Genomic DNA, 111,777 nt, shown 5'->3' on the forward strand with positions numbered 1-111,777 from the left:
CCAGCCATGTGCCCGCTATCGCACTGGCCGCCCGTCTGGCCGAACTGGCCCCCGGCGATCTGAACCACGTCTTTTTCGCCGGTTCGGGGTCCGAAGCCAATGACACCAACCTGCGGATGGTGCGGGCCTATTGGCAAGAAAAGGGTCAGCCGAACAAGAATGTGATCATTTCCCGCTGGAACGCCTATCACGGCTCTTCCGTCGGGTCCGGCAGCCTGGGCGGCATGAAGGGCATGCACGCACAGGGCGGTATGCCGATTCCCGACATTCACCACATCGAACAACCGCATTGGTGGGCCGAAGGCGGCGACATGTCCCCAGAGGATTTCGGTCTGGCACGGGCACAGGAGTTGGAAAAGGCGATCCTCGAACTGGGCGCCGACCGCGTTGCGGCCTTTATCGCGGAACCCGTGCAGGGCGCCGGCGGCGTGATCATCCCGCCCGCCACCTACTGGCCAGAGATCCAGCGGATCTGTGATGAGTACAACATCCTGCTGATCGCGGACGAGGTGATCTGCGGCTTTGGGCGTACCGGCAACTGGTTCGGATCGCAGACCATGGGGATCAAGCCGCACATCATGACCATCGCCAAAGGCCTGTCCTCGGGCTATCTGCCGATTGGTGGGTCGATCGTCTGTGACGAGGTGGCCGAGGTGATCGGCAATACCGAATTCAACCACGGTTACACCTATTCCGGCCACCCGGTTGCCTGTGCCGTTGCGCTGGAGAACCTGCGCCTGCTTGACGAAGAAGGCATCGTGACTCGCGTTCGCGAAGACACCGGCCCCTATCTGAAAGAAAAATTCGAAGGCCTGACCAGCCACCCGCTGGTGGGCGAAGCCAAAATCGTCGGCATGATGGGCTCTATCGCCCTGACGCCGGACAAGGCCAGCCGCGCTAAATTCGAGGCGGATGAGGGCACTGTCGGTTTCATCTGCCGCGAACGCTGCTTTGCCAACAACCTGATCATGCGCCATGTGGGCGACCGTATGATCATTTCGCCGCCGCTGGTGATCAGCAAACCCGAGATCGACATGCTGATCGAACGGGCCTGGAAAAGCCTTGATGAATGTCACGCGGCACTGAAGGAAAAAGGCCTGATGAAAGCCCGAAGCGCGGCCTGATCTGTACTCTGTTCCGGCGGTGTCATTAGTGGCTCTGCCGGACGCCTACGCCGGGCGTATCTGAAAAGAGTTGAATTTCAGGACCTCTGCCCGGCCTTTTCTCTCGAAAAATACGACGGGGCAGCACCATCTGCACCGTTTCAAAACTTCCCAATATTTTGGTCAAAGGTTCGCAGGCCTGCTTTGGGGCAGCGCCTTGCCGGAGTCGAAGCTGGCCCCATGCCGTTTCGGTCAGATCCGCCCCTTGATCCTTTCGAACCGCTGTCGTGCGATTTCCTCGTGGCGGTCAGCCTTTCGGTTTTCGGTCAGCGCCGCCTCGACATAATCCAGATGTGCCTCGACCGCCGCGCGGGCCGCTTCGGGGTCGCGGGCCTGCAGGGCGTCGTTGATCGCGCGGTGCTGGCCCAGCAGCATGTCGCGGGTGGTGCGTTGCTTGAACATGATCTGGCGGTTGTAGAACACGCCCTGATGCAGCAGCTGGTACATCGAGCGCATCATGTGCAGCATCACCACGTTGTGGCTCGCCTCGAAGATCGACAGGTGGAAATCCGCGTCCAGTCGCGCCTCGTCTGCCGGGCTGCGTTTCTGGTGTGCGGCTTCCATCTGATCGAACAGGGTCTGGATCACCTGAAGGTCGGTGTCCGAGGCCAGCCGCGCGGCGCGGGTGGCTGCCAGCCCTTCCAGATCGCGGCGGAATGAGAGGTAGTCGAAGACCGCCTCGTCATGGGCGGCAAAGAGTTTCACCAGCGCATCGGAAAAGGCCGAACCAAGCACATCGGCCACATAGATCCCCGCCCCGGCCCGGCTGTTGAGCAGGCCGCGTTCGGACAGGTCCGCCACCGCTTCGCGGATCGAGGGGCGCGAGACGCCGAGGCGCTCGGCCAGTTCGCGTTCGGCCGGCAAGCGTTCGCCGGGCCGCAGGATGCCGCGGAGGATCAGCTTTTCGATCTGCCGGGTGACGGCGGTCGACAGCTTTTCTGGCTGGATCGGGCGAAAGGGCATGGGCGCGCGCACCGGGCAATGGATCAGGCAATTGGTCAAGTATTATGACCGGGGATGTGACACAAAGGCAAGCGAACTGCGCAGAGCGGCGGTTACCAGCGGGACAGGGCGTCCTCGTCTTCGTCCTTGGCCGCGACCCAGTCTGTCCCGCCCTTGCCATGTTCCTTCTTCCAGAACGGCGCGCGGGATTTGAGGTAATCCATAAGGAAATCCGCTGCCTCAAAAGCGTCACGGCGGTGCGGGGAGGCGGTGGCGACCATCATGATCCGGTCCCCCGGCACCAGACGGCCATAACGGTGGATGACCAGCACATCGCCCAGATTCCAGCGCTGCATCGCCTCTTCCGCGATGGCCGTCAGGGCCTTTTCGGTCATGCCGGGGTAATGTTCGATCTCCATCACGTCGAGATCATCCGCAGTGTCCCGCACAACGCCGGTAAAGGTGACGATGGCGCCCATGTCATGGCGTCCAGCGGCAAAGGCCTCTGACTCGACCCCCAGATCAAAAGGCGCATCCTGAACGACAATCCGCATCTCAGCCGCCTGTCATTGGTGGAAAGAACGCCACTTCGCGCACTCCGGCAAGGGGCGCGTTGAAATCGGTGAGTTCCTGATCCACGGCCACGCGAAGTGCCGAGAGGTCTGAGAAGGCCATTGCATAGCGTTCTTCGCGGGCGCTGAGTTCGGCCACAAGGTCGGCAACCGTGGCGGCGTCCGTTGTCACGCGTTCCTTAGGCAGGCCGATGCGTTCACGGACCCAGGCGAAATAAAGAATGTCCATCATGGTTCTTCCTTCAGATAGGGGGTCGCCTTGCGAAAGTAATCCCATCCGGTGACAAGGGTCAGGGCCGCCGCGATCCACAGCAGGATAAGGCCAACATGCCCGCACCAGACCATGCCGGCTTCTTTCCAGCGCAGGCCGTGAAGATCCTCGATCTTTCCGTCGAGGATGTCACCTGCCATCTGCGGATCCATCCCCCAGACCGACATTCCAAGGTAGTGTTCGAAGACGCCCTGGGCAAAGAGCACGGAGATGGCGATCATTTGCAGCGTCGTCTTCCATTTCGCAAGTTTCGTGACCTTGAGCGTTCCGGCGGTATCGCCAAGGAATTCGCGCAGGCCCGAGACAAAGACTTCGCGGAACAGGATGAAAGTGGCGGGCAGGACAAGCCAGGGCGACATCGAGGAGTACCCGACGATGACCATGAGGGCGATCACCACCATCGCCTTGTCCGCGATCGGGTCGAGCATCGCGCCAAGTTTGGTCTGCTGGCCCCAGGCACGGGCAAGGTAGCCGTCGAACCAATCGGTGATGGCGGCGCTTACGAACAGGGTAAGTGCGTACCAGTCGGCAAAGGGGCGGGTGAAATAAAGGAACATCACGGCGACGCCGGGGGCAGCCAGCAGGCGCAGTAAGGTGAGAATATTGGGTATGGTCCAGCTCATATGCTGTTCCTATCGTGGTTTGGGATCACTTGGAAGATGTCGTGCTTTTGGACCTTAGGAGCGTTCGTTGCGCATCTGCCCAGATGAGGTAATGTTTTGGTGGCTTGCGGTGGCGGTGGGCGGCTGGCAGGGTACTGTGCATGAGAATTCTCTTTCTTGCCAGAGCGATGGCTGTGGTGTTGTTCGTGACCGCCTGTGCACGGGATGAAACGCTGCGGGCCTATGGGGCGGGTGATGATGTCTTTGTTCTAACGAGCCTCAATGGCGATCCCGTCGGTGCCGTGGCCTCGATCTGGTTTCCCCACCCATGGCAGATTGCGGGGCAGGGACCCTGCAATACCTTTTCCGGGGCGCAGACGGCGCCCTATCCGTGGTTTGGCTTGGGTCCGCTTGCTGTGACGCGGCGCCGCTGTCCGCAGATGGAACAGGAACAGGCGTTTCTGGCTGCGCTTGGGCGGATGAGCATTGCCATCGTCAAAGAGTTCGATCTGACACTATCCAATGATGAGGGTGAAAAGATGGTTTTCACGCGCGTCCCGTCCGGCTGAGCCGGTCGACAAAGACCGCGCGGGCATTCGGCAGCGGCCTGTCTCCAAGCGCCGTGGCCAGCCGGTTGTGCATGAAATGCCCGGTTGTCCCGAGGGCAATGCAGATTTCGGCATTGGTGGCGTCGCCCTGTCCCAGCATCACGCCGGGCAGCGGCAGCAGCCTGTCGGCCCAGTCCCCCGCGCCCGAGGCCGAAACTGCGCGGGCCGTGCGGGGCGAGACATAGATCAGCTGGTCGTTCGCGCCCGTGGCGGCGCAGGCGGAAAGGTCGAGGCCAAAGCCCATTTCATCCAGCAGCGCCATTTCCCAGCGCAGATAGGCCAGCGGCCAGATATCGGGCTGGCCCAGCAGGTCGAGCAGGGATTCGGTGCGCTGGTATAGTTTTGGGTGTGCCTCGCGTTCCGGCAGGCAGAAGGCGAGCAGGGAGACGACCGCATTGAGGCCCGCCAGCGACAGCCGGTCGGTCATGGCAAGCGCGGCGCGGGAGCGCTGGGGTTCGACGGTAAAGCTGCCGATGTGATCTTCGAGCCGGGCGCGCCAGCTGAGATCAAGCTGGGCGCCGGGTTGCAGGCTTGGCGCAATCTTGCGCGAAGTGGCGCCGCGCAGGATGCCCGCGTGGCGGCCCCGGGACGGGGTGAACACCTCGAGTATGGCGGAGGATTCGCCATGCCTGCGGGTGGTTAGAAGAATGCCGGTATCGCGCCAATCCATCGGGCAAGAGTGGGGCCGGGGCGTGGCGGGCGCAAGGGGCTGACGGGGGCGGGGGGTAGACCAACCGAATTTTGCGGCGTCCCCTGCGAGGCTGTTTCCCGAGGCGCGTGGTCAGGTGTCGAGGCCGGGTTCGTCCAGAAGGTGGCGGCCCTGACGGTCTTCGACCTCGATCACCCAGAGATCGTAGTCAAAGCTGCGCTGGCGGGCGACGGTTTCGTCCATTTCCCGCTCTGGCCCACTGGCGAGTTCGACCCATTTTCGGCTGTCGGAGGTGAGGTCAAAGCTGCGGGAAAAGACCCGTGCATTGCCGTCGAGTGTGTTGAGTTTCACCAGCACCGCCCCGGCGGTATCGTCGCCGTGGTGGACAACGAAAGCCGGGATTTCATGCAGGGACAGGCGGCGCATGTAGGCCGCCACCCAGAAGGAGGTCACAAGGCGGGGTTCAGACATTTCCGTCTTTGAAGTTCAGGCCCATTTCCGAGTAACGCTCTGATTCCTCAAGCCATTTTTCGCGGACTTTGACCTGCAGGAACAGGTGGACCTTGCGGCCCAGGAACTCCTCAAGCTCTTCGCGGGAGGCTTTGGAGACGGCCTTGATCGTCTCGCCGCGGTGACCGAGCAGGATGCCCTTGTGGCCATCGCGGGCGACATAGATCACCTGGTCGATGCGGGCGGTGCCGTCTTCGCGTTCGGTCCAGTGGTCGGTTTCCACGGTCAGCTGGTAGGGCAGCTCCTGATGCAGACGCAGGGTCAGTTTCTCGCGGGTCATCTCGGCGGCGATCATGCGCATGGGCAGATCGGCGATCTGATCTTCGGGATAGAGCCAGGGTTCTTCGGGCATCTCACCGGCGAGCCAGGTCTTCAGATCATCAACGCCAAAGCCGCGTTCAGCGGAGATCATGAAGGTTTTCACGAAAGGGCAGGCTTCGTTCATCTGCTTGCTGAGATCGAGCAGTGTTTCCGCTTTGACCTTGTCTATCTTGTTGATTGCAAGGGCAATTGTGCGCCCCTTGCCGATATCCCCAAGGCGCTGGAGGATGGTCTTGACGCCTTCGGTCATGCCGCGGTGCGCCTCGATCAGAAGGACCACGACATCGGCATCCGCAGCACCCGACCAGGCGGCGGCGACCATGGCGCGGTCAAGGCGGCGCTTGGGGGCAAACATACCGGGGGTGTCGACAAAGACGATCTGAGTGTCGCCTTCGATCGCGACGCCGCGGATGCGGGCGCGGGTGGTCTGCACCTTGTGGGTGACGATGGATACCTTGGCCCCGACCATGCGGTTGGTCAGGGTGGATTTGCCCGCATTGGGCTCTCCGATCAGGGCGACGAATCCGGCGCGTTGGGTCATTTCGGGCTTTCCGGTGGTTGCAAGTCAGGGGCTATAGGCGAAATCGGTGGGCAGGGCCAGAGGGGGAATTGGGGCGTATGGAATGCGTATGGCAAGCGTATGGTTTTCGTATGGCTGCTATATGGGGGTGCGGCGGGCAATTTCCAAACGGTCGTTTGGCAGACCGGCCCGGAATCAAGCGCGAAGCGCGCCGGGCAGCGCATGCCCGTCCGCCGGGCTGGCGCTGGGGTGATGTGAGCGCATAGACCAGAGAAAAGATGTACTCGGGACGATAAAGTGCCGAGCACAATCGTTTGATGCGCCATCCCACGGGCATGCGCCGCCCGACGCGCGCTGGTCAGCTGCGCGTCATGCGGGCCTTGCGCTTGTAGGACAGTTTCATGCCCGGCGCGGAGAGGCGGTCTTCGGAGCCGACCCAGGCATAGGCGAGCAGGCAGGGGTCCAGTTCGCCGGTGGTGATGCGGTGTTCGTGTCCGGGGCTGTTCAGGATCAGCGATCCCGGCGCATAGACGGCCCCGTCATTTTCGGACCAGGCACCGGCGACCGAGATATAGCTTTCCTCGATCTCTTTGTGGCTGTGTTGGGGGTAGGTGGTGTTGGGCGCAAAGAGCACAAAGCCAAGGATCAGCCGTTCCGCCTTGATCGGGCCCTGGGGGCCGAGGACTTCGAAGTAGGCGTATTTGCGTTCCAGCACCTTGGGCATGGTTTCATAGCCATATTCCCAGGTCAGCTGATCCGTCACCCGCGACAGCGCCCGGCCCAGACCGGCAAGGGTATTGCGTTCCGCCAGATCGAGCGCGCGGCCCAGATGGGCCGTGACGGGTTTGATCGCCGGGGCGCGAAAGGTCATTTCGGGATTGCGGTCGATCACCGATGACAGCGTATCGCGCACCCGTTTGCGGTGGCTGCGGATTGATTTGCTGCCACCGGCCGAGCCGTAGCGGTAGAGCGAGTCGAATTCTTGCAGCAGGTAGACCCAATCGGGACAGTCCTGCAGGCGCAGTGCGGGTTTGTCCGGGTCGCTCATGTCATGCCTACCGTGCTGATGTCCTGATCTCTGGCTAGAACGAGGATCGGCCCCTGTCGACATTTTTCATCAGGGGCGCAGGCGGCGCCAGCGGGCCGGGAGCAGCGTGTAGATGCCGCTGAGCACGATCACCGCCGCGCCGATCAGGGTGAGCGTATCGGGACGTTCGCCAAACACCGTCATGGCGAGGATCAGCCCGACGAGCAGGCGGCTGTAGCGGAACGGGGCAACGGCCGAGATTTCGCCGGTGCGCATGGCGGCGGTCAGCGCGGTGTAACCGGCAACGCCGCAGAGTGCCGTCCCGAGGATCTTGAGCGCCGCGCCACCGGTGGGAAGCGCTGGCAGGCCCGGTTCAAAGGCAAGGATGACAAGGCCCGCAAAGGTGACAACCGCAAAGCCGAGCATTCCGAGCTGAACGCTGTGGACCCCGGGCGGGCTGGTGCGGGTGGCAAGGTCGCGTCCGGCAAAGCCGATCATGCCAAGCAGGGCAAAGACGGCGTTCGCCTCGATCCCCGAAGGGGAGGGGCGCACGATCAGCAGAACGCCGGCAAAGCCGATGGCCATGGCGATCCAGCGACGCGGGCCGATCTTTTCCCCAAGGAACAGCGCGGCACCGGCCATGACCACCAGCGGTGCGGCCTGCAGGATCGCCGTGGTGGTCGAAAGCGGCGTGTAGGCAAGGCTGAGGGCAAAGAACAGCCGCCCACAGATTTCAAACCCCGTGCGGATCAGCAGCCCGCGTTGCAGATAGGCGGGATGCCAGAGCGGCAGGCCCTTTGAGCGCGCCATGAGGGCATAGATCGCCATGGCGAGCAGGCCGAACTGGATCGTGGCGATACCGGGGGTGATGCCGCCCGAGCCTGTGGCGGATTTGAAGAAGGCGTCTTCGAGACCGAAGCCGATCATCGACAGGACCATGAAGCCGCTGCCGCGCAGATTGTCGTTCATCCTGCGGATTCGACCCGCGTCAACAGTGCCTTGGCGGCCATCTGTTCGGCCTGGCGTTTCGATCCGGCGGTCGCCTCGGTGCCGGTGCCGTCGTCGAGTTCGGCGCGGATGGTAAAGACGGGCGCGTGGTCGGGGCCGCTGCGGGCGGTCTCGATATAGCGCGGCGGCTGCTGGCCACGGGCCTGGGCCCATTCCTGAAGCGAGGTCTTGGCGTCGCGGGCGTCTTCTTCGACCGCGCCGACCCGGTCACCCCAGAGCCGCAGCACCATCGCCTTGGCTGCGTCGAACCCGGCATCAAGATAGACGGCGGCAATCACCGCCTCCATCCCGTCGCCCAGCAGGGCCAGCTTGCGCCGTCCGCCCGACAGCATTTCAGAGCGGCCCAGTTTCAGCGCCGCGCCAAGGTCGATTTCACGGGCGACATCGGCGCAGGTTTCCTTGCGCACCAGCGCGTTGAAGCGCGGGGCAAGCTGGCCTTCGGATGCGCCACGGTCACCGGCCAGCAAAGCCTCGGCCATGACAAGGCCAAGGACCCGGTCGCCGAGAAACTCAAGCCGCTGGTTGTCGTCCCGGGTGGGGCCGGACATCGAGGCATGAGTGACCGCACGCAGGATCAGCTCGGGCCGGTTGAATTCGTGGCCCAGACGCTTTTGCAGCGCCTTCAGATCTGCCGATAACTTCAATGGACGCCCTTGAAGAAGCGGTCCGCGCGCCAGGTCCAGAAATACAGCATCGAACGGCCGGCGGAGGAGAACATGATACGGTCAGCGCGGCCGACGATGTTTTCGTAAGGCACAAAGCCGACGCCGCCGGTGATCGCGGGAATGCGGCTGTCCGAGGAATTGTCGCGGTTGTCACCCATGAAGAAATACTGTCCCGCGGGCACGGTATAGACCGGGGTGTCATCAGACCCCTGGGTGCCGATGTTCAGGATGTCGTGGCTGACGCCATTGGGCAGGGTTTCGGTAAAGCGTTCCTTGATGCAGATACCGCCGTCGCCCACCGGGCCGTTGGCACAGCGCGGGCGCATGCCCTGCGGACCCTGCGGTTCGGCGGTTTCTTCGAAATTGCCTGCGGGTTCGACCTGAACCGGGGTGCCGTTGATAAAGAGCACGCCGCCCTTGACCTGAACCGTTTCGCCCGGCAGGCCGATCAACCGTTTGATGAAATCGCGGCCCGATACCGGGTGGCGGAAGACGACCACATCGCCGCGCTGAGGTTCACCGCCCAGAATGCGGGTGTTGTCGCCGTCCAGAAATCCGCAGATGTCCTCGGCGTCGATGTCGATGCCGATGGCGGGCAGATAGACCGAGGGGCAGGAGGCGTAGGAATAGCCATAGGCCATCTTGTTCACAAAGAGGAAATCGCCGATCAGCAGCGTGTCCTTCATGGAACCGGAGGGGATCCAGAACGGCTGAAAGAACAGCGTGCGAAAGATGCCCGCGATCAGCAGCGCATAGACCACCGTCTTGATGGTCTCGAAGAAACCGTTGCCCTTGCCGCTATCGGATGCCATTGCGCATGCCCTCTGCCTGAAGTTCCCGCGCTACATGCTGCCGCGGGCAGGGCGTGTCAAGGCGCGGGATCTTTGCCGTGTTTGGTGCCTTGGGGTACAGCATCCGTCATGGTGCAGACCCCGACGCGCGGGTGAGACGGCTCAGCCTTCATCTGTCCCTAGATATCCCGGCGAGTCCGAGGGGCTGGCCCCACGGTCCGGCGCTCGGATTCCTGAACATACGGCTGATCGCGGGTCAGCGGCCGCGCCTCGATCACCACAAAGGCCTGCGCCCAGGGGTGATCGTCGGTCAGGGTGACGTGGATCACCGCTTCGTGACCCGGCGGCGTCATTTCGGCCAGCCGTTCGAGCGCCCAGCCGGTCACCGCCATGACGGGTTGCCCGGTGGGCAGGTTGGTCACGGCCATGTCCTTCCACGAGATGCCCATGCGCAAGCCGGTGCCAAGCGCCTTGGAACACGCCTCCTTGGCGGCCCAGCGTTTGGCATAGGTGCCGGCCACATCCTTGCGGCGTTCGGCCTTGTGCTGTTCTGTCGGGGTAAAGACGCGGTTGCGAAAACGGTCGCCAAAACGGTCGAGCGTGTCGGCGATGCGTTCGATATTTGCCAGATCGGTGCCGATGCCGAGGATCATTCCGGACCTCTCTTGCCCGGAAACCGGGGCCATCTGCCCACCGGGCTGATCACCAGGAAGCGGATGAGGGGCAGGCCCGAATTCGTGGCGACGCGCAATCGTGGCATTTCTCAGTGCAACGCCGCAAAAGTCTTATGAAGACTTTTGGCAAGATTTTTCAAAAAAATCTTGGGTGGCGCGTGAATGGCGGTCATGCGCGGGCCGCGTCCATCAGGCGGCGCATTTCGGCGATGGCGGGTTGCAACCCGCGGAAAATCGCCTCGCCGATCAGGAAGTGACCGATGTTCAGCTCTTTCACCTCTGGGAAGGCGGCGACCGGTTGCACGGTGTCATAGGTCAGCCCGTGGCCTGCGTGAACCTCAAGCCCAAGCGCATGGGCGTGGGTCGCCATGGTGCGCAGCTTTTCCAGTTCGGCGTCGCGAATGTCAAAATGGCCTTCGGCATGGGCGTCGCAATAGGCGCCGGTGTGCAGTTCGACCACTTCGGCACCGATGCGGTGGGCGGCATCGATCTGGCGCGGATCGGCGGCGATGAAGATTGACACGCGGCAGCCAGCTTCGCGCAGCGGGGCAATGTAGTGGGCCAGCTTGTTTTCTTCGCGCGCGACTTCGAGCCCGCCTTCGGTGGTGCGTTCCTCGCGTTTTTCCGGCACGAGGCAGACCGCATGGGGTTTGTGCCGCAGGGCGATCTTCTGCATCTCGTCCGTGGCGGCCATCTCAAAATTCAGCGGCACGGTCAGCACCTCCATCAGCCCGTCGATGTCGGCGTCCGAGATGTGGCGGCGGTCTTCGCGCAGATGGGCGGTGATGCCATCGGCCCCTGATTCCTGCGCCAGTCTGGCGGCGCGCAGCGGGTCGGGTGTGTCGCCGCCCCTTGCGTTACGGACGGTGGCGACATGGTCGATATTGACGCCAAGGCGCAGGCGTTCGTGGGGGCTGGTCATGGCGGTCTTTCGGCAGTTGGTGTCTGGTCGCCAGACTAATCCGACGCAATGCCCGCGTCAGCCTGTTTCTTCTTTTTCTTCAACAATGCCAGCTTGTCCCTGAGCGTGCCCCGGCGGCGGTTCTGGTAGACGCGGATGACCGGCACGGAAAGATAGTAGGCGATGGTCGCAACGATGAGGCCCGGGATGATGCCGCCGATCATGTAGGGAAAGAACACCTCGTGATAAAAGATCGACAGGCCGTGCCAGTCGGTCGGGGCGCCGCTGTAGATCGACAGGATATTGTGCCACAGATCCTGCCCGGCCTCTGCGAATTTGCGCCCGAGCGAGCCGTGCATCGCGGGATCCTTGTTCAGGCCCAGCAACCAGTAGCCGGTTTTCATCGAGATGATGCCGATGGGCACATAGGTCAGCGGATTGCCGAAGAAGGTCGCGAGAAGCGAGGCGATGATGTTGCCGCGCAGGATGAAGGCGATGCTGGCGGCGCAGACAAAATGCAGCCCGTAAAACGGCGTGAAGGTGGTGAAGACGCCGGCAAAGATACCGCGGGCGATTTTCTCAGGGGCGTCGGGCAGGCGGTGCAGGCGGTGCTGAACGTAGCGCGCCGCGCGCCCCCAGCCGCCGCGCGGCCAGAGAGCTTCAAGCGCGATCTTCCAGATCGGTCGCCTGTCCCGACGTTTGAAGACCACTGCCCGTCCTTCCCGAATTCTATTCCGCGGCCGTCTTTGCCGCACTGAGTGACGGGTTTCGCCGCCGTTCGACCGATGCGACGTCACTTTCCGCTTCGAGCGCTGAGGTAACCGAATGTAGATGTTCGGCATCGCGCAGTTCGATATCTACCAGCACTCGGTAAAAGTCTGGTTTCCGATCTTCAAATTTCAAGTCCGAGATATTGGCCTGTTGTTCGCCGATCAACGTGCAAATCCGACCAAGCACACCGGCATCGTTCCCGATGGTCATGTCAAGTGAAACTGCGTAGATCGGCGCATGGTTCCCGGCGGCCCATTGCAGGTCCAGCCAGCGGGCGGGCTGATCCTCGAATGCGGCAAGCGAGCCACAGTCGATGGAGTGCACGATAACGCCGCGCCCGCGATGGGTGATGCCGACGATGCGTTCGCCCGGCAGCGGCTGGCAGCAGGGCGCGCGTTCAAAGCTCTGACCTTCGGAGATGCCGACAACGGCGCGGTTCAGGTCGACATCGCCGGTCTTTGCCGGGGCAAGATCGGGGTAAACGGCCTGAACCACTTCGCGGGCAGTGATTTCGGCGCTGCCCAGACGGGCCAAAAGGGTTTCGCGACCCTGAAGCCGCAGCGTGCGGGCGGCTTTTTCCAGCGCCTTGTCAGATGCCTTTTTGCCAACGTTTTCAAAGGCCGACCGGGCCAGTTCGCGGCCCAGTTTGACGAACCGTTCGCGGTTTGCCTCGCGCAGCGACCGGCGGATTGCCGTCTTGGCCTTGCCGGTGGTTGCGATATCAAGCCAGGTGGCCTGCGGTGTCTGACCTTCGGCGGTGATGATTTCGACCGACTGGCCGTTCTTCATCCGGGTCCAGAGCGGAACGCGCAGCCCGTCGATCTTGGCCCCGACGCAGGCCGAACCGATGCGCGTATGGATCGCATAGGCAAAATCCAGCGGTGTCGCACCGCGCGGCAGTTTCACCACGTCGCCCTTGGGGGTGAAGCAGAACACCTGATCGGTATACATCTCGAGCTTGACCGCTTCGAGGAATTCGTCGTGGTCGTCTTCGCCATCGAACTGTTCGGTGAGCGAGGAAATCCAGCGCACCGGATCCACCGCAAAGGGATTTTCCGAGCGCACCCCATCGCGGTAGGACCAGTGTGCCGCGACGCCGGTTTCGGCGACATCATGCATCTGGCGCGTGCGGATCTGAACCTCGACCCGCTTGCCGTCGCGGCCTGACACGGTGGTGTGGATCGACCGGTAGCCGTTGGATTTCGGCTGGCTTACATAATCCTTGAACCGTTCGGGCACGGCGCGCCAGCGTTGGTGGATCACCCCGAGCGCGCGGTAACAATCCATGTCCGACCGGGTGATGACGCGAAAGCCGTAGATGTCGGAGAGGCGGGAAAAGCCCATCTCTTTTTCCTGCATCTTGCGCCAGATCGAATAGGGTTTCTTGGCGCGGCCAAAGACCTCTGCCTCGATGCCCTCTTTTTCCAGCTCGGCGCGCATATCGGAGGTGATCCTGTGGATCACATCGCCGGCCTCTTTCTGCAGGGTGATGAAACGGCGGATGATGCTGGCGCGGCCTTCGGGGTTGAGCACGCGAAAGGCCAGATCCTCAAGCTCTTCGCGCATCCACTGCATACCCATGCGCCCGGCGAGCGGGGCAAAGATATCCATCGTTTCGCGCGCCTTCTGCTGCTGCTTTTCCAGGCGCATCGCCTTGATGGTGCGCATGTTGTGCAGCCGGTCGGCCAGCTTGACCAGAATCACCCGCAGGTCCTTGGACATGGCCATGAACAGCTTGCGGAAGTTTTCGGCCTGCTTGGTTTCCGAACTGGACAGCTGAAGGTTGGTCAGTTTGGTAACGCCATCCACAAGCATCGCGACTTCGGGGCCGAAGAGGCGCGAAATCTCGGAATAGGTGGATTTGGTGTCTTCGATCGTGTCGTGCAGCAGGGCGGTGATGATTGTCGCATCATCAAGCTGCTGTTCGGTCAGGATCGCGGCGACGGCCACGGGATGGGTGAAATATGGCTCGCCGGAATGGCGAACCTGCCCTTCGTGCATCCGCGCGCCATACTCATAGGCTGCGCGAATCAGATTTGCGTTTGTCTTTGGGTTGTAGTTGCGGACCAGTGCAACAAGATCTTCGGCCGCTATCATGCGACTCTCTCCTTAACTGGCCCGCATCTGAAGCGGAGCTCAGCCTTGGCTTTGCGCCTCCATGAGGGCGCGCAGCAGTTTCTCTTCTGACATGTCATCATCGGCCGGCTTGTCGGGCTCGGACCCCATGAGCAATGCCATGGCGTCTTCTTCCGGCTCGTCAACTTCGATCTGAGTCTGGTTGGATTCGATCAGGCGTTCGCGCAATTCGTCCGCAGACTGGGTTTCATCCGCAATCTCGCGCAGGGCAACGACAGGGTTCTTGTCGTTGTCGCGGTCCACCGTGATGGCACCACCAGCGGTGATTTCGCGGGCGCGGTGTGCTGCGAGCATCACAAGCTCAAAGCGGTTGGGGACTTTGTCGACGCAATCTTCTACGGTGACGCGGGCCATGGAACACTCCAGTTTTGTCGGTTCGACTTGGAAACCGCAGCTTTAGCCCGGGAGGTGGCGGATGACAAGCCGGGATTGATCACAAAGGCAGCACTTCTGCGCGCGCGGCAGGGTCCAGCGCATCGCAGAGCTGGGCAACCGTGCGGCCCAGTGTCGGATGCATCCAGTTTGCCGCAACATCGGCCAATGGCACAAGCACGAATGCGCGGTCCTGCATCCGTGGATGTGGCAGGACCAATTGTTCGGGCGCGATCCGGGCCTGCTGGTCAACCGGGAGTGCTCGCCATTCCGCCTGAATCGCCGCATTTGGCAGCACGATACCGCCCATTCCCAAAAGATCCAGGTCCAGCGTGCGGGTGCCCCAACGTTCTTTTCTGACGCGCCCGAACACCTGTTCGATGTCATGGAGCCGCCGCATCACCTGCGCGGGGGGTAATTCTGACCTTAGCACTAATGCGGCGTTAACATAGTCCGGCCCGGCGCCCGCAGGAAAGCAAGGCGTTGAATAAAAACGACTAATTCTGCGGATGTCAAATTCGGATCGTGCGATTTCGGCAACAGACGCGGCCAATGTTAGCGCTGGACTGCCCTGGGGCAGGCCAAGGTTTGAACCCAGAGCTATCAAGATATCTTGTTCGTTTACGGACATGCGAGTATCCTCTGAGGCATAACCTATGGGTTGAAGAGACTGTAGAATTACCTATTTCTCACGCTGCGGACTTACTGTCGCATTTACGACACTCACGCCAACACTCCTGAACTGGGGCAGTGGGTCTATCATTACCGAAAGGACATTTGATGTTTTACAAGGATGAACGGCTGGCGCTGTTCATAGACGGTTCAAACCTCTACGCTGCTGCAAAGGCACTTGGGTTTGATATCGACTACAAACTTTTGCGCCAGGAATTCGTGCGTCGCGGCAAGATGCTGCGCGCGTTCTACTATACAGCCCTGCTGGAGAACGACGAGTATTCGCCAATCCGCCCGCTGGTGGACTGGTTGCACTACAATGGTTTCACCATGGTGACGAAACCGGCCAAGGAATACACCGACAGCCAGGGACGACGCAAGGTCAAGGGCAACATGGATATCGAGCTTGCCGTCGATGCCATGGAGCTGGCTCCGCGTGTGGATCACATCGTGCTGTTCTCTGGCGATGGCGATTTCCGCCCGCTGGTCGAAAGCCTGCAGCGTCAGGGTGTGCGGGTTTCGGTCGTTTCGACGATTCGCAGCCAACCGCCGATGATCGCCGATGAACTGCGCCGCCAGGCCGACAACTTTATCGAGTTGGACGAGCTGCGTGACGTGATCGGGCGCCCGCCACGTGAAATGCCGGTCGAACGCAGCCTTGAAGTCGCCAGCAGCGCGACCTGAAGCGAGACGGGCCTGTAGGGGATGACAGGCCAGTTGATGTGACGACCTCGAGAACGACAAAGGTCGCGGTCCGTGTGATACTGTTTGGTATCGCTTTCGGGCCGCGACCTTTTTTCCGTTTCAGCCTTTGTGGTGATGCTGAGGTGCCGGTTTGGCTGCTGTTCCTTGTGGCGATTCGGGCAGTGCCTGAGCGATCATGGCACCCCTTTGGCCGGGTGCACCGGTCACGCTGTTGTGCCCCCCTGCTGGTCTGGCGGCCAGTCTGTGGATTTTCCGACCCTGAGGGGACTGGACCGTCGGGAAAGATGCACCTAGGTCTGAGCAAAGCAGGAGAGTTGAGATGACGCAGCAACCGCTGACCCTATATCTGGCCGCGCCGCGTGGGTTCTGCGCGGGCGTCGATCGTGCGATCAAGATCGTCGAGATGGCCCTGCAGAAATGGGGCGCGCCGGTCTATGTCCGCCACGAGATCGTGCACAACAAATTCGTCGTCGACGGGCTGCGCGACAAGGGCGCGGTGTTTGTCGAAGAGCTTGAGGATTGCCCGACCGACCGGCCGGTGATCTTTTCCGCCCACGGTGTGCCCAAGGCTGTGCCTGCCGAGGCCGCGCGGCGCGAGATGATCTATGTGGACGCGACCTGTCCGCTGGTCAGCAAGGTGCATATCGAAGCCGCCCGCCACGCCGAAAACGGCCTTCAGATGATCATGATCGGTCATGCCGGTCACCCCGAAACCATTGGCACCATGGGGCAGTTGCCCGAAGGCGACGTGCTGCTGGTCGAAACGGTCGAAGATGTGGCCCGGGTCGAGGTGCGTGATCCCGATCGGCTGGCCTTTGTGACGCAGACCACCCTGTCGGTCGATGATACGGCGGGCATCGTGGCGGCCTTGCAGGTGCGGTTTCCGGCCATCGTCGGCCCGCACAAGGAAGACATCTGTTATGCCACCACCAACCGTCAGGAGGCGGTCAAGGCGATGGCGCCCGATTGCGATGCGCTGCTGGTCGTGGGTGCGCCGAATTCGTCGAACTCCCAGCGGCTGGTCGAGGTCGGACGGCGCGCAGGCTGCGCCTATTCCCAGCTGGTGATGCGGGCGGGTGACATCGACTGGCGCGCGCTGGACGGGATCCGGTCGGTCGGGATCACGGCCGGCGCCTCGGCCCCCGAAGTGCTGATCAACGAGGTGATCGACGCCTTTCGCGCCCGCTATGACGTGACCGTGCAGATGGTTGAAACCGCGCAGGAAAACGTGGAATTCAAGGTGCCGCGCGTGCTGCGGGTCCCGGCATGACCGGGGTGCCCCGCGCCGCGCTGATCCTTGGCCTTGCCGGCGTCGTGCCGTTCCTTTGGGGCGCGCTGACGCTGGTGTCTGACCCGCTGGCCACCTTTGGCCAGGGCGCGTTTGGGTCGCGGTTCATCGGGCCATATGTGCAGCTGTCCTACGGGGTTGTGATCCTGGCCTTCATGTCCGGCGTGCTCTGGGGCTTTGCGACCAAGGCCACCGGCCCGCGCGCGACGGCGGGCTATGCGCTGTCGGTTATCCCGGCGCTCTGGGCGTTCTTCATGGTCGGCGGCGGGCCGGTGTCGGCGGGCACGAACCTGATTTTCGGCTTTGTCGGCGTGCTGCTGCTGGACTGGCAGTTCTGGCGCTGGGGGCTGGCCCCTGTCTGGTGGATGCAGCTGCGCGCCCCGCTCACGGCGCTGGTGGTGATCTGTCTGGCGGTTGGCGTCTTTCTTTAGGCGCGGCGGGTGTCCCGCCCTGACTTTGGAAATGTACGGGTCCGGGTCAGCCAGCCCTTGACGCCGCCGATGGGGAAGGCGAAACCGCCGCTATGACAAAGCTTTATGCATATACAGATGGTGCCTGCAGCGGAAACCCCGGCCCCGGTGGCTGGGGGGTTCTGATGCAGGCGGTGAACGGCACCGAGGTCGTCAAGGAACGCGAATTGTCGGGGGGGGAGTCGGGGACGACGAACAACCGGATGGAGTTGCTGGCGGCGATCAATGCGCTTGAGGCGCTGGCGCGGGGCACTGAGATCACCATCTACACCGACAGCACCTATGTGAAGAACGGTGTCACCAGCTGGATCCACGGCTGGAAGCGCAATGGCTGGAAGACTGCCGCGAAGAAACCGGTCAAGAATGTCGAGCTTTGGCAAAGGCTTGACGAGGCGCAGAAGGGTCATGTGGTGATCTGGGAATGGGTCAAGGGCCACGCCGGCCACCCGGAAAACGAACGCGCAGATGAGCTCGCCCGGGCCGGAATGGCACCGTTCAAGACGGGTCGTTCGGGGGGCTGAGCCCCGTTTCATCACCGTGAAATACCGGTATGGCAGACGTATGGAAACCGTATGGTTTTCGTATGGCTGCGCGGCCATACGGGCGGGGCGTTGCGACCTGCCGCCGGTCTTTGCCGGAGTGCTGGGGGGTGTGACCGGCAGCTCCGAGCTGTTGATCTAGGCTCACTGACTCCATTTCGGCCGTACCTCGATCGGAACAGGGATAACGACCGGAGCAGCGAAAATTCTTTCCACAATGCGGGACTATGATGCTGAATTGCGGGTTAGTGTTTGCGAAGTGTACCTGGCCCTAAAAAGCCTCAGCACGCTCTCTATAACGTTTTCCATATCTGAACTGCTAAAGGAGCCGTGCGTCATTTCATGCATGTATCGCCATTTCACGAAGGCATCAGCATGATGGTCCAGTATTGACGCAACATCCTTTCCGAGGGGATTCAAATATGATTGATTGTACCAAGGACACGCAATTCGAAAATCGCTTTCTATTTTTTCCTGCTGTTCTGGCTGGAGCATGTCGAAGAGCTTGGAAAGGTTGTGCTCGCGTATGATTTTGGAGCCTTGATCCAAGGTAATCCAAGCCTTTAGCGCCAACTCCATCGCGAGCGCCAACAGCATCGGATCTATCCCAATATCAGCGAACAGACGTGCGTTGCTTGGCGTTGTAAATGGCCCCTTCCTTGCTTCTCTTACGCGCGCGACCAGCGCATCTGCAGTATTCGCCATCTTAATGGCTATCGTCAGTTCTTGCCCCATGACTACCCAAGCCTGTTTGTGTGATCCAAAATCTTAGGCTGGGTGACGCCTCAAAGGCAAACAATCTACCTCGAAGGTCGGCAGAGCCAAGCTTTTTCACATATCTCAGTGAGATTGACATGAGTGCACACGCTCAGGTGATCGTCCGTAATCTTTGCAGCATGGTTCCCGCCGTTCCCGGCAATGGATTTGATCCTGTGCTACCCTCCATCCGGCGCAAGTGATGACAGCGGCGGCACGAGGCGCTATTGCGCGGCAATGCAATGTCATCCGGAGCTGCCATGTCCCTTCTGAGCCTTCTCGATTATGCCTCGGTGCTGGTCTTTGCCCTGACCGGCGCGTTGGTGGCGAGTCGGGCGCAGTTGGACATTGTGGGGTTCTGCTTTTTCGCGAGCCTGACGGCGGTGGGGGGCGGGACGGTGCGGGATGTGTTGCTGGACCGGAACCCGGTGTTCTGGATGGCGCAGCCGTCGTATCTTTGGGTGGCCTGCGGTGCGGCGCTGGTGGTTTTCCTGACCGCGCATCTGCTGGAGAGCCGGTATCGCGTGTTGCTGTGGCTGGATGCCTGCGCGCTGGCCGTCGCCGTCGCGGCGGGCGCGGGTGTGGCGCAGTCGGCGGGGCAGTCGCCGACAGTGGTGGTGGTCATGGGCATGATCACCGGCTGCATGGGCGGATTGCTGCGGGATGTGGTGTCGAACGAGGTGCCGCTGGTTCTGAAACAGGGCGAGTTGTACGTCACCTGCGCCTTTGCCGGGTCCGCCGGGGCGGTGATGGCGCAGGCCTTTGGGTTGGGCGAGGGGTTTGTGGCGCTGATCTGTGCGGGGGTGACATTCACCCTGCGGGCCGGGTCGATCCTGTTTGGCTGGTGTCTGCCGGTCTATCGTGGCCGCCCGCCGCGCTGAGGGCGCGGGGGTCAGAGCATTGAAAGGCGCCGAAAGCTCATCGAGATATGGGCGCGGCGGATCAGGGCGACGGCCTGAAGGTCGGGCAGGGCAAGCGCGGCGCGGGTCTGGCGCATTTCGTCCAGAAAGATCGCGCATTCCTGTGCAAGGTCCATGCGTGGGATCGCCATGAGCCAGATGCGGGCGGTGTGGAAATAGAGCCGTTCTGCGGTGTCGCGCAGGGGGGCATTGTCGCTGAGCGACAGGCCAAAGCCGTGGTAGGCCATGTTGAGTTCGGCAAAGGCACGCGGGTCTGGCTGGGCCACGAGGTCCTCTCCACGTATCACGAAGTCGTCGATTTCGGACAGGGTTTGCGCGGTCACCGGGCGGGGCGACAGGGCGGCGGTCAGCTGCGCCAGTTCGAGCCGCAGGGCGTAGGTCTGGGTGAGTTCGCCAATCGACACATCCGTGACCAGCGTGCCGACGCCGTGGCGTGAGATCACCAGCCCTTCGTCTTCGAGCCGGGCGAGGGCGCGGCGCAGCGGGGTGCGGGAGGTGCCGAAGTCGGCGGCAAGGGTTTCTTCGGACAGGCGGGTGCCGGGCGGGTAGTCGAGCAGGCAGATGCGGCTGCGCAGTTCGGTATAGAGCCGCTGGTGGCGGGAGGTTGCCTTGGTCATTCCGCGCAGCTTTGACCCAGGCCGTCGAGCATGGTCAGGCAGTCGGCAAGCTGCGCGCGCGCGAGGTATTCGTCGGGTTTGTGCGCCTGCGCGATGGAACCGGGGCCGCAGACCACGGCGGACATGCCAAGTTGCTGGAACAAGCCGGCCTCTGTGTTGAAGGGGACGACATCGGCGGTTTCGCAGCCCGTGAGCGCGGCAATCAGGGTGCGGGCCATGTTGACCTCCATCGGTTCAAGGCCGACGACTTCGCCTATGATCTGGGTGGTGATGTCGGCGCGGGGGCTGACGGCGCGCATGGCGGGCAGCAGATCGGTTTCGATGTAGGATTCGAGCATTTCGCGGAGGAATTCGCCATCGCCGTACTGGACCGGGCGCATTTCCCATTCCAGTTCCGCCTTGCCGGGGATGACGTTGTGGGCGTGGCCGCCGTGCAGCCTGCCGATGTTGACCGTGGTCCATGCCGGATCAAAGCGGGAATCGCGAGGGGCGCGGGTTTTGAGTTCCTCGGCCAGTTCCATCAGGCGGGTGGCGTATTTCACCGCATAGGCGACGGCGTTCACGCCACGGTCGGGGTTTGATCCGTGCCCTTCGAGCCCGGTGAAACGGGTGGTGTATTCGCAGCAGCCCTTGTGGCCTTCGATGATGCGCATTTCGGTGGGCTCACCAATGATGGCGATCGACGGTTTGTAGCCGCGTTTCTGTAGCTCGGGGACAAGGGATTTTGCGCCGACGCAGCCGGTTTCTTCGTCATGGGTAAAGCAGAAGTGGATCGGGCGGCGCAGGGTATGGGCGGCATAGGGTTTCGCCATGGCGATGGTGGCGGCGATGAAACCCTTCATGTCGCAGGTGCCGCGCCCCATCAGGAAATCGCCGCGTTCCGACAGGGCAAAGGGGTCGGTCGACCAGTCCTGATCCGTGACCGGCACCACGTCGGAATGTCCCGACAGGACAATGCCGCCTTCGCAATCCGGGCCGATGGTGCCGAACAGGTTCGCCTTTTTGCCGGTTGCGTCGTGGAAGAGTTCGACGCGGGCGCCGGCATCTTCGAGCAGGGTCGCCATATAGGCCATCATTTCGACATTGGGGTCGATCGAGACGGTCGGGAAGGCGATGAGATCGGCGAGGATCGCCTCGGTGCGGGTCAGGAGGGTCATGTCTACCTTTGTCTGGCTGATCACGGGGGGTGGGCCGCGCCCCGAGAGAGTGGGGGGGGGCGGCGCGGATGGTCAGTCCTTGACGAACATCTTGCGGGGGCGGTTGCAGAAGGTTTCGGCGGCGCCGTCTTCCTTGATCACGATGGATTCGGTGATCTCCAAACCCCAGTCCGACATCCAGAGGCCGGGCATGAAGTGGAAGGTCATGCCGGGTTCAAGCACGGTTTCGTCTTCGGCGCGCAGGGAGATCGTGCGTTCGCCCCAGTCCGGCGGATAGCTGATGCCGATGGGATAGCCGCAGCGCGCACCGCGTTCGATGCCGGCGGATTCCAGCGGGGCGGCAAGGGCGTTGGCGATGTCACAGGCGCGGTTGCCGGCGCGGGCGACTTCTAGGCCGGCCTCAAGCCCCTCGACCAGCGCGGCTTCGGCGCGGAGGAAGATTTCGGACGGCTGGCCAAGGAAGATCGTGCGGCAGAAGGGGACGTGGTAGCGGCGGTAGCAGCCGGCGATTTCAAAGAAGGTCGCCTCGCCTTTGACAAAGGGGCGGCCATCCCACGTGAGGTGGGGTGCTGCGGCGTCGGACCCCGAGGGCAGCAGCGGCACGATGGCGGCGTAATCGCCCCAGTGTCCGTCGGCGCCCATGATCGCGTCGCGCTGAACCTCGGCCACGACTTCGTTCTTGGGCACACCGGGTTCGACCCGTTCGATCAGGCCATCGACGATCTTTTCCGAGATCTTGGCGGCGCGGCGCATGAACACCAGCTCTTCTTCGGATTTGACGCCGCGCTGCCAGTTCACCAGGGCGGTGGCGTCGATCAGTTTGGCGTTGGGCAGTTCGGCGGCCAGGGTCATGTAGGCCTTGGCCGAGAAGTAGTAGTTGTCGAGTTCGACGCCGATGCGCAGTTTATCAAGGCCCATGCCGATCAGGCGCTGGGCAAGGTCCTGCATGGGGTGGCGTTCGGTGGACTGGACGTAGTTGTCGGCGTAGCCGATGCAACGGTCATCGCCCATCCAGACGGTGCGGATCGCGCCGTTGCTGTCCTGATTGCGGCCCCACCAGACCGGATCGGCGTCGGGCAGAACCAGCACGCCCTGATGCACATAGAAGGACCAGCCGTCATAGCCGGTGAGCCAGGCCATGTTCGACGGATCGGTGACCCAGAGAATATCGACACCGGCGCGTTCCATCGCGGCGCGGGTCTTGGCCAGGCGGCGTTTGTATTCGCCTTCGGTAAAGGGGAGGTCCTTGGCAAAGCGGTGGTTGAGCATTGAGCATCCTCGTGGGGATTGTGACGCGAGTACGACAATGCTGCATGAAGGTGCACAACCTGACCCAACGAAAAGCGACACGGTGCTGACGCTTGTGAACTAACAGCCTGTTTTCTTGGCGGGGAATCCCGTTTCAAAGGGCGAGCCTATTGTCAGTTGTGCACAACTGGGGGGATTTCAGGGTGGGTTGTCGCGGGTGATTCTATGTTGTCGAAACAGTGGGCTGGCTGTCGCTGCCCCGGCCTGAACCTGTGCGGGGATGGCCGGAACGGGCAGGAAACCCAATTGATCCGGTGGTTTTGACTGCAAAGTGCGAAAAATGTGATCAAATGACCTGATGTGCCCGCAAATCAGCCAGAAATCTACGTAGGCAGTTGCAAGAAGGTCGGTCAGGGGGTTTAGTCATGGTTATGACAGCGGAACCAATCCGCGGAACAAACAGGGGGCCAGTCTTTGACAGATATGGCAAATCAAGATGCGTTCGTAGCTTTCGAACGCGTGCAAAAGAGCTATGACGGTGAGACTCTGGTCGTCAAGGACCTGAACCTCAGCATGCCCAAGGGCGAGTTCCTGACCATGCTTGGACCGTCCGGGTCGGGCAAGACCACTTGCCTGATGATGCTGGCGGGTTTCGAGACAGCCACCCACGGCGAGATCAAGCTGGACGGTGTGTCGATCAACGACATTTCACCCCACAAGCGCGGCATCGGCATGGTGTTCCAGAACTACGCGCTGTTTCCGCATATGACCGTGGCCGAGAACCTGTCCTTCCCGCTGGAAGTGCGCAAGATGGGCAAGTCCGACCGCGAGGCCAAGATCAAGCGCGCGCTGGACATGGTGCAGATGGGCGCCTTTGCCGGGCGTCGTCCGACGCAGTTGTCCGGTGGTCAGCAGCAGCGGATCGCACTGGCGCGCGCGCTGGTGTTTGAACCCGAACTGGTGCTGATGGACGAACCGCTGGGCGCGCTGGACAAGCAGCTGCGCGAGACATTGCAATTCGAGATCACCAATCTGGCGCATGAGCTGGGCATCACAGTGGTTTACGTCACCCACGACCAGACCGAGGCGCTGACCATGTCGGACCGCGTTGCGGTGTTCGACGATGGCCGGATTCAGCAGCTGGCACCGCCGGATGAGCTGTATGAAAAGCCGCAGAACAGTTTTGTGGCCCAGTTCATCGGCGAGAATAACGCGCTGGACGGCACCATTCAGGAAATCCGTGGCGATCGTTGCACCGTGCGGCTGGAAAGCGGCGATGTGATCGACGCGGTGCCGGTCAACGTGTCCAAGGTTGGGGAAAAGACCCGTGTGTCCATCCGGCCAGAGCGTGTCGAATTCAATCCAGAGCTAGGCCCTGATGCCCATACGCTACAGGCTGAAGTGCTGGAATTCGTTTACATGGGCGATGTGTTCCGGACCCGTCTGCGGGTTGCGGGACGCGATGACTTTGTCGTCAAGACCCGGAACCGTGCCGATCAGATCCGTCTCAGCCCCGGCGAGAAGGTCAAGATCGGCTGGCTGCCCGAGGATTGCCGCGCACTGGATGCGCCATAGACTTCACCGAATATCGCGCTGCTGTGCCCTGCCGGGCATGACAGCACGGTGAACAAGAGGGTCCGGCTCTGTGTGCCCGTCACCCGGACCCCTTACTGCAGACGGGCAGTGTAGGGAGACTGCAATGATATTCAAAAAGACTCTTATGGCGACAACGGCGCTGACCGTTGCTGCCAGCGGCGCATTCGCGCAGGATATGGCCGACAGCATGACAATCGTCAGCTGGGGCGGGGCGTACCAGTCCAGCCAGCAGAAGGCATATTCCGAGCCTTACGTCGCAATGCACCCTGATGTGTCGGTGACATGGGACGAAAGCAGCAACGAGGCCGTGGCCAAGCTGCGCGCGATGAACGAAGCCGGGAACATCACCTGGGATCTGGTCGACGTCGTTGCGGCGGATGCGATCCGTCTGTGTGACGAAGGTCTGGCCATGGAATACGATCCCGAAGAGCTGCTCGCCCCCGGCGATGACGGTTCGTCGGCCGAAGATGACTTTGGCGATCTGATCGTTTCCGACTGCTACATCCCGCAGATCGTGTATTCGACCACATTCGGCTATCGCACCGACATGGTTCCCGAAGGTGTCGAGCCTCCGAGCCAGATCTGTGACGTGTTCGACGTGGAAAAGTATCCCGGCAAGCGCGCGCTGGAAAAGCGTCCGATCAACAACATGGAATGGGCGCTGCTGTGTGACGGCGTGGCCAAGGATGACGTCTATGACGTTCTGGAAACGGCCGAAGGTCAGGACCAGGCTCTGGCCAAGCTCGACACGATCAAGGACGACGTGATCTGGTGGTCGGCCGGTGCGGATACGCCCCAGCTGCTGGCGGATGGCGAAGTGTTCATGGGCTCGACCTACAACGGTCGTCTGTATTCGGTCATCGTCGAGCAGGAACAGCCCGTTGCGATGATGTGGGACGCTCAGGTGTTCGACCTTGACGGTTGGATCATCCCGACCGGTCTGCCCGAGGATCGTCTGGCGCGCGTGAAGGACTTTGTGAAGTTCGCCACCGACACCACGCGTCTTGCCGATCAGGCCAAGTACATCTCGTACGGTCCGGCACGTGCATCGTCCGCTCCGCTGGTCCCCGAGGACATGAAGCAGCACATGCCGACCGATCCGGCGAACGCTGGCAACACGTTCCTTTATAACTACAGCTTCTGGGCCGACTACCGCGACGACATCGACGCGAAGTTCCAGTCCTGGCTGGCAAAGTAAGCCACGCGGCGGCGGGGTGAACCCCGCCCTGCGGATAATATTTCCGGCGGCCCTGACATGGGGCCGTCGGACCATAAGAAAATGACGGGGGACGGGCTATGCCCAAAGGCTATATCATTGGCCATGTCACGGTACACGATCCCGAGGCTTACAAGGAATATGTGCGGCTGGACACGCCGCTGTTCGAAAGCTTTGGTGGACGGTTTCTGGTGCGTGGCGGTGACTCCGAGACCCCCGAAGGCGCGACGCAAGAGCGTCATGTCGTTATAGAATTCCCGGATTTCGAGGCCGCGAAACGCGCCTACAACGACCCTGCCTATCAGATCGTTGCCGAAATCCGCCGCAAGACAGCCGACAGCACAATCATTCTGGTCGAGGGGGTATAACATGACCGACGCAACAGCCGGAGCTGCCCCCGGGCAAAAGAAGCCGGGCAAGGTGCTTGCCGCCGATGGCCGCCCTCTCAAGGAAAGTCTGAACCGTGCGCTGCGGCTGCAGAAGATGCGCGCGCTGATGCTGATCGCGCCGCTGCTGCTGTTTGTGCTGCTGACCTTTATCGCGCCGATTGCCGACATGCTGTTCCGGTCGATCCAGAACGGGATCGTGTCTGAAACGCTGCCGCGCACCACCGAACGGCTGGCCGACTGGGACGCCAAAACCGGCGAACTGCCGGATGAGGCTGTCTATGAGGGTCTGTATTACGATCTGTTCATCGCCGCCGAGCGCAAGCTGCACACCCGGCTGGGATCGCGGCTGAACTATGAAATGACCGGCATGTCGTCGCTGTTCCGCCAGTCGGGCCGGGCGCTGGATGATATCGGTGATGTCTATTTTGACCAGTTCGACGATCTGGACAAGAATTGGGACGAGGCCGAGCCCTGGGCCGAGCTGATGGGCGACCCCGCGTGGCTGACCAAGATGCAGGCCTGGAAAAAGGCTGACGGCAAGAAAATGCCGAAATTCGTGTTGGCCGACGGCATGGATGAGCTGTTGCCGCGTACCGCCGAAACCTATGCGGCCTTTGCCGAGTACACGCAGGTCGACGAAGGCAAGAGCCTTGTGAAGGAAGAACCCTGGGTGCTGGTGCACACTGCGCTGTATCAGGACCTGATGGAAAAGGATGTGACCGGTTACACGGGTCCGCAGGCCGAAATGCTGAAGGCCGCAGATGCGGCGGTGGGCGGGTTTGAGTCCATCACCTTCAAGGAGGGCATGCAGGAGGTCGACGAGGACTGGCTGGATCACGGGACCTGGCAGACGATCCAGATGTACAGCCCCGAGTTTACCAACGGCTATTTCCTGAATGCCGTGGACATGCAGAAAACGCCGGACGGGCCCGAGTTCCGCAATGAGAACCAGCAGATCTATGGCCTGCTGTTCAAGCGGACCATGTTCATGTCGCTGATGATCACCGGCAGCTGCATCCTGCTGGGCTATCCGGTGGCATGGCTGCTGGCGAACCTGCCGATGCGTCAGGCGAACCTTTTGATGATCCTTGTGCTGCTGCCATTCTGGACCTCGCTTCTGGTGCGGACCTCTGCGTGGAAGGTCATGCTGCAACAGCAGGGGGTGATCAACGATGTGCTGGTCTGGCTCGGGCTGGTGAATGACGCCGACCGATTGGTGATGATCAACAACCAGTTCGGCACGATCGTGGCGATGACGCATATCCTGCTGCCGTTCATGATCCTGCCGCTGTATTCGGTGATGCAGACGATCCCGCCAACCTATCTGCGCGCGGCGAAATCGCTGGGTGCGACCAACTGGACGGCCTTCTGGCGGGTGTATTTCCCGCAGTCGGTGCCGGGCATCGGGGCGGGCAGTATCCTCGTCTTTATCCTGTCGATCGGGTATTACATCACGCCCGAGATCGTCGGCGGCACCACCGGTACCTTCATCTCGAACCGGATCGCCTACCACATTTCGTCTTCGCTGAACTGGGGCCTTGCTGCCGCACTTGGGACGATCCTTCTGGCCGTGGTTTTGGGGCTCTACTACGCCTATGACAAGATCGTCGGCATCGACAACGTGAAGCTGGGGTAAAGACATGGCCAACGCTATTCTGACTGAAATCAAGAAACAGCCGCTGTCCTTCACCCTTCCGACGGTTGGCGCCGCCGGGGCCTTTGCCGGGCTGTTCATCGGCACGGCGCAGGGATCGGGTCTGCTGGGTATCGTGGTCGGTGCGCTATTGCTGGCGGGCCTTGCCTATGTCGCGATGGAGGTGCTGGGGCACGAGAAGGAGCGGATGTTCAAATATGGCATCATCGCGCTGTTTCTGGTCGCGGGTTATCTGGCTGGCGGGGTGCCGGGTCTGGTGGTCGGCGGGCTGTTCGGCTGGTTCTTCAGCTTTTTCATCTACTGGATCGGCGAAGGACGGTACCGCGCGAAACTGGCGCCCTATCTGACCGCGGGGCAGGTGTTGTGGCACTACAGCTTTCTGGTGATCGCCGGGTCGATCTTTGTGTTCCTGATCACGCCGATCCTTGTGGTGATGCCGCTCAGCTTCAACGCCGAGAACTTCTTTACCTTCACGCCCGAGATGCTGCGTTTCGATCCGGAAGGTTACAGTCTGCGCCACTATCGCAACTTCTTTACCTCGAACGAATGGCAGTCGGCGCTGCGCAATTCGCTGATGATTGCACCGGCGGCAACGATCCTGTCGGTCAGTTTCGGTACCCTGGCTGCCATCGGCCTGAGCCAGCCGCATGTGCCGTTTCGCCGGGCGATCATGGCGATCCTGATCTCACCGATGATCGTGCCGCTCATCATTTCGGCTGCGGGGATGTATTTCTTCTATTCGCGTATCGGGTTGCAGGGCACCTATCTGGGCGTGGTTCTGGCGCATGCGGCACTGGGTATTCCCTTTGTCATCATCACTGTCACGGCAACGCTTGTCGGTTTTGACCGCTCGCTGACCCGCGCGGCGGCGAACATGGGGGCGAACCCGGTCACGACGTTTTTCCGGGTGCAGATGCCGCTTATCCTGCCGGGGGTGATTTCGGGCGGTCTGTTCGCCTTTATCACCTCTTTCGACGAAGTGGTCGTTGTGCTGTTCGTCGGATCGGCCAAACAGCAGACGCTGCCATGGCAGATGTTCATCGGATTGCGCGAACAGATCAGCCCGACGATCCTTGCCGTTGCGACGATTCTGGTCGGGGTATCGATCTGCCTGTTGACCGTGGTCGAACTGTTGCGGCGCCGTTCGGAACGGCTGCGCGGCATGAGCCCGGGCTGAAACAGGCCATCATTTGATGTAAAAGCGCGGCTCCGGGCAATCCCCGGGGCCGCGTTCATTATTTGGCAAGGTGATTTGGCCAATGTGCCAGGGACGACGTCCCCCAGCGCATGGAAAGCCGACCGTATGACCCAGATGGATCCGACCCTTGTGACACAGGCCCGCACGATTTCGAGCGAGGTGCCGTTTGATGTCAAGGATATCTTCTTTTCACGGACCGACAAACAAGGGGTGATTCTGTCCGCGAACGGATTGCTCCAACGGATTTCCGGGTTTGAATGGTCCGAAGTGATCGGCGCGCCGCAAAAGATCCTGCGTCACCCGGACACGCCAAGGGCTGTCTTCCAGTTGATGTGGGACATGCTCAAGGAAGATAAACCTGCCGGGGCCTATGTCAAAAACAGGTCCAAGGACGGGCGGTACTACTGGGTCTATGTGATCGCCGCACCAACCAAAGACGGGTATTTGTCCGTACAGATCAAGCCGACCAGCAAGATGCTGGAAAAGATCAAGACAATGTACCGCGAGCTTTGCGCTGCAGAAGCCGCCGGCATGAAGCCCGAAGCATCGGCGCAGGAAATGCTGGGGAAACTGAAGGCGCTTGGCTACGATTCCTATGAGGTGTTCCAAAGCTATTCGCTGGCGACAGAGGTCAACGAACGTTGCCGGAGGCTGGATCAGGTCCAGGATCAGGTTCCCAAGCGGTTCCAGATGATGAGCGAGGCGATCAACGGCGTACAGAGTGAAACCAATCTGATGACGGTTTCCTTTAACGCGATCCGTACCGTTCCGATGAACATGCGTATCCTCGCATCACGGCTGGAAAATGCCGGCGGCCCGATTTCGGCAATTTCCGTCAACTACGGGTCCATGCTGGACGAGATGGCGACCTGGGTGCGGACCTTTGTGGAAGGCCCCGAAAGCACCTTTGCCCGTATCCGCGATGCGATCCTCTATGGTCAGTTTCTGGCCTACCTTTCCGAGCTACAGCGTGAAACAATCCAGAAATTCGGCAAGCAATCCGACACGATCGCGGATCATGTGGATGTTCCGGCCGAGCATGCAATCCTGACGGAGGAGGCGGCCAGCTACAAACGCGAAGCCGCTTCGGCGCTGCACATTGTCGAGGTCGAGGCGACACGCCTTGCCCGCAGCGTTCTGGACATGAAACGCTATGTGACGGGCCTCAGCTCGACCCGGATGATGTGTAAGATCGAGAGCGCGGCGCTGTCCGAAACGGGCGATGCGCTGGGCGGCATTGTCGATCAGCTTGACGCCTGTCAGGACGAGATCGAGGCCCGCCTGACGAAGATCGTCGAGCTGAACACCGTGATCCAGAGCAATACCACGATGCTGCGCGCGCTGACCTGAGGGCAGCTTTGACAGGCGCTATGGGGCATGTGTTTGCCCCGGCGCCGAATTTGCATCGTGAAAATGTCAAAGGGCGGGCCAATGCGGCCCGCCCTTTTCTTATGGCACGCGAAGGTGCGACGGATCAGCTGCGCACCAGCTTTTCGTAGGCCTCTGAAATCTCGCGGGTCAATGCGCCGACTTCGAAGGTGTAATCGCCGATCTGACCAACGGGCGTAACCTCGGCCGCGGTGCCGGTGAGCCAGCACTGCTGAAAGCCTTCCATCTCTTCGGGCATGATGTGACGTTCGTGCACGGTGATGCCGCGTTCCTTCAGCATCCCGATCACGGTCTGGCGTGTCAGCCCGTTGAGGAAGCAATCGGGCAGGGGCGTGTGAACCTCACCGTCCTTGACGAAGAAGATGTTGGCGCCGGTCGCTTCGGCCACATAGCCGCGGTAGTCCATGAACAGGGCATCGGAACAGCCCTTGGCCTCGGCCGCGTGTTTGGAGGTGGTGCAGATCATGTAGAGGCCGGCGGCCTTGGCATGCACCGGGATCGTTTCGGGCGAGGGGCGCTTCCACTTCGAGATGTCGAGCTTGGCGCCCTTCATCTTGGCATCGCCATAATAGTTGCCCCAGGCCCATGCCGCGATGGCGAGCCGCACCGGGTTGTTCTTTGACGATACACCCATGTCCGGGCCTGCGCCGCGCCACGCAACCGCCCGCACGTATGCGTCAGTAAATCCGTTGGCCTCAAGCACAGCGGTCTTGGCGGCTTCGATCTCGTCCACCGAATAGGGGATCACGAAATCGAGGCAGCTGGCGGAGAAATGCAGACGCTCGGAATGGGCGCGCGATTTGAAGATCTTGCCGTTGTAGCAACGTTCACCTTCGAAAACCGAGCTGGCGTAGTGCAGCCCGTGCGTGAGGACGTGGACCTGAGCCGAACGCCACTCTACCAGCGCCCCATCCATCCAGATCTTGCCATCGCGATCATCATATGCCCCGGTCATTGCGCGCTCTCCTTATTCGCAAATTTCCATTTATTGCGTAAGATACGTCCGTTTCGGACATATTGTTGCGTTAAAACTGCGGCTCGCTACCAGTTCAGGGTTGGAATGTCAACAAGGCTGACTTAAAGTGCGGGTAGGCTGTAACTGCCCAGAATTTGAACGGCAAAGCGGGGATGGCGATGGCAGAGGTACAAAACGTGCAGATGTATGGGGGCGAATCGCTCCTGTTTCTGACCGACGAACAGCTGCGGCAGGGTATCGAAGCGATGTTCTTTGCCTACCGTGGATTTACCGCAGACCCTGATCTGATCCTTCAGGAGCTGGCCTATGGGCGGGCGCATCACCGAGCGATCCACTTTATCAACTGCGCACCGGGCACGACGGTGAACAATTTGCTGGGCATATTGGGCGTGACCAAGCAATCGTTGAACCGGGTGCTACGCACGCTGATCGAAGATGGTCTGGTCGAAAGCCGGGTGGGCCGCATGGACAAGCGCGAACGGCATCTGTTCCTGACCGAAGAGGGTCAGAAACTGGAACAGCGGCTGTCGGATGCGCAGCGGTCGCGGATGCGGGCGGCCTTTCGGCAGGCCGGGCCCGAGGCGGTTGCGGGATTTCGCAGGGTACTGGAGGCGATGATGGATACCGACATGAAGCGACAGTACCGCACCCTGCGGGAGGGACGCGGATGAGCGACCCCGACGCCCATCTGCTGATCGTGGATGATGACGAACGCATCCGCGGGTTGTTGCAGAAGTTCCTGATACGTCAGGGGTTTATGGTGACGGCGGCGCGGGATGCGGGCCATGCGCGGCGCATCCTGCTGGGGCTGGATTTCGACATGATCGTTTTGGATGTGATGATGCCGGGCGAGGATGGCGTGAGCCTGACCCGCGCGATCCGCGAAAAGAGCAACACGCCGATCCTGCTGCTGACCGCAAAGTCCGAGACCGAGGATCGTATTGCCGGGCTTGAGGCGGGGGCGGATGATTATCTGGCCAAGCCGTTCGAGCCTAAGGAGCTGCTGTTGCGGATCAACGCCATCCTGCGGCGGATGCCCGAGGTGTCGCACAAGGAAGCCGCGCCCAAGCTGCTGACGCTGGGGCCGATTCGTTATGACATCGAGCGGGGCGAGATGTGGCGCGGCGAAGCCTTGGTGCGGCTGACCGCAACCGAGAGCCAGCTGATGAAGATCTTTGCCGGGCAACCGGGAGAGGCGCTGAGCCGGTCCAAGCTGGTCGAGGATCTGGGCCGTGATCGCGGGCAGAGCCAGGAACGCGCGGTGGATGTGCAGATCACCCGGCTGCGGCGCAAGATCGAGAGTGATCCGAAACAGCCGCGCTATCTGCAGACGGTGCGCGGGGCGGGCTATATGCTGGCGCCGGACTGAACGGCGACTTTGGGCGCGGGGTTGCCCTGCCGGGGCTTTCGGGCTTTGGTCGGGCAAGCCACTGAACGGCCCCGCGCCTGAGCGACACAGAGACTGGACACCATGACCGCACTGATCACCCATGCCGATTGCCTGAGACATGTCACGCCCGACGGCCACCCGGAACGGGTTGCGCGGCTGGAGCATGTGTTGCACGCGCTGGAGCCGCTGCCGCTGACCCGGGTCACTGCGCCGCTGGCCAGTGACGATGATCTGTTGCGCATCCATCCGCAGGGATATCTTGACCGGCTGCGCGCCAGCCTGCCGAACCAGAGGTTACACCAGATCGACGGGGATACGTGGCTTTCGCCCGGTTCGATGGACGCCGCGTTGCGTGGAGCAGGGGCGGTGATCAAGGCGGTGGATATGGTGCTGGGCGGTGAAGTGCCCAACGCATTCTGCGCCATTCGCCCGCCCGGGCATCACGCGGAACGCGAAACGGCGATGGGGTTCTGTCTGTTCGGCAATGCCGCGCTGGCGGCGAAACATGCGCTGGATCATCACGGGCTGAGCCGCGTGGCGGTGGTGGATTTCGATGTGCATCATGGCAATGGCACGCAGGATCTGCTGTGGGATGAACCCCGCGCGCTGCTGATCAGCAGCCAGCAGATGCCGCTTTGGCCGGGATCTGGCCGCCCCGAGGAGCAGGGCGCGCATCACAACATCCTGAACCTGCCGCTGCCGCCCGAAAGCACCGGGGCCGACATGCGACTGGTCTATGAAACCCGGGTCTTTCCCCGGCTGCGCGATTTCAAGCCCGAGCTGATCATCCTGTCGGCCGGGTTCGACGCCCATCAGGACGACCCGCTGGCGCAGCTGAACTGGAGCACCGGCGATTTCCGCTGGCTGACGGCGGAATTGTGCAAGCTTGCGGCAGAGCTGTGCGATGGGCGCGTGGTCTCGACACTCGAAGGTGGCTATGATCTTGAGGCGCTGAGCGCGGCCGCGAAGGCCCATGTCGAGGAATTGTTGGAGGCAGCAAAATGACCGTGACCCCGGTGGACAAGATGAGTTTCGAGCAGGCCATGGCCGAGCTGGAGCAGGTGGTCGGACAGCTGGAACGCGGCGATGTCGCGCTTGAGGAATCGATCACGCTGTACGAACGCGGGGCGGCGTTGAAAAAGCGCTGCGAGGCCAAGTTGAAGGAAGCCGAGGAAAAGGTGGCGGCCATCACGCTGGACGGCGACGGCAACCCCAAGGGTCTGACGCCGGTCGAAGGCCTCTGACATTTGTTCCGTGACGAGCTGAGGAAGACCGGGGCGACCCTTCAGGCCGGTTTCGATGCGCTGTTCGCCGGGTATCCCGACCTGCCTGTGGTGCAGGGGATGCGGTACGCGACCCATGGCGGCAAGCGGTTGCGCGGCTATCTGGTGCTGGAAACGGCGCGTTTGCACGGCATTGATCCGCAGCGCGCGCTTTGGCCCGCGATGGCGATAGAATCGATCCACGCCTATAGTCTGGTGCATGATGACCTGCCCTGCATGGATGATGATGCCCTGCGGCGGGGTCTGCCCACGGTACATGTGAAATGGGATGAGGGCACGGCGCTGCTGGTGGGCGATGCCTTGCAGGCGCTGGGATTCGAGCTGTCGGCGCGGCCCGAGGTTGGCGTCCCAGAGGTGCGCGCCGATCTGGCGCTGTCGCTGGCCCGGGCCAGTGGTGCGCAGGGAATGGTGTTGGGTCAGGCGCTGGATATCGCTGCGGAATGTGCCACCATTCCCCTGACATTGTCCGAGATTACTGCCCTGCAGCAGGGCAAGACCGGCGCGTTGATCGTTTGGGCCGCCGAGGCCGGGGCGCGTCTGGCGCAGGCCGACACGCGGCCCTTGCAGGATTATGCTCAGGCGTTGGGATTGGCGTTTCAGATCGCAGACGATGTGTTGGACGTGACGGGTGATGCCGCGACCGTGGGCAAGGCCGTGGGCAAGGATGCCGTGGCGGGCAAGGCGACCTTTGTTTCGCTTCTGGGGCTGGAGGGGGCGCAGAAACGCGCAACTGAACTGGTCGAAACCGCCTGTGATGCCCTATCTGTCTATGGCAACGGCGCGGAAAACTTGAAGCAGGCGGCGCGCTTCGTTATCTCCCGCCAAAGCTAAGGCCCCAAACCGGGCCGCCGCAAGTAAGGAGACGTCATGTCGTCGCTACCCAAGACCCCGCTGCTGGACAAGATTCAGTCTCCTGCCGACATGTCGCATCTGTCGGATGGCGAGTTGCGGCGGCTGGCGGATGAACTGCGGGCCGAAACCATATCGGCCGTTTCGGAAACCGGCGGGCATCTGGGGGCGGGGCTAGGCGTCGTCGAACTGACCGTGGCGCTGCATGCGGTGTTTGATGCGCCGCGCGACAAGATCATCTGGGACGTCAGCCATCAAACCTATCCGCACAAGATCCTGACCGGACGTCGCGACCGCATCCGTACGCTGCGGATGAAGGGGGGCTTGAGCGGTTTCACCAAGCGGTCAGAATCGCCCTATGATCCGTTTGGTGCGGCGCATTCCAGTACCTCGATTTCGGCGGCGCTGGGCTTTGCCGTGGCGCGGGATCTGGGTGGGGCCTGTGACACCGGCCATGGCGATGCGATTGCGGTGATCGGTGATGGCGCGATGTCGGCCGGCATGGCCTATGAGGCGATGAACAACGCAGGCCACCTGAAAAAGCGGCTGATCGTCATCCTGAATGACAACGAAATGTCCATCGCCCCGCCCGTGGGCGCGATGTCGTCCTATCTGTCGCGGCTGTACGCCGAGGCGCCGTTCCACGATCTGAAAGCCGCCGCCAAGGGCGCTGTCAGCTTTCTGCCCGAACCGTTCCGCGAAGGGGCGAAGCGGGCCAAGGAAATGCTCAAGGGCATGGCGGTTGGCGGCACATTGTTCGAAGAGCTGGGGTTTTCCTATATCGGGCCGATCGACGGGCATGACCTTGATCAGTTGCTGCCGGTGCTGCGCACGGTCAAGGCGCGCGCGTCGGGGCCGGTGCTGATCCATGTGCTGACCAAGAAGGGCAAGGGTTATGCCCCGGCGGAAGAGGCAATGGACAAGGGCCACGCGACGGCCAAGTTCAATGTGCTGACCGGCGAGCAGAAAAAGGCGGTGTCGAACGCGCCCTCTTATACTTCGGTCTTTGGCAAGACGCTGGTTGAACTGGCCGCCGAAGATCCCCGCATCTGTGCGGTGACGGCGGCGATGCCGGATGGCACGGGGTTGAACCTGTTTGCCGAACGGTTCCCGAGCCGGTGTTTCGACGTCGGGATCGCGGAACAGCATGGGGTGACCTTTGCGGCGGGGCTTGCGGCGGGCGGGCTTCGGCCGTTCTGCACGATGTATTCGACATTCCTGCAACGCGGGTATGATCAGATCGTCCATGACGTGGCGATTCAGCGGCTGCCGGTACGCTTTGCCATCGACCGCGCCGGGCTGGTTGGCGCGGATGGGGCGACCCATGCGGGTAGTTACGACATTGCGTATCTGGCGAACCTGCCGGGATTTGTCGTCATGGCAGCGGCGGATGAGGCCGAGCTGAAGCATATGGTTGTTACTGCGGCGGCGCATGACGACGGCCCCATCGCGTTCCGCTATCCGCGCGGCGAAGGCGTTGGCGTCGAGATGCCCGAACGTGGCGAGGTGCTGGAGATCGGCAAGGGCCGGATGATCCAGGAAGGGTCGCGGGTTGCGATCCTGTCCTTTGGCACGCGTCTGGGCGAGGTGCGCCGCGCCGCCGAGGCGCTGGCCGCGCGTGGGATCACGCCGACGATTGCCGATGCGCGTTTTGCCAAGCCGCTGGACCGCGATCTGATCCTGAAACTGGCCCGCGATCACGAGGCGCTGATCACCATAGAAGAGGGCGCCGTGGGCGGTTTCGGCAGCCATGTCGCGCAGCTGTTGGCCGAAGAGGGCGTGTTCGACACCGGGCTGAAGTTCCGCTCGATGGTGCTGCCCGATATCTTTATCGATCAGGCCAGCCCGGCGGATATGTATGCCACGGCGGGTCTGAACGCCGAGGATATCGAGGCAAAGGTGCTGGACACGCTGGGCGTGGCGCAGATGGGCAAGCGGGCCTAGGGCGACTCGTCCCTTAGCAGCGCGGCCAACCCGGCGTGGTAGTCGGGGTACAGCAATTCGACCCCCAACTCGTTCTTGATACGCTCGTTCGAGACGCGCTTGCTCTCGGCATAGAAGCTGCGGGCCATATCGGTCAGCTCGGCCTTGGCAAAGTCCACCTTTGGCGGTTCGGGCAGTTGCAGCAGTTGTGCGGCATGGGCGATCACATCCTGCGGCGGGGCGGGGTCGTTGTCGCAGACATTGTAGACAGCACCCGGGTTGGGCCGTTCGATTGACGCGGCGAGCACGCGGGCGATGTCGTCGACGTGGATGCGGCTGAAGACCTGACCGCGCTTGATGATCTGGCGGGCCTTGCCTGCGCGCACCTTGGCAAAGGGGCCGCGCCCGGGGCCATAGATCCCGGCAAGCCGGAAGACGTGCAGCGGCAGGCCGGTTATGGCGCCCCAGGCGGCCTCGGCTTCGACGCGTTGCATGCCGCGTTCGGTTCCGGGGGTCAGGGGGGTGGTTTCATCCACCCAGGCACCGTGATGGTCGCCGTAAACGCCGGTCGTGGACAGATAGCCGGCCCAATACAGGTTTGGCGCATGGGCGGCGATGGCGTCACCGATCAGGTTCAGGCTGGGGTCGCCGTCGGGGCCGGGCCCGGCGGACACCAGCAGGTGGGTGGATTGCGCCAGTGCGGCTTTCAGCGCCTCCTCCTCCCACAGGACGGGTTCGATCCCGGTTTTGGCCAGAGCTTCGGCCTTTTCCGGGGTCCGTGTGGTTCCCAGGATGCGCCAGCCCTGCGGCAAAAGCAGTTCGGCAAGGGCGCGGGCAGAGTAGCCGTGACCCAGTGAAAGCAATGTGTTTGTCATGGCGCGGAAAATGAGGCGGTGGCACAGATTTTGCAAGCCTTGAACCGGGCCCCGCATTGCACCGCCTTCGGGCGGCTTATTTCGGCGTTTCGGGCGATTCGGCTGTCGGCAGCCTGCGGAGAGGCGCGTTCGGGGCGAGCGCCAGAGGCGCGCGACGGCCGCGATGGCAATCAGCGGCGCCTTTTTGCCGATCGGAGTTCCCGCAGGGCCGACAAGGTCGCGCCGTACCGCACAGCCGGAAATTCCGACCAGACCCCGAAAGACGCTGCGAAAAATTGTCCTTTCGCCACAAAGGAATTGCGCCCGGTCTGGCGGCGTCCGGGGCGGCGCGGCTTGTGTCAGCCGGCCCCCAAAGGGGTTTCATCTGCCCCCGAATATTCCGGGTGTCCGGGGGCGGCGGCCAGTCGGCCTGAGGGCATTTGGCAAAGAATTGCCCATGAAAAACACCGCAGGTGGCAGCAAAGATCCAACTGTGTACAAAATTTCTGAGATCACAAGCTGGAGCTGCGATGCATTCCTATTCCCGCCGTGCCATTCTGGGTACGATTCTGATGTCGCTGGCCGCGTGTTCCAGCGGGAGTATTCCCGAAATTTCGACCCGCTCCGCGCCGCTTGAGCCGCCGCTTTACCCCAACGAAACGCGCGAGTTGCGCAAGCTGATCAACAAATATGCCGATCTGTACGGCGTCCCGCGCCCCTTGGTGCACCGGCTCGCGATCCGCGAAAGCACGCATCGCCCGGGCGCACGGAACGGCCCGTATTACGGGTTGATGCAGATCCTTCCGGCCACGGCGCGCGGCATGGGTCACAAGGGATCAGCCTCGGATCTGCTGGATCCGGAAACCAACCTGAAATACGCCGTCAAATACCTGCGCGGTGCCTGGCTGCTGGCGAACGGCAGCTATGACACGGCGGTAAAGTGGTATTCGCAAGGGTATTACTACGAAGCCAAGCGCCGCGGCCTGCTGGCCGAGACAGGCCTGCGCGCCTGACGGGACGCCGTTCCGGTTCTACCCCGGTCAGTGCGCGTAATCCGACCCTTCGCCATCCAGAATTGCCTTGAGTTCGGCGAGATGCCGGGTGTCCTGCTCGGGGTAGGCTTCCAGTTCCTGTGCCGTCTTTTCCGCGATTTCGTCGCTCAGGACCTTGAGCGGGCGACCGGTTTGCAGGGCACGGATATAGGTCTCGGCGGCGCGTTCAAAGTAATAGAGCCGGTTGAAGGTTTCGGCCACTGTGTCGCCGATGATCATGATACCGTGGTTGCCCATCACCATGACCTTTTGTTTGGGATCGGTGAACAGCTGCGCGCAGCGGATGCCCTCATCTTCGAAAGCGAGGCCACCATAATCACCGTCATAGGCGATGCGGTTGTAGAAGGTGGCGCAGTTCTGATCGATCGGCGGCAGCGTCGGATCGGCAAGGCAGGCCAGAACCGTGGCGTGGATCGAATGCACATGCATGGCGCATCGGGCGTGGGCGCAGTGGCGGTGCAGACCACCGTGCAGACCCCAGGCGGTGGGGTCGGGCGCATCCGGACCGGACAGCGTCTCGGGGTCGTTGGCATCGACAAGGATCAGATCCGAAGCCTTGATCCGCGCGAAATGTTTCTGATTGGGGTTCATCAGGAATTTCGTGCCGTCATCGTTGATCGCCAGCGAGAAATGGTTGGCGACGCCTTCGTGCATGTTCAGCCGCGCGGTCCAGCGGAAGGCGGCGGCGAGGTCAACCCGTTCCTGCCAGTGATCCATGTTGGGTTTCAGATGGGTGACGGACATGGTGAGGACTCCTTGCTGCTTGGGGGCAGTCTGCGCCTTTGGCCGCCGGAGTTCCAGAGGGCATCCGGGCGTCGTCGGGCGCGACAAGGCCCCGGCGGCAAATTGGTTTTGCGGCGAATTCCCGGTGCAGTCATGGGTTGTGCCGGGGCGGCTTGATCCTGCTGACCGTTGGTGTCACTTTGCCACGAATTAACGCGCGAGGGGCGGATGCAGGATCAGTCGGTAAATCTTGAGGTTGTGTCGCCGGATGTACCCGCGCCCGAGTTGTTCGAGGATGCGGCCGCTGCGGTCGAGCGGCTTTGCGCGCTTTATGAAACCGCCGTCAGTTTTCTGTGCGACAAGTTCAACACGGCGATGATCGATGGCCACCCCGGCGTGCGGTATCGCGCCTTCTACCCCGAGGTGCGCATCACCACGACCACCTTTGCCAAGGTGGACAGTCGGCTCAGCTTTGGCCACGTTTCAGCCCCCGGGACCCATGCAACCAGCGTGACCCGGCCGGACCTGTTTTCGAAATACCTGCTGCAGCAGATCGGTCTGCTGCTTGCCAACCACGGTGTACCGATACAGGTGGGCCTGTCCGCGACGCCGATTCCGGTGCATTTTGCGGTGGCCAACCGCGAAGGCGTGTCCGTGCCGCAGGAAGGTGCCGCGCAGTTCACCCTGCGGGATGTGTTCGACGTGCCGGACCTTGCCACCACCAATGATGATATCGTCAACGGATTGGCCAAACCCGCCGACGACGGGGCCGAGGCGCTGGCGCCGTTCACCGCGCAGCGGGTGGATTATTCGCTGGCACGGCTGGCGCATTACACCGCGACCGATCCCGAACATTTTCAGAACCACGTGCTGTTCACCAACTACCAGTTCTACGTCAGTGAGTTCGAGGCCTATGCCCGCGCCATGCTGGCCGATCCCGACAGCGGCTACACCAGCTTTGTGTCGACCGACAATGCCGAGATCACTGGCCCTGATCAGGAAATCCTGTCCTCCGGGAAGATGCCGCAGATGCCGACCTATCACCTCAAGCGGGCCGATGGTGGGGGGATCACGCTGGTCAACATCGGCGTGGGGCCAAGCAATGCCAAGACGGCGACAGACCACATTGCGGTGCTGCGCCCGCACGCCTGGGTGATGGTCGGACATTGCGCGGGGTTGCGCAGCTCTCAGTCACTTGGCGATTTTGTGCTGGCCCATGCCTATCTGCGCGAGGATCGCGTGTTGGACGACGATCTGCCTGTCTGGGTGCCGATCCCGGCACTGGCCGAGATCCAGATCGCGCTGGAACGCGCCGTCGCGCAGGAAACCCAGCTGGAAGGCTATGACCTGAAGCGGATCATGCGGACGGGCACCGTGGCGAGCGTCGACAACCGCAACTGGGAGCTGCGTGACAAGCGTGGCCCGGTGCAGAGGCTGTCGCAATCCCGCGCTGTCGCACTGGACATGGAAAGCGCGACGATTGCCGCCAACGGTTTCCGGTTCCGGGTGCCTTACGGCACGCTTCTGTGCGTCAGTGACAAGCCGCTGCATGGCGAATTGAAGCTGCCCGGGATGGCGTCGGATTTCTACCGCACACAGGTGGCGCTGCATCTGATGATCGGCATCCGGGCGATGGAACAACTGCGTGATATGCCGCTGGAACGCATTCATAGCCGGAAATTGCGTAGCTTTGATGAGACGGCTTTCCTGTGACCGAGGGTAAAGTAGTGCTACATGCGCGTTTTTCCCTTGCAAATATACACTAGGCGTTGTGTTTGATTGCTACATGCAGTTTAGTTAACCCAATGAGGCCCTAGAAGACGGGCGGAGAAGGAGACCATGAAATGGCGAAACCGATGACCAAGACGCAACTTGTGGCAGCTCTGGCCGAAGAGATGGGCAGTGACAAGAAAGCAGCGGGCGCAGCGCTGGACGCAGTCTGCAACCTGATCACCAAGGAAGTGGCCGAAGGCGGCGCTGTGACGCTTCCCGGTGTTGGCAAGATCTATTGCCGCGAACGTCCCGAGCGGATGGTGCGCAACCCCGCAACGGGTGAGCAGTTCAAGAAAGAAGCCGACAAGGTGGTCAAGATGACCATTGCGAAGGCTCTGAAAGACAGCGTGAACGGCTGATCGCCTTGCGACAGAAGTTTGAAAGGGGTCGCCGATAGGCGGCCCCTTTTTTTATGAGGTTTCCCGAGGGGATGTTCGGCGTTTCCAGGCGGCGTGACGCGCAAGACTTTTGCGAAAAAGTCTTGGCAAAAATTTTCTGAAAATTTTTGGGTTAGCGCAGGGGGGTGATCTGGCGCCCTGATGCGTCGAAATTCCCGGGCTCGAGCCAGGCAGAGAAGCGCGCCTTGATCGCTGGCCATTCCGTGTCGAGCACTGAAAACCACGCGGTATCGCGATTGCGGCCCTTAACCACCGTCGCCTGCCGGAACGTGCCTTCGTATGTGAAGCCAAGCCGCTGGGCCGCGCGGCGCGACGGTGCGTTCAGCGCGTCGCATTTCCATTCATAGCGGCGATAACCCAATTCATCAAAGGCGCGTGCCATCATCAGGGCCATTGCTTCGGTCGCCAGTGGGGTGCGCTGAAGCGCCGGGGCAAAGTGGATGTGGCCGACCTCGATCACCCCATTCGCAGGGTCGATGCGCAGGTAGCTGGCAAGGCCAAGGGCCGTGCCATCCGGTGCGCAGATCGTGTGGAACAAAGGATCCTCGGCTAGGCAGGCCGTGGTCAGCCATTCGGCGAAGGCTGGTTCGGACGCAAAGGGGCCGTAGGGCAGGTAGGTCCAGTCACGCGCCTCTGTATCCGCGACAAAGGCGGCGTGGAGTGCTGCGGCATGTTCAGGTGTTGTGGGGATAACGCTGCCGTATTGGCCCTGCATCGGCGTGCGCGGCGGGCGCGGGCGGGGCAGGGACAGCGTAACGGGTGCGCCGATGGGCTGCGGATCGGGCATGCTCTGGGCTTTCATTGGGGGGAGGCATGGATGGCGAGGTGAACCCCGCCCTGCGGCATTGCGCAGGGCGGGGTTGATTGACCTAGCCGAAGACGCGGGTCAATGCGCTGTCGACCGCGCTCAGGATGTGGTCGATGTTATCCTTTTTCGCGATCAGCGCGGGGCTAAAGCACAGGGTGTTGTTATAGCCCGGCACCGACCGGTTGGTTGCGCCGATGATCACGCCCTGCGCCATGCAGTCGGCCACAACGGCCCCAACCTGTTTTTCGGCCGCAGGCGTACGGCTGTCGCGGTCGCTGACCAGTTCGGCCCCCAGGAACAGACCCTTGCCGCGCACGTCGCCGATGATCGCGTGGCGATCCATCATCCCGCGCAGTTGGTCGAGCATGTAATCGCCCATCTTGGTGGTGTTTTCCAGCAGGCCTTCGTCTTCGATGATCCGCATGTTTTCCAGCGCAGCCGCCGGGCCGGACGTGCAGCCGCCAAAGGTCGAGATGTCGCGGAAATAGTCCAGCGGATCGGAGGCGTCGGATTTGAACAGGTTGAACACCTCTTCTGTCGTCACGAGGCAGGAGATGGCGGCGTAGCCGCTTGCCACGCCCTTGGCCATTGTGACCATGTCCGGCTGGATGCCGTAGTGCTGATAGCCGAACCATGTGCCGGTGCGGCCGACGCCGCAGACGACTTCGTCGATGTGCAGCAGGATGTCGTATTTCTTGCAGATCTCGGACACGCGTTGCCAATAGCCGATCGGCGGGGTGATGACGCCGCCGCCGGCGGTCACGGGTTCAAGGCACAGGGCGCCGACGGTGTCGGGGCCTTCGCGCAGGATCACCTGTTCGATCTGATCGGCAGCCCATTCGCCGTAATTTTCGACCGGCGCGCCCTGATCGGCAGCGTGGTATTCAAGGCAATGCGGCACGCGTACGAAACCGGGCGCAAAGGGGCCGTACTGGGCGTTGCGTTCTTCCTGACCGCCAGCCGACAGGCAGCCGATGGTGGTGCCGTGATAGTCACGATCCCGGTAAAGGATCTTGTGCTTGGTGCCGCCGTAACGCTTGTGCGCGATCTGGCGGACCATCTTGAAGGCCTTCTCGTTCGCCTCGGACCCCGAATTTGCATAGTAGACCCGGGACAGTCCCGGCATTTTCGAGATCAGCTTTTCCGAGAAAAGCGCGCCCGGGATCGATCCTGCAGAGCCTGCAAAGTAGTTCAGCTTGACCAGCTGATCGCGCACGGCATTGGCGATGCTTTCGCGGCCGTAGCCGACGTTGACGGTCCAGACGCCGCCGGACACACCGTCAAGGTGTTCCTTGCCGTGCTGGTCCCAGACCTTCATGCCCTTGCCTTCGACCATGATGCGGGGATCGGAGGTTTCGTAGGGTTTGTGCTGGCTCAGGTGATGCCAGACATGGGCCTTGTCTGCCGCCACGACGCGGCTGAGATCGTTTTCGGAAAATGTGCCGTCCATGGGGGACTCCTGTGGAATGAGGGCGGGCCATGACTGGGATGGCCCCGGGCCAGATACTGGCCGTGACCGTCGTACAACAGCCCCTTTCCTGTGCAATGGTTAGGGCCAGATACCTTGGTCCTATAGGGCCAGATTTATGGGGGTATGTGTGGTGTGGGCCGGGAGTTTCAGGAAATGGCCTGAAAAACAGACAATTCCCGTAGGTTTTATTTTTGTGCTGTCTGGGTCTATTTCGGTCGATTGCATAAACGCCGCGCAGAAAATGCGTTGATCGCACGGCCCAATTCCGTTCGGATCATGCCCAAGGGTGCCGTGAGGGTGCCGCAAAGGCACAAAGAGGCGACGCATCGCCCGGGATGCCGCAACGCCCCCCGCGCTGGGGGAACAACGGGAGTGTACGTGATGACGATGAAACGAATGATGATGGGAACGGCGGCGGCCTTGGCAATGGTTGGCGCAGGTCAGGTTCATGCGGCGGCGCATGGGTCGATTACCGTGGGGTATTTCCTCGAATGGCCGATGCCGTTCGAATACGCCAAGCAGATGGGCACCTATGACGAAGCGCTGGGGATGACCGTGAACTGGGTGTCCTTTGATACCGGCACGGCGATGTCGGCAGCGATGGCATCGGGCGACGTGCAGTTGTCGGTCAGCCAGGGGGTACCGCCCTTTGTCGTCGCGGCCTCGGCAGGGCAGGATCTGCAAGTGCTGGATGTGGCGGTCAGCTATTCGGACAATGACAATTGCGTCGTGGCCGAGGCGCTTGAGATCGACAAGGACAGCGCCGACGAACTGGTCGGCAAGAAGGTCGCCGTGCCGTTGGGGACTGCGGCGCATTATGGTTTTCTCAAGCAGATGTCGCATTTCGGGGTGGATGTCGCCAGCCTTGATATCGTTGACATGGCGCCGCCTGACGGGGCCGCTGCCATCGCGCAGGGGTCTGTCGACATGTTCTGTGGCTGGGGCGGGTCGCTGCGCCGTGCCAAGGAATTCGGCAACGTTCTTCTGACCGGAGCCGAGAAGGAAGAGTTGGGCATCCTCGTCTTTGACGTGACCAGTGCGCCAGCCTCCTGGGTGGCGGAGAACAGTGATACGGCGGCCAAGTTCCTCAAGGTGACGGCGGATGCGAATGCCATGTGGGCGGATGCGGCGAACCACGCCGAGATGCTGCCCGTCATCGCCAAGGATGCCGGCATGTCCGAAGAGGACACCGAAGCGACCCTGTCCACCTTCATCTTTCCCACGGTCGAGGAACAGCTTTCGCCCAAGTGGCTGGATGGCGGTGCGCAGGAATTCATGAAGGGCGTGGCGAAGGTGTTTGTCGATGCGGGTTCCATCGACTCGGCACTGCCAAGCTATGCGGACAACGTGAACACCGGGCCGTTGACCTCTGCCGAAGAGATGTAAGGCAGGCACGTCTCTTTGCCCTTGTGGATTTCTCCGCCTTGGGTCCTTTCGGGATCGGGCGGGGAAATTCCGCAGGGGCGGGGGCCCTACCTTTCACCAGTAAAAACAGCGGGGCGGATATGGCCGGACTGACGATCGAAAACCTCTCGATGCGCTTTGAACTGCCCAACGGCAGTTCGGTTCAGGCGCTTCAGGACGTCTCACTCGACCTCGCTCAGGGCGAACTATTGTCGGTACTGGGGCCTTCCGGCTGTGGCAAGACCACGTTGCTGAACATCGTCGCCGGTTTTCTGGCCCCGACCGAAGGGCGTATCACGCTGAATGGCCACCGTGTCAGCGGCCCGGATGCCGAACGCGGCATGGTGTTTCAGCAGGGCGCGCTGTTCGAGTGGATGAACGTGCGCGAAAACGTAAGCTTTGGGCCCCGCATGGCCGGAAAGCGCGAGCGGGACTATGGCGCCAACGTGGACCATCTGCTCGACGTGGTCGGCCTGCAGGATTTCAAGGAAAAGTCGGTTTATGAGCTGTCAGGCGGCATGCAGCAGCGGGTCGCGCTGGCGCGCTGTCTGGCCAACGATCCGGATGTGATCCTGATGGACGAACCGCTGGGCGCGCTGGACGCGCTGACGCGTGAAAAGATGCAGAGCCTGGTTCTGAAGCTCTGGAAAGAGACCGGCAAGACCATCATCCTGATCACGCATTCGGTCGAAGAGGCGCTGCTGCTAGGGGAACGCCTGTTGGTGATGGCCCCGCGCCCCGGCCGGATTCACCGCGAATACCGGCTGCCCTTTGCCGAAATGGGTGTCGAAACGGATCTGCGGCAGGTCAAGAAACACCCCGAATTCGCGCAGCGGCGTGAGGAGATCCTGAGCATGATCTGGGACATGGAAGAGGAAATCATGGGCCGGACCGAGGTGGCGTCATGATCGTTCTGGGGCTTTATGCCCTTATCTTTGTCGCATCGTATTTTCTGGTGAAAATGGTCGTGCGGCGGGCGACCACCGATTACGCCTCGCTCAAGACCGTGACATTTGGCGATGAAAGCGCGGTGGTGCCGAACCGTATCGCATCCGTCGTGTCGATCCTGACGATTTTCCTGCTTTGGGCGGCCTTTACCGGATCGTCGCTGGTGCCATCCGTCCTGCACGCGCCGGGGCCGTTCATCGGCACGGCAAGTTTCGATTATACCGCGCAGCTAAGCGACGGGTCGCTGGATGATGCCACCGTGACGGTGGTGGTAACACGGGCCGGGGATGATCCTGTGATGCCCGAAGTGGCGCCGGGTGACGGCTTTGCCAAGAACGATGTGGATGAGATCGGTGCATGGCGCTCAGGTCTGATCCGGGTCAAACGCAACGACGAGGTGCCCGAAGGCATGGAAGAAACCGTGGTGGCGGTGGATGGCCAGCCGCTGGTGCCGGGTGGGTCGGTGTACCTTGATTTTGGTCGGGTGGGGATGAGCCCGAAGGGAACGCTGAATTTCGAACCCGCGAAGGGCTGGCAGATGGAGCCGATCTGGCTGCCTTCGCCCGAGGCGGTGGCGGCGCGCTTTATGGACATCGCCCGCGACGGGTATCGCGGCAGCGCACTGTGGGAACATCTGGGTTACTCCCTGTTCCGCGTCGTCGTCGGGTTCCTGTTCGGTGCGCTTCTGGGTATTCCGCTTGGCTACGCCATGGGGCTGTCGGACTGGTTTCGCGGCTGGTTCGACCCCATCGTCGAATTCATGCGGCCCGTGCCGCCACTGGCGCTGATCCCGCTGGTTATCATCTGGGCGGGCATTGGCGAGACGGGCAAGATCATCCTGCTCTTCCTTGCCGCGCTATGGATCATGGCGATCGCAGCGCGGTCCGGTGTGTCGGGGGTGAAGATTTCCAAGGTGCACGCGGCCTATTCGCTGGGGGCATCAAAGGCGCAGATCATGCGTCATGTGATCATACCCAATTCGCTGCCCGAAATCTTTACCGGTGCGCGGGTGGCAATGGGGGTCTGCTGGGGCACGGTTGTCGCCGCCGAGCTTGTCGCGGCCGAAAAAGGCGCCGGCATGATGATCATGGTCGCGTCAAAGTTCCAGCTGACGGATATCGTAATCATGGGGATCATCCTGATCGGGGTCATCGGGTTCGGGATCGACATGTTGATGCGCTGGGCCGAGCGGGTGCTGGTGCCGTGGAAGGGCAAGGGCTGACCGATATTCTGTTCGCTGGACTGGCGGGCGGCACCCAAGAATTTTGTGAAAATTCTTGCCAAAACTTTTCTTAAAAGTTTTGGGGTCGGCGCTGTCTGGATCTGTTTGCGCGCCTCGGGGTTGGTCACGTCGTGCGTGTGTTCTCAGATCAGGCCAAGTCTTTCGGACCGGCCCGCGCCGCTGTAGGGTGCAGTATGGAATCGCAACTCGATTGGCACAGCGCGCGGGCCCTGTTGGAATGGCAGGTGGAACTTGGGGTGACCGAGGCGATCTCGGACACGCCGGTGAACCGCTATGATGCCGCCGCCGAGGCGGTCGCGGCGGCGGCTGTGGCGGCCACCACGGTGGCTGTCGCCGGGCCGCAGCCCTTGGTGCAGATCGATCCGGTTGCCGTAGCCGAAAAGGCGGCTGCAGCGGCGCAGGATCTGGATGGGCTGCGCCATGCGCTTGAGACTTACGGCCATTGTGACCTGCAGAAGGGCGCCCGTAACCTCGTCTTTTGTGACGGCACCCCCGGCGCCCGCGTCATGGTGATCGGAGAAGCGCCGGGCCGCGAGGAAGATATGCAGGGCAAGCCCTTTGTGGGCAAGGCGGGACAGCTGCTTGACCGGATGCTTGCCGCCATCGGCCTTGGGCGCGGCCGCGAGGGTGCCGAGGCGGTCTATATCACCAACGTCCTGCCCTGGCGTCCACCGCAGAACCGCGACCCGAATCCGGCGGAAATCGCCATGATGCTGCCCTTTCTGAAACGGCATGTGGCGCTGGCAAAACCGGATGTTCTGGTGCTGGTCGGCAATATTTCGTGTCAGGCGGTGCTGGGGAAACGCGGTATCACGCGGCTGCGTGGCCAATGGACCGAGGCGTTCGGCCTGCCCGCGATGCCTATGGTGCATCCGGCGTACCTTCTCCGGACGCCCATCGCCAAGCGCGAGGCCTGGGCCGATCTGTTGAGCATTCAGGCTAAACTGAAGGGATAGGCCATGAGCCGTATCGACGACACCCGTGATTTCCTGCCCGTGCGTATCGCCGTCCTGACGGTGAGCGATACGCGGGACGCAACGCAGGACCGGTCCGGCGACACTTTGGTAGAGCGTCTGACTCAGGCCGGGCACATCCTAGCAGAGCGCGCAATCCTGCGTGATGAGCGGGACGAAATTGCGGCGCAGTTGCGTGCCTGGTGCGCCGATCCGGGAATCGACGTGGTGATCTCGACCGGCGGGACTGGCCTTACGGGCCGTGACGTGACGGTCGAGGCACATCGCGATGTTTATGAGAAAGAGATCGATGCCTTTGGTACCGTCTTTACCATCGTATCGATGCAAAAGATCGGCACGAGCGCGGTACAGAGCCGCGCCACCGGAGGTGTGGCCAACGGCACCTACCTCTTTGCCCTGCCCGGCAGCCCGGGCGCCTGCAAGGATGCCTGGGACGAAATTCTGGTCAAGCAGCTCGACTACCGCCACAAGCCCTGCAACTTTGTCGAAATATTACCGCGCCTCGACGAACATCAGCGACGGAAATAATCTCGCCGTACGTATGACCTGTTACGTGGTCGTGGCTTGGCAGGCTCCGCGCCGCCGCTAACTGTAGTTTCTGACAGGAAAAGGGGAGCCATGCGGTTTCTGAGACAGAGCCTGACGGGATTGTTTCTGGCGTCGCTGACGCTGGGCCTTTTGGTCTATGCGGGTGCGCTGGTGCGCGATGCGGTACAGGTGCGCATGTCGGCGGAACCCCGTGTGCCACAGAACCGCGAGCGGGTTTTTGCGGTCAACACGGTTCGCGCCGAAGCTGGCGAGGTTGTGCCGGTTCTGACCGCCTTTGGTCAGATCCAAAGCCGCCGGACGCTGGAGTTGCGCGCTGCGGCGAGCGGGCGGCTGATTGATCTGGATCCCGATTTCGAAGAGGGCGGTGAGGTGATCAGTGGCCAGCTTCTTGCCCGGGTCGATCCGGCAGAGGCGCAGGCCGAGCTGGACCGGGCAGCCAGCGACGTTCTGGATGCCGAGGCAGAGACCCGCGAAGCCGCCCGCGCTCTTGACCTTGCGAGGGATGATCTTGCCGCTGCCGAAGAACAGGCACGTTTGTATGAGCGGCAGTTTCAGCGTCAGGTCGACCTGAAAAAGATGGGCGCAGGCACGGATACGGCTGCCGATTCTGCGGAACTGTCGGCGTCTACCGCGCGCGGTGCCGTTTTGACCCGACGAAAGTCCCTGGCCGAGGCAGAGGCGCGTGTTGATCAGGCCGTGACGACCCTGTCGCGTGCCGAAATCGCGCGGACCGAAGCGCAGCGCCTGTTGGCTGATACAGAGATCCGCGCCGGATTTGACGGCACCCTGAGCGAAGTGAGCGTGATTGAGGGGCGGCTTGTTTCGGCCAACGAACAGCTTGCTCAGTTGATCGACGCGAAGTCGCTTGAGGTGGTGTTCAGTGTGTCGACCCAGCAATACACCCGGCTTCTGGACGCCGACGGTCGGCTGCGTGACGCGCCTGTGACCGCGACGCTGGACGTCTTTGGCACCAACCTTGTGGCGCAGGGCAGATTGACCCGCGAAAGCGCCGCGGTGGGCGAGGGGCAGACAGGGCGGCAGTTGTTTGCGCGGTTGGATATGGCGCGCGGCTTCAAACCCGGTGATTTTGTCACCGTGACCATCGATGAGGCCCCGCTGCAAAATGTGGCGCGCCTGCCGTCTTCGGCCCTGAGTGCGGCGAACGATGTGCTGGTGCTGGGGGCGGGTGACCGGCTTGAGGCGCTTGAGGTGCAGTTGCTGCGGCGTCAGGGCGATGATGTTCTGGTGCGTGCAGCCGCATTGGAGGGGCGTGATGTTGTGGCGGAACGCACGCCACTGCTGGGTGCCGGGATCAAGGTGCGCGCGCTGGTACCAGCGGGTGCCGTGCCGGTGCCAGAGGCGAAGGCAGAGCCAGAGGCTGAGATGCTGGAGTTGAGCGAAGAGCGGCGTGCGCGACTTGTCGCCTTTGTCGAAGGTAACGGCAGGATGCCGGATGAGGCCAAGCAACGCATCCTTGCGCAGCTGAACGAACCGCAGGTGCCCGCACAGGTGGTTGAACGCCTCGAATCGCGGATCGGGGGATAGCGCGTGACGGGCGGCATCCTGAGCTATTTCACCCGGCATCGGACACTGGCCAATCTGCTGTTGGTGCTGATGCTGACGGCGGGCGCTTTGGCGTTGCCGAATATGCGGGCGCAGTTTTTCCCCGATGTCGTCGTCGATGACATCGACGTTTCCGTAAGCTGGGAAGGTGCCGGGGCCACGGATGTGGATTCGGCCATTGTGCAGGTGCTGGAACCCGCCCTGCTGGCTGTCGCCGGTGTCGACAACGCCGAATCCCAGTCGCGCGAAGGCCGCGCCAGCATCGCGCTGGAGTTCGAGCCGAACTGGGACATGGCCCGGGCGGCCGCCGATGTGCAATCCGCCGTCGATGCCGTGTCCAGCCTGCCGGACGAGGCTGACGCGCCAGAGGTTTCGCGCGGGTCGTGGTATGACCGTGTGACGGATCTGGTGATCACCGGGCCGCTGGCGCCGGACCAGCTGGCGCGCTTTGCCGACGAGTTGGTGGCGCGGCTGTTTGCCGATGGTGTCACACGCACGACCATCCGTGGCCTTGCGGCACCGCAGGTTATGGTCGAGGTGCCAAGCGCCAACCTGATCGCCTATGACGTGACCCTGCGCGAAATCGCCGATGTCATCGCCGCCGAGGTGGATGCGGACCCGGCAGGCGATGTGAGTGGCGCAAATGCCCGGGTCCGCACCGGGGTCGAAAAACGGTCTGCCGAACAGATCGGCGGCATTGTGTTACGTTCCAACGCCGATGGATCGACCGTGACTCTGGCTGACGTGGCCCGCCTGCGGGTCGAGGGGATTGACCGCGAGCGGACGTATTTTGTGGGCGATAACCCGGCAATTTCGATCCGGGTGGACCGGACGGCACAGGGCGATGCGATCGGCATCCAGCATCAGGTGGAACGGATCGCGGCCGAGATGCAGCAATCGCTGCCCGAGGGTGTGACCATTGACCTGATCCGCACCCGCGCCGAAGAGATTACCGGGCGGCTGGATATCCTTCTGGAAAACGGGCTTAGCGGGCTGATCCTTGTGGTGGTGCTGCTGTTCCTGTTCCTGAACGCGCGCATTGCATTCTGGGTGGCGGCGGGGATTCCGACGGCGATGCTGGCGGCGATTGCGCTGATGTATACCTTTGGCATCACCTTCAACATGATCTCGCTTTTCGCGCTAATCATCACGCTGGGTATCGTTGTCGATGACGCCATCGTGGTGGGCGAACATGCCGACCATCTGTCGCGCCGGGGCATGTCGCCGGTCGAGGCGTCGGAAACGGCGGCAAAGCGTATGGCGCTGCCGGTGTTCTGTGCCACGCTGACCACTGTGATCGCCTTTTTCGGCCTTGTGGTCGTGGGCGGGCGGTTCGGGGATCTGATCAAGGACATCCCCTTTACCGTGATCACGGTATTGCTGGCGTCGCTGGTGGAATGCTTTCTGATCCTGCCCAACCACATGTCCCACGCCATTGCACATTCGGCAAAGGAACATTGGTACGACCTGCCGTCGCGGCTGGTAAATCGCGGCTTTCGCTGGGTCCGGGACGGGGTGTTCCGGTCGCTGATGGCCGGGGTGGTGATGTTCCGCTATGCGGTGCTTGCCGGGGTGCTGGTTCTGCTGGCGTCGCAGGTGGCGCTGCTGATCCGGGGTGATGTGCAATGGCGGTTCTTCAACGCACCTGAACAGGCCTCGGTCACCGGGAATTTCGCCATGGCGCCGGGGGCGACGCGGGCCGACAGCATCGCGATGATGCAGGAAATGCAGCGCGCGACCGAAGCCCTGGGGCAGGAGTACGCCGAAAAATACGGCAACAATCCCATCGCCTATGTCATCGCCGAGATCGGTGGCAATGCCGGGCGCGGCATGGCGGGAACCGAGAGCAAGGACGCCGATCAGCTTGGGTCGATCTCCATCGAATTGATCGCGGCGGACCTGCGCCCCTACTCCAGCTTTGCCTTCGTCGGCGCGCTGCAGGACGCGGTGGTGCCGCATCCAATGTCGGAAACGGTCAGCTTTCGGGGCATGCGTTCGGGTCCTGGCGGCGATGCGCTGGATGTGCAGTTCTACGGTGCCAGTGCCGAAGTGCTGAAATCGGCATCAGAGGCGCTCAAGACCGCGCTGGCACGCTTTCCCGAGGTGTCGGCGGTCGAGGATAATCTTGCCTATGATAAAGAGGAGCTGATCCTTGATCTCACAGCGCATGGGCAGGCGCTTGGTTTCGACATCGATAGCCTGGGGGCTACGTTGCGCAACCGTCTGAACGGCATCGAGGCTGCGACCTATCCCGATGGGCCACGTTCAGCCGCGATCCGGGTCGAATTGCCCGACGGTGAACTGACGGCGGATTTTCTGGAACGCATGATGCTGCGCACCCCTGATGGCGCCTATGTGCTGCTGGCCGATATTGTCGAGGTGAGCCGCGCCACCGGATTTTCCACCGTGCGCCGGGAAAACGGCATCCGCCTGATTTCCGTGACCGGGGACATATCCGAAGATGACCCCGCCCGCGCCACAGAGATCATGCAGGTGCTGGAGCAGGAAATCCTGCCACAGATCGCCGCGCAGAAGCAGGTGGAGTATCGCCTGTCCGGCCTGTCCGAACAGGAGGATGCCTTTCTTGGCGATGCGCTGACCGGGCTGATCCTTGTGCTGCTGGGGATTTATCTGGTGCTGGCTTGGGTCTTTGCCAGTTGGACGCGGCCGCTGGTGGTGATGGCGATCATTCCATTCGGCCTTGTCGGCACCATCTATGGCCACGCGCTGTGGGATGTACCGCTAAGCATGTTCACGGTGGTCGGGCTGCTGGGCATGACCGGGATCATCATCAACGATTCCATCGTGCTGGTGACAACGATCGATGAATACGGCGCGACGCGGGGCGTGGTGCCCGCGATCATCGATGGCGCCGCAGACCGGCTGCGGCCTGTGATGCTGACCACGTTGACCACCGTTCTGGGCCTTGCGCCGCTGCTGTACGAAGGGTCGGCGGATGCGCAATTCCTCAAGCCGACGGTGATCACTTTGGTCTACGGGCTGGGCTTCGGCATGGTGCTGGTGCTGCTGGTGGTGCCCGCGCTGATCGCGGTGCAGCAGGACATGGCGCGCCAGATCACGGCGCTGCGGCGCGGGTTACGGTTTCGGGACGGCAGTGTGCGGGGCGTGATGCTGGGCGCTGCGGTGCTGATGGCGGGCTGGATGGCGGTGACGCTGGGTTGGGCTGCCGTGACCGGAGATCTGCCAGCGACACTGCGCTTTGATCTGGTCGAGTCGATGGGCGCACTGCAGGGGGCCTTTGTGCTGTTCATCCTGGGCGCGGCAATCGTGTCATTGGCGGTCTATGCTGTGGCCGGGCTGGGGTATATCCTGCGGCGCAAACCTGCGAAAGGCTGATGCGCTCAGCCGTCGCACCCGATGATATCGACCGCGTGTCCCATGCTTAGCACGGTAATCCGAAGGCCGGAGCGATCCAGCGCAAAGGCGCTCCCCTCGACATGGGCCAGACGGGTTTCGCTGATCAGGTTGCCGTTGGCCGCGCGGTGTGTCTTTGGCTCGGCGATCCAGAGCAGCGGGTTCGAGGTTTCGATGACGGTTTCCTCGTCCGTCTTGCCGCGGGGCATGTCGATCTCGGTCCGCAGGGTCATGCCGCGGTCGTCCGCGCCAACCGTGCAGCGGACTGATTTCACTGATGCCTCGGCCCGCGAAAACGGCATATCCGCGAGCGCGCCCGCGATCATGGGATCGGGTTTGTCAGCAGCGGCGGGCAGGAGGGCGTTAACTTCAACCGTCTGAGGCACGCAGATATCGCTGCAGACACCAAGCTCGACAACACCGTGTAACCGCATGTCTGTGCCTGAGGTCCTGCCAGTCACTCGCAGCGGCAGCACCACCTCATGCGCGTAGCCGACCGAGCGCATGCCGCTTTGATAGAACACCTTGGGCGTTGGCCAGTTCACTCCAACGGCAGATACGTTGTCCGATCCCTGCCAACTGAATTCCGGGGGGATTCCGGCGTCGCCGGGGCTGCGCCAGTAGGTTTTCCATCCCGGGGCAAGGGTCAGGTGCAAAGCCGCCACATGGCTGCCGTCCGCCTGCCGCCAGCCGGGGCGCAGTTCGGCCCTGACAATGTTGTCCACGTCCTGGGCAAAGGCCGGGACGGGCAGAAGCAGGGCGCAGAGCAAGGCGGAAAGGGCATGTTTCATGACACCGACATGGCGATTATCCGCTGAAATGAAAAGTCACGTTCCGGCGAGACATCTGTGTGCGTGTCTAAAGGCGCACCCTTGCGCCACCGGACCCGGCGGTACATGTTGAACTCTGACCCGCAGGTAACAAGGCAGCGACATGTCCCAGCTCGATCCGACCGAACTGACTGGCAAGATGCTGATTGCCATGCCCGGCATGGCCGATCCACGCTTTGATCAGGCGGTCATTTTCCTGTGTGCCCATTCTGATGAGGGCGCAATGGGCCTGATCGTGAACAAACCGACTGCGGATGTGAGCCTGCGCATGCTGCTGGAACAGTTGTCGATAGAACCGGTCGCGGATGTGGAGGGCCAGCAGGTTCATTACGGTGGCCCGGTCGAGATCGGGCGCGGTTTTGTGTTGCATTCACCGGATTACGAATCGGTTGTGGCGACGCTTGAGGTCGATGAGCGGTTCCATATGACGGCGACTCTTGATGTGCTGGAAAGCATTGCACAGGGAGCGGGGCCCATCACGCGGCTGATGCTGCTTGGCTATGCCGGCTGGGGTCCCGGGCAGCTTGAGGGCGAGTTGGCGCAAAATGGATGGCTGATCTGCGATGCCACGCCCGACCTCGTGTTTAATGTCGCGGACGCCGACAAATGGGAGGCCGCGCTGAAATCCATCGGTGTATCGCCGCTGGCCCTGTCCTCCGAAGGCGGGCGGGCATGACTCCGGACAGGACTGTGACGCCGCGTTTCGGTTGAAGCCCTGCCGCTGTGGGGTCACTCTTCCAAAAAAGTCATGGCTCTGACGGCAACGCCATTTAGCAATTGCCGTGCCGGACGGATTGGAGAAACGAATGCCTTATCGCGCGCCCATTTCGGACTACCGTTTTTTGTTCGATCACATTGTGAATTTGAAACAAGTCACCACGACCGAAACCTTTGCAGAGGCCACGCCGGATGTGGTCGACGCGATCCTGACCGAGGCAGGTCGGATGTGCGAAGAGGTGCTTGCCCCGCTGCAACGTGCCGGAGACCTGCATCCTGCCACGCTCGAAAACGGGGTGGTGCGCAGTTCGCCCGGATTTTCCGATGGCTACCGTGCCATTGCTGAGGGCGGTTGGGTCGCGATTGCCGCGAGCCCCGATCATGGCGGCATGGGGCTGCCGATGGCGGTGACGACGGCTGTGAACGAAATGATGGCTTCGGCCTGCCTGTCGCTGCAGTTGAACCCGCTGATGACGCAGGGCCAGATCGAGGCGCTGGAACATCACGCCAGTGACGCGATCAAGGCGCTGTATCTGCCAAAGCTGATCACCGGCGAATGGGCCGGGACGATGAACCTGACCGAACCGCAGGCGGGCTCCGATGTCGGTGCGCTGCGCTCCAAGGCCGAGCCGAACGGGGACGGATCCTATGCCATTAGCGGGCAGAAGATCTTTATCTCCTGGGGTGACAACGATTTCACCGAAAATGTTTGCCATCTGGTGCTGGCGCGTCTGCCCGGCGCGGTCGAGGGAACCAAGGGGATTTCCTTGTTCCTTGTTCCCAAGTACCTGCCCGATGCCAACGGCGCACCCGGCAAGGCGAACGATCTGCGTGTGGTCAGCCTTGAACACAAGATGGGCCTGCACGGATCGCCCACGGCGGTGATGGAATACAGCGGGGCGACCGGCTGGCTGGTCGGACCCGAACATGGCGGGATGAAGTGCATGTTCACGATGATGAACAACGCGCGTCTGGGTGTCGGCGGGCAGGGCATCGGCGTGGCCGAGGGTGCGTATCAACACGCGCTGGCCTATGCGACAGACCGCAAGCAGGGCAAACCCCCCGCAAAGGGCACGTCGGGTGCCATCGTCGACCATGCGGATGTGCGCCGCATGCTCGCCACGATGAAGGCCGAGATTTTTGCCGCCCGCGCCATCGCCCTGTCCTGCGGTGTGGCCATCGACATGGCCAAGGCGACGGGAGAGGGCGAATGGGCCGCCCGTGCCGCGCTGCTCACTCCGATCACCAAAGCCTTTGGCACCGACACCGGGATTTCCGTTTCGGACATGGGGGTGCAGGTGCATGGCGGCATGGGCTTTATCGAAGAAACCGGCGCTGCGCAGTACAGCCGAGATGTGCGTGTCACGGCGATTTACGAAGGCACCAACGGTATTCAGTCGATGGACCTTGTGGCGCGCAAGATGATGGACGGCGGCGAGGCGGCCTTTGGACTGCTGGACGAAATCGAAGCCGAGACCGAAGCGGCCAAGGCCAGGCTGCCGGATCTGGCCATGCCGGTCTGGAATGCCGCCGAGACGTTGCGCGAAGCCGTAGAATGGCTGGTCGCCCAGGGTGACATGAGCACGCGCTTTGCCGGGGCGGTTCCGTTCCTGCGTGCCTTTGCCCGGGTTCTGGGGGCGCATTTCCACCTGCGCGCCGCAATGGCCGATCCAGATGGCGCCCGCGCGCGGCTTGCCCGATTCTATATCCTGCGGCTGCTGCCTGAACATCAGGGCTTGCTGGTACATGCGCGCGCCGGGGCCGAGGATCTTTATGCCGTCAGCGCCGACGATCTGGCAGCGTGATGGACAGATCAGATTGATGGACGGGGCGACAGGCCATATTCACTATCCCTGGGATGAAGTCCCGGGAGAGGGCGAGGCGATCGAGGTCGCGCCCGGTGTGCTGTGGCTGCGCCTGCCCCTGCCGATGAAGCTGGATCATGTCAACGTCTACGCGCTGGACGAGGGCGACAGCTGGACCGTGATCGACACCGGGTTCTATTCGACGCGCACCGTGCAGATTTGGGAATCCCTGATGGCCGGGCCGTTGCAGGGCCGCCCGGTGCGGCGGGTTCTGGTGACGCATCATCACCCTGATCACATGGGCATGGCGGGCTGGTTCCAGAAACATCACGGGGCCGAGTTGATCACCACGCGCACCGCCTGGCTGTTTGCGCGCATGTTGACCCTGGATGTGCAGAACCGCCCGACCGAAGAGACGATGACCTATTGGCGCCGCTGCGGAATGGACGCCGCGATTCTGTCCGCGCGGGCGGATGAGCGGCCCTTCAATTTTGCCGATGTGGTCTATCCGATGCCGCTGGGATTTACCCGGATCCGGCAGGGGGATGCGATCCGCATAGGCGGCCGCGACTGGGAGGTGCATATGGGCAACGGCCATTCGCCCGAACATGCCACACTCTGGTCCCGCGATGACAACCTCGTGCTGGCGGGCGATCAGATCCTGCCGTCGATAAGTTCCAACATCGGCGCCTACGCGACCGAGCCCGAGGCGGACCCGGTGGCAGACTGGCTAGAGGCTTGCGAGCGGCTGTCGGTGCTGGCGCGGCCGGATCAGTTGGTGCTGGGGGGGCACAAGTTGCCCTTTACCGGCCTGCCCCTGCGCATGCGCCAGCTGATCGACAACCATCACGGGGCGCTGGGGCGGCTTGAAAAACATCTGGTAACGCCGATGTCCGCGGGCGAATGTTTTGCGCCGCTGTTCAAGCGCCGGATCGGTGAGGCCGAATACGGACTGGCGCTGGTCGAGGCGATGGCACATTGCCTGCACCTCTGGCACGAGGGGCGGGCCGAGCGGAGCCTTCGCGAAGACGGGGCCTGGGTGTTTCAGGCAGTCTGATTCCTGAGGCGCTGCGCTTTCCCGCTGCAGCATCTGCGTTAGATCAATGTAAAGCTCCGAAAGGCGATCCTGCCCGTAGGGCTGCCTGTGAACCTTTGTTTAGTAGCAACCCGCGTCAGAATGCGCAGGACATGCATCGTGACAGGGGCCATTAAATGCGGTAACCAACGGCAAATGCGTAACAGTCGGGAATCTCGAAAATGGCAGAACATAAGCACGGCAGCATGGATATCACTGCACAGGAACAGGTCTTTTCCGGGTTCATAAGCTTTGTGACCAAGTCGGTCGTCGTGATCATTTGTTTGGTTGTGCTGCTGGCGATCTTCAACGCCTGAGGCCTGAAGGCGTCCTGCTTTTCGGGAGTTCTATTATGCGGCTGCGTGCCTGTGTGCTGGTCCTCGGGGCCGGCTTTGCCTTGGCCGGATGTGCCTCGAATACCTCCCCTATCGACGCTGCGCCTGATGTGGTGGCGCGGTCGGTCTATCGCCATGACGGGCCGCCGTCGCTGACCCTGTTTACAATGGTCAGCAACAGTTCCGGTGCGGGCGCACATTCCAGCATCATGGTCAATGCATCGCAACGGGTGATATTCGACCCCGCCGGGTCCGTGCGACATTCGGCAGTACCCGAGGTGCGTGACGTCCTTTACGGAATCACCCCCCGGATCGAAAAATTCTATGAAAGCGCCCACGCGCGAACCACCTATCACGTGGTGATTCAAGAGGTTGCGGTATCCGCTGCTGTTGCCGAAAAGGCTCTGGAGCTTGTGCAGGCACGGGGTCCTGTGGGGCAGATGTACTGCGCGCAAAGCACCTCTTCGATCCTGAATGATCTGCCGGGATTCGAGGGCATTCGCACGACGTTCTTTCCCAACGGCCTTGCCAAGCAGTTCGGTCGGCTTCCGGATGTCACGACCCGCGTGCTTTATGAAGACGACGATGACGACAAGCGCGTGGCGATAGAGCAGTTCAACGCAGCACAGGAAGAGGCGCGTGTCGCCGCACAGACACGAAATCAAAATCAGTTGAGCAGGTAGCCACCGGCGATCAGCACGAGCGCACCCGAGACCATCGCTGCGATCACGTTCTTGGTAAAATACCCGACGCCAAAGGTCACAGCCGCTGCAACAAGCCGCGTTGGTTCCGGCTGGCCACCATTGGCAGCAGGCCACAGGATAAGCGGCGCGATCAGTGCGGGCAGAACGGCCACTGCCGTATAGCGCAGATGGCGGAGCAGCCATGCAGGCAGCGCGCGGTTGCCGATAAATCCGAGAAAGACAAAGCGCAGGGCAAAGCTGCCGAAGCCGAGGCCCAGAATCACGGTCCAGAGGGTGGTGGTGTCGATCATGTCTTGCGCCTCGCCTCAAAGTAGATCTCGGCGCGTGCGCCGGCCATCATGCCGCTAACGCCGCCGACGATCAGTCCCAGATTATAAGGCAGCCACGCGAAGCCGAGCGCAAAGCAGGCGGCTGTGACGGCGGCGACTTTGTGCGCCGGGGTGCGCAGCATCGGGGCGATCATAGCCAGAAAGGCAACCGGCACCGCAAAGTCGAGCCCCAGTTCGGTCGGGATGGCCGCGCCCAGCCAGGCACCCAGCAGGGTGGCAAAATACCACGGCGGGCAGACAGGGGTGGCGAGGCCAAAGAAATATGCCGCCTTTTCCGAGATGCTCAGGTTCGGGCGCTTTTCGAATTCAAGCATCGAACCCGCATAGGTCTGATCCACCAGAAAGTACGAGATAAGCGCCCGTTGCCAGAGAGGCGTGGCGCCAAGGTGCGGCGTGAGCGACGCGGAATACATCGCCATGCGCAGGTTCACGGCCAATGCAGAGGCCAGTACCACGGCTGTGGGCGCATGTTCGTTCATCAAGCTCAGCGCCGTGAACTGTGCGGCACCGGCGATGACGACGACGCTGAAAGAAACGGTTTCCGTCAGGCTCAGTCCTGCTTCGGTCGCGACGACGCCGAAAAGCATCCCGAAGGGTAAGACCATGAGCAGAAACGGCAAGCCGTCCCGAAGCCCCCGTGCGTAGCTTGACATTGCCCGTCCACCCGCCATGACTGTCCCCTGATCCAGATGAATCCTGCCCTATCCAACCACCGGGAAAGATGCAATTGCCCCAGCCTAAAGACCTTGCCGATTATCTGATCGCGCCCAATCCAGCAGCGCTGCGCCTGACCCGCGCGGTCACCGGAACCGATCAGACCGGAGCAGAAATCACGCTGTCCGTGGTCGAAGAGCGGCCGCTGACGATCTTCCTCAACTCTCAGGAAATCGTGACGGCGATGACGATCGGGGACTACCCGGAATACCTCGCGCTTGGGTTTCTGCGCAATCAGGGGATGCTGAAGGACGGCGATGCCGTGACCGGAGTCGAGTATGACGAGGACCTTGAAGTGGTTGTCGTACGCACGGCGTCGCAGACCACCTTTGAGGAGAAGGTAAAGAAGAAGACCCGCACCAGCGGCTGCGCGGTGGGCACGGTCTTTGGCGACATGATGGAAGGGTTGGATCAGGTGCGCCTGCCGCCCGTTGAACTGCGCACGTCCTGGCTTTATGCGCTGGCGGCGAAGATCAACACAACGCCGTCGCTGTACCTTGAGGCGGGGGCGATCCATGGCACGGTATTGTGTCAGGGCGACCAGCCGCTGGTGTATATGGAAGATGTGGGCCGCCACAATGCGGTCGACAAGATCGCGGGCTGGATGTTCAAGCACGGGGTCGGGGCAGAGGACAAGATTTTGTATACGACCGGGCGACTGACCTCGGAAATGGTGATCAAGACCGCGCTGATGGGGATTCCCGTCCTAGCGTCACGGTCCGGTTTCACCGCCTGGGGGGTCGAGATTGCACGGCAGGTCGGACTGACCTGCATTGGCCGTATGCGCGGCCGACGATTTGTCTGTCTGAGCGGTGAGGATCGTCTGGTGCGCGACGTGGACCCGGAGACGGTGCCCGAAGAAGCACGCAAGGCCGGGCGCAAGGGGGCGAAAGCATGAGCGGGGACCAAATTTCTTTGGAAGAAATTTGCCAAGAAAATTCTGAATTTTCTTGGGCGAAAGTTGCGGGGTTTGCGGCATGAAACAGCCTTTGGGTGTTATTTTGGCCGGTGGACAGGCGCGGCGCATGGGTGGGGGCGACAAGGGGCTTTTGGAGCTTGGTGGTCAGACGTTGCTGGCGCATGTGATCGCGCGGGCCGAGCCACAGGTTGCAGGCCTCGCCCTCAATGCCAATGGCGTGCCGGACCGGTTTGCGGACTTGGATCTGCCCATTCTACCGGATTCCGTCGCGGGCTATCCCGGGCCGCTGGCCGGTGTTCTTGCGGGACTTGACTGGGCTGCCGAACGCGGGGCCGAAAGCATCGTCACAATGGCCGCTGACACGCCTTTCTTTCCCTGTGATCTGGTGCCGCGCCTGCTGCTCGCGTCCGAAGGCATGGAGGCACCGCTGGTGCTGGCCGCGACGCCCGATCCGGAACGGGGGCAGGTGCGGCATCCGACCTTCGGCCTCTGGCCTGTGTCCCTGCGCGATGATCTGCGTGCGGCGTTGGGCGATGGTGTGCGCAAGGTCGTTCAATGGACTGATCGGCATGGCGGGCGCGAGGCGGTGTTCCCCGTGGACGGGTTCGACCCCTTCTTCAACGTCAACACGCCCGAGGATCTGGCGCGGGCAGAGGCCATGCTGACATGAGGCTTTATGGTGTGACCGGCTGGAAGAATGCGGGCAAGACCGGGTTGATGGAGCGGCTGGTGTCCGAGATCACAGCGCGCGGTTTTTCCGTTTCGACCGTGAAGCATGCGCATCATTCATTCGACGTGGATCATCCGGGCAAGGACAGCCACCGTCACCGGGTTGCGGGCGCGCAGGAGGTGCTGCTGTCGTCGCGCAACCGGGTCGCGCTGATGACCGAATTGCGCGGCGGGGACGAACTGACGCTCGAGGATCTGCTGCACCGACTGGCGCCGGTCGATCTTGTCCTCGTCGAGGGTTACAAGCGTGACCGCCACCCCAAGATCGAGGCGCACCGGGCAGAGACCGGCCAGCCGCTGATCGCGCCCGGCGACCCCACGATCAGGGCGATTGCCAGCGATACGCAGTTGGAGAGCGACCGGCCTGTGTTCGATCTGGACGACACCAGCGCGATTGCGGATTTCATACTGGAGGAGGTGGGCCTGTGAGCCGTTTCGACACCGTTGTGGTGGTCGACTGGTCTGGCGGCAATGATCGGGGTGCCGCGCCGAAGAAGGATGCGATATGGGCTTGCGTGGCGCGCGGCGGGTCGGCGGCAGCTCCGGTTTATCTGCGCAACCGGCAGGTTGCCGAGGACTGGCTGCACAAGGTGTTCGAGTCCGAACTGAGCGCGGGGCGGCGGGTGCTGGCGGCGTTCGATTTTCCTTTCGGCTATCCAGAAGGGTTTGCGGCGGCTTTGACGGGCAGCGCGGATCCGCTGCTGCTTTGGGATTGGTTCGAGGCGCGGATCGAAGACGCGCCCAAGGCGAACAACCGCTTCGACCTTGCTGGCGAAATAAATCGTCAATTCGAAGGACGGGGGCCGTTCTGGTTCAATGGTCTGCCGCGCGATATTGACGGCCTGCCGCGAACCAAGTCGGATTATCACAACCCGTTCCCCGACCGCCGACAGGCAGAGATGCGGGCCAAAGGGGCTTTTACCTGCTGGCAAATGGCTGGTGCCGGGGCGGTGGGCAGCCAGATTTTCATGGGGTTACCCGTTCTGGCCCGCCTGAGGCGTGCCTTTGCGGGGCAGCTTGCTGTGTGGCCGTTCGAATCGCTGGAGCGCGAGATTGCGCTGGTCGAGGTCTGGCCATCACTGACTGTTTCAGCGTCCCCCGAGGGGGTTATCAAGGATGCCCATCAGGTCGAGATGCTGGCACGGGGTATCTCGGCGCTGACACCCGAACTGCTGGACGAGATGCTGTCGGTGAACGCGCCGGAAGAGGGCTGGATCCTTGGGCTGGGGCATGAAGCGCGCTTAACCTCCTTGCCCGATGCGGGCCCGGAATTGCAGCCGCCACCGCTGCGCAATGACTGTTTTGCCCTGCCGGCCGGTGTGGACTGGACGCCAGTGGATGAGGCGCTGGCACTGCTGCAGGAACGGCTCCGGCCTGTAGTTTCCCGCGAAGCGGTGTCCTTGATGCAGGCCGGTGGGCGCGTGTTGGCCGACGACATGTCGGCGCTGCGCGCGAACCCGCCGCATCCGAATACGGCGGTGGATGGCTGGGGCTTTGATGGTTCGGATCTTGGGGCAGGGCCGCAGAGGCTGATCACTGTCGATGGTCGGTCGGCAGCTGGGTGCCCTTACGGCGGAGTTGTGCCCAAGGGCAGTGCAGTGCGAGTGCTAACCGGGGCCGATTTGCCGCAGGGCGTCAATACCGTGGTGCTGGACGAGGATGTTGCGGCCGGGGACAGGGAAATCGCCTTTCACGGGCCGCTGAAGCGCGGGGCCAATACCCGGCGCGCGGGCGAGGATGTCGCGCAGGGCGCGCTGGCGCTGGCGGCTGGGCGGGTTCTGACGCCTGCGGATCTGGCGCTCGCGGCGGCGGTGGGGCATGGGAAGCTGCCGGTTTTCGCGCAACTTCGGGTCGCCGTGATTTCAACCGGGGACGAGTTGGTTGAGGCCGGTGCTGATGCGGGACCAGGGCAGATTTACGACGCGAACCGGCCAATGCTTTTGCAGATGGCAGAGCGCTGTGGCTATGTCGGCGTGGACATGGGCCGGGTGGCGGATGACCGGAGCGCACTCCGCGAGACGCTAAATCAGGCGGCGCGGACCGCAGATGTCATCCTGACCTCGGGCGGGGCGTCTGCGGGGGACGAGGATCATGTTTCGGCGTTGCTGCGCGAATCGGGGGCGCTGCAGGAATGGCGCATCGCGCTGAAGCCCGGGCGGCCACTTGCGCTGGGGGTCTGGGACGGGGTGCCGGTGTTCGGACTACCCGGCAATCCGGTGGCGGCGCTGGTCTGTGCGCTGGTTTTTGCGCGGCCTGCGATGGGAATCCTGTCGGGCGCGGGGTGGACCGCGCCGCAGGGCTATGACCTGCCTGCCGCGTTCAGCAAGCGCAAAAAGCCGGGACGGCGGGAGTATCTGCGCGCCCGGGTCCGGGCGGGCCGGGTTGAGGTCTTTGCTTCGGAGGGGTCCGGGCGGATATCGGGGCTGAGCTGGGCCGAAGGTCTGGTCGAAATCGGCGACGATGCACAGGAAATCCGGCCAGGCGACGTGGTGCGGTATATTCCGTTCGGATCCTTCGGGCTGTGAGCCGGGCCTGATTCAGCGGAGCGCGCGTGCCGCGCGCGCTGGTTTCTGGTGCGTGCTGCGGCCTGAGCCCGTTGCCTGACCGTTGTATCGGCGGCGAGGCTAGTCGAAGGTGCCGGCCACCCGGCCCAGCAGCATGAAGGCACGGGCGGTACGGGTATTGGCGTAATCCGAGATCTCGGCGTCGCTTGCACCGGGTTCAAATTTGGCAAAGCTTTTGTCGAACAGCCGCAGAAAGTGGTGCGCAGCGTCGCGGAAGATCGGATCCTGCTTCATCCGCCCGGAGGTGAGCGCAAGGCTTGTCCGGTCGCGGATGCCACCCAGAGCGGCGATGGTGCGGCCACGGTCGCCGCTGGCGAAGCGGCGCCATATTTCAGGGCGGGCCATATCGGGGCGCAGGTCGTCCATGTAGATGCCGTCCTGGCTGAGCAGAGTGAGGACATCCTGAGAGGCCTGCACCAGTTGCGCAGACTGCCGGTCTTTGAGTGCCCGCCGCAGGGCGGTGAATCCGGCCTGATCTTCTGCGGTATCGGGAAAGTTCAGCGCGCGGATGAGGTCTGCGTTCGAAATCGGCGGGCTTAGGTCATCTGCCGGCGTGCCGAGGGCAAGGGCAGGCTGGTCGCTGCCCGTGGAGGCCGAATACTGATCACTGGGCGCGGTGTTGGGATGCGGCACCCGGGTCGAAGTGAACATCGCGAGCGCGGTTTCGCTTTTCTTCTGCGCCGCCACAATCTCATCGAGCTTTTTCGAGATGATCTGGTTGGCCGCATCCGGTTTACCTGACTGGGCCTGCGCCTGGGCAAGATAGGCTTGGCGGATGGCGTCGATCGCGCTTTGCAGGCGGGCGCTGTCGTCGCGCATGACGCGGGCGGCGCGGATGGTGGTTGCTGCGACCCAGATCATGGCGACCGGCAGGAACAGTGTCAGCAGCGTCAGCAGATAGAGGACTCCATCCATACCTTCGCCCGCAGCAAGCATGAAATATCCACCGGACAGCAGCAGCCAGACGACGGTGAGCGCGAAGGCCGTCAGTTCTACCCCAGTCACGCCACCACGTTCCCGGCGGTCGTAAAGACCCAGGGGCGTCTTGCGTGCATCGTTACTATCGACCATCGGCTGCAATCCGTCAGATATAGGCGATCTTGAGCACTTCGTAGGATTTGACGCCGCCGGGTGTCTTCACCTCGACGCTGTCGCCCTCTTCCTTGCCGATCAGGGCACGGGCGATGGGCGAGCGGATGTTGAGCAGACCCTTTTCGATATTGGCCTCCTGCTCACCGACGATCTGCCAGGTCTTTTCCTCGTCCGTGTCTTCGTCAACCAGAGTCACGGTCGCGCCGAACTTGATCGACCCGGACAGTTTCTTGGGATCGATGACTTCGGCCAAGCCGATGATGCCCTCGAGTTCCTTGACACGGCCTTCGATGAAGGACTGTTTTTCGCGGGCCGAATGATATTCAGCATTCTCGGACAGGTCACCATGTTCGCGTGCCTCGGCGATGGCGCGAATGATGGCGGGACGCTCAATCGACTTGAGTGTCTTCAATTCGGTTTCGAGCGCGGTATGCCCCGCGCGGGTCATCGGTATTTTTTCCATAGTCTTTCCGGCACTTGGGTGCGGCCTGCAGGGCGGGCCAGTTTCGAGTTATAGAGGTCACTGGCCAATCTCACTGGCATGTGTCCGGCAGCGTTGCAAGATTGAACCGAGCGGTACCCCTTTTGCAAGGTCCGTGCAGCGTCATGGGGCAGGAAAGCGCAGAACCGTGCCGCAAATACCTGAATTGGCCGACATCTGCCCCCATCCATAAGATGAAACGTCGTGTCACAATTGACCTATGCCGCGCTGCCGCGTTAGGTCATGGCGAAATATTGTTGTCGGGACAGCCCCTCGGGCAGCCCTTGTGCAAAGGAAGCGACATGAGCGAAGTCACGCGCGAAGCGATGGAATATGATGTGGTGATCGTCGGTGCCGGGCCAGCGGGCCTGTCTGCGGCGATCCGGCTGAAGCAGCTTGATGCGGACCTGAATGTCGTGGTTCTGGAAAAAGGGTCTGAGGTTGGCGCGCACATCCTGTCGGGCGCTGTGCTGGATCCTGTCGGCCTTGATGCGCTGATTCCGGACTGGAAGGCAAAGGGCGCGCCGCTGAACGTTCCAGTCAAGGACGACAATTTTTATATGCTGGGCGAAGCCGGACAGCTTCGGATTCCGAATTTCCCGATGCCGCCGCTAATGAATAACCACGGAAACTACATCGTTTCCATGGGCAATGTCTGTCGCTGGATGGCGGAACAGGCCGAAGAACTGGGAGTCGAGATTTTCCCCGGAATGAGCTGTTCCGAGATCGTTTATGGCGACAATGGCGAGGTTAAGGGTGTTGTCGCTGGTGAGTTTGGCCGCAACCCCGACGGCACGCCGGGCGATGGCTATGAGCCGGGGATGGAGTTGCACGGCAAGTATGTTTTCCTGGGTGAAGGCGTGCGCGGATCACTGAGCAAAGAGGTGATCAACAAATACAGCCTGAGCGAGGGCAAGGACCCGCAGAAATTCGGCCTTGGCATGAAGGAAATCTGGGAAATCGACCCGGCCAAGCACAAGCTGGGGTCAGTGACGCACACGATGGGCTGGCCGCTTGGCAGCAATGCCGGGGGCGGATCGTTCATCTATCACCTTGAGAACAATCAGGTCTATGTCGGTTTCGTGGTCCATCTGAACTATCAGAACCCGCATCTCTACCCCTACATGGAGTTCCAGCGGTTCAAGCATCACCCGATGGTGGCCGAGCTTCTTAAGGGCGGCAAGCGCGTTGCCTATGGCGCACGGGCAATTTCCGAAGGCGGATATCAGTCGATGCCCAAGATGGTCGCGCCCGGCGTGGCGCTGCTGGGTTGTTCCGTCGGAATGGTCAACGTGCCGCGCATCAAGGGCAACCACAACGCGATGCTGTCGGGCAAGGCGGCGGCAGAGGCGGCCTTTGACGCCATCAAGGCGGATCGCGCGGGCGACGAACTGACAGCCTACGAGACCGAGGTGCGCAACGGTGCCATCGGCAAGGACCTGTCCAAGGTGCGCAACGTGAAGCCGCTTTGGTCAAAGTTCGGCCTTGCGGCATCGCTGGCGGTGGGCGGGTTCGACATGTGGACCAATACGCTGGGCTTTTCGCTTCTGGGTACGGTGAAACATGGCAAGAATGACGCCGAGGCGACGGGCCTTGCCAAGGATTTCAAGGTCATCGACTATCCCAAACCCGATGGGAAACTGTCTTTTGACAGGCTGACGAATGTGGCCTTCAGCGCAACCAACCATGAGGAAAGCCAGCCTGCGCACCTGAAATTGATGGACCCGTCGGTTCCGATCGACGTGAACCTGCCCAAGTATGACGAACCGGCGCAGCGTTATTGCCCGGCGGGCGTCTACGAGGTGGTGCGTGAAGAGGGCAAAGAGGCGCGGTTCGTCATCAATTTTCAGAACTGCGTGCACTGCAAGACCTGCGACATCAAGGACCCGAGCCAGAATATCCATTGGACCGTACCGCAGGGCGGGGACGGGCCGAACTATCCGAATATGTGATCTTTGGTGCCGTCCCAACCTGTTTTCAATAAACTAAAAGCGGGCAGGGGGCGGCCGGGATTGCAATGCCCCGCCGTCCCGGTGTTCTAAACTGTGAACATCCAGCGGGGTGCCCTGCATTGCGCGACACTGGCACAAACGATACGTTCGCCAGAACAGAATTCATCGCGGAGTGAGGCAGTTGAGCAATAGGGCATATCACATACTGCAGGGCGCAGTTCTGGCAATCGCACTGGGGTTTCCTGCAGCAGGGTCGGCGAACAGTCTGGCCGGTGGTTATCTGGCCGCCCGGCAGGCAACGTATTCCGGTGATTACAAGGCGGCGGCCGATTACTACGGCAAGGCGATCCTCTTTGATCCGGCCAATGGAGAGATGCTGGAACGCGCGGTTCTGTCGAACATCTCGCTGGGCGATTTTGAACGCGCTGTGGCCTTCGCTGACCGGATGAGCGAGCAGGGGCTGGCCAGCCAGATCGCTTATATGGCGCAGATGGCGGGCTATGCCAAAGCCGAAGATTACACCGACATCATCAAACAGGTCTCTGACAACAAGGGCGTTGGTCCGCTGGTTGACGGGCTGGCCAGAGCCTGGGCCGAGTTGGGTCAGGGCGATATGAGCGCGGCGCTCGTTCAGTTCGATGAAGTGGCAAAATCGGACGGGCTGGGCGCCTTTGCCGCCTATCACAAGGCGCTGGCGCTGGCCTCGGTCGGTGATTTCGAAGGGGCCGAGGCGATCTTTGCCAGCAACGCAGCAGGCGGCATGCAAATGACCCGCCGCGCGGTGATGGCGCGGGCCGAGATCCTGAGCCAGTTGGAGCGCAACAACGATGCTGTGACGTTGATCGAAGACGCTTTTGGCCCGGACATCGACCCCGGACTGGAAGAGATGCGCGGCAAACTTGCGGCAGGCGAGACACTGCCATTTTCCCATGTGCGCAGCGCCCGCGACGGCCTGGCCGAGGTGTTCTATACGCTGGCCGGGGCACTTTCCAACGAACAGAATGACGATTTCACGCTGATGTATGTGCGTGTGGCGGAGTACGTGCGCCCGGATCATATCGATGCGCTCATGCTGTCTGCGGAATTGTTGGAAAAGCTGGGGCAGTACGATCTGGCGGTGCAGGCTTTCAAGAAGGTGCCGCGCGATATCCCGACTTATTACGCGGCAGAGCTGGGCCGCGCCAACGCACTGCGCCAGAGCGGCAAAGTGGATGCCGCTGTCGAGGTGCTGGAGCAACTGGCCGAAACCCACGGCCACTTGGCGGTGGTGCAGTCCACCCTAGGCGACGTCATGCGTCTGCTTGAACGCTATGACGAGGCAGTCACGTCCTATACGGCGGCGATAGACACCTTCGATTCGCCCGATCAGGCGCAATGGTTCCTGTATTATGCCCGGGGCATCGCCAACGAACGGCTCAGCAACTGGGACGCATCCGAATCGGATTTCCGCAAGGCGCTGGAGCTGAATCCAGAGCAGCCGCAGGTATTGAACTATCTGGGCTATTCGCTGGTCGAAAAAAAGGAAAAGCTGGACGAGGCTTTGGCGATGATCGAACGCGCGGTGGCCGCGCAGCCGGATCAGGGCTATATCGTCGACTCTCTGGGATGGGCGTTGTTCCGGCTGGGCCGCTACGAGGATTCTGTCGGGCACATGGAGCACGCGGCCGAGTTGATGGCGGTGGATCCGGTGGTGAATGATCATCTGGGTGATGTCTACTGGGCGGTGGGCCGCAAGCTCGAGGCGCGCTTCCAGTGGCGCCGGGCGCTGTCCTTTGTGGACTTTGAGCAGATGACCGAGGAAGCAGACCCCGTGCGCATCCGTCGCAAGCTCGAGGTCGGCCTTGATCAGCTGTTGTCCGAAGAGGGATCGCCGCCGCTGAGTGCCGTGACGGAAACGGATGGCAACTGAGGCCTTCGCCCCGGCCAAGATCAATCTGACACTGCACGTGACCGGGCAGCGGGCGGATGGCTATCATCTGCTGGATTCGTTGGTGGTGTTTGCCGATATCGGCGACACGGTGCGTGCCGAGGCGGCTGGGGATCTGAGCCTTACGGTGGATGGGCCGATGGCCGCTGGTGTGCCGACGGACGGCAGCAATCTGGTGCTGCGGGCGGCGCGGTTTCTGGCCTCCGGGCGGGGTGCGCGTATCACATTGACCAAACGGCTTCCGGCATCGTCCGGAATTGGCGGCGGGTCGTCAGATGCGGCGGCGGCTTTGCGGGCGCTGTCATTCCTGTGGGGTGTGCCGGTGCCGCAGGATGTGCTGGCGCTGGGTGCGGATGTCCCCGTGTGCCTATGTCCCGTACCGCAGCGGCTGCAGGGCGTCGGAGAAGTGCTGACCCCGGTGGAGGGGCTGCCTGAGTGCGAGGTCGTGCTGGTCAATCCCGGCGTGGGCTTGTCCACGCCGCAGGTGTTCCGGGCGCTTCGGAATCGCGACAATCCGGCGATGGCGGCAGAATTGCCCGCGTGGGGTTCAGCTCAGGCGCTGGCAGACTGGCTGAAGGGGCAGCGTAACGATCTGACGGCGGCAGCCACTTCGGTACAGCCTGAAATCGCAACGGTTCTGGGGGCATTGTCTGATGCCGGTGCGCTTTTCCACGGCATGTCCGGATCCGGCGCTACATGCTTTGCGCTGTTTGCGCCCGGAACCGGCGCCGCAGAGGCGGCAAGGAAAGCTTTGTCAGCCGCGCAGCCGCTATGGTGGGTGGCCAGTGGCAAGTTGCTTGGGGAAGGGGCCGGAAAGGTCTGAGGAGAAAGCCGTTCCTCAAACCTTTCCCTGCTTCAGTTGATCCGGGCTACCACGTAATCCGAAAGATCGGTCAGCATTGTCCGCAACTCTGACTCCGGCAGACTCTGCATTGCAGCGCGGGCCGTCTCGGCCCAGCCGAGGGCATCCTGGCGCGTCGCCTCAAGCGTGTCGTGGCGGTTGAGCAGGGCGATAGCATGTTCCAGATCGCCGTCGCGCTGATCGCCTTTTTCGATGACCCGCTTCCAGAAGGCGCGCTCTTCGGCGTCGGCCAGAGCCACGGCTTTGATCACCGGCAGGGTCAGTTTGCGTTCGCGGAAATCGTCGCCGACGTTCTTGCCTGTTGCCTTGGTGTCGCCCTGATAATCCAGCAAATCGTCCACGATCTGAAAGGCGATCCCGAGCGCGTCACCATAGGCGTGCAGCGCCGCAATGCGGTCTTCCTCCGCACCGGCGATCACGCCGCCTACCTTGGTCGCGGCAGAAAACAGCGCAGCCGTCTTGCCGCGCACCACCTGCAGATAGATGGCTTCGCTGGTGCGCAGATCCTGTGCCGCAGTCAGTTGCAGCACTTCGCCTTCGGCAATCGTTGCGGCCGCGTCCGACAGGATACTCAGCACCCGCATGTTGTCCGTTTCGGTCATGAGCTGGAACGACCGTGCGAACAGGTAGTCACCCACCAGAACGCTGGACTTGTTATCCCAGAGCAGGTTCGCCGTGGGCCTCCCGCGCCGCTGACCGCTTTCGTCCACCACATCGTCGTGCAGCAGCGTCGCGGTGTGGATGAATTCAACCGTCGCGGCCAGATGGACATGATAAGGCCCGGCATAACCGCACATCCGCGCCGCAGCGAGCGTCAGCATCGGGCGCAGACGCTTGCCGCCGGCCTCGACCAGATGCGCCGTTACTTCTGGGATTCGCGGCGCATGTTCCGAGGCCATGCGCGTGCGAATCAGGGCATTGACCGCGTCCAGATCGACCGCAAGGGCCTTGGCGAGCCGCTCATGCGGCTTTGCTACAGCATCATCCAGGCTCATCAAACTCTCCTGCTCAGGCTCGACATCGCGCCGACCCGCGCTTACATCGGAATAATGGAAGAGCTCTTGCGCACCAATGACATCACGCTGATCCCGCGCGCCCGCGCCCTTCTTGAGGACGAGGGTATAGACAGCTTTGAATTCGACGTAAACATGAGCATCCTTGAGGGATCCCTTGGCATATTGCCGCGTCGGCTGATGGTGCGCTCTGATGATCTGAACGATGCGATGCGGATCCTTCGGATGAACGGGGTTTCCTTCGAAAGGGGCTGAGCGATGCAGGCCCAGACATTTCCTGATGAGATGCTTAGCTGTGACGCCTTCCTTGGCGGCAAGTTGAAGCTGTTCCAGCCAAAGCAAGCCTATCGCGCCGGGATTGATCCCGTGTTGCTGGCGGCATCCGTGCCCGCGCGGTCGGGCGATTCGGTGCTGGATCTGGGCTGTGGCGCGGGAGCGGCATTGCTTTGCTTGGGTGCGCGGGTGCCGGGGTTGCGGCTGTGGGGCGCGGAACTTCAGCCGGGGTATGCCGCGCTTGCCGCCCGAAATGCCGCGCTGAACGGGCTGACGGCTGAGATCGTGACTGCGGATTTGAATATTCTGCCGCCGCCGCTTTCACAGATGCAGTTCAACCATGTCATCGCCAATCCGCCCTATTTCGATCCGTTGCGGCGTACTTCTGCCCGGGATCCGGGGCGTGAGACCGGGCTGGCAGAGGGCAGGCCGCTGGGGGAGTGGGTCGGGGTTGCCGCAAGGCGTACAGCCCCCGGGGGAACTGTCACGATGATCCAGAGCGCCGAGCGCCTGCCCGACCTTGCCGCCGCCATGGTGGCGCACCTTGGGTCTGTACAGCTCTGGCCGCTGGCGCCGCGTACCGGGCGGGATCCGCGGCTGATACTGGTGCGGGGTCGCAAGGCCGGCCGGGCGGTATTTCGCCTGCACGCGCCGCTGATTCTGCACGAGGGCGCGCACCACTCTGGCGATGTCGAAAGCTATGTCCCGTTGATCCGCGCGGTGCTGCGCGACGGAGCTGCCTTGCCGTTTCCCGCGCATGGTTGACGCTAGGGTAGGCAAATTAACGTTCTGTTAAGGCCCCAATGCGACGAATACGTGACAGAATCCAAATTCTGTGTTGCACTAGAGATCCAACCACTCACAGGAGGTCCACATGAGCTTGAGTTCGCACTTGCAGGAACTGAGGAAAAAGCACCAAACCCTTTCTGATGCCGTGGAGGCGGCACACCGATCACCTGGTGTGGATGACCTGAAAATTGCGAATCTGAAAAAACAAAAGCTGCGACTGAAAGAAGAGATCACACGTCTGACGCCCCAGACGGTGCACTGAAACCAGTCCGGTCCGGCGCCATGACGCGCCGGGCCCCGATCAATGAAATTGCCAACTGTTTTGAGACGCCCGTTCCCCGGAACGGGCGTTTTTGCGTTTGCCGCGGGGACACGACGCGCATTGATCCCTTTAGTGTCCCGTCATGAATGCCTGCAGGGCGTCCACCTCGGATTGCACGATCTCATGCCCGCCGGGGTGCCAGTGTTCGATCACCCCTGCACCCTGCGCAGAAAGATAGCGCGAGAAGCCATGGGTCAGAGGCGCGGGGCAGATGGGGTCACGCTCGCCTGCGGTGATCAGGATACGGGCGCCGATAAGTCCCGGCTGTGGTGCCGGGTCCCAAGGAATAAGCGGGTGCATCAGCGCGAGGTCAGTGAATATCTCGGGATGGGAAAACGCCACCGACGCCGCGATATTTGCCCCGTTGGAATAGCCCAGAGCGATAACGCGATCCGCGCCGACCCGGTTCTTTGCCTCCAGCAGGAAGGTGGCCATGGCATCGGTCCTGCGGGCGAGATCCGCCATGTCATAGACCCCTTCGCCGGTGCGGCGAAAGTAGCGGGCCATGCCGCCTTCGGATACGTCGCCGCGCGGCGAGACGACATGTGCTTCTGGCAGGATCTGGCTGGCAAGGGCGTGGAACTGAGTTTCGGACCCGCCGGTGCCGTGAAAGGTAAAGATCAGGGGTGCCCCGGGCGCGCCCTTTGTTTCGGCAAAGACATAGTCAGTCATGGATCGGCTCCAGATACTGGCCGACCAGAGCATCGCGCAGGTGTTCGTGCCGGGTGGGCAGTTTCAGCGCCTCGCCCAGATGGGCGGTGTCTTCGTCCGTGTCAAAGCCAGGTTCGTTGGTGGCCACCTCGAACAACACGCCGCCGGGGGTGCGAAAGTAGATCGCCCAGAAATAATCGCGGTCGATCACCGGGGTCACCTGATAACCGGTGTCCATCAGCGCCTTGCGCACTTCGAGCTGCTTGGCACGGTTTTCCACGGCAAAGGCAACATGGTGGACCGATCCGGCCCCCTGTGTGGCGGGGGCGGCAGAGACTTGGGTGAGGTCGATCACGTTGGCCTCGTTCCCGCCGGGGATGTGAAGGCGAGTGATATTCTCGGCGGTTTCCAGCGTTTCGTAACCCATGAAACGCAGCAGTTCGGTGCTGGCGGCCACATCGCGCAGCCGCATGTCGGTCGAGTGGAATCCGCGGATAGCCACATCTGCGGGGACGCCGTTTGCGGTCCAGGGTGTGCGGTTGTCGCCGTCGGTTTCGACCAGCACAAAGCCGTCGCCATCGGGGCCATCGAACCGCAGCCGGGTTTCGCCAAAGCGTGTTTCCTCTTTCAGCCCCTTCACGTCAAAGGTGGCCAGACGGTCCTTCCACCAAGGCAGGGCACCCTTTGGGATGCTGAAGGCTGTGATACCCACCTCGCCCGTTCCGGGGCGACCACGCGCGGCGCGCGGGAAGGGGAAATAGGTCATCACCGTTCCGGGTGTGCCTTTTTCATCACCGTAATAGAGGTGATAGACGTCGGGCGCGTCGAAGTTCACGGTCTTTTTCACCCGGCGCAGGCCAAGAACCTTGGTGAAAAAGTCATTGTTGCTTTGGGCACCACTGGCCATCGAAGTCACGTGGTGCAGGCCTTGGATCTGGGTAATCATGCGGTAGTCTCCTATCCTGTTGCCACAGCATATAGAGCGCCCATTGATTTGCACCAATTGGCGTATTTGCGGGGCTATGGTGCTATGGCGCACAAAAAAACCCCGGTCCTTGCGGGACCGGGGCAATGCAAACCCTGATAGTCGTGGATTTACACGAAGAACTGTCCGCCGTTGGCCGAGATGGTCGAGCCGTTGATGAAGCTGGCATCGTCCGAAGCAAGGAAGACAACGCAGCGCGCGATTTCTTCGGGTTCACCAAGGCGGCCTGTGGGAATCTGGGCGATGATCGATTCGCGGACCTTTTCCGCAACGGCCATGACCATTTCCGTGGCGATGTACCCCGGGCAGATCGCGTTCGCGGTGATTCCAGCACGCGCACCTTCCTGAGCTAGGGATTTTACGATCCCCAGATCGCCGGCTTTCGTGGCAGCATAGTTCACCTGGGCGAACTGGCCTTTTTGACCGTTGATCGAGCTGATCACGATCACCCGACCGAACTTGCGTTCGCGCATTCCCGGCCAGATGGGGTGCACTGTATTGAAGACGCCGGTGAGGTTGGTGTCGATCACCTCTTTCCACTGGGTCGGGGTCATCTTATGGAAGGGCGCATCGCGGGTGATGCCTGCATTGGCGACGACAACATCGATAGGGCCAAGGTCGGCCTCGACCTGTTTGATGCCTTCGGCGCTGCTGTCGTAGTCGGCAACGTTCCACTTGTATGTCTTGATGCCGGTTGCCTTGGTGAAGGCGGCGGCGGCTTCGTCATTGCCGGCATAGGTCGCGGCGACACTGTATCCGGCGGCCTTGAGAGCCTTGGAAATCGCTTCGCCAATGCCCCGGCTGCCGCCTGTGACGAGTGCTACTCTTGCCATTTTGTCCTCCAATTCTGGCTTGTCTTTGTAACTTTGCTATCGGTTTGAATTAATATGCGCAATAATATTACAACGCCGCGGCGCGGCATTTTCGCGATTTTTGCTCTGCGGGTCCTGTAGGCATGAAAAGGGGCGCCTTGTGGGGCGCCCCGAATTTTGGCTTGGTCTTAGTTCGTTACGGGCGTTCGACGCACATCGCGACACCCATGCCACCACCGATGCAGAGCGTGGCGAGACCCTTCTTGGCACCGCGACGCTTCATCTCGAACAACAGGGTATTGAGAATGCGGGCACCCGAGGCACCGATCGGGTGGCCGATGGCGATGGCGCCGCCGTTCACGTTCACGATTGCCGGATCCCAACCCATATCCTTGTTCACGGCGCAGGCCTGCGCGGCAAAGGCTTCGTTGGCTTCGACCAGATCAAGGTCCTCGGCCTTCCAGCCGGCCTTTTCCAGCGCCTTGCGCGAGGCGTAGATCGGGCCCACGCCCATGATCCGGGGGTCAAGTCCGGCGGTCGCATAGGAAACGATGCGGGCCAGCGGTTCGATCCCGCGCTTTTCTGCGTTATCGGCGGTCATCAGCAAGGTGCCCGCAGCGCCGTCGTTCAGGCCAGAGGCATTGGCCGCAGTGACCGAGCCGTCCTTGGTGAAGGCGGGGCGCAGTTTTGCCATCGCTTCCATGGTGGCGCCGTGGCGGATGTATTCATCCTTGTCGACCACGATGTCGCCCTTGCGGGTCTTGATGGTGTAGGCGATCACCTCGTCGTCGAACTTGCCTGCCTTCTGCGCCGCTTCGGCCTTGTTCTGGCTACCAACGGCGAACACGTCCTGCATTTCGCGCGTGATCTGCCACTGATCGGCGACGTTTTCGGCGGTCTGGCCCATGTGGTAGCCGTTGAAGGCATCCCAGAGACCGTCGCGAATCATCGTGTCGATGTAGGTCATGTCGCCCATTTTCTGGCCCTGACGCAGGTTCGCGGCATGGGCAGACATCGACATGTTTTCCTGACCGCCGGCGCAGATGATATCAGCATCGCCAAGCTGGATGTGCTGTGCACCAAGTGCAACGGCGCGCAGGCCCGATCCGCAGACCTGGTTGAGGCCCCATGCGGCGCTTTCCATCGGCAGGCCGGCATTGATATGCGCCTGACGCGCGGGGTTCTGGCCCTGAGCAGCGGTCAGAACCTGACCCAGGATCGTCTCCGACACCTCGGATTTGTCGATGCCGGCACGGGCGACAAGCGCCTCAAGCACGGCGGCGCCAAGATCGTGCGCCGGGGTGTTTACAAAGGAGCCGCAGAAGCTGCCAACGGCAGTTCGGGCTGCGGATGCGATTACGACATTGGTCATGTGTGTCCTCCACCAGTTCCATAGCAGAGGGCCTGGTCGCCTTGCCTCAAGGCCCCAAGGAATCCCCTGCGCTTACCTTTCGTCAATAGGCCATCGGGATGGGGTGGGACAAGGGGAACTGCCTATCCAGCCCTGTGGGGGATGTCTTTTTTCCAGTGCCAAAGAATACGCCGGTGCCGTGCGACATTATCCCTCCATACCGCTCAGCCCATGTAGAACCCGGCGTGTCCTTGTCATGGGGCCGTCCGTGATCGGTGAAATCCGCTCATTTCATACATTTGTGGGTCGGGTTCGGCTCTTGTCACTTGCAGCGGTTGACTCTGACGCAGGCCTGCATATAAGCGCGCTTTCATTGGTGTTGGTGGCTCCCGCAAGGGAGATCCTGTCGGGGCTTCGGCCCAAAGGACAACGCCCTTCCCGTGCCGAAGTTGCCCGCAAGGGTGAGTGAGGCAACCCTATAGAAGGAGATCAGACGGTGACAAAACGCACCTCTGCCAAGTACAAAATTGACCGCCGTATGGGCGAAAACATCTGGGGCCGTCCGAAGTCCCCGGTGAATCGCCGTGAATACGGCCCCGGCCAGCACGGTCAGCGCCGCAAGGGCAAGCTGTCCGACTTTGGTCTGCAGCTGCGCGCAAAGCAGAAACTGAAGGGTTACTACGGCGACCTGACGGAAAAGCAGTTTCGCCGCATCTTCCGTGATGCCGAGCGTCAGCGCGGTGATACCGGCGAAATGCTCATCGGTCTGCTCGAGCGTCGCCTGGACGCCGTGGTCTACCGCGCCAAGTTCGTTGCGACCATGTTTGCCGCCCGCCAGTTCGTGAACCACGGCCACGTGACCGTGAACGGTCAGCGCGTGAACATCCCGTCGTACCGCGTGAAAGAGGGCGACGTGATCGAAGTTCGCGAGAAGTCCAAGCAGATGGCCGCGATCCTCGAAGCCGTGAGCCTGGCCGAGCGTGACGTGCCCGATTACATGGAAGTCGACCACTCCAAGCTGGTGTGCACATTCGTGCGCGCGCCCGGCCTGTCGGACGTGCCTTATGCCGTCGTGATGGAACCGAACCTGGTCATCGAATACTACGCACAGAACTGATCACGGCCCGCTGCTGTCCCACCGGCAGCAGCGGAAACCGCGACAGGAGACAAAAGAAAAGGCCGCATCCATGGGATGCGGCCTTTTTCATTTCCATCAGCTTAGCTGCTGTGTGGCAGCTCAGACGTAGAACATGTCGCGAAATACGTGACGCACGATTTCTTCGCGCTTCAGACCACGTGCTGCCAGTTCGGCATCGCTCATTGCGTTGAGACGCTCGACAGCTTTCATGCGACCGTTGCTCTCGGCGATGCGCACGAGGAAGTTGATGATCCCGTCAAATGCGCCCGTGAGTGTGTGGCCGATGGAGTTCGATGGTGTGTTTGTTGCTGCAATAGCCATACTAAAGTTCCTAACTGTAAGTCCTCCGTTGCGTCCTAGATAGCCTCGCTGCAGTGCAGCAACCAGATCTGGTTTGGAATAGCCGCCGGCACATTTGTGCATGGCTTAGTTGACGCAATATTGAGCAGTTTCGGCAGCTTGCGCACAGTAAACGTGAGAGACCTGCCTGAGTTTCGCGTTTTGCGCCGGGGCGGGCGGCCCCCAGTTTCTATCGCTGGGCCAAGAAACAAAGGCCAACGGCGCGATCTTGATCATGCGAGCATTCTCGTTTCGCCTAAATTTTACCAGTTGATAAAAAAATAAACCTGTGCCAGCTTTTTTCGGAAAGCACAGCGGAGGTGACAGATGCACGCAAAAGCCTATGCACAGGGGGTGGTGGCCGGACGGCTCGACCCAGTCGAGATCAGCGCCGGATTCGGCGACCTGCATCCGCCGCTGGATGATCACGAGGCGTTGGTGGCAGCGGACCGCTGTTATTTCTGCCATGATGCGCCCTGCATTACAGCGTGCCCGACCGATATCGACATTCCGCTGTTCATTCGTCAGATCGCCACCGGCACGCCGGATGCGGCGGCCAAGACGATCCTCCGCCAGAATATCATGGGCGGCATGTGCGCCCGGGTCTGCCCGACGGAAACACTCTGCGAAGAGGCCTGTGTCCGCGAGATGGCCGAGGGCAAGCCGGTCGATATCGGGCGGCTTCAGCGATATGCAACCGACGGGCTGATGGCGGCAGGCGTGCATCCCTTTACCCGCGCCGCACCGACTGGCAAGCGGATCGCCGTGGTGGGGGCGGGGCCTGCGGGGCTGGCCTGTGCGCACCGGCTGGCGATGAAGGGCCATGACGTGGTGCTGTTTGATGCCCGGCCCAAGGCGGGCGGGTTGAACGAATACGGCATCGCCGCCTACAAATCGACCAACGACTTTGCCGCCCAAGAGGTGGAGTGGCTGCTGAAGATTGGCGGTATCAGTCTGCTGACCGGCAAAAAGTTGGGGCGTGACATTACCCTGCAAGAGCTGCGCGCCGATTACGATGCGGTATTCCTTGGCGTGGGTCTGGGGAGCGTCAATGCTCTCATTGCGCCGGGGGCCGACAAGGAGGGTGTGCTGGATGCGGTCGATTTCATCGCCGATCTGCGACAGTCGACGGATCTTGCGTCCCTGCCGGTGGGGCGTGACGTTGTGGTCATCGGCGGGGGTATGACGGCGGTGGATGCGGCGGTGCAGGCGAAACTGCTGGGCGCGCTGAATGTCACGATGATTTACCGGCGCGGCCGCGCACGTATGAACGCGAGCCGTTTCGAACAGGATCTGGCTGCGGCCAAAGGCGTGCGGATCATCACCAATGCCGCACCGGTCGCCCTGCATGGCAACGGGGCCGTGCGCGAGATCGAATGTGAATACACCGACGATGCGCTGGTTCCGACGGGTGAAAAATTCCGCATTCCGGCCGATCAGGTGTTCTGCGCTATTGGTCAGACGCTGGAAGGTGGTGCCTTGCCCGATCTTGACGGGCGCAAGATTGCCATTACGGGCGCGGGCCGTACGTCGGTTGTCGGGGTCTGGGCCGGTGGGGATTGTGCCGCCGGGGGTGACGATCTGACCGTGACGGCAGTGGCCGAAGGGCGTGATGCGGCCGAGGATATTCACATTGCGCTGATGGGTGCAACGGCGGGGGCGGCGGGCTGAAGCCCACCCTACGGGAGAGACGGACATGGCAGATCTGACAACGGATTTCGTGGGCATCAAAAGCCCGAACCCCTTCTGGCTGGCTTCGGCGCCACCCACGGACAAGGAATACAACGTGCGCCGCGCCTTCGAGGCGGGCTGGGGCGGGGTGGTCTGGAAGACGCTGGGCGAGGCCGGGCCACCGGTGGTCAACGTCAACGGCCCACGTTATGGCGCGATCTGGGGGGCGGACCGGCGCCTGCTGGGGTTGAATAACATCGAGTTGATCACCGACCGGCCGCTGGAGGTAAACCTGCGCGAAATCAAGGCGGTCAAGCGCGACTATCCCGACCGGGCGCTGATTGTTTCGCTCATGGTGCCCTGCGTCGAAGAGGCCTGGAAGGCGATCCTGCCGCTGGTCGAAGAGACCGGTGCTGACGGGGTCGAGCTGAACTTTGGCTGCCCGCACGGGATGTCCGAGCGCGGCATGGGCTCGGCCGTGGGGCAGGTGCCCGAGTATATCGAAATGGTGACGCGCTGGGTCAAGCAGAACACCCCGATGCCCTGTATCGTGAAGCTGACGCCGAATATCACGGACGTCAAACAACCCGCCCTGGCGGCGATGCGCGGTGGCGCGGATGCGGTGAGCTTGATCAACACGATCAACTCGATCACCTCGGTCGATCTGGATCTGTTTGCACCCGAGCCGACGATTGACGGCAAGGGCGCGCATGGCGGTTATTGCGGCCCTGCGGTGAAGCCGATTGCGCTGAACATGGTCGCCGAAATCGCGCGTACGCCCGAAATGGCGCATCTGCCGATCAGCGGCATCGGCGGCGTGACGACCTGGAAGGATGCGGCCGAGTTCATGGCGCTGGGAGCCGGGAACGTTCAGGTCTGCACGGCGGCGATGACCTATGGTTTCAAGATCGTGCAGGAAATGATTTCCGGCCTTTCGGACTATATGGACAAGAAGGGAATGGCCGCGACCTCGGAGCTGGTGCGCAAGGCCGTGCCGAACCTGAGCGACTGGCAGCATCTGAACCTGAACTACATCGCCAAGGCGAAGATCGATCAGGACCTGTGCATCTCTTGTGGGCGGTGCTTTGCAGTCTGCGAGGATACATCGCATCAGGCGATCGCCATGTCCGAGGATCGTACCTTTACGGTCAAGGATGACGAATGCGTCGCTTGTAACCTTTGCGTCAATGTCTGTCCGGTCGAAGACTGCATCACCATGGAGCAGATGGCGGCGGGGGCAATCGATCCGCGCACTGGCAAGACGGTGCAGCCGGATTATGCGAACTGGACGACACACCCGAACAATCCGGGGGCCGTGACGGCGGCAGAGTGAGTTGCCAGCCCGAGATTTTTCGAACGAAAAATCTCGGGTGTGCCCTTGGGGGGGAGCCAGAAAATTCGGACGAATTTTCTGACCCTTCAGCAGATTACGCGCATATGGCCCTCATGGCAGATGACCACGTATTGATCGCCGCAGGCGATAAGGTGAAATCCACGCCTTTGCACCTCTGCGATAAAGACATCCCGACCGATTTCGCGGTGGACGTCCCTCATTTTGCGCCGAACCACGCCGCCGGTCTGCGCAGCGCGCGCGGAAAAGATTCGGTTCATCCAGGGCATATTTACCTGCCTGGTCGTCGGGATCGCATCTGACGGCGAAAAGGAACTGTTTTGAACCTGCATGTCGGCAAGAATAGGGGCGGCTTGGTAAATCGCCCGTAAACGCCGGGCTCGGTCTTCAGACGCTGAGCAGATTACGGAACATCTTGGCCACGTGAGTGCGGGCGCTTTCCTGTGCCGCATGCGTATCGGGCATGAGCACCTGCACCTGTGCTTCGAAATCAGCGTAGTGCTGGGTCATGGCCCAGATTGAAAAGATCAGATGGCCCGGGTCCATGGGGGCGAGCTTGCCCTCCTCCATCCATGTCCTGATCAACCTGCATTTTTCATCGAACAGCGGTTTCAGCCGGTGCTCCAGATCTTGCAGGATGCGGGGAGCGCCCTGAATAATCTCGTTCGCGAACAGGCGGCTTTCGCGGGGGAAGGCGCGGCTCATTTCCATCTTGCGATCAATGTAGGCCAGAAGCTCGTCCAGGGGGATGCCGTCCGGGTCCATCACGGCCAGCGGGGCCAGCCATTCGTCCATCAGCGCGTTCAGAAGCGCCACATGAATGGCCTCCTTGCTGTCGAAATAATAGAGCATGTTGGGCTTGGACAGGCCTGCGGCTTCGGCGATCTGATCGAGCGTCGCGCCGCGGAAGCCGTGCTGTGAAAACACATCAAGAGCTGCATCGAGGATCTTGCGGCGGTTGCGCAACTGAATCCGGCTGGGTTTCTTTTCGGGTTGGGCGGTGGCGGTCTGGGGCATCTGTCTCTCCGATTGCCACCCGATTGGGCAGCCTGAAAATTAGCGCTGCGTATGCCCTTGAGATGCCCAAAGTCAGTCCTTGACAGTGGTACGCCGCATTGCAATCGTGGCTTGACCAAATGGTAAAAAACATCTGTCGCGGTGGCAAGACCTTCCGCCCCGAGACGGCAAAGACTGGGGAATTACGATGGCAGCACCTGGGGAAAACCTGCGGATCAACGGGGATCGGCTGTGGGACAGTCTGATGGACATGGCCAAGATTGGCCCCGGGGTGGCGGGTGGCAACAACCGCCAGACGCTTACTGATGCCGATGCCGAGGGGCGCGCGCTGTTCCAGAGCTGGTGCGAGGATGCCGGGTGCGCCATGGGCCTGGATGCGCTTGGCAATATGTTCGCGACGCGGGCCGGGACGGATCCGGATGCGCTTCCGGTCTATGTCGGATCGCATCTGGACACGCAGCCGACGGGCGGAAAATATGATGGGGTGCTGGGTGTTCTGGGTGGTCTGGAAATCCTGCGGACGATGAATGACCTCGGGATCAAGACAAAGCATCCGATCGTCGTCACCAACTGGACAAATGAGGAGGGCACGCGCTTTGCGCCGGCCATGCTCGCATCAGGCGTATTTGCCGGGGTGCACGATCAGGCCTGGGCCGAGGCGCGCGAGGATGCCAAAGGCAAGACATTCGGGGCGGAGCTGGACCGGATCGGCTGGCGTGGCGAAGAGCCTGTGGGCGCGCGCAAGATGCATGCCTTTTTCGAGCTGCATATCGAGCAGGGGCCTATTCTGGAGGCCGAGGGCAAGGATATCGGCGTTGTTACACATGGGCAGGGGCTATCCTGGACCGAAGTGACGATCACCGGCAAGGATGCGCACACCGGGTCGACCCCGATGCCGATGCGGCGCAACGCGGGCCTTGGGATGGCGCGGGTGCTGGAGGCAGTTGAAGAGATCGCCTGGGCGCACGGACCACATGCCGTTGGCGCCGCAGGCCATATCGATGTCTATCCGAATTCGCGCAACGTGATCCCCGGCAAGGTGGTGTTTACGGTCGATTTCCGGTCGCCCGATCTGGCGGTGATCACGGATATGGTGGCGCAGATGAAGGCGCGGGCGCGAGCGATCTGTGATGACATGGAGCTTGAGATCGCGTTCGAGCAGGTTGGCGGATTCGATCCGGTAACCTTTGATCCTGCTTGTGTTTCTGCCGTGCGGTCGGCGGCCGAGCGGCTGGGATATTCGCATATGAATATCATCTCGGGTGCCGGGCACGACGCCTGCTGGATCAATCAGGTGGCGCCGACGGCGATGATCATGTGCCCCTGTGTGGACGGGCTGAGCCATAACGAGGCCGAGGAGATTTCCAAGGAATGGGCCGCAGCCGGGGCGGATGTGCTGATGCATGCGGTGGTCGAGACGGCGGTAATTGTAGAGTAAGATCAGAGGGCAGGACCGGGGGCGCTGCCCCCGGACCCCCGGCGAATTTGGCAAGAGAAGAAGATGCGGGCGCGGTCTGGTGTCGTGCCCTAGGGGAGAGATTTTATGACCACAGTCATCAAGAACGGCACCATCGTCACGGCGGATCTGACCTATGTGGCGGATGTGCTGATTGAAAATGGGGTGATCGCCGAGATCGGCAAGGATCTGAAGGGCGATGAGGTTCTGGACGCCACGGGATGTTATGTCATGCCGGGTGGGATCGACCCGCATGTGCACCTTGAGATGCCGTTCATGGGGACTTATTCCGCAGATGATTTCGAGAGCGGCACGCGTGCCGCACTGGCGGGCGGGACGACGATGGTGGTGGACTTCTGCCTGCCTTCGCCCGGTCAGGGGCTGCTGGACGGGCTGAAGATGTGGGACAACAAATCGACCCGCGCGGCCTGTGATTATTCGTTCCACATGGCGGTGACATGGTGGGGCGAGCAGGTCTTCAACGAGATGGAGATCGTCGTAAAAGAGCGCGGAATCAACACCTTCAAGCATTTCATGGCCTACAAGGGCGCGCTGATGGTGAACGATGACGAGATGTATGCTTCGTTCAAACGCTGTGCCGAACTGGGGGCAATCCCGCTGGTTCATGCCGAGAATGGCGATGTGGTGGCCGAGCTTTCGGCGCAGCTTTTGGCGGCTGGCAACAACGGGCCAGAGGCGCATGCCTATTCGCGTCCGCCGCAGGTCGAGGGCGAGGCGACGAACCGGGCCATCATGATTGCGGATATGGCCGGCGTGCCGCTGTACGTTGTGCATACCAGTTGCGAGGAAAGCCACGAGGCGATCCGGCGTGCGCGGATGCAGGGCAAGCGGGTCTGGGGTGAGCCGCTGATCCAGCATCTGACGTTGGATGAATCCGAGTATCTTAATCCCGACTGGGATCATTCGGCGCGGCGGGTCATGTCGCCGCCGTTCAGGAACAAACAACATCAGGACAGCCTGTGGGCCGGCCTGCAATCTGGGTCATTGTCCGTTGTGGCGACGGATCACTGTGCCTTTACCACCGATCAAAAGCGTTTCGGCGTGGGCGATTTCACCAAGATCCCGAATGGTACCGGGGGTTTGGAGGACCGTTTGCCGATGCTCTGGACCTATGGGGTTAGCACAGGACGGTTAACACCCAATGAATTTGTCGCCGTCACCTCGACCAATATCGCCAAAATCCTGAATGTTTACCCGAAAAAGGGTGCCATTCTGGTGGGGGCGGATGCGGATATTGTTGTCTTTGATCCCGAAAAGGAAAAGACGATCACGGCCGCCAGCCAGCAATCTGCCATTGATTACAACGTCTTCGAGGGCAAGCACGTGAAGGGCCTGCCGCGCTATACGCTGACCCGTGGCATGGTTGCCGTGATGGACGGTGAGATGCAGGCGCAGTCGGGTCACGGCAAGTTCGTGAAACGCGACCCCGCAGGGCCGGTGAGCCGCGCGCTGTCATCCTGGAAAGAGCTGACCGCACCGCGCAAGGTGGAGCGGTCGGGCATCCCGGCGAGCGGCGTTTGAGGCCGGATTCAGTCATGCAGAACAAGAGCCTAGCAAGTAGCGAGGCAGTGATTTCAGCGCGCAATCTGGGGCTGGTGTTCCCGACTGCGGATGGCTCTGTCGAGGCGTTGAAGGATGTCTCGCTTGATATAAACAAGGGTGATTTCGTCAGTTTCATCGGCCCGTCGGGCTGTGGCAAGACGACCTTTCTGCGGGTGATGGCGGACCTTGAGACGCCGACAAGCGGCGAGATCACCGTGAATGGGGTCAGCCCCGAGGAGGCGCGCCGGGCGCGGGCCTATGGCTATGTGTTTCAGGCGGCGGGGTTGTATCCCTGGCGGACCATCGGCGGAAATATCCGGCTACCTCTTGAAATCATGGGGTATTCGCGGGCCGAGCAGGCCGAGAGGGTGAGCCGCGTGCTGGATCTGGTCGAGCTTTCGGGGTTCGAGAAGAAGTTCCCCTGGCAGTTGTCTGGCGGCATGCAGCAGCGTGCCAGCATCGCGCGGGCGCTGGCGTTCGATGCCGACATCCTGCTGATGGACGAACCGTTCGGGGCGCTGGATGAAATCGTGCGCGACCATCTGAACGAGCAGTTGCTAGAGCTTTGGAAACGCACGGAAAAGACCATCGCTTTTGTCACCCATTCGATCCCCGAGGCGGTGTATCTGAGCACAAAAATCGTGGTCATGTCGCCCCGTCCCGGGCGGATTACGGACGTGATCGAGAGCCCTTTGCCGCGCGACCGGCCACTGGATATCCGCGATACGCCCGAGTTTCTGGAGGTGGCGCACCGGGTGCGTGAAGGGCTGCGGGCGGGGCATGCCTATGACTGAAAACGCCGTATGGAATGCGTATGGAAGCCGTATGGAATGCGTATGGCAGGCGTATGGGTTTCGAGCGATTTCAAAAGGTTGGGTTTTTTGCGGTGATGCGCCCGTCCTGATCGGGGCTGCGCGATGAGCGGTGCCAATTTCGTTGTGCGGCGCCCCGCGCCCGAGGATGCGCCTGCGATGGCGCAGATCGTGAACGGCTGGATTGATGCCACCCCCTGGATGATCAGGGATCTGCCCGCAGACGAGATTGAGGCGCTGATTGCCAAAGGCATGCCGCAGCGCGAGATGTGGGTGATTGGTGATCCGGTTGAGGGCTATATCTCGATCGAGGCCGAGATCGCGCATATCTGGGGCTTCTATTGTTCGCGGACGGGGCTGGGTCTGGGCAAGTGTCTGTTGGACCATGCCAAGGAGGGGCGGGATTTTCTGTCGCTTAACACTCATGTGCCGAATGCGGATGCGCAGAGGTTTTATGCCCGGGAAGGATTCGAGGCGGTGGCGGAGCTGCCCCCCGGACCAGTGGCCACAGTTTCCGAGACAGAGACGCGGGTGCCAACCGGGATTCGTGAATTGCGAATGGAGTGGCGGCGATGAAATCTGTCCTTCCTGTTCTGACCATCGTCGGGGCGATCTTTGCGATCTGGTACGGCGCGGCGGTCTGGCTGAACGCGCCATGGGCGCATGATGTGGCGGCGCGTGCGGACAGGGTGCTGAGCCTGCCGGAATTGGTCGCTGACACATGGGCGCAGGACAAGCCCAAGCTACCGGCGCCACATCAGGTCGCGGTCGAGCTGTGGGATACGGTGGTGGGCAAGAGCATCACGTCGAAACGGTCGCTGGTGTATCATGCCTGGATCACGCTGAGCGCGAGCCTGCTGGGGTTCGTGATGGGCACGGTGCTGGGGTTCGCGCTGGCGCTGGGGATCGTTTACAACCGGGTGATGGACATGAGCGTGATGCCATGGGTGATCGCGTCGCAGACCATTCCGATTCTGGCGATCGCGCCGATGATCATCGTGGTGCTGAATGCGGTCGGGCTGTCGGGGCTGCTGCCCAAGGCGATGATCAGCATGTACCTGTCGTTCTTTCCCATCGTCGTGGGCATGGTCAAGGGGCTGCGCAGTCCTGATGGTATGCAGCTGGACCAGATGCGGACCTGGAATGGGTCTCGCATGCAGGAGTTTTTCAAGCTGCGGCTGCCGTCGTCGATGCCGTACCTGTTCACTTCGATGAAGATCGCCATGGCGGCGTCGCTGGTCGGGGCCATCGTTGGTGAATTGCCGACCGGGGCCGTGGCGGGCCTGGGTGCGCGGTTGCTGGCCGGGTCGTATTACGGCCAGACGATCCAGATCTGGTCGGCGCTGATCATGGCGGCGGCACTGGCGGCGGCCGCGGTGGCGCTGATCGGGCTGATGCAACGGGTTGTGCTGAAACGGATGGGGTTGTCATGATCTGGCTGGTTCTGGGGATCGCGGTCTGGGCCGGTGGCTGGGCGCTGAACGTCTGGCTGGCGGGGCGTGCGAAATCGACGGCCACGTCGCTGGCGGTGCCGGTGGTGTTTGGTCTGACGCTGGTGGTGATCTGGGAATGTCTGGTGCGGGGGCTGGAGATTTCCCCGGTGCTGCTGCCGCCACCCACGGCCATCGGGGCGCGGTTCGCCGCATCGACGGGCGTCTTGTGGGAGGATTTTGTCCAGACGGTGATCAAGGGCGCGCTGTCGGGCTATGTCATCGGGTGCCTTGCGGCCCTGGGCGTGGCACTGCTGGCGGACCGGTTCGTGTTCCTGCGGCGCGGGTTGTTGCCGGTGGGGAACTTTGTCGCCGCTTTGCCGATCATCGGCCTCGCCCCGATCATGGTGATGTGGTTCGGGTTCGACTGGCAGTCCAAGGCGGCCATCGTGGTGGTCATGGTGTTCTTTCCGCTGCTGGTGAACACGGTTCAGGGGTTGCAGGCGTCCGAGGTCATGCAACGCGATCTGATGCGCACCTATGCGGCGGGCTACTGGACGACGCTGATCAAGCTGCGCCTGCCGGCCGCGATGCCGTTCATCTTCAACGGGTTGAAGATTGCCACGACGCTGGCGCTGATCGGGGCTATTGTTGCTGAATTCTTCGGCTCTCCGATCCGGGGGATGGGGTTTCGCATCTCGACATCCGTCGGCCAGCTTGCGCTGGATCTGGTCTGGGCTGAAATCCTAGTGGCGGCGATCGCAGGATCGGCGTTCTATGGGGCCGTGGCGCTGATCGAGCGCGCGGTGACGTTCTGGCATCCGTCCCAAAGAAGGCGGACCTGATGACAACACTAACAGGATCAACATGGAGGATCTTATGAAACATCTCAAACTGGTGGCTGGCACGGCCCTTGGACTATGTGCAGGGACAGCGCAGGCGGCGGACGATCTGTCGCTGCAGCTAAAGTGGGTGACGCAGGCGCAGTTCGCGGGCTACTATGTGGCCGCGGAAAAGGGGTTCTACGAAGAAGAAGACCTGAACGTCACGATCAAGCCGGGCGGCCCCGACATTGCCCCCGTGCAGGTGCTGCTGGGTGGCGGCGCGGATGTCATGGTGGACTGGCTGCCGTCGGCGCTGGCCGCGCGGGAAAAGGGTGCGCCGATCGTCAACATCGCGCAGCCGTTTGCGAAATCCGGCCTGATGCTGACCTGCCTCAAGGAACACGGCATCACATCGCCCGCCGATTTCCCGGGCCACACGCTGGGCACATGGTTCTTTGGCAACGAGATCCCGCTGTTTTCCTGGATGGGCAAGCTGGGCTATGCAACGGATGGCTCCGAGGGGGGCGTCACGATCCAGAAGATCAACTTCAACGTCGACCCATTGCTGCAAAAGCAGGTCGAATGCGCGACGACCATGACCTACAACGAATACTGGCAGGTGATCGACGCGGGCCTGACGCCGGACGATCTGGTGGTGTTCAAGTACGAGGACGAGGGCATTTCGACGCTTGAGGACGGGCTTTACACCACCGAGGAAAAGCTGGCCGATCCTGCCGAAGTCGACAAGCTGGTGCGGTTTGTGCGCGCGTCGATGAAGGGCTGGAAGTACGCCGAGGCGCATCCGGATGAGGCGGCGGAGATCGTTCTGGAGAACGATTCAACCGGCGCGCAGACGGAAGAGCACCAGAAGCGGATGATGGGCGAGATTGCCAAGCTGACCGAAGGGTCGGACGGTGCCTTGGATGAAGCCGCGTTCCAGCGGTCCGCCGAGATCACCATGGAAGGCGGCATGATCACAGCCATGCCCGAAGGCGCGTTCACGCATGACATCACGGATAAAGCGCTGAACTGAGCTTACTGGGGCTTTGACCGGGGGAAGGCGGTGCCTGAGGGTGGCGCCTTTTCCCGGGTGGGGTGCTGGGGCAGTGGTTCATGCTGAGGCATTGTGAACGGTTTGCCCCGCACGCAGTGATTTGGGGGCGGGTCGATTGAAGTAAGAGCAGGCGGAACTGACTTTTCCTATTATTTGCGTATCATTTATATTGCATAAAAATATAAAATTGACTGCACCTCAAATATTGAATTAAAAATGTTAAATATTTGCAAGCGAGAGAGGTCGCTGGGGAGACTTGAAGCGTGATGGAATTCATCAGTGATCTTTCAAAAGAACTTAATACTTACAGACTGCTTATAGCTACCCTAGGTATACCTTTGCTCACTCTTTTTGTGACAACCTATGTATCTAGGCGCAATACAAAACTTTCGGCAGCCTTGAAGGTTTCCGAGATGCGTCAGGCATGGATTAATAGCTTGCGAGATCTAATGGTTGATTACTCATCTATCTGTGTCGTAAGCTATCAAGAAGGCAAAGGCGATGTTGGCGAGCTATCCAAGATAGAGGGTAGTATAAATTTAATGATGAATTGGAATGACAAGGATTATCTAGAGTTAAATAGAACAATGAAGGCTTTGTCGCGCGCTTCAGTCCCCATAGAAAACGATGACGGTCGAAAGATGGACGAAATTTATAAAGCATACTTCAAGGTCTGTAATGCTATATTAAAGCGCGAGTGGAAAAGGCTGAAAGATGATCTCAGAAAGAAACAAGTCTAAATTGGGTATCGCTCTTAAAGCGCTATAACCATTCTGGGCTAGGAGCAGGCATCCGAAGGCCAGTCGCGCCTAGCGGTGTCAGTCACGGCTAGGCGCCCGGTAAGGGGCTTGTCCGATGGTGGTTGTCTTTGATGCTTTAGAGGCTGGCTGCAACGCGCCGACGTGCACAAAAGAGGGGTGGCCGGGGCCACCCCTGATCGTGCTGAAAAGGTTTTTGCCGTGGGACTTAGGCTTATTGCGGTCACTCTCGCGGGGAAATGGATAGGGCGCGGGTGTAAAGGGAGTGTGACGCGCGGGTGATGTTTTTCTGATCCGTGCGGTGTGGGGTGGGGCCGACAGGTCCGGAGCTATTCCGCCGCCATCGTCATATCCGCCCGTGCGCCAAGAAACCGTGTGGCGGCCTTGCCCGAGAGGTGGGTGATGCGACCGCCGCTGAGGGTGGCTTCGACCGAGTTGGTGGCGCGGTTCACGATGACCAGATCGGCGCGGCGGCCATAGTCGATCACGCCGCGGTCGTGCAGGCGCAGGATCTGGGCCGGGCCTTCGGACACCAGCGCCCATGCGGCGGGCAGGGTCAGGGTGCCGGTCGCAGTCAGGTGAAAGGCCGCCGCCGCCAGCGCGGGGTAGGACATGTCCGACACAAGTGCATCGCAAAGCCGGGTGCGGATCAGGTCTGTGACCGGCAGGGGCGAGGAGTTTTTTGCCACCTCTCCGGCGCGCAGCAGCACCGGGTCGCCCACGGCGCGGGCGAGGGCGGCCGCCGAGCGGCGGGTCGGGCAGGCGCAGAGCTTGGCCCCGATCATCGAGAAGGTTTCGCGGGTTTCGCCATCAGGGTCGGCGTAGCTGCCATAGGTCACGCCAAGGGTGTCGAACGCCTCAGCCAGGCGGCAGAGGTAGCGCGGCACGGCGCGTTTCTGGCCTTCGGCTTCGGTCAGGCGGGCGCGGGTTTCCGGCGTCCAGTCGTTGCGCAACAGCGCGTCGGGAAGGGTGTTGCGGAACATCACATGATCAACGCTGTGGCGGCGCACGGCGGCAAGCAGGCGGTCGGCGGTGTCGGTGGTATGGGTTTCACAGGCGATCTGGACGCGCAGGTCGCTGAGCGCATGGGGGCGGTAGGCGTCGAGGGCCTCCAGCAGCGCCTCGGCGCTGGCGGGGCTGTGGGGGCCCTGTTCGGACCAGCCCCAGCCCTGCGACAGCCAGGCGGTGGTGACGCCATGGGCCGCAGCAGCGTGATCGGTGGCGCGCAGGGCGGTGCGCAGGGTCTGATCGGGGGCCATGTTGCGCAGAAAGGCCGCGCCATGCAGGTCGATGATGCCGGGCAGGATGTAGTAGCCGCGCAGGTCGACTTCGGGCAGGGGACCCTTTGAGATGCGACCGTCTTCGATGGCGACCGAGCGGTCGATCATCTGCCCGTCCCGAAGGACAGTGGCGCCGGTGAGGCGAAGGGAAAGCGGAGCGGTCATCATCAGTGGCGGCCCGGGGTTACGCGGTTTGGGCCTGTTTAGCGGGCGATTGTATCGCGCGGATGACATTTTGGGCGTCAAGTTGCAGGAAACATGCAGGTTTCGCCTATCAGGTGTCCGTTGGTTTGGGTTTCGGTCGGTCAGTCCGAGAGGGTCAGGGTGACGCGGTCGCCCGCGAACCAGCAGAGCCCGTATTCGACCGGCCTGCCGGTGGTGTCCTGATTGATCGCGACCGAGCGCAGCAGCGGGTCGCCTTCGGTCAGGCGCAGGTGAAGGGCCTGTGTGGCATCGGCGGGCACAGCCGTCAGCCGGGTCGAGGCGCGGGTGTAATCGGTCACGCCGCCTTCGGCCAGTGCGTCGGTGACGGAATGCAGCCTTTGCAGCGCCTCGGGCAGGTTGGGCAGAGGGTCGGCGGGGAAGGCGCTGATGAACAGGGCGATCGGCTGACCATCGGCGAGGGAAAGACCCCGGCAGATATGGACCAGCGCACCGGGGGGCAGGTTCAGGGCCTCGGCCTCGGTCGCATCGGCGCGGCGGGTTTCCTGGCTCAGGATCTCGCGGTCGGGCAGCCGGCCGGCGGCACGCAGGTTCTGGTGAAAGCGCACGCGTTTGCCGATTGGATAGTCGGTGGGCCGGGGCGTGACAAAGACGCCGGAACCGCGACGCGCGTGCACCAGCCCCTGATCGGCAAGCTCGGCCAGCGCGCGGCGAACGGTGTGGCGGTTGACACCAAAGCGGGCGGAAAGTTCCGCCTCGGTCGGGAGCTTGTCGCCGGGGGTATAGCGGGTGTCTGCGATGTCCTGGGTCAGGGCGGTTGCAATGGCGTGCCAGAGCGGGGTGCGGGGCATGGGGGTCACGGACCTTTCAGGCGCTGGCGGCTGCCGGAGTTGTCTGGTTGTAGGAATTTGCCCCGGTTTGGGCAAGGGGCGCGGTCAGCCGGTCAGTGAGAGGCGGTCGAGTTCGTGAAAGCGGCCTTCGGAGTCTTCGCCGCAGAGGGTGAGCGCGTCGATGTGGAACGGTGCAGACAGCAGCGGGGCAAGCTGGGGGCGCAGGGCGGATTCGGTTGCGCTGAGCGCGTCGGGGGCGAGCCTGCCGGTGAGGGTGATGTGAAAGCGGAACGCCTCTAGCACGTAAGGATAGCCGTAGAGGGCGAGCAGTTCGCGCTGGCGCGGGCTGAGGCTGGCGGGGTTACGGCGCTGGAGTTCGGCGTCGGTCGGGGGCGCGCGGAAGGGGTCGAGTTGCTGCACCGCCTGCGCGGCGAGGTCGGACAGGGCGGATGTGTCGCCGGTGGGCGTGAGGGCGAGGAAGCGGCCGAGGCGCGTCAGGGCGAGGGCGTCGAGTGTGATGCGGGGTTGCGTTGCGCAGAGGTTGGCAAAGGCGGTTTTCAGCTGGGCGGGGGTGGTGCCGGTGGCGAGGCGGAAGGGTGGTTTGATCGTGCCGTGCAGCCCGTATTTGCGTGGCGTGGCGGTGATGTCATGCGCCGGGGCGGGCAGGCCGGGAATATCGGGTGGCGGGCAGGGCAAACCATTGGCGGCGTCCCAGCCAAGCCATGCCGCGCCAAAGCTGGCAAGCGGGCCCGGCGGGAGGGTGTAGTAGATGGCGTAGCGGGTAAAGGTCATGTGCGGGCTCTTGGTCTGTGTGTTGTAGGCGGTGCTCTTGGGGGGCGTCGGAGGGGGGCTGTCTGCCCCCGCCTGGCCGTAGGCCAGGCCCCCCCGAGAATATTTTTGGGCAGATGAAGACGAGTGTCAGGGAAGCGGGGCGCGGAGCCAGTCGGGTTGGTAGGCGATGGTGTCGAGGCCTGCAAAGCGTTGCTGGCGGGTGAGTTCGGCGGCGAGTCTGGATTGGCGGCCAGCGGTCCAGCGGATGCCGGGTTCGGGCCAGAGGGCAGTGACGTTGAGGGTGGCGGTCTTGCGATCCGCCTTCATGTCGATGCGCCCGATCAGGCGGTCGCCGTCGAGCAGCGGAAAGACGTAATAGCCATAGCGGCGTTTGGCGGCGGGGGTGAAGACCTCAATCCGGTAGTGAAAGCCGAACAGGCGCTGGGTGCGGGCGCGGTCGCGCAGGGCGGGGTCAAAGGGGCTGAGCACGCGCAGGCGTTTCGGCGGGGTGGGCGCCTGTTCGGCCTGTTCCAGCACGTCCGGGCGGGCGAGGTGGCGGCGGGTGGTGCCGTCGGCGTTTGTGACGTTGATTTCGATGACCGTCCCCTGAGCCAGCTGGTCTGTGGCCCATGTGCGCGCCTCGGTCGGGGTCACGATATCCCAGAAGGCGGCGAGTTCGCCGGGGGTGGCAAAGCCAAGCCGGTCGAGCGCCGCGTCGCAGAGCCAGTCGATGCTGTCTGCGGGTTCGGGGATGTGGGCGTGGATCTGTTCGGGAATGACGCGTTTGGTGAGGTCAAAGAACTTGCGAAAATTTTCGCGGTGACAGATCGACAAATCGCCGCAGCGCCAGAGGTATTCCAGCGCGGTCTTTGACGGGTGCCAGTCCCACCAGCCGCCAGATGTGCGTTCTTCGCCCGCGCCGACGTCGGCCGAAGAGACCGGGCCGTGGGTTGCGATCTGTTGCAGCACTTCGTCGAATTTCTCTTCGAAACCGGCGCGGCGGTCGGTCTGCCAGCGGGCGCGCATGGCTTCGGCGTCGCGGGCAAAGCGCAGGTGCCAGTGTGGAAAGAAGTCGGTCGGGATCACCGCCGCGTCATGGGTCCATTGTTCGAACAGCGTGCGGTCGCGTTCGAGCAGCGGAGCGAGGTTGCGTGGCCGGTAGGTGGCGCGCCGCGCGAACAGGATCATGTGGTGGGCGCGTTCCACCGTGTTGATGCTGTCGATCTGCACGAACCCCAGCCGCTGGATCAGCGCCAGAAGATCCGCGCCCCTGGACGGCCCGGTGGGCGGTTCGGCCAGCGCGTGTTTGTGCAGGAACAGCCGCCGGGCGGCGGAGTTATCAAGCCGCGGGGTCACGGATCAGCGCCGTTTCAGCGTGTCGCCATAGGTGATGGTCGGGGTCAGTTCGGTGATCTTGTCATAGGGCGCATCCGGGTTTTCGACACGGTCAGCGATGATCTGCGCCGCCTTGGTGCCGATTTCCAGACGGCAGGCATCCATCGTGGCAAGCTGGCGGGGCAGGCCCTGCAACAGTTCAACCCCGTTAAAGCCGGCAAGGCCGATCTGCCCGGGAATGTCGATGCCCTGTTCCAGCAGGTACAGCAGCCCGCCTGCGGCGATCATGTCATTGGAATAATATAGGAAATCAAGCTCCGGGTTGCGGTCCAGCATCTCGCGCGTCATGTCGCGCCCCTTGGCCAGAGCCGATCCGCCGGAGTAGAACTCGCGGTCCGCAATTTCGATGCCGCCCTTGGCCAGCGCCTCGGTGAAGCCTTCGAACCGTTTGCGGGCGCGGTGATCCAGCGGCATCTTGGTGCCCATGAAGCCGATGTTCTGATAGCCGGCCTTCATGATCGCCTGCGCCATCATCCGCCCCGCGCGTCGGTGGGAAATGCCCACCATCGCATCGACCGGGGTGCCGTCCACATCCATGATCTCGACCACCGGGATGCCAGAGGCCTTGAGCATGGCGCGCGACGGATCGGTGCGCTCCAACCCGGCGATGATTACACCCGAGGGACGCCACGAGAGCATCTCGTAAAGAACGCGTTCCTCTTTTTCCGGCAGGTAGTCGGTGACGCCGAAGACCGGCTGAAGGTCGGTCTTTTCCAACACGTGGCTGATGCCGGTCATGACTTCGGGAAAGACCATGTTGGACAGCGACGGGATGATGACGGCGACCAGATTCACCCGCTGGCTGGCCAGCGCGCCGGCGATCTTGTTGGGGACGTAGCCAAGGGCCTTGGCCGCCTCCAGCACCTTTTCGCGGGTCGCGAGTGAGACATCGCCGCGGTTGCGCAACACGCGGCTGACGGTCATTTCCGATACGCCCGAAGCTTCGGATACATCGCGGAGGGTAAGGGGGCGGGTGTCGTCCTGGGCCACGGTTGGGGTGTCCTGTTTCTGCTCTGCATTGACGTTAGCGTAATGCATTGCGCAGACACAAGATATTCCGCCCTGCGGTGCGTACAATCCGATGCAGGTTCGACGGGTTCGGCGGCCTGTGGTCGCGGCGGTTGCGGGGTGGCGGGCATTGTTGGCGGTATCCGCGAAAGACACACAAAAAACGCCTGTGCGCAGGTGACAGGGTCAGATCCTGTCGCTAAAAGGGCCGCGTGTGGTCCTGTGGCTCAACTGGATAGAGCAGCCCCCTCCTAAGGGGCAGGTTGCAGGTTCGAGTCCTGCCGGGATCACCATAAATATCATTACCTTATTGCCAAAGAAAGCCAATGTCTGCGCAAAAACAAGCAATAGTCTGCGCAAGACAAGGCCCATGATGCCACAAGAATCAGATTTTATATATTAATTTCAAATTGTTGAGCCTTGTGTCAGCCGGTAAGAGACTTCGCCCTTACCGGCCTCTTTTGCGCCGATTTGACAGGCAGATCGAATTCCTTTCACTGAGTGGCACCAAGGTTCCGGAACCTTTCATCCCTCGTCTTTCAGGCCTGGCCGGCCCGAGAGCACCGCCGCGGCGTTGGTCCGGCGCATTGAAAGGACTCCGCCATGACTCGTGCGACCTCCACGATCCCGTTCAGCACAATCAAATTCATCGACAACATCCCGCGCCTGTCTGATCTGACCGAACGGCTCACGCAGAAGCTCCGCGAGATCCGAATGGAGCTGAACCAGCGTGAACCTGACAGAATGACCGCGGGAAGAGCGCAGAGCAGATATGATCTAATCACCGACGTCGATACCATCAGGATCAAGCGTCGGGCCATGCGGTATCTTGAGCGCCTGCACAACTCGACAGGGACTCAACATCTGCCTCAGCGTGACGAGGCGTTATTGACGCCTTTGCGCGGTGGTCTGCCGGTTGCCCGGATTGTGACCGAACATGAGGCGGACGAGATCGCGGCCGCGCTTCACGCAGAAATGCCCTGGATGGCCCCGGCGACGGAAGTGGTCTGGCATGGCCTGAGAGCTTCCGCTCGGAAGCAGCTGCCCGGCCTCCGTTTCGATCCACTTGTGTTGGTCGGATCCCCTGGGATCGGCAAGAGCTTCTGGGCGCGCCGCCTTGCGCATCATCTCGAGGTGCCTACCACTTCCATCGATGCAACGGGTGAGCCTGCTGCCTTCTCCCTGGTCGGCGCGCAACGCGGCTGGGGCAGCGCGAGCCCGGGCAAGCTGATCCAGACCGTTCTGCGCGAACGGCACGCCGGCCCCATCGTGATCATCGATGAACTGGAGAAATCCGGGAATGTCCAATCGACTCAGGGATCACGTCACACTCTGACCGATGCCTTGCTACCGCTTCTGGAGCGGATGACAGCCGAAACCTGGGAATGTCCCTACTATCAAATCCGTGTCGACATGTCTTGGGCGAACTGGGTGATGACTGCCAACAGCCGGTGGGGGTTGCCCGCGCCTCTGATCAGTCGCTGCATCGTGCTCGATCTGCCGGATCTGACAGGATCGCAGCTGCGGACCTTTATCGAGGCGCAGGGTGCGAAGCGAAGCCTCCCGCGAGTAGCCATCGATGCCACGTCGGACGCAATCCAGCGGGCGATAGCTGCAGGTCGCACGCCGAGCTTGCGGACGGTCAGTCGAATGTTGGATCACGTCGAACTTCAGACGCACCGGCAGCTGCTACAATGATGCCAGATGAGCACAAGCTGCGCCATGGTGTTCATGGCTGGAAGCCCTCCAGCTTGGCGCTTCATGGCCAGCTTTCAGTGCTTCGAAATATTTCAAAAGCCCAGCTGTCAGACCGTTCCCAGCCGACATTACAATATCTGGGCGAAAGTGGTTAGAAAGCAAAGAAAGTATACCTCCGGTATGTTCGGTTGCTTACCGGTAAGCAACCGAACATACCGGAAGCGACCTTGGTATAGATCAAGAAGAAGGTTCCGCCGCACCTGAGACATATCAGGAGACTGTTTCCGGGCCAACATGGACCAATGAAGCTGCGCGGGCGACTGCCCGACACAAGGGCGGATTTCTGACACAATGGGCGGATTGCGGTCGTTCGCTGCGGCCTGCACCAATGGCAGGAAACTGGAACATCATTGCCAGTGTTTCAGCAGACCCAGACCAAAGCCCATACTTGGCTCCTTCACCGAAAGAATTCATGCTCGTGTCAGCTTTAGGTTGAAGGCAGCCATTAAGGCGAAGATAGTGAGAACGGCGCGCATTACACTTCTTTTCTAGTTTGGCAGAATAGGCTTAGATTAATGGTTTCTTTCCTAGAGATTTCACCGGAACAAATCCAACGCCTAGACGAGCACTTGCTAGTGGAGCTACTCCGCAGGCTTGCTAAAGCTGAAATGTTGAAGAATGGCCTCCCATTGAGGGATGTGAATGTCCCAACGCAAATACACATACCCGACGGAGGCGAAGACGGACGCGTCTCGTGGAGCGGGGGTGTAAACGAGACAGACTACCTGCCCAGTAGGCATACGATTTTTCAATGTAAAAGAAGTGATCCTGGTCCCGCCGGCTGCAAGAAAGAAACTTGGAAAAAGGGAACAGGAACCGCGGACAGTCCGGCTGAACTAAACGAGGCACTGGAAGACGCCTTAGTTGCAAGCGGATCCTACATTATCGTTACTGGCAGCGCCGTAGTCGGCACCAAAGTTACGGCTCGGGTCAACAAAATCGAAGAAGGCATAAGGGCCGCAGGTAAAAACCCGGATTTGTTGTCAAGTATTCGGATTTATGACGCCAATAAGTTATCTGACTGGACATCCACTCACCCGGCAATTGCGTTGTGGCTAAACGGCATTTTGCAAGAAGTCGACCTTGGTGGCCTGCAGTCATTTGATCTATGGTCTCAAGATGGCGACATATCGCAGGTGGCGTTCCAGACCACCGAAGAACCACGCTTCCGCCTGACAGGAAACGCCGCCCGAGCTTTAAGATCTGAGTTAGGAATCGATCAAGAAACGATCAATTTTGAGCTGCTTCAGGCAGCAATTGAACACTTCTTCGCCTCCGGTCAAAATTCCGTTCGTGTTGTTGGTCCGTCAGGTTTTGGTAAGACACGCGTCGTTCATGAACTATTCTCGAAGTCATATGATGACTGCCCAACACTCGATACTTCGTCAGTGGTATTTTGCGAATTTGAAGATGTTTCTCAACGTCTTGGCAGCCTTGCCTTGAATTTGGTCTCGAGCGGAGCCGAAAGCGTCCTGATCGTCGATGATTGTCCTGACAGTTCTCACACCGACTTGTTCAGAAAAGCTCAAAGACAGGGGTCCAGAGTTAAGCTGATCACTTTGAACGTGGAAACGCGGTCTCAGGGAGTCCATGGGAACCTTGTCATCGAACTACTGCCCGCTTCAGATGACCTTATTAGCAGGATTGTAGAGGGCAGTCCCTATCCTAATGCAAAGAATGACATTGGCTTCATTCGGGACCTAGCTCAAGGTTTTCCCAGAATGGCTCTTGTGGCAGCAGAAGCGGCGGAGAACGGTGACGCAGCGCTAGTTTCGGTTGATGCATTGGTGGATCGGATTGTCTGGGGGAAAGATAAGGAGGATGCAGAAGCCCTTCGAGCGCTGCAATTTTTAAGCCTATTTACACTTGTCGGAGTGGAAGGAGATAGGCAATTTGAACTGGCGCAATTGGCAAGCTTTATGGAAGCATCAGCCAAAGAAGTTTTTCGAAGTTTGGCAGTCTTTGGTGATCGCGGTATTGTTGGGAGAGTGGGGGACTTTGCAGAAGCGCGTCCACAGCCACTGGCGGTAAGGCTAGCGGTTCAATTGCTTGACACCTCGCCAGATGGAGAACTTACCCGGCTATTTGAGAACATCGACACCGAGTTGCGTTTCAGATTGCTTGGGAGGTTGAGGTGGCTAAGCTTCGATCATCGTGTTGCTGGTCTTGCGTTAAGCATTGTCGAAACAGTTATCCCCAATATCGATGCGCTCAACACAGACGAAGGTTCCAAATTCATGGATCGGCTAGTTCATCTGGAACCCGATCTGGCAATGGTTACGTTTGAGAAATTCCTTTCACACTTGTCAATCGATGAGCTCCTGGCGTTCAGAGACGGTCGCCGCAATACAGTTTGGGCGTTAGAGAAGCTTGTTTTTCGGGATGAGAGTTTTGAGCAGGCGGCCCATCTATTGCTGAAACTAGCTGCGGCGGAGAACGAAAATTGGGGGAACAATGCTCACGGTCAATTTGTTGGACTGTTTCAACTGCATCTATCAGGCACTGAGGTTGAACCAACAAGACGACTAGCGATCTTAGATGCTGGGCTGAAGCATGAAGATGCCAGAGTAAGGTCGGTTTGTATCGATGCGCTCGGCAAGATGCTGGATACGGGGCACTTTTCAAGGTCTGGTGGCAACGAACGGATTGGTGCAGAACCAGCCCTCCAAGACTGGCAACCCGCAATCTATCAAGATATTTTCGATTTCTATAACGCAGCGATTGATCGACTTACAGATATCGCGTTGGATGCGAACGTCGAGACGTATGAAAAGGCTACTTCGCATCTTGGAGGCAATATTCGTGGGTTGCTTTCGTACCCCGATATTTTCGATAATCTACGAAGCCAAGTAACGAGGGTTATTGAGAAAAATCCTGAATGGACCAAGCCAATCAAGTCGATAAACCAATGGTTTTTCTTCGACAGCAAAGAAGCTCCGACGGATTATGTCACTCAAGTGCGTGACTGGTATGACGAGTTGTTTCCAGACTCCAAAGTGGACCAGCTGTTGCTTTTGTCTGGAGGGTGGCCCGGCGACTTCCACGATATTGGTGTCCCGTATGACCCTGAGAGCGACACAGACCATGAGTATGCAATAAATCGCATTCGCGAGATTGTCTCCACTCTTTCAAGAGATGCGAAAGACAACTCAGAGTTAGTTGGCAAGATTGTCCGTGGTGAATTCAACAGTGCTTGGGCGCTTGGATATGCACTGGCCAGTCATGTTGAGGATCCCGAAGCATTGATGGGTTTGGCTTGTGAGGCGCTTTCCCCCCCGACAGAAACGGTAATATGCCTAAAAACATTTTGTGGCATGATATCTGGGGGCTTTAGTCGATCTCGCGATGTCGGAATGGCCAGCTTGGAGATTTCTTTGAACGCGCCTGAACTAGACGGTCACGCCATTTCGTTGATTTCAGCGGCTCAAATGGATTCTGAAATTGCATCACGCGTTGCCCAGTTAGTTACGGATGGTCTGTGCGACCCACGACATGCTGCGACGCTGAGTTGCGGCCGCGGCTTTGATGATCATGACTTCGAGACTATCCTGCCGCTCGCAGATGCAATCAAACAAACCGGACCGCAGGGAATATGGTCCGCCTTGGACTTGGTTTTTATGTACAGATACGGACAACCCGAAAGCTTTGTGGAAAAAGCATCTTATGTGAAGGAGCTTTGCTCTCATCCTGACATTTTCTCCGTTGAGGCCATCGGGGTAATGGACGCCCATCATTGGAAAAAGAGCATTGAAAAACTCTTTAGTTCGGATCAGGTGGACAACGCGCTCGTGGAAGCCCTTTGTGATCGCTCGCTGGAACTGGCAACCAAAGCGGAACATGACGTTCAGCTGGAAATGGATGATGCAGCGTGCAAGGTTTTATTACTCGCTGTGCAGTACGATCCCGCCTTAGTGTGGAACAAAGTGCTGGTAGCATTTGACAATGCAGATGCCCTAACAGAATGGCGGTTACATAACCTACTAAAAGGTTCGGATCGAACGCCCGGTCAAGCTGGAATTCTGAATGATCTCCCCGAGGAAATTTATCTGAATTGGATAAGTGAGAAGCCCAACGAGCGGCTTGAATTCGTGCTTGAATGGGTCGAGTTGGTCGAAAAAGGAGACGAGAGCAGTCTCTTTTGGACTGCCCAGTTTATTTCGTTGATCGAAACCTATGCATCCGACGTTTCTCAGCTTGGAGGAATCTATAGCAGATTGCTTTCCGGTGTAAGTTGGGGTCCGTTTTCTTCTCGATTAAAACCCCTATTTCCGCTTTTTGAGAGCCTTAGGAACAACCAAAACCCAATAGTTAGAAAATGGGCCAACGACTGCGTCCGGAGCCTAACCACAAGTATTGTGCAAGAAGAAAGAAGGGAAGCAAATCGGGAAGCAGAGCTACGAGGATAGCATTTCTTAGATATATCATGTCTGCTTTTGAGGCCGAAGCGGCTACACCCCCTTTGGTGTTTGAATGGCAGGAAAGGTGAAGGATTTCTGATGTGGGTCGCGGCGGAACGTTGCGCACTGGCGCGTCCACGACCCGCGTTGGAAAACCTTCACCGTAGCGGACCTTGACCGATCCAGACGATGCCGCATCGCAGACCACAAGATCAACAGGATTGATGAGCTGCTCCCTTGGAACTATGAAAGTTGCAAGGGGAGCTTACGATGCTCCCGGCAATGCGCTTGATAGAAAATACCCTCCGTATTCGCCTTACACCCCAAGGAGGGCGAAGTTTTAGAAAGGTCAAAGCTATGTTTTTTGGACGCCGAAAAAAATGGAACGGACAGGTCGCAACTTTCCTTCCAACCTTTGGTTTAGATATCGAGACAGTCGGCCATATGGCGGCTTTAGAAGCGCTTGATTTAGTCTATCCTAAAGGTTTCAGCGCAGAGGAAGGCTCTCTCTATCTCGCTTATCTAAGCTATTCTACATTCGTTAAAGAGCACGACCAAAGGGCGGTAGACCTAAAAGAGCGTATCACCCACGCTGAAAACACTTGGATAGCATCGGGTCGGGTTAATCCAACCAATGTCATAGCCTGGCAAGATAAAGCGCGGTCTTGGGAACAAGACTTACTCAAATGATACAAGTTTTTGGTGGCCTCGTTTGGTTCATTATCGGCCCATAACCGACGTCCGTCGGAAGGGTTGTCGCTACGGTGCGGCATCCACGAACCGGTCATTCAGGGCATCATGCAGCACGGCTTGCGGCGTGGTAGGCCAACCGAAGAAACCCTACTGACAACCAAGCGTATTGGCTTCGATTAGCGATAGGGAGGCAGTCCTTACGTCACTCCTGGAACTTTATTTCTGTATGCGGACCCCAAGAAATGAATTTCAGGTGAGACAGATCTTTAACCCCTTCCCACTCGGGGACAAATTCAATGCAAGAAATCAGAGTGGAGAAGTGTGCTGCAATCTGTTCCTTCATGTCTCTCTCCGAGCACTCCTGCGGGAGGCTGTCATATGAATAGTCATCCTCATCCGGCTCCACCAAATCAATCCCACGAAGTTTCAACCCGACAATTTTTCCTTCAGCCTCTTCAAGAGTGAAAATATCAGCCTCAATGGAAGCACCAGGAAGCTTCAAGAATTTCTGCGAATCTGTTCCTATTTTCTGGCGAAGCCATTCGGCGACTACGGCAAACCTATGAGATTGCGCAACAATAAATATGGGAGAAATAAATTCATCCTTGGGGTGAGCCCTAATCAAACCATTTGAGTCGAAATACGCCTCGAATGCAACGCCAGCATAAAAAATCTCAGCTTGAGGGAATGGCTTCCCAGAAAGATAGCGATCCAAGCCGTCCAGCAATTTCATGGCTGAGTTCGAGTTGCCACAGGCAGCTTGGTATACGTTCCGGCCCAACACAAAAATTCCGTCGCATGAGGGTTGCCGCTCCGCCAAAACGGCCGACACCTTGCCGATAGCTGGATTCTGCGTATACCAGCTGTACGTCCTTAGAGCCCTAATTATTGGATCAGGAGTACCTTCCCCACCTTCAGCAACGTAGGTGGCATCCTTCAATGCCTCTTCAGAGAGGCTGTCCAAGATCACACGCAAATCGGCGTCTTCTTCTTGCTCGTCAGCTTCAGTGAGAATTTCTTCAGTAGGCTGCGCTTCGGCAACGAACTCTGGTTTCTCGTCTTCCTGCACTTTAAATTCAGGCTCTTCTACAGCAGGGGCAGCCTCCTCCTCCTCGCCGTTTTCATCGTGAGATCGATCATTCTTCTGCTCTGGATGTTCAACTTCCTTAACTCGAGCGTCCTCTGCCTCTTGCTCGATCTGAACTGCCCTTGCGAGTTGCTGAACCGACTTCGCATCTCCTCTGGAACTGATTAACTGAACAAGTTGAGGAATGGTGAGTATGTATAGCTCTTCTATTCCAGAAGTTAGCGCTATTTCTGCAGACAAGGTGGGGTGCGGGCAGGTAACCACCTTTGGTTTCGCGCTATTATTGCGTACCTTCCCGTCATAATCTTTGTACCTTTGGGGCGAAAATACCCAGTCTGGCTTTCCATCATGCGTGATAATAATCACTTTCTGGATTTGCTCTTTGGACAAGGTGTCTCTGAGAATTTCCTGCCAAAATACTAAGTCGCCAAAACGGTTTGCTCCGCTTCCCCCGACTTCCCCATCATCGCCTTTTTTCCTACTATCCTGATATCCAGGTGGAACTCTACCTTCGCTTCTGGAACCGAACTCTCTCTGGGCTGTGGGGATGTCAGGAAAAGCGCCGCGCAGAGCTATTCTCTCAAAGAAAGGGAGGATGTCTTCCTCCACCTTCGCGGTATCGACTTCCTTCATTACCTTCAAAGCCCTAATTAGCTTTTTCTTTGCATCATCGAGGAAGTCCAAATACTGCGACCTTCCACCGAATGCCTTTCGGACCGCCAAGTCATCATCGACAAAAAGTGAGGCAGACTCTGTCAGGGACTCCAGCTCTTTTTCAATAGACGTTATTTTGGGCCGCGCTGGAAATAGGACGTCTGGCGCTCCCCTGTGCTTGTGCAGCTCATGTAAACTCCATATCGGAATATGAACCTTCCCGCTCAGTCCTCCAGCTGAAGCCCAGTCCATAAACTCCCTGCGCGCACCAGACGAGAGTCGATACATCCAGACTAGTGACGACGTGTCCAAGTATATTGCTGTATGGCTCGGGTGCGACAATGCTTCTAGCACCGCGTCATCTTGAGCTTCTCTGTCGAAGGGGTCTCGAGGGATTATCACAAATACTGCTCCGATCTCTGTTAGGCGCAGACATTTTCGACGCCCGACCGCTCAGCACTACTTAATCTTCGTTCTCAAAGCGCAGCAAGGGCTTGGGGGGATCTTGTGGGTGCCTTGTGGCGCATCAAATTGCGTTGGGATGCTTCTAATATTGCGTTTCAGGTATCATTCCACGGCGAAGCGGCGACCTCGCGATAATGTTTAGCTTATTGCAGGCTTACCACGAAGGGAGAAGCAGCGCGACCGTCCGCTATCTTCGTATTCCGTTGAAAAACTCGGCCCGGTGGACCTCTTCGCACAGCCGACGTTCCGAACGGATACCCATGATGTAGCCAACCAGCAGCATCCGCCCTCTCGGGACATTGCTGCACAATGCCCTGCCGGGTGACAGATCATCAGTTCGGGATCAACCGACGGTCGCCCAGTGGAGCTGTAGAACGGTGCCAGATGCTGCCGGATCCCGGCCAGATCGACAAACCGGTCCACCGCCCGGAGCATGTGGTCGGCCGGGACATGTGTCTCGATCGAGAACTCGTAGAACAGAGCGCTCTGCGCTTGCTGTCGGGATCCCATCATCGCCGCTCACCTCCACCTGCCACATGGAAATTGAATCAGCGCTCAGGGCTTCACGCAAGCAGAGTTTTTCAACAAAATAGGCTGGAACCGGTCATCCGCTGCGCTTGGCACGAACGGCAGGAGTGGGCCGATCGATGCGGTGGACACTCCCACGTAAATCAGGGCAGGTCGCCATGGGTAATGACAAGATCGTGATGTCCCCCGCAGGCTTCAACGTACCTGCTGATGGAATCGAGGCTGGGCACAGGTCCGCTAAGGGCCTCCATACGGGCAATCGTCGGCTCTTTCATATCCGAGTTTCGAGCCACATCGGCCTGGGTCATGCCGACCGCGTCCCTCAGGACACGGAGTTTCATGGCGATCTCGCGCTTGTGGACATTCTTTGCCTGCCGTTTGACCACATCGGGACGCGCGTCGCGTATTCTCTGGTGAAACGTTCTGGTAGCAGTGGTCATTGTCATGTCTCACAGAATGGGTTGATCAATTCGAACTGCCGGAACACAAGGGATGCGCCCTGATTACTGCTTTAGTCCGATGTCGCGATCACGCCGTCCAGCCATCTCGACCGGGAAGAATTCCGCCTGTCGATCGACAGGATGATCCTCGACTCCACTCATTCCAGCAGATGAATGGCATCGACCTCGTAGCGATCGACAAGCATTTCGCATAGATCAAGGCTTACCGTCTTCGCACCCGGGAACCGGTGCAATACTGAAGATGGTCATGGTGCTCCCAACGCTCCCTATATAGCAAATGTGTTATCAAAATTCAAGATCAGGTAAGGCTGTGAGGCACAGTCATCCGGGCGTCAGGGGAGCCTGGTCAGGGCTCCATCCGGAAGCGGCCGTTGCAGGGCCTTCGCGTCCTCCCAGTCCGCCGTCAGCCAGGTCTCCCATTCCGCAGGAACCGTGAGGATGACCGGCATCGCTTTCGGATGAATTTCGGCCACCTCGCTATTCGGCTCGGTGGTGAGGAACCCGTAGAGATCGTCTGTGGTCTCGCCATCCTTCAGTCTTCGGATGCTGGTCCATTCCGACACCCAGAGCCCCGCGAACATAGCCGGGCGATCGTCTGCGATCGAGAACCAGGCGTTCCCCTCCCCCTTGCCGGCCGGTTCGGCAAAGGATGTGAGCGGGACAAGACAGCGGTTCTCGGGCTTCAGCCACCGGCGCCAGTGCGGCGAGCCGGTGTTGCGGATGTTGGTGACACCGCGGTCAATGCCGGACTTGGAGTGGAACTGCTTCGGGCTCGGCATCCCCCAGCGTGCGGTCTGCAGGACAAGGTCATCGCCATCCAGACGCGCGATAGGGGCGGATTGGTCCGGGTAGATGCTGTCTTGGGTTCCGAGGTTGCCGAGGCGGTCGACGACATTGCGATCCGGAAAAAGGCCGCGCATCGCGTCCTGGCTGCGGGTGTGGGAGTAAAGGTTGCACATGTCTGTCTGATCCTTCAGCTCTTTCCTTCACGGATAGCCGAGAGCCGATCTCAGTCAACACATCCCACGGGTCGCAACAGCTTCACCCTCCACCTTTTTCGGCGCTCTTGCTCCATTGAATGGGCAATTTCACTGGACGGAGATCGGCTGAAGCTGGGCGTCGGTGTCGAGCTTCAAGAGGCTGCGCCACAGCGGCGTCTTGAACACATGATCCACTTTCTTCCCGGCAAGGTCATCGTCGGTTAGGACAAGCAAGCCCGCCCATTCCAATGGTCGCAGGACGCAGGAGGAGAATGCAGCCATCTCCCGCCAGCCTGCATTGTCCCAGTCCGGGCCGTCTCCGTAGAAGGCGCCGAACAGCGCTTTCTCGGTTGTGCCGTGGTCGGCCTCGACATTGATGACGTTCATCCAGACATCCCATTTTCCAAACGGCGCCTCTTCAAAACGGGAGTAGGCCGCATGGTCGATTTCGAGGACGAAAAACGGAACCAGTTCCGATAATAGCCGCCCTGGGGCTTCGGCAAGGTCTGCTCCCCGCTTGGTCAGCCTGAACTCTCCTTTGAAATGCCGCGCCAGGCGCAGCCTAATCAAAAGGAAGTGGAGTAGTTCGAGCGGGGGAAACTCATATTCGTTGATCACCTTGTTGTACCGAAACATTTCTTCCGCACTGCGTCCCGGCCAGTCAAAGTGTTCGACCGCCCAGTGAACGAAAACGCGCTTAAACGCCATGGTTTTGGTCAGCCCGATGGCTCTGTGTTCACGCGTGTATTGAAGCGTCAGCAAGGCGGCGCGCAGCATCGGCGAATGCGCAAGGTCGGGATGGTCATCTGACAGGGTATGAAACGTGATCATGTCGGGATGCTGCCACATGGCATTTCCGGGGACCAGATACTTTGCCAATGCCCGGATCAATATCCCACCGGGTTGGCAACGGGCGCCCGTTGGGGCTTGCTTGACCTGCTCTCTGCCATGGCGTTCAAGGTCCGGGCAGAAGGAGGGTCGACGATGGCTGGGGAAAAAGAGATTCAGGACAAGCTCGCGAAGCTTGAGGCGCTGTTCTCACGAGGCGCTACGGCTGGTGAACGTGCGGCGGCAGGTGCGGCACGTGACCGCCTGCAAGCCAGGATTGTCCTTGAAGCAGATGGAAAAGGCGAACCCGAGACCGAACTGCAGTATTCGCTGCCGGATGTCTGGTCGGTCCGGATTTTTGTGGCGCTTTGCCGCAAGCATGACATCAAGCCGTACCGCTATCCCAGGCAACGGCGCACAACTGTCATGGTCCGGGTGCATCAACCGACCTTTGAGAGTACGGTGGGAGAGGAGTTCCGAGCACTGCACCGGGAACTCACCGCGTATTTCGGCGACATGGTCGAGCATCTGATTGCCGATGTCATGAAGGCGGATGGCAACGACGAAACCCTGGAGCAGCGCAAGCTGCCACGCTGATGCGACGACCCTCGCGGCACGTTTCAATTCACACCAATGTTGCCCATGGTAAGCTAAAGGGCGGTGTGCTGATCCATTTCTCTGCTGTGATGCGTTCAATCAGAATAGGACACGTTCGGGGCATAAGCTGATCGGATGCGCACCCTTGGATGAAAAGGAGACAAGGATGTTTTCACGCGCCACCCGGGCAGTCACCGCCTTCGCCAGTCTGCTGTCCGTCACGGCCTGTTCCGTTTTCGGCAGCGCGGCAGCTCCGGAGCCGGAGTACCGGGTGACATTGTCCGACCCACCATTCGAGGTCCGCGGCTACGGCGAACTGGTCGTTGCGAAAACCCCCATGGGCGAAGGATCACGCGCGGCGTTTGGCCGTCTTTTCGATTATATTTCGGGCACGAACACCGGAGGGCGCGACATTGCTATGACCGCCCCCGTCCTGAACACCGACAACTCGAACGGATCGAAGATCGCCATGACCGCGCCAGTGCTCCAGAACCGTGAGGGCGTGCGCGAGATGGTCTTCGTCCTGCCCGCCGAGATGACTCTGGACACCGCTCCTGTGCCGACCGATCCAGCCGTCACCCTCGGTACCATTCCGCCGCGACGGGTCGCGGTCGTGCGGTACTCCGGTTTCATGGCCCGCAACGCGGCTGCCCAAGAGGCCCGTCTGCGCAACTGGATGGCGGACAAGAACCTGACGGCGCAGGGCGCCGCAGAAGTGGCGGGGTACAATCCGCCGTGGACGCTGCCACCCTGGCGCCGCAACGAGATCCTGATCCCGATTGAAGACGATTAGCGTTCCGCCGAACATTGAAGTTCCCATTTCGTTCCCGTTTGACTACTCTCTGCAAAAGATCTGCAGAAGGGGACGGGGCATGGCAGGGGCAGGCTATCTCGAGAAGCTGAACGACAACCAGCGCGCCGCCGTGGAATTTGGCGTCGGCTCTGATACATTGCCTCCGCCGCTGCTCGTGATCGCAGGGGCCGGGTCGGGCAAGACCAACACGCTGGCGCACCGCGTGGCGCATCTGCTGGTCAACGGGGCCGATGCGCGGCGCATCCTGCTGATGACCTTCTCGCGCCGTGCGGCGACTGAGCTAACCCGCCGGTCGAGCGGATTACGGCGCAGGCCATGGGCACCTCGGTCGCCGCCGAGGAGCTGACCTGGGCGGGGACATTCCACGGCATCGGCGCGCGTATCCTGCGCGAAAATGCGCTGTCTATCGGCCTGCATCCCGACTTCTCGATCCATGATCGCGAGGACAGCGCGGATCTGATGAACCTCTCTCGCCGCGGGCTGGGGTTTTCCAAAACCGAAAGCCGTTTTCCGGCCAAGGGCACCTGCCTCGCGATCTATTCCCGGGTGGTGAATGCAGAGGCGCCGCTGGGCGACGTCTTGCGCGACCATTTCCCATGGTGCGCGCCGTGGCAGGCAGAGCTGAAACAGCTCTTCGGCGCCTAGCGGCGCAGCAGAAACTCCGAGGGAAACCGTCACCGATAAGGAGTTGGCCGCGGTCAGGTTCGAAGAGGAATTGGAACGCCTGCTTGGGCAGTAGGTCTGATTCCGCGGGCTCCGTGAATAAGCCACTGCAGGGCTTTTCACCGGCGTTCTTACAACAGATCGATCTACCGTAAGGCTCCCAGGACATCATCCAGAAGGTAAACGGGGCCGAAATCCTGACCCTCTGGCGCGAAACGGGTTACGCCTGCATCCCGGAGCCTGCGCGCCACCACTCGACCATCCGTCTTCTCGCGCATAGACAACAATTTTAACGTTGTGAATTTTGCGTGGAACGCCGCAATGTCTGCGTCTGTCACATAGAGCCCGTTCCGGCGTGTCGCCGGATTGAACAACTCGGTTGCCGAGATGTGACCGGCATTGAAAAGAGCAGGCATAGCACCGCTCTCATTTAGTCCGACCTCTCGTGCAAACACACCGAGGGTTTTGACGTCCGGTTTCTCTCCGCGCAGCTTGTTCATGTCGCTCCACCGCACATACAAAGATGTATATCCGACGAGACCCGGGAGTCGCCCGACCTGGACCAGGCCCTTCTGCGCCGCATCAATGGCTTGCTTGATATCAACGCGTGCGCGTCCGGCAGCAACTCCCAGAGGCAGCCAGTTCGCGTCATCGGCCTCCACCGTGATGGCATCTTTTGTAAGTTCATCAAGCAGAGCGTCGGCGTCGGCGGTATCCCATTGGAGTTTCGAGACTGCTTGAGGAACTACCGGTTGAATGACGTTCTGACGTATGAGGATCTCGAATTGACTGGATGATACGCCTAATCGTTTTCTCATCGCCGTTGCCATGACCAGGCGCTTGGCTTGTGCGATCGCTGGTCGAGCAAGCTTTGCATCAAAGGTCAGGCGAGCGTTATGGCGATCATCCCCGAAATCCACAATACCGACGTGCTCCAGGATCTGCCGGGTGATTTGTGCGGACCGCCCAATCTCTTTCGCCGCGGTCACTACTGAGTATAGCCGTGGCGTGGAGAGGGATGTCCCCAGAACGGTCTCGCCCGCCGGAATGGCCCAAGTCTTAAAGATGACTTCGCGCAGAACATCACGATAAGGAGCACATCTTATATCATTCGCCATGTCCTGTGCCAGCCAACGATAAAGCCGACCGAAAGCCTTCTGGGGACTGAATTGCGGTCCATCGACCTTGCCTGCAACGTCGAGCAATGTTTCGGTCAATGCATCCGGGCCCTGACGCGCGCAGTCAAACCCGACCTCGCGGGCCGACCGTTTGCTGTCTGACCCGCCCGGGATGAACTGGATTATCTCAGCACCCAAAAGTTGGCAGAACCTAGCAGCTGTATCGATGGGATGCTTCGAGAGCCACGTCAGATCTGTTCCTGATGAAAGGCGGTCATCCAGCCATAGGTCATAGCTTGTGATCGGCTGGTGGGGCTGATCCAGCCTTCCTGTCACAACGTCATCGGTGATACTACGAAGGCACGTGGCAAAATCATAGCGTGTCAAGGGGGATGCGATGTTCCAGAGCGGAACGAGAGCCTGTCCATGGCGGAGGCACACCTCCACGTATCTCAGCTGCCAGTCGCCTCGCATGACCATCTGGCCCTGTGGCGTTACCGTGGAAGAATCAATGTCTTCCCGGAGACACGCGGGGCATCCTCTGACTACTGGATTGATCAGGGCGCGAGAGACGAAGTCCTCCTCTCTGAACCGGACCTGAACACTCGCCAAGGGCTGCGGTGACCAGGACAGCAATTCCTGAAGCGCCGGATCCTGGAGGCCAAACATTTCTGCGATGACTTTGGTCTGACGATCATCGAGGTTGATCAGCTTCTTGGTTGATAATCCGAGCTCATTGCAGAAGCCGGAAAGCGATAGGCCCCGAATACC

The 111,777-nt window shown here is 60.9% G+C and carries 111 protein-coding genes, 1 tRNA gene and 1 pseudogene (2 of these 113 running past the window's edge); 64 read left to right on the plus strand and 49 right to left on the minus strand.

What is annotated here, in order from left to right:
• A protein-coding gene (locus CHB75_RS03715) for an aspartate aminotransferase family protein (protein ID WP_089269171.1) crosses the window boundary here: on the plus strand, positions 1–1,124 show its 3' portion. Its footprint begins 280 nt before the window's first position; only the last 1,124 of its 1,404 coding nucleotides appear in the window; its start codon lies beyond the left edge, outside the window; its stop codon occupies positions 1,122–1,124.
• Positions 1,125–1,355: 231 nt separating this feature from the next.
• Here CHB75_RS03715 and CHB75_RS03720 read toward each other — a convergent pair whose 3' ends face one another.
• The 4 genes from CHB75_RS03720 to pgsA form a co-directional block, all read right to left on the minus strand.
• Entirely contained in the window at positions 1,356–2,126 is a 771-nt protein-coding gene (locus CHB75_RS03720; RefSeq protein WP_089269172.1) for an FCD domain-containing protein, read from the minus strand.
• Between the two features lie 92 nt (positions 2,127–2,218).
• Positions 2,219–2,659: a molybdenum cofactor biosynthesis protein MoaE gene (locus CHB75_RS03725; RefSeq protein WP_089269173.1), complete on the minus strand. Its 441-nt coding sequence runs from the start codon at positions 2,657–2,659 to the stop codon at positions 2,219–2,221.
• Position 2,660: 1 nt separating this feature from the next.
• Positions 2,661–2,906, minus strand: coding sequence for a molybdopterin converting factor subunit 1 (gene moaD, locus CHB75_RS03730; RefSeq protein WP_089269174.1), 246 nt, complete (start codon positions 2,904–2,906; stop codon positions 2,661–2,663).
• Positions 2,906–3,571: a CDP-diacylglycerol--glycerol-3-phosphate 3-phosphatidyltransferase gene (pgsA, locus tag CHB75_RS03735; protein ID WP_089269175.1), complete on the minus strand. Its 666-nt coding sequence runs from the start codon at positions 3,569–3,571 to the stop codon at positions 2,906–2,908. The genes moaD and pgsA overlap by 1 nt, the downstream gene beginning before the upstream one ends.
• A 140-nt stretch (positions 3,572–3,711) precedes the next feature.
• Here pgsA and CHB75_RS03740 point away from each other — a divergent pair, with 140 nt between their 5' ends.
• Positions 3,712–4,119: an META domain-containing protein gene (locus tag CHB75_RS03740; protein WP_245840657.1), complete on the plus strand. Its 408-nt coding sequence runs from the start codon at positions 3,712–3,714 to the stop codon at positions 4,117–4,119.
• On the opposite strand, the gene recO is transcribed toward CHB75_RS03740, so the two are convergent.
• From recO to folK, 13 genes are all read right to left on the minus strand, one after another.
• Positions 4,097–4,828 (minus strand): DNA repair protein RecO, encoded by a 732-nt coding sequence (gene recO, locus CHB75_RS03745; protein ID WP_089269177.1) that lies wholly within the window; start codon positions 4,826–4,828, stop codon positions 4,097–4,099. The genes CHB75_RS03740 and recO overlap by 23 nt on opposite strands.
• A gap of 111 nt (positions 4,829–4,939) precedes the next feature.
• The gene (locus CHB75_RS03750; RefSeq protein WP_089269178.1) at positions 4,940–5,278 is read right to left on the minus strand and encodes a DUF1491 family protein; all 339 of its coding nucleotides are present in this window, start codon (positions 5,276–5,278) and stop codon (positions 4,940–4,942) included.
• Positions 5,271–6,179 (minus strand): GTPase Era, encoded by a 909-nt coding sequence (era, locus tag CHB75_RS03755; protein ID WP_089269179.1) that lies wholly within the window; start codon positions 6,177–6,179, stop codon positions 5,271–5,273. Before era ends, CHB75_RS03750 begins: the two co-directional genes overlap by 8 nt.
• A 337-nt stretch (positions 6,180–6,516) precedes the next feature.
• The gene (locus CHB75_RS03760) at positions 6,517–7,206 is read right to left on the minus strand and encodes a dimethylsulfonioproprionate lyase family protein (RefSeq protein WP_089269180.1); all 690 of its coding nucleotides are present in this window, start codon (positions 7,204–7,206) and stop codon (positions 6,517–6,519) included.
• Between the two features lie 69 nt (positions 7,207–7,275).
• A complete protein-coding gene (locus CHB75_RS03765; protein ID WP_089269181.1) occupies positions 7,276–8,154 on the minus strand; it encodes a DMT family transporter in 879 nt (292 codons plus the stop codon).
• Entirely contained in the window at positions 8,151–8,837 is a 687-nt protein-coding gene (rnc, locus tag CHB75_RS03770) for a ribonuclease III (protein WP_089269182.1), read from the minus strand. Before rnc ends, CHB75_RS03765 begins: the two co-directional genes overlap by 4 nt.
• Positions 8,834–9,670: a signal peptidase I gene (lepB, locus tag CHB75_RS03775; RefSeq protein ID WP_089269183.1), complete on the minus strand. Its 837-nt coding sequence runs from the start codon at positions 9,668–9,670 to the stop codon at positions 8,834–8,836. Before lepB ends, rnc begins: the two co-directional genes overlap by 4 nt.
• Positions 9,671–9,828: 158 nt before the next feature.
• The gene (gene acpS, locus CHB75_RS03780; protein ID WP_089269184.1) at positions 9,829–10,302 is read right to left on the minus strand and encodes a holo-ACP synthase; all 474 of its coding nucleotides are present in this window, start codon (positions 10,300–10,302) and stop codon (positions 9,829–9,831) included.
• A 190-nt stretch (positions 10,303–10,492) separates the two neighbouring features.
• Positions 10,493–11,245 carry a pyridoxine 5'-phosphate synthase gene (locus CHB75_RS03785; RefSeq protein ID WP_089269185.1) on the minus strand — a complete coding sequence of 251 codons (753 nt, stop codon included), beginning with the start codon at positions 11,243–11,245 and terminating at the stop codon, positions 10,493–10,495.
• A 35-nt stretch (positions 11,246–11,280) separates the two neighbouring features.
• Positions 11,281–11,934 carry a DUF2062 domain-containing protein gene (locus tag CHB75_RS03790; protein ID WP_089269186.1) on the minus strand — a complete coding sequence of 218 codons (654 nt, stop codon included), beginning with the start codon at positions 11,932–11,934 and terminating at the stop codon, positions 11,281–11,283.
• A gap of 19 nt (positions 11,935–11,953) precedes the next feature.
• A complete protein-coding gene (locus CHB75_RS03795; RefSeq protein WP_089269187.1) occupies positions 11,954–14,092 on the minus strand; it encodes a RelA/SpoT family protein in 2,139 nt (712 codons plus the stop codon).
• Between the two features lie 39 nt (positions 14,093–14,131).
• On the minus strand, positions 14,132–14,485 hold the full coding sequence (gene rpoZ, locus CHB75_RS03800) for a DNA-directed RNA polymerase subunit omega (protein ID WP_089269188.1): 354 nt from the start codon (positions 14,483–14,485) through the stop codon (positions 14,132–14,134).
• 79 nt (positions 14,486–14,564) lie between these two features.
• The gene (gene folK / locus CHB75_RS03805) at positions 14,565–15,134 is read right to left on the minus strand and encodes a 2-amino-4-hydroxy-6-hydroxymethyldihydropteridine diphosphokinase (protein ID WP_089269189.1); all 570 of its coding nucleotides are present in this window, start codon (positions 15,132–15,134) and stop codon (positions 14,565–14,567) included.
• A 149-nt stretch (positions 15,135–15,283) separates the two neighbouring features.
• On the opposite strand from folK, the gene CHB75_RS03810 reads away from it, so the two are divergent.
• The 4 genes from CHB75_RS03810 to rnhA all read left to right on the plus strand — a co-directional run bounded on the left by CHB75_RS03810 (position 15,284) and on the right by rnhA (position 18,159).
• On the plus strand, positions 15,284–15,859 hold the full coding sequence (locus CHB75_RS03810; protein ID WP_089269190.1) for a LabA-like NYN domain-containing protein: 576 nt from the start codon (positions 15,284–15,286) through the stop codon (positions 15,857–15,859).
• 340 nt (positions 15,860–16,199) lie between these two features.
• Positions 16,200–17,150 (plus strand): 4-hydroxy-3-methylbut-2-enyl diphosphate reductase, encoded by a 951-nt coding sequence (ispH, locus tag CHB75_RS03815; protein ID WP_089269191.1) that lies wholly within the window; start codon positions 16,200–16,202, stop codon positions 17,148–17,150.
• Complete coding sequence (locus tag CHB75_RS03820) at positions 17,147–17,599, plus strand: DUF3429 domain-containing protein (RefSeq protein ID WP_089269192.1); 453 nt, start codon at positions 17,147–17,149, stop codon at positions 17,597–17,599. Before ispH ends, CHB75_RS03820 begins: the two co-directional genes overlap by 4 nt.
• A 92-nt stretch (positions 17,600–17,691) precedes the next feature.
• Positions 17,692–18,159, plus strand: a complete 468-nt coding sequence (gene rnhA / locus CHB75_RS03825; protein WP_089269193.1) for a ribonuclease HI — start codon at positions 17,692–17,694, stop codon at positions 18,157–18,159.
• A gap of 243 nt (positions 18,160–18,402) precedes the next feature.
• Here rnhA and CHB75_RS03830 read toward each other — a convergent pair whose 3' ends face one another.
• Positions 18,403–18,912, minus strand: coding sequence for a hypothetical protein (locus CHB75_RS03830; RefSeq protein ID WP_089269194.1), 510 nt, complete (start codon positions 18,910–18,912; stop codon positions 18,403–18,405).
• 281 nt (positions 18,913–19,193) lie between these two features.
• On the opposite strand from CHB75_RS03830, the gene CHB75_RS03835 reads away from it, so the two are divergent.
• Positions 19,194–19,814, plus strand: coding sequence for a trimeric intracellular cation channel family protein (locus CHB75_RS03835; RefSeq protein WP_089269195.1), 621 nt, complete (start codon positions 19,194–19,196; stop codon positions 19,812–19,814).
• Positions 19,815–19,825: 11 nt separating this feature from the next.
• Here the strand turns inward: CHB75_RS03835 and CHB75_RS03840 are convergent, their stop codons facing one another.
• The 3 genes from CHB75_RS03840 to doeA form a co-directional block, all read right to left on the minus strand.
• Entirely contained in the window at positions 19,826–20,470 is a 645-nt protein-coding gene (locus CHB75_RS03840) for a GntR family transcriptional regulator (protein ID WP_089269196.1), read from the minus strand.
• Positions 20,467–21,627, minus strand: coding sequence for an acetylornithine deacetylase (gene argE / locus CHB75_RS03845; RefSeq protein WP_089269197.1), 1,161 nt, complete (start codon positions 21,625–21,627; stop codon positions 20,467–20,469). Before argE ends, CHB75_RS03840 begins: the two co-directional genes overlap by 4 nt.
• A gap of 72 nt (positions 21,628–21,699) precedes the next feature.
• Positions 21,700–22,896, minus strand: a complete 1,197-nt coding sequence (gene doeA, locus CHB75_RS03850; RefSeq protein ID WP_089269198.1) for an ectoine hydrolase DoeA — start codon at positions 22,894–22,896, stop codon at positions 21,700–21,702.
• Between the two features lie 453 nt (positions 22,897–23,349).
• Here doeA and CHB75_RS03855 point away from each other — a divergent pair, with 453 nt between their 5' ends.
• The 6 genes from CHB75_RS03855 (at position 23,350) to CHB75_RS03880 (ending at position 30,278) form a co-directional block, all read left to right on the plus strand.
• Positions 23,350–24,450: an ABC transporter ATP-binding protein gene (locus tag CHB75_RS03855; RefSeq protein ID WP_089269199.1), complete on the plus strand. Its 1,101-nt coding sequence runs from the start codon at positions 23,350–23,352 to the stop codon at positions 24,448–24,450.
• 124 nt (positions 24,451–24,574) lie between these two features.
• On the plus strand, positions 24,575–25,669 hold the full coding sequence (locus CHB75_RS03860) for an extracellular solute-binding protein (protein ID WP_089269200.1): 1,095 nt from the start codon (positions 24,575–24,577) through the stop codon (positions 25,667–25,669).
• 98 nt (positions 25,670–25,767) lie between these two features.
• A complete protein-coding gene (locus tag CHB75_RS03865) occupies positions 25,768–26,055 on the plus strand; it encodes a DUF1330 domain-containing protein (RefSeq protein WP_089269201.1) in 288 nt (95 codons plus the stop codon).
• 1 nt (position 26,056) lies between these two features.
• Entirely contained in the window at positions 26,057–27,712 is a 1,656-nt protein-coding gene (locus CHB75_RS03870) for an ABC transporter permease (RefSeq protein WP_089269202.1), read from the plus strand.
• Between the two features lie 4 nt (positions 27,713–27,716).
• On the plus strand, positions 27,717–28,907 hold the full coding sequence (locus tag CHB75_RS03875) for an ABC transporter permease (RefSeq protein WP_089269203.1): 1,191 nt from the start codon (positions 27,717–27,719) through the stop codon (positions 28,905–28,907).
• A 126-nt stretch (positions 28,908–29,033) separates the two neighbouring features.
• A complete protein-coding gene (locus CHB75_RS03880) occupies positions 29,034–30,278 on the plus strand; it encodes a PAS domain-containing protein (protein WP_089269204.1) in 1,245 nt (414 codons plus the stop codon).
• Positions 30,279–30,402: 124 nt separating this feature from the next.
• Here the strand turns inward: CHB75_RS03880 and CHB75_RS03885 are convergent, their stop codons facing one another.
• Entirely contained in the window at positions 30,403–31,272 is an 870-nt protein-coding gene (locus CHB75_RS03885) for a branched-chain amino acid aminotransferase (RefSeq protein ID WP_089269205.1), read from the minus strand.
• Positions 31,273–31,451: 179 nt separating this feature from the next.
• Between CHB75_RS03885 and CHB75_RS03890 the strand changes: the two genes are divergently transcribed.
• The 6 genes from CHB75_RS03890 (at position 31,452) to dxs (ending at position 36,759) form a co-directional block, all read left to right on the plus strand.
• Positions 31,452–31,964: a MarR family winged helix-turn-helix transcriptional regulator gene (locus CHB75_RS03890; protein WP_089269318.1), complete on the plus strand. Its 513-nt coding sequence runs from the start codon at positions 31,452–31,454 to the stop codon at positions 31,962–31,964.
• Complete coding sequence (locus CHB75_RS03895; RefSeq protein WP_089269206.1) at positions 31,961–32,662, plus strand: response regulator; 702 nt, start codon at positions 31,961–31,963, stop codon at positions 32,660–32,662. Before CHB75_RS03890 ends, CHB75_RS03895 begins: the two co-directional genes overlap by 4 nt.
• A gap of 102 nt (positions 32,663–32,764) precedes the next feature.
• Positions 32,765–33,688, plus strand: coding sequence for a histone deacetylase family protein (locus CHB75_RS03900; RefSeq protein ID WP_089269207.1), 924 nt, complete (start codon positions 32,765–32,767; stop codon positions 33,686–33,688).
• Positions 33,685–33,927: an exodeoxyribonuclease VII small subunit gene (locus tag CHB75_RS03905; protein WP_089269208.1), complete on the plus strand. Its 243-nt coding sequence runs from the start codon at positions 33,685–33,687 to the stop codon at positions 33,925–33,927. Before CHB75_RS03900 ends, CHB75_RS03905 begins: the two co-directional genes overlap by 4 nt.
• A 3-nt stretch (positions 33,928–33,930) precedes the next feature.
• On the plus strand, positions 33,931–34,797 hold the full coding sequence (locus CHB75_RS03910) for a polyprenyl synthetase family protein (protein ID WP_245840660.1): 867 nt from the start codon (positions 33,931–33,933) through the stop codon (positions 34,795–34,797).
• 36 nt (positions 34,798–34,833) lie between these two features.
• Positions 34,834–36,759: a 1-deoxy-D-xylulose-5-phosphate synthase gene (dxs, locus tag CHB75_RS03915; RefSeq protein ID WP_089269209.1), complete on the plus strand. Its 1,926-nt coding sequence runs from the start codon at positions 34,834–34,836 to the stop codon at positions 36,757–36,759.
• Here the strand turns inward: dxs and CHB75_RS03920 are convergent.
• On the minus strand, positions 36,756–37,613 hold the full coding sequence (locus tag CHB75_RS03920; protein WP_089269320.1) for an SDR family oxidoreductase: 858 nt from the start codon (positions 37,611–37,613) through the stop codon (positions 36,756–36,758). The two genes, dxs and CHB75_RS03920, sit on opposite strands and share 4 nt — an antisense overlap.
• 509 nt (positions 37,614–38,122) lie before the next feature.
• Between CHB75_RS03920 and CHB75_RS03925 the strand changes: the two genes are divergently transcribed.
• A complete protein-coding gene (locus CHB75_RS03925; RefSeq protein ID WP_176439050.1) occupies positions 38,123–38,605 on the plus strand; it encodes a lytic transglycosylase domain-containing protein in 483 nt (160 codons plus the stop codon).
• A gap of 27 nt (positions 38,606–38,632) precedes the next feature.
• On the opposite strand, the gene CHB75_RS03930 is transcribed toward CHB75_RS03925, so the two are convergent.
• The gene (locus tag CHB75_RS03930) at positions 38,633–39,388 is read right to left on the minus strand and encodes a class II aldolase and adducin N-terminal domain-containing protein (RefSeq protein ID WP_089269210.1); all 756 of its coding nucleotides are present in this window, start codon (positions 39,386–39,388) and stop codon (positions 38,633–38,635) included.
• A 207-nt stretch (positions 39,389–39,595) separates the two neighbouring features.
• On the opposite strand from CHB75_RS03930, the gene CHB75_RS03935 reads away from it, so the two are divergent.
• Together CHB75_RS03935 and CHB75_RS03940 are read left to right on the plus strand one after the other, a co-directional pair.
• The gene (locus tag CHB75_RS03935) at positions 39,596–41,080 is read left to right on the plus strand and encodes an AMP nucleosidase (protein ID WP_089269211.1); all 1,485 of its coding nucleotides are present in this window, start codon (positions 39,596–39,598) and stop codon (positions 41,078–41,080) included.
• A 131-nt stretch (positions 41,081–41,211) separates the two neighbouring features.
• The gene (locus CHB75_RS03940; protein ID WP_089269212.1) at positions 41,212–41,499 is read left to right on the plus strand and encodes an HU family DNA-binding protein; all 288 of its coding nucleotides are present in this window, start codon (positions 41,212–41,214) and stop codon (positions 41,497–41,499) included.
• A 151-nt stretch (positions 41,500–41,650) separates the two neighbouring features.
• On the opposite strand, the gene CHB75_RS03945 is transcribed toward CHB75_RS03940, so the two are convergent.
• Positions 41,651–42,325, minus strand: coding sequence for a GNAT family N-acetyltransferase (locus tag CHB75_RS03945; protein ID WP_245840663.1), 675 nt, complete (start codon positions 42,323–42,325; stop codon positions 41,651–41,653).
• An 82-nt stretch (positions 42,326–42,407) separates the two neighbouring features.
• Positions 42,408–43,796: an aminotransferase family protein gene (locus CHB75_RS03950; RefSeq protein ID WP_089269214.1), complete on the minus strand. Its 1,389-nt coding sequence runs from the start codon at positions 43,794–43,796 to the stop codon at positions 42,408–42,410.
• Positions 43,797–44,198: 402 nt separating this feature from the next.
• On the opposite strand from CHB75_RS03950, the gene CHB75_RS03955 reads away from it, so the two are divergent.
• The 7 genes from CHB75_RS03955 (at position 44,199) to CHB75_RS03985 (ending at position 53,855) form a co-directional block, all read left to right on the plus strand.
• Complete coding sequence (locus CHB75_RS03955) at positions 44,199–45,203, plus strand: taurine ABC transporter substrate-binding protein (protein ID WP_089269215.1); 1,005 nt, start codon at positions 44,199–44,201, stop codon at positions 45,201–45,203.
• A 119-nt stretch (positions 45,204–45,322) separates the two neighbouring features.
• A complete protein-coding gene (locus CHB75_RS03960) occupies positions 45,323–46,129 on the plus strand; it encodes a taurine ABC transporter ATP-binding protein (protein ID WP_089269216.1) in 807 nt (268 codons plus the stop codon).
• Positions 46,126–47,391 (plus strand): ABC transporter permease, encoded by a 1,266-nt coding sequence (locus CHB75_RS03965; RefSeq protein ID WP_089269217.1) that lies wholly within the window; start codon positions 46,126–46,128, stop codon positions 47,389–47,391. Before CHB75_RS03960 ends, CHB75_RS03965 begins: the two co-directional genes overlap by 4 nt.
• Positions 47,392–47,585: 194 nt before the next feature.
• Entirely contained in the window at positions 47,586–48,368 is a 783-nt protein-coding gene (locus CHB75_RS03970; protein ID WP_089269218.1) for a uracil-DNA glycosylase, read from the plus strand.
• A 3-nt stretch (positions 48,369–48,371) separates the two neighbouring features.
• Complete coding sequence (moaB, locus tag CHB75_RS03975) at positions 48,372–48,914, plus strand: molybdenum cofactor biosynthesis protein B (RefSeq protein ID WP_089269219.1); 543 nt, start codon at positions 48,372–48,374, stop codon at positions 48,912–48,914.
• 90 nt (positions 48,915–49,004) lie between these two features.
• A complete protein-coding gene (locus CHB75_RS03980) occupies positions 49,005–50,480 on the plus strand; it encodes an efflux RND transporter periplasmic adaptor subunit (protein WP_089269220.1) in 1,476 nt (491 codons plus the stop codon).
• Between the two features lie 3 nt (positions 50,481–50,483).
• Positions 50,484–53,855 carry an efflux RND transporter permease subunit gene (locus CHB75_RS03985; RefSeq protein ID WP_089269221.1) on the plus strand — a complete coding sequence of 1,124 codons (3,372 nt, stop codon included), beginning with the start codon at positions 50,484–50,486 and terminating at the stop codon, positions 53,853–53,855.
• A 5-nt stretch (positions 53,856–53,860) separates the two neighbouring features.
• Here the strand turns inward: CHB75_RS03985 and CHB75_RS03990 are convergent, their stop codons facing one another.
• Positions 53,861–54,664, minus strand: coding sequence for a protein-disulfide reductase DsbD domain-containing protein (locus tag CHB75_RS03990; RefSeq protein ID WP_089269222.1), 804 nt, complete (start codon positions 54,662–54,664; stop codon positions 53,861–53,863).
• A gap of 142 nt (positions 54,665–54,806) precedes the next feature.
• On the opposite strand from CHB75_RS03990, the gene CHB75_RS03995 reads away from it, so the two are divergent.
• The 5 genes from CHB75_RS03995 to CHB75_RS04015 all read left to right on the plus strand — a co-directional run bounded on the left by CHB75_RS03995 (position 54,807) and on the right by CHB75_RS04015 (position 59,318).
• Positions 54,807–55,379 carry a YqgE/AlgH family protein gene (locus CHB75_RS03995; protein ID WP_089269223.1) on the plus strand — a complete coding sequence of 191 codons (573 nt, stop codon included), beginning with the start codon at positions 54,807–54,809 and terminating at the stop codon, positions 55,377–55,379.
• Between the two features lie 130 nt (positions 55,380–55,509).
• Positions 55,510–57,225, plus strand: a complete 1,716-nt coding sequence (locus tag CHB75_RS04000) for an acyl-CoA dehydrogenase family protein (RefSeq protein WP_089269224.1) — start codon at positions 55,510–55,512, stop codon at positions 57,223–57,225.
• 16 nt (positions 57,226–57,241) lie between these two features.
• On the plus strand, positions 57,242–58,282 hold the full coding sequence (locus CHB75_RS04005; protein WP_089269322.1) for an MBL fold metallo-hydrolase: 1,041 nt from the start codon (positions 57,242–57,244) through the stop codon (positions 58,280–58,282).
• Positions 58,283–58,482: 200 nt separating this feature from the next.
• Entirely contained in the window at positions 58,483–58,617 is a 135-nt protein-coding gene (locus CHB75_RS04010) for an aa3-type cytochrome c oxidase subunit IV (protein WP_089269225.1), read from the plus strand.
• Between the two features lie 35 nt (positions 58,618–58,652).
• Positions 58,653–59,318 (plus strand): hypothetical protein, encoded by a 666-nt coding sequence (locus tag CHB75_RS04015; RefSeq protein WP_089269226.1) that lies wholly within the window; start codon positions 58,653–58,655, stop codon positions 59,316–59,318.
• Here CHB75_RS04015 and CHB75_RS04020 read toward each other — a convergent pair.
• Positions 59,303–59,629, minus strand: a complete 327-nt coding sequence (locus tag CHB75_RS04020) for an AzlD domain-containing protein (protein ID WP_089269227.1) — start codon at positions 59,627–59,629, stop codon at positions 59,303–59,305. The genes CHB75_RS04015 and CHB75_RS04020 overlap by 16 nt on opposite strands.
• On the minus strand, positions 59,626–60,339 hold the full coding sequence (locus CHB75_RS04025) for an AzlC family ABC transporter permease (RefSeq protein WP_089269228.1): 714 nt from the start codon (positions 60,337–60,339) through the stop codon (positions 59,626–59,628). The genes CHB75_RS04020 and CHB75_RS04025 overlap by 4 nt, the downstream gene beginning before the upstream one ends.
• Positions 60,340–60,389: 50 nt before the next feature.
• On the opposite strand from CHB75_RS04025, the gene CHB75_RS04030 reads away from it, so the two are divergent.
• From CHB75_RS04030 to CHB75_RS04045, 4 genes are all read left to right on the plus strand, one after another.
• Positions 60,390–61,280: a formate dehydrogenase accessory sulfurtransferase FdhD gene (locus CHB75_RS04030; protein ID WP_089269229.1), complete on the plus strand. Its 891-nt coding sequence runs from the start codon at positions 60,390–60,392 to the stop codon at positions 61,278–61,280.
• A gap of 79 nt (positions 61,281–61,359) precedes the next feature.
• A complete protein-coding gene (mobA, locus tag CHB75_RS04035) occupies positions 61,360–61,971 on the plus strand; it encodes a molybdenum cofactor guanylyltransferase MobA (RefSeq protein ID WP_089269230.1) in 612 nt (203 codons plus the stop codon).
• Positions 61,968–62,459, plus strand: coding sequence for a molybdopterin-guanine dinucleotide biosynthesis protein B (gene mobB / locus CHB75_RS04040; RefSeq protein ID WP_089269231.1), 492 nt, complete (start codon positions 61,968–61,970; stop codon positions 62,457–62,459). Before mobA ends, mobB begins: the two co-directional genes overlap by 4 nt.
• A complete protein-coding gene (locus CHB75_RS04045; RefSeq protein ID WP_089269232.1) occupies positions 62,456–64,555 on the plus strand; it encodes a molybdopterin-binding protein in 2,100 nt (699 codons plus the stop codon). Before mobB ends, CHB75_RS04045 begins: the two co-directional genes overlap by 4 nt.
• A 99-nt stretch (positions 64,556–64,654) precedes the next feature.
• Here the strand turns inward: CHB75_RS04045 and CHB75_RS04050 are convergent, their stop codons facing one another.
• Together CHB75_RS04050 and greA are read right to left on the minus strand one after the other, a co-directional pair.
• On the minus strand, positions 64,655–65,665 hold the full coding sequence (locus CHB75_RS04050) for a hypothetical protein (RefSeq protein WP_089269233.1): 1,011 nt from the start codon (positions 65,663–65,665) through the stop codon (positions 64,655–64,657).
• A 13-nt stretch (positions 65,666–65,678) separates the two neighbouring features.
• Positions 65,679–66,149, minus strand: coding sequence for a transcription elongation factor GreA (gene greA, locus CHB75_RS04055; RefSeq protein WP_089269234.1), 471 nt, complete (start codon positions 66,147–66,149; stop codon positions 65,679–65,681).
• A 320-nt stretch (positions 66,150–66,469) separates the two neighbouring features.
• On the opposite strand from greA, the gene CHB75_RS04060 reads away from it, so the two are divergent.
• From CHB75_RS04060 to CHB75_RS04070, 3 genes are all read left to right on the plus strand, one after another.
• Positions 66,470–68,119, plus strand: a complete 1,650-nt coding sequence (locus CHB75_RS04060) for an electron transfer flavoprotein-ubiquinone oxidoreductase (protein WP_089269235.1) — start codon at positions 66,470–66,472, stop codon at positions 68,117–68,119.
• 181 nt (positions 68,120–68,300) lie between these two features.
• The gene (locus CHB75_RS04065; protein WP_089269236.1) at positions 68,301–70,028 is read left to right on the plus strand and encodes a tetratricopeptide repeat protein; all 1,728 of its coding nucleotides are present in this window, start codon (positions 68,301–68,303) and stop codon (positions 70,026–70,028) included.
• Positions 70,018–70,869 carry a 4-(cytidine 5'-diphospho)-2-C-methyl-D-erythritol kinase gene (locus CHB75_RS04070; RefSeq protein WP_089269237.1) on the plus strand — a complete coding sequence of 284 codons (852 nt, stop codon included), beginning with the start codon at positions 70,018–70,020 and terminating at the stop codon, positions 70,867–70,869. Before CHB75_RS04065 ends, CHB75_RS04070 begins: the two co-directional genes overlap by 11 nt.
• Positions 70,870–70,901: 32 nt before the next feature.
• Here the strand turns inward: CHB75_RS04070 and CHB75_RS04075 are convergent, their stop codons facing one another.
• The gene (locus CHB75_RS04075; protein WP_089269238.1) at positions 70,902–71,903 is read right to left on the minus strand and encodes a polyprenyl synthetase family protein; all 1,002 of its coding nucleotides are present in this window, start codon (positions 71,901–71,903) and stop codon (positions 70,902–70,904) included.
• A gap of 54 nt (positions 71,904–71,957) precedes the next feature.
• Between CHB75_RS04075 and CHB75_RS04080 the strand changes: the two genes are divergently transcribed.
• From CHB75_RS04080 to CHB75_RS04090, 3 genes are all read left to right on the plus strand, one after another.
• A complete protein-coding gene (locus tag CHB75_RS04080; protein WP_089269239.1) occupies positions 71,958–72,176 on the plus strand; it encodes a putative signal transducing protein in 219 nt (72 codons plus the stop codon).
• Positions 72,177–72,179: 3 nt separating this feature from the next.
• Positions 72,180–72,959 (plus strand): tRNA1(Val) (adenine(37)-N6)-methyltransferase, encoded by a 780-nt coding sequence (locus CHB75_RS04085; protein WP_089269240.1) that lies wholly within the window; start codon positions 72,180–72,182, stop codon positions 72,957–72,959.
• Between the two features lie 109 nt (positions 72,960–73,068).
• Entirely contained in the window at positions 73,069–73,245 is a 177-nt protein-coding gene (locus CHB75_RS04090) for a YdcH family protein (RefSeq protein ID WP_089269241.1), read from the plus strand.
• Positions 73,246–73,374: 129 nt separating this feature from the next.
• Here the strand turns inward: CHB75_RS04090 and CHB75_RS04095 are convergent, their stop codons facing one another.
• The 4 genes from CHB75_RS04095 to CHB75_RS04110 form a co-directional block, all read right to left on the minus strand.
• Positions 73,375–73,977, minus strand: a complete 603-nt coding sequence (locus CHB75_RS04095; protein ID WP_089269242.1) for an alpha/beta hydrolase — start codon at positions 73,975–73,977, stop codon at positions 73,375–73,377.
• The gene (locus tag CHB75_RS04100; RefSeq protein WP_089269243.1) at positions 73,970–74,902 is read right to left on the minus strand and encodes a VOC family protein; all 933 of its coding nucleotides are present in this window, start codon (positions 74,900–74,902) and stop codon (positions 73,970–73,972) included. Before CHB75_RS04100 ends, CHB75_RS04095 begins: the two co-directional genes overlap by 8 nt.
• Positions 74,903–75,051: 149 nt before the next feature.
• Positions 75,052–75,774, minus strand: coding sequence for an acetoacetyl-CoA reductase (gene phbB / locus CHB75_RS04105; protein ID WP_089269244.1), 723 nt, complete (start codon positions 75,772–75,774; stop codon positions 75,052–75,054).
• Positions 75,775–75,949: 175 nt separating this feature from the next.
• Positions 75,950–77,125, minus strand: coding sequence for an acetyl-CoA C-acetyltransferase (locus CHB75_RS04110; RefSeq protein WP_089269245.1), 1,176 nt, complete (start codon positions 77,123–77,125; stop codon positions 75,950–75,952).
• Positions 77,126–77,600: 475 nt separating this feature from the next.
• Here CHB75_RS04110 and rpsD point away from each other — a divergent pair, with 475 nt between their 5' ends.
• Positions 77,601–78,221 (plus strand): 30S ribosomal protein S4, encoded by a 621-nt coding sequence (gene rpsD, locus CHB75_RS04115; protein WP_089269246.1) that lies wholly within the window; start codon positions 77,601–77,603, stop codon positions 78,219–78,221.
• A 120-nt stretch (positions 78,222–78,341) separates the two neighbouring features.
• On the opposite strand, the gene CHB75_RS04120 is transcribed toward rpsD, so the two are convergent.
• On the minus strand, positions 78,342–78,563 hold the full coding sequence (locus CHB75_RS04120) for a hypothetical protein (protein WP_089269247.1): 222 nt from the start codon (positions 78,561–78,563) through the stop codon (positions 78,342–78,344).
• Positions 78,564–78,908: 345 nt separating this feature from the next.
• Between CHB75_RS04120 and CHB75_RS04125 the strand changes: the two genes are divergently transcribed.
• The 3 genes from CHB75_RS04125 to CHB75_RS21600 all read left to right on the plus strand — a co-directional run bounded on the left by CHB75_RS04125 (position 78,909) and on the right by CHB75_RS21600 (position 81,905).
• Entirely contained in the window at positions 78,909–80,252 is a 1,344-nt protein-coding gene (locus tag CHB75_RS04125) for an NAD(P)-dependent oxidoreductase (protein WP_089269248.1), read from the plus strand.
• A gap of 25 nt (positions 80,253–80,277) precedes the next feature.
• Positions 80,278–81,585, plus strand: a complete 1,308-nt coding sequence (gene preA / locus CHB75_RS04130; protein ID WP_089269249.1) for an NAD-dependent dihydropyrimidine dehydrogenase subunit PreA — start codon at positions 80,278–80,280, stop codon at positions 81,583–81,585.
• 104 nt (positions 81,586–81,689) lie between these two features.
• Positions 81,690–81,905: a hypothetical protein gene (locus CHB75_RS21600; RefSeq protein ID WP_176439051.1), complete on the plus strand. Its 216-nt coding sequence runs from the start codon at positions 81,690–81,692 to the stop codon at positions 81,903–81,905.
• Positions 81,906–81,990: 85 nt separating this feature from the next.
• Here CHB75_RS21600 and CHB75_RS04140 read toward each other — a convergent pair whose 3' ends face one another.
• Positions 81,991–82,620 carry a TetR family transcriptional regulator C-terminal domain-containing protein gene (locus tag CHB75_RS04140; RefSeq protein ID WP_089269250.1) on the minus strand — a complete coding sequence of 210 codons (630 nt, stop codon included), beginning with the start codon at positions 82,618–82,620 and terminating at the stop codon, positions 81,991–81,993.
• A 187-nt stretch (positions 82,621–82,807) separates the two neighbouring features.
• Here CHB75_RS04140 and CHB75_RS04145 point away from each other — a divergent pair, with 187 nt between their 5' ends.
• From CHB75_RS04145 to CHB75_RS04180, 8 genes are all read left to right on the plus strand, one after another.
• Positions 82,808–84,058: a Zn-dependent hydrolase gene (locus CHB75_RS04145; protein ID WP_089269251.1), complete on the plus strand. Its 1,251-nt coding sequence runs from the start codon at positions 82,808–82,810 to the stop codon at positions 84,056–84,058.
• 105 nt (positions 84,059–84,163) lie between these two features.
• On the plus strand, positions 84,164–85,618 hold the full coding sequence (hydA, locus tag CHB75_RS04150) for a dihydropyrimidinase (protein ID WP_089269252.1): 1,455 nt from the start codon (positions 84,164–84,166) through the stop codon (positions 85,616–85,618).
• A 14-nt stretch (positions 85,619–85,632) separates the two neighbouring features.
• Positions 85,633–86,433: an ABC transporter ATP-binding protein gene (locus tag CHB75_RS04155; protein WP_089269253.1), complete on the plus strand. Its 801-nt coding sequence runs from the start codon at positions 85,633–85,635 to the stop codon at positions 86,431–86,433.
• A gap of 123 nt (positions 86,434–86,556) precedes the next feature.
• On the plus strand, positions 86,557–87,027 hold the full coding sequence (locus CHB75_RS04160; protein WP_176439052.1) for a GNAT family N-acetyltransferase: 471 nt from the start codon (positions 86,557–86,559) through the stop codon (positions 87,025–87,027).
• The gene (locus CHB75_RS04165; protein ID WP_089269254.1) at positions 87,024–87,884 is read left to right on the plus strand and encodes an ABC transporter permease; all 861 of its coding nucleotides are present in this window, start codon (positions 87,024–87,026) and stop codon (positions 87,882–87,884) included. Before CHB75_RS04160 ends, CHB75_RS04165 begins: the two co-directional genes overlap by 4 nt.
• Complete coding sequence (locus tag CHB75_RS04170; RefSeq protein ID WP_089269255.1) at positions 87,881–88,726, plus strand: ABC transporter permease; 846 nt, start codon at positions 87,881–87,883, stop codon at positions 88,724–88,726. The genes CHB75_RS04165 and CHB75_RS04170 overlap by 4 nt, the downstream gene beginning before the upstream one ends.
• A gap of 34 nt (positions 88,727–88,760) precedes the next feature.
• Positions 88,761–89,738, plus strand: a complete 978-nt coding sequence (locus CHB75_RS04175; RefSeq protein ID WP_089269324.1) for an ABC transporter substrate-binding protein — start codon at positions 88,761–88,763, stop codon at positions 89,736–89,738.
• A 284-nt stretch (positions 89,739–90,022) separates the two neighbouring features.
• Entirely contained in the window at positions 90,023–90,499 is a 477-nt protein-coding gene (locus CHB75_RS04180; RefSeq protein ID WP_141135070.1) for a hypothetical protein, read from the plus strand.
• Between the two features lie 347 nt (positions 90,500–90,846).
• Here CHB75_RS04180 and CHB75_RS04185 read toward each other — a convergent pair whose 3' ends face one another.
• From CHB75_RS04185 to CHB75_RS04205, 5 genes are all read right to left on the minus strand, one after another.
• Entirely contained in the window at positions 90,847–91,905 is a 1,059-nt protein-coding gene (locus tag CHB75_RS04185) for an amidohydrolase family protein (RefSeq protein WP_245840670.1), read from the minus strand.
• A gap of 197 nt (positions 91,906–92,102) precedes the next feature.
• Positions 92,103–92,810: a phosphonate metabolism transcriptional regulator PhnF gene (gene phnF, locus CHB75_RS04190; RefSeq protein ID WP_089269258.1), complete on the minus strand. Its 708-nt coding sequence runs from the start codon at positions 92,808–92,810 to the stop codon at positions 92,103–92,105.
• Between the two features lie 84 nt (positions 92,811–92,894).
• On the minus strand, positions 92,895–93,581 hold the full coding sequence (locus CHB75_RS04195; protein WP_089269259.1) for a DUF1045 domain-containing protein: 687 nt from the start codon (positions 93,579–93,581) through the stop codon (positions 92,895–92,897).
• Positions 93,582–93,707: 126 nt separating this feature from the next.
• Positions 93,708–94,916: a winged helix-turn-helix domain-containing protein gene (locus tag CHB75_RS04200; protein WP_089269260.1), complete on the minus strand. Its 1,209-nt coding sequence runs from the start codon at positions 94,914–94,916 to the stop codon at positions 93,708–93,710.
• 3 nt (positions 94,917–94,919) lie between these two features.
• Positions 94,920–95,945, minus strand: a complete 1,026-nt coding sequence (locus CHB75_RS04205; protein ID WP_245840672.1) for a LacI family DNA-binding transcriptional regulator — start codon at positions 95,943–95,945, stop codon at positions 94,920–94,922.
• A gap of 234 nt (positions 95,946–96,179) precedes the next feature.
• Between CHB75_RS04205 and CHB75_RS04210 the strand changes: the two genes are divergently transcribed.
• From CHB75_RS04210 to CHB75_RS04225, 4 genes are all read left to right on the plus strand, one after another.
• Positions 96,180–96,256: transfer RNA gene (locus CHB75_RS04210), tRNA-Arg, on the plus strand.
• 310 nt (positions 96,257–96,566) lie between these two features.
• Entirely contained in the window at positions 96,567–97,661 is a 1,095-nt protein-coding gene (locus tag CHB75_RS04215; protein WP_089269262.1) for an AAA family ATPase, read from the plus strand.
• A 575-nt stretch (positions 97,662–98,236) separates the two neighbouring features.
• Complete coding sequence (locus CHB75_RS04220) at positions 98,237–102,127, plus strand: hypothetical protein (RefSeq protein ID WP_089269263.1); 3,891 nt, start codon at positions 98,237–98,239, stop codon at positions 102,125–102,127.
• Between the two features lie 348 nt (positions 102,128–102,475).
• Positions 102,476–102,808: a hypothetical protein gene (locus CHB75_RS04225; protein ID WP_089269264.1), complete on the plus strand. Its 333-nt coding sequence runs from the start codon at positions 102,476–102,478 to the stop codon at positions 102,806–102,808.
• Positions 102,809–103,013: 205 nt separating this feature from the next.
• Here CHB75_RS04225 and CHB75_RS04230 read toward each other — a convergent pair whose 3' ends face one another.
• From CHB75_RS04230 to CHB75_RS04250, 5 genes and pseudogenes are all read right to left on the minus strand, one after another.
• The gene (locus CHB75_RS04230) at positions 103,014–104,954 is read right to left on the minus strand and encodes a PIN-like domain-containing protein (RefSeq protein WP_342745286.1); all 1,941 of its coding nucleotides are present in this window, start codon (positions 104,952–104,954) and stop codon (positions 103,014–103,016) included.
• A gap of 283 nt (positions 104,955–105,237) precedes the next feature.
• Positions 105,238–105,530: pseudogene (locus tag CHB75_RS04235) on the minus strand (transposase); the annotation flags it as partial.
• Between the two features lie 158 nt (positions 105,531–105,688).
• Positions 105,689–105,985, minus strand: a complete 297-nt coding sequence (locus CHB75_RS04240) for a helix-turn-helix domain-containing protein (protein ID WP_176439054.1) — start codon at positions 105,983–105,985, stop codon at positions 105,689–105,691.
• Positions 105,986–106,338: 353 nt separating this feature from the next.
• Positions 106,339–106,965, minus strand: a complete 627-nt coding sequence (locus tag CHB75_RS04245) for an SOS response-associated peptidase (protein ID WP_089269267.1) — start codon at positions 106,963–106,965, stop codon at positions 106,339–106,341.
• Between the two features lie 129 nt (positions 106,966–107,094).
• Positions 107,095–107,817, minus strand: coding sequence for a hypothetical protein (locus CHB75_RS04250; RefSeq protein ID WP_089269325.1), 723 nt, complete (start codon positions 107,815–107,817; stop codon positions 107,095–107,097).
• Positions 107,818–107,913: 96 nt separating this feature from the next.
• Here CHB75_RS04250 and CHB75_RS04255 point away from each other — a divergent pair, with 96 nt between their 5' ends.
• From CHB75_RS04255 to CHB75_RS21955, 4 genes are all read left to right on the plus strand, one after another.
• Positions 107,914–108,411, plus strand: coding sequence for a hypothetical protein (locus CHB75_RS04255; protein WP_245840674.1), 498 nt, complete (start codon positions 107,914–107,916; stop codon positions 108,409–108,411).
• Between the two features lie 166 nt (positions 108,412–108,577).
• Positions 108,578–109,204 carry an SOUL family heme-binding protein gene (locus CHB75_RS04260; protein WP_089269268.1) on the plus strand — a complete coding sequence of 209 codons (627 nt, stop codon included), beginning with the start codon at positions 108,578–108,580 and terminating at the stop codon, positions 109,202–109,204.
• A gap of 79 nt (positions 109,205–109,283) precedes the next feature.
• Complete coding sequence (locus CHB75_RS21950; RefSeq protein WP_245840677.1) at positions 109,284–109,571, plus strand: UvrD-helicase domain-containing protein; 288 nt, start codon at positions 109,284–109,286, stop codon at positions 109,569–109,571.
• Positions 109,541–109,870: a UvrD-helicase domain-containing protein gene (locus CHB75_RS21955; RefSeq protein WP_245840680.1), complete on the plus strand. Its 330-nt coding sequence runs from the start codon at positions 109,541–109,543 to the stop codon at positions 109,868–109,870. The genes CHB75_RS21950 and CHB75_RS21955 overlap by 31 nt, the downstream gene beginning before the upstream one ends.
• 164 nt (positions 109,871–110,034) lie before the next feature.
• On the opposite strand, the gene CHB75_RS04270 is transcribed toward CHB75_RS21955, so the two are convergent.
• On the minus strand, positions 110,035–111,777 hold the 3' portion of the coding sequence (locus CHB75_RS04270) for a TniQ family protein (protein WP_089269269.1). It continues 90 nt past the right edge of the window; only the last 1,743 of its 1,833 coding nucleotides appear in the window; its start codon lies beyond the right edge, outside the window; the stop codon is at positions 110,035–110,037.

Origin of the sequence: Puniceibacterium sediminis, from assembly GCF_900188035.1 — a bacterium.
In the GTDB taxonomy this organism is placed as follows: domain Bacteria; phylum Pseudomonadota; class Alphaproteobacteria; order Rhodobacterales; family Rhodobacteraceae; genus Puniceibacterium; species Puniceibacterium sediminis.

What these genes read in the sequence shown, in the direction of transcription:
- CHB75_RS03720 (WP_089269172.1), bottom strand. Translation starts at nt 2,126, where the DNA reads ATGCCCTTTCGCCCGATCCAGCCAGAAAAGCTGTCGACCGCCGTCACC.
- CHB75_RS03725 (WP_089269173.1), bottom strand. Translation starts at nt 2,659, where the DNA reads ATGCGGATTGTCGTTCAGGATGCGCCTTTTGATCTGGGGGTCGAGTCA.
- moaD (WP_089269174.1), bottom strand. Translation starts at nt 2,906, where the DNA reads ATGGACATTCTTTATTTCGCCTGGGTCCGTGAACGCATCGGCCTGCCT.
- pgsA (WP_089269175.1), bottom strand. Translation starts at nt 3,571, where the DNA reads ATGAGCTGGACCATACCCAATATTCTCACCTTACTGCGCCTGCTGGCT.
- CHB75_RS03740 (WP_245840657.1), top strand. Translation starts at nt 3,712, where the DNA reads ATGAGAATTCTCTTTCTTGCCAGAGCGATGGCTGTGGTGTTGTTCGTG.
- recO (WP_089269177.1), bottom strand. Translation starts at nt 4,828, where the DNA reads ATGGATTGGCGCGATACCGGCATTCTTCTAACCACCCGCAGGCATGGC.
- CHB75_RS03750 (WP_089269178.1), bottom strand. Translation starts at nt 5,278, where the DNA reads ATGTCTGAACCCCGCCTTGTGACCTCCTTCTGGGTGGCGGCCTACATG.
- era (WP_089269179.1), bottom strand. Translation starts at nt 6,179, where the DNA reads ATGACCCAACGCGCCGGATTCGTCGCCCTGATCGGAGAGCCCAATGCG.
- CHB75_RS03760 (WP_089269180.1), bottom strand. Translation starts at nt 7,206, where the DNA reads ATGAGCGACCCGGACAAACCCGCACTGCGCCTGCAGGACTGTCCCGAT.
- CHB75_RS03765 (WP_089269181.1), bottom strand. Translation starts at nt 8,154, where the DNA reads ATGAACGACAATCTGCGCGGCAGCGGCTTCATGGTCCTGTCGATGATC.
- lepB (WP_089269183.1), bottom strand. Translation starts at nt 9,670, where the DNA reads ATGGCATCCGATAGCGGCAAGGGCAACGGTTTCTTCGAGACCATCAAG.
- acpS (WP_089269184.1), bottom strand. Translation starts at nt 10,302, where the DNA reads ATGATCCTCGGCATCGGCACCGATCTGGCAAATATCGAACGCATCGCC.
- CHB75_RS03785 (WP_089269185.1), bottom strand. Translation starts at nt 11,245, where the DNA reads ATGACCAGCCCCCACGAACGCCTGCGCCTTGGCGTCAATATCGACCAT.
- CHB75_RS03795 (WP_089269187.1), bottom strand. Translation starts at nt 14,092, where the DNA reads ATGATAGCGGCCGAAGATCTTGTTGCACTGGTCCGCAACTACAACCCA.
- rpoZ (WP_089269188.1), bottom strand. Translation starts at nt 14,485, where the DNA reads ATGGCCCGCGTCACCGTAGAAGATTGCGTCGACAAAGTCCCCAACCGC.
- folK (WP_089269189.1), bottom strand. Translation starts at nt 15,134, where the DNA reads ATGTCCGTAAACGAACAAGATATCTTGATAGCTCTGGGTTCAAACCTT.
- CHB75_RS03810 (WP_089269190.1), top strand. Translation starts at nt 15,284, where the DNA reads ATGTTTTACAAGGATGAACGGCTGGCGCTGTTCATAGACGGTTCAAAC.
- ispH (WP_089269191.1), top strand. Translation starts at nt 16,200, where the DNA reads ATGACGCAGCAACCGCTGACCCTATATCTGGCCGCGCCGCGTGGGTTC.
- CHB75_RS03820 (WP_089269192.1), top strand. Translation starts at nt 17,147, where the DNA reads ATGACCGGGGTGCCCCGCGCCGCGCTGATCCTTGGCCTTGCCGGCGTC.
- rnhA (WP_089269193.1), top strand. Translation starts at nt 17,692, where the DNA reads ATGACAAAGCTTTATGCATATACAGATGGTGCCTGCAGCGGAAACCCC.
- CHB75_RS03830 (WP_089269194.1), bottom strand. Translation starts at nt 18,912, where the DNA reads ATGGGGCAAGAACTGACGATAGCCATTAAGATGGCGAATACTGCAGAT.
- CHB75_RS03835 (WP_089269195.1), top strand. Translation starts at nt 19,194, where the DNA reads ATGTCCCTTCTGAGCCTTCTCGATTATGCCTCGGTGCTGGTCTTTGCC.
- CHB75_RS03840 (WP_089269196.1), bottom strand. Translation starts at nt 20,470, where the DNA reads ATGACCAAGGCAACCTCCCGCCACCAGCGGCTCTATACCGAACTGCGC.
- argE (WP_089269197.1), bottom strand. Translation starts at nt 21,627, where the DNA reads ATGACCCTCCTGACCCGCACCGAGGCGATCCTCGCCGATCTCATCGCC.
- doeA (WP_089269198.1), bottom strand. Translation starts at nt 22,896, where the DNA reads ATGCTCAACCACCGCTTTGCCAAGGACCTCCCCTTTACCGAAGGCGAA.
- CHB75_RS03860 (WP_089269200.1), top strand. Translation starts at nt 24,575, where the DNA reads ATGATATTCAAAAAGACTCTTATGGCGACAACGGCGCTGACCGTTGCT.
- CHB75_RS03865 (WP_089269201.1), top strand. Translation starts at nt 25,768, where the DNA reads ATGCCCAAAGGCTATATCATTGGCCATGTCACGGTACACGATCCCGAG.
- CHB75_RS03870 (WP_089269202.1), top strand. Translation starts at nt 26,057, where the DNA reads ATGACCGACGCAACAGCCGGAGCTGCCCCCGGGCAAAAGAAGCCGGGC.
- CHB75_RS03875 (WP_089269203.1), top strand. Translation starts at nt 27,717, where the DNA reads ATGGCCAACGCTATTCTGACTGAAATCAAGAAACAGCCGCTGTCCTTC.
- CHB75_RS03880 (WP_089269204.1), top strand. Translation starts at nt 29,034, where the DNA reads ATGACCCAGATGGATCCGACCCTTGTGACACAGGCCCGCACGATTTCG.
- CHB75_RS03885 (WP_089269205.1), bottom strand. Translation starts at nt 31,272, where the DNA reads ATGACCGGGGCATATGATGATCGCGATGGCAAGATCTGGATGGATGGG.
- CHB75_RS03890 (WP_089269318.1), top strand. Translation starts at nt 31,452, where the DNA reads ATGGCAGAGGTACAAAACGTGCAGATGTATGGGGGCGAATCGCTCCTG.
- CHB75_RS03895 (WP_089269206.1), top strand. Translation starts at nt 31,961, where the DNA reads ATGAGCGACCCCGACGCCCATCTGCTGATCGTGGATGATGACGAACGC.
- CHB75_RS03900 (WP_089269207.1), top strand. Translation starts at nt 32,765, where the DNA reads ATGACCGCACTGATCACCCATGCCGATTGCCTGAGACATGTCACGCCC.
- CHB75_RS03905 (WP_089269208.1), top strand. Translation starts at nt 33,685, where the DNA reads ATGACCGTGACCCCGGTGGACAAGATGAGTTTCGAGCAGGCCATGGCC.
- dxs (WP_089269209.1), top strand. Translation starts at nt 34,834, where the DNA reads ATGTCGTCGCTACCCAAGACCCCGCTGCTGGACAAGATTCAGTCTCCT.
- CHB75_RS03920 (WP_089269320.1), bottom strand. Translation starts at nt 37,613, where the DNA reads ATGACAAACACATTGCTTTCACTGGGTCACGGCTACTCTGCCCGCGCC.
- CHB75_RS03925 (WP_176439050.1), top strand. Translation starts at nt 38,123, where the DNA reads ATGCATTCCTATTCCCGCCGTGCCATTCTGGGTACGATTCTGATGTCG.
- CHB75_RS03930 (WP_089269210.1), bottom strand. Translation starts at nt 39,388, where the DNA reads ATGTCCGTCACCCATCTGAAACCCAACATGGATCACTGGCAGGAACGG.
- CHB75_RS03935 (WP_089269211.1), top strand. Translation starts at nt 39,596, where the DNA reads ATGCAGGATCAGTCGGTAAATCTTGAGGTTGTGTCGCCGGATGTACCC.
- CHB75_RS03940 (WP_089269212.1), top strand. Translation starts at nt 41,212, where the DNA reads ATGGCGAAACCGATGACCAAGACGCAACTTGTGGCAGCTCTGGCCGAA.
- CHB75_RS03945 (WP_245840663.1), bottom strand. Translation starts at nt 42,325, where the DNA reads ATGCCCGATCCGCAGCCCATCGGCGCACCCGTTACGCTGTCCCTGCCC.
- CHB75_RS03950 (WP_089269214.1), bottom strand. Translation starts at nt 43,796, where the DNA reads ATGGACGGCACATTTTCCGAAAACGATCTCAGCCGCGTCGTGGCGGCA.
- CHB75_RS03955 (WP_089269215.1), top strand. Translation starts at nt 44,199, where the DNA reads ATGACGATGAAACGAATGATGATGGGAACGGCGGCGGCCTTGGCAATG.
- CHB75_RS03960 (WP_089269216.1), top strand. Translation starts at nt 45,323, where the DNA reads ATGGCCGGACTGACGATCGAAAACCTCTCGATGCGCTTTGAACTGCCC.
- CHB75_RS03965 (WP_089269217.1), top strand. Translation starts at nt 46,126, where the DNA reads ATGATCGTTCTGGGGCTTTATGCCCTTATCTTTGTCGCATCGTATTTT.
- CHB75_RS03970 (WP_089269218.1), top strand. Translation starts at nt 47,586, where the DNA reads ATGGAATCGCAACTCGATTGGCACAGCGCGCGGGCCCTGTTGGAATGG.
- moaB (WP_089269219.1), top strand. Translation starts at nt 48,372, where the DNA reads ATGAGCCGTATCGACGACACCCGTGATTTCCTGCCCGTGCGTATCGCC.
- CHB75_RS03980 (WP_089269220.1), top strand. Translation starts at nt 49,005, where the DNA reads ATGCGGTTTCTGAGACAGAGCCTGACGGGATTGTTTCTGGCGTCGCTG.
- CHB75_RS03990 (WP_089269222.1), bottom strand. Translation starts at nt 54,664, where the DNA reads ATGAAACATGCCCTTTCCGCCTTGCTCTGCGCCCTGCTTCTGCCCGTC.
- CHB75_RS03995 (WP_089269223.1), top strand. Translation starts at nt 54,807, where the DNA reads ATGTCCCAGCTCGATCCGACCGAACTGACTGGCAAGATGCTGATTGCC.
- CHB75_RS04000 (WP_089269224.1), top strand. Translation starts at nt 55,510, where the DNA reads ATGCCTTATCGCGCGCCCATTTCGGACTACCGTTTTTTGTTCGATCAC.
- CHB75_RS04005 (WP_089269322.1), top strand. Translation starts at nt 57,242, where the DNA reads ATGGACGGGGCGACAGGCCATATTCACTATCCCTGGGATGAAGTCCCG.
- CHB75_RS04010 (WP_089269225.1), top strand. Translation starts at nt 58,483, where the DNA reads ATGGCAGAACATAAGCACGGCAGCATGGATATCACTGCACAGGAACAG.
- CHB75_RS04015 (WP_089269226.1), top strand. Translation starts at nt 58,653, where the DNA reads ATGCGGCTGCGTGCCTGTGTGCTGGTCCTCGGGGCCGGCTTTGCCTTG.
- CHB75_RS04020 (WP_089269227.1), bottom strand. Translation starts at nt 59,629, where the DNA reads ATGATCGACACCACCACCCTCTGGACCGTGATTCTGGGCCTCGGCTTC.
- CHB75_RS04025 (WP_089269228.1), bottom strand. Translation starts at nt 60,339, where the DNA reads ATGGCGGGTGGACGGGCAATGTCAAGCTACGCACGGGGGCTTCGGGAC.
- CHB75_RS04030 (WP_089269229.1), top strand. Translation starts at nt 60,390, where the DNA reads ATGCAATTGCCCCAGCCTAAAGACCTTGCCGATTATCTGATCGCGCCC.
- mobA (WP_089269230.1), top strand. Translation starts at nt 61,360, where the DNA reads ATGAAACAGCCTTTGGGTGTTATTTTGGCCGGTGGACAGGCGCGGCGC.
- mobB (WP_089269231.1), top strand. Translation starts at nt 61,968, where the DNA reads ATGAGGCTTTATGGTGTGACCGGCTGGAAGAATGCGGGCAAGACCGGG.
- CHB75_RS04050 (WP_089269233.1), bottom strand. Translation starts at nt 65,665, where the DNA reads ATGGTCGATAGTAACGATGCACGCAAGACGCCCCTGGGTCTTTACGAC.
- greA (WP_089269234.1), bottom strand. Translation starts at nt 66,149, where the DNA reads ATGGAAAAAATACCGATGACCCGCGCGGGGCATACCGCGCTCGAAACC.
- CHB75_RS04060 (WP_089269235.1), top strand. Translation starts at nt 66,470, where the DNA reads ATGAGCGAAGTCACGCGCGAAGCGATGGAATATGATGTGGTGATCGTC.
- CHB75_RS04070 (WP_089269237.1), top strand. Translation starts at nt 70,018, where the DNA reads ATGGCAACTGAGGCCTTCGCCCCGGCCAAGATCAATCTGACACTGCAC.
- CHB75_RS04075 (WP_089269238.1), bottom strand. Translation starts at nt 71,903, where the DNA reads ATGAGCCTGGATGATGCTGTAGCAAAGCCGCATGAGCGGCTCGCCAAG.
- CHB75_RS04080 (WP_089269239.1), top strand. Translation starts at nt 71,958, where the DNA reads ATGGAAGAGCTCTTGCGCACCAATGACATCACGCTGATCCCGCGCGCC.
- CHB75_RS04085 (WP_089269240.1), top strand. Translation starts at nt 72,180, where the DNA reads ATGCAGGCCCAGACATTTCCTGATGAGATGCTTAGCTGTGACGCCTTC.
- CHB75_RS04090 (WP_089269241.1), top strand. Translation starts at nt 73,069, where the DNA reads ATGAGCTTGAGTTCGCACTTGCAGGAACTGAGGAAAAAGCACCAAACC.
- CHB75_RS04095 (WP_089269242.1), bottom strand. Translation starts at nt 73,977, where the DNA reads ATGACTGACTATGTCTTTGCCGAAACAAAGGGCGCGCCCGGGGCACCC.
- CHB75_RS04100 (WP_089269243.1), bottom strand. Translation starts at nt 74,902, where the DNA reads ATGATTACCCAGATCCAAGGCCTGCACCACGTGACTTCGATGGCCAGT.
- phbB (WP_089269244.1), bottom strand. Translation starts at nt 75,774, where the DNA reads ATGGCAAGAGTAGCACTCGTCACAGGCGGCAGCCGGGGCATTGGCGAA.
- CHB75_RS04110 (WP_089269245.1), bottom strand. Translation starts at nt 77,125, where the DNA reads ATGACCAATGTCGTAATCGCATCCGCAGCCCGAACTGCCGTTGGCAGC.
- CHB75_RS04120 (WP_089269247.1), bottom strand. Translation starts at nt 78,563, where the DNA reads ATGGCTATTGCAGCAACAAACACACCATCGAACTCCATCGGCCACACA.
- CHB75_RS04125 (WP_089269248.1), top strand. Translation starts at nt 78,909, where the DNA reads ATGCACGCAAAAGCCTATGCACAGGGGGTGGTGGCCGGACGGCTCGAC.
- preA (WP_089269249.1), top strand. Translation starts at nt 80,278, where the DNA reads ATGGCAGATCTGACAACGGATTTCGTGGGCATCAAAAGCCCGAACCCC.
- CHB75_RS21600 (WP_176439051.1), top strand. Translation starts at nt 81,690, where the DNA reads ATGGCCCTCATGGCAGATGACCACGTATTGATCGCCGCAGGCGATAAG.
- CHB75_RS04140 (WP_089269250.1), bottom strand. Translation starts at nt 82,620, where the DNA reads ATGCCCCAGACCGCCACCGCCCAACCCGAAAAGAAACCCAGCCGGATT.
- CHB75_RS04145 (WP_089269251.1), top strand. Translation starts at nt 82,808, where the DNA reads ATGGCAGCACCTGGGGAAAACCTGCGGATCAACGGGGATCGGCTGTGG.
- hydA (WP_089269252.1), top strand. Translation starts at nt 84,164, where the DNA reads ATGACCACAGTCATCAAGAACGGCACCATCGTCACGGCGGATCTGACC.
- CHB75_RS04155 (WP_089269253.1), top strand. Translation starts at nt 85,633, where the DNA reads ATGCAGAACAAGAGCCTAGCAAGTAGCGAGGCAGTGATTTCAGCGCGC.
- CHB75_RS04160 (WP_176439052.1), top strand. Translation starts at nt 86,557, where the DNA reads ATGAGCGGTGCCAATTTCGTTGTGCGGCGCCCCGCGCCCGAGGATGCG.
- CHB75_RS04165 (WP_089269254.1), top strand. Translation starts at nt 87,024, where the DNA reads ATGAAATCTGTCCTTCCTGTTCTGACCATCGTCGGGGCGATCTTTGCG.
- CHB75_RS04170 (WP_089269255.1), top strand. Translation starts at nt 87,881, where the DNA reads ATGATCTGGCTGGTTCTGGGGATCGCGGTCTGGGCCGGTGGCTGGGCG.
- CHB75_RS04175 (WP_089269324.1), top strand. Translation starts at nt 88,761, where the DNA reads ATGAAACATCTCAAACTGGTGGCTGGCACGGCCCTTGGACTATGTGCA.
- CHB75_RS04185 (WP_245840670.1), bottom strand. Translation starts at nt 91,905, where the DNA reads ATGATCGACCGCTCGGTCGCCATCGAAGACGGTCGCATCTCAAAGGGT.
- phnF (WP_089269258.1), bottom strand. Translation starts at nt 92,810, where the DNA reads ATGCCCCGCACCCCGCTCTGGCACGCCATTGCAACCGCCCTGACCCAG.
- CHB75_RS04195 (WP_089269259.1), bottom strand. Translation starts at nt 93,581, where the DNA reads ATGACCTTTACCCGCTACGCCATCTACTACACCCTCCCGCCGGGCCCG.
- CHB75_RS04215 (WP_089269262.1), top strand. Translation starts at nt 96,567, where the DNA reads ATGACTCGTGCGACCTCCACGATCCCGTTCAGCACAATCAAATTCATC.
- CHB75_RS04220 (WP_089269263.1), top strand. Translation starts at nt 98,237, where the DNA reads ATGGTTTCTTTCCTAGAGATTTCACCGGAACAAATCCAACGCCTAGAC.
- CHB75_RS04225 (WP_089269264.1), top strand. Translation starts at nt 102,476, where the DNA reads ATGTTTTTTGGACGCCGAAAAAAATGGAACGGACAGGTCGCAACTTTC.
- CHB75_RS04240 (WP_176439054.1), bottom strand. Translation starts at nt 105,985, where the DNA reads ATGACCACTGCTACCAGAACGTTTCACCAGAGAATACGCGACGCGCGT.
- CHB75_RS04245 (WP_089269267.1), bottom strand. Translation starts at nt 106,965, where the DNA reads ATGTGCAACCTTTACTCCCACACCCGCAGCCAGGACGCGATGCGCGGC.
- CHB75_RS04250 (WP_089269325.1), bottom strand. Translation starts at nt 107,817, where the DNA reads ATGATCACGTTTCATACCCTGTCAGATGACCATCCCGACCTTGCGCAT.
- CHB75_RS04260 (WP_089269268.1), top strand. Translation starts at nt 108,578, where the DNA reads ATGTTTTCACGCGCCACCCGGGCAGTCACCGCCTTCGCCAGTCTGCTG.
- CHB75_RS21950 (WP_245840677.1), top strand. Translation starts at nt 109,284, where the DNA reads ATGGCAGGGGCAGGCTATCTCGAGAAGCTGAACGACAACCAGCGCGCC.
- CHB75_RS21955 (WP_245840680.1), top strand. Translation starts at nt 109,541, where the DNA reads ATGGGCACCTCGGTCGCCGCCGAGGAGCTGACCTGGGCGGGGACATTC.